This window comes from Clostridium sp., assembly GCF_050717635.1.
Lineage (GTDB): Bacteria > Bacillota > Clostridia > Clostridiales > Clostridiaceae > Clostridium_AD.
Map to the genome: position 1 here is coordinate 230686 of NZ_JBOITO010000039.1, position 115343 is coordinate 346028.

Genomic DNA, 115343 nt, shown 5'->3' on the forward strand with positions numbered 1-115343 from the left:
CCAAATATTCCTGTTGTTCACTATTCATTTCCGTTAACTCTAATAACTGCTGCATTCCTAGTATCCCGTTCATCGGAGTTCTTATTTCATGGCTAATATTTGCGATAAATTGATCTTTTGTCTTGTTAGCAGTTTCCACCTCTTCTTTTATTTTTTCCAGTTCAAAGTAGTTGTTTTTCAGTTCCTCTTCAGTTGCAATTAATTCCTCATAATTTGCTCTTAATTCTTCCTCAGTTGCTGTTAATTCTTCATAAACTGAATTTAACTCTTCATAATTTTCTATCATTTCTTTTTCGTTAATTTTCATTTCAGTTATATCTCTTACAATACCAAGAAGATATTCTTTTGAATCCAGTTCAATTCCTATGTACTTTACTTCTACTAAAAAAGTTGTTCTATCCTTTCTATAGTGTAAAGCTTCAAATTCTATACCCTCCGATTTTGCTTTTTTAAGCTGAGAACTTACAAAATCCACATTTTTATTTCCTCTCAAAAACAATACATTTAGCTTTAAAAATTCATTAAAGCTATATCCATAGCTTTTAATTGCTTCTTTATTCACGTTGATTATATTTCCATAATTATCAGATAAGATAAATATATCTTTTGCATTATTAAAAATATTCTTATAAACTTCTAGTTCAGGACTTATAGTGTTAACCTTATCTGAGATGTTAAGTCTATTATTTGTTACAATCTTCATAACTCACGCCTCCACTAGCATTTTTTCAATTATATCATGTGGCAATGGTCTACTAAAAAAATAACCTTGTATTAATTCACACCCTAGCTTTTTTAAGATAAGATATTGCTCCTCATGCTCAACACCTTCAGCTATTACAGTATAGCCTAATCTTTTTGAAAGTTGAATTATACATTCTACAATTCCATAATAGCTTTGATTATCACAAATCCTATCTATAAAAGATTTATCAATTTTCAAAGTACTGATTGGTAACACGGTTAGGTAATTCAATGAAGAGTAGCCTTTTCCAAAATCATCAATAGATACTTTAACACCACTATTCACCAAATTAATAAGTATGTCGGATTCTTTTTCTATAGATTTTATTAGTGTTCCTTCAGTAATTTCTATTTCTAAATCGTTTTCAGCTAATCCATTTTTACTTATTGCATTGCTTAAAAATTCCAATAAATATCTATCTTGAATTTGAACTGGAGATATGTTAATTGCTATTTTGTCAACTTTATATCCTTTTTCCCTCCAGCTTTTCAACTGTCTGCATGCAGAATTTATAACCCATTCTCCTATTTTAAAAATCAGTCCAGTATCTTCGGCAATGGGTATAAACTCCTCGGGAGAAACAGCTCCTATTTCTGATGAATTCCACCTGAGAAGTGCTTCTAACCCTTTTATTTTTTTAGTTTTTACATCTATTTGAGGTTGATAATATAATTGAAACTCTTCTTTTATTAATGCATTCCTAAGAGCGCTCTCAATTATCTTTTTTCTTAACATGACTTTTAACATGTCCTTATTGAAAAAGAAATATTTGTTTTTGCCCTTAGCTTTAGCATGGTACTTAGCATTGTTGGAATTTTTCAATATCTCATTACTATCGCTATTGTCTTGATCAAATAAGCAAATTCCAATGCTTGCAGAACAATATATTTGTTTTTCTTTAACCTCAAAGGGGTCTAAAAAAGATTCTATAATTTCACTACAAACTATCTCAACTTTTTCTTTAGTTTCTATATCGGAAATTAATATTAAAAACTCATCCCCACCATAACGAGCAACTGTTCCATAATTTCTTGTACAAAAACAGAGTAGCTGAGCAACTATCCTTAATAGTAAGTCGCCATAGTTGTGCCCTAGGGTTGCATTTATAGATTTAAAGTCATCTAAGTCCAAACACAACACTGCACCAACATTTTCATTGTTTTTTACGGTTTTTATTGCTTTGCTTAATTTTTCTATAAACAAAACTCTATTAGGCAACCCTGTAAGCATATCGTAATGTTGAAGGTGCCTTATTTGTTCTTCTGCTTTTTTAATTCCAGCTTCAGATACGCTTTTATAATTATAAATAACTTTTTTCATATTAATCTCCCTTTGTAGAAATTAAACTTAGTTTTAAGTACTACTGTCTTTCTCTATATTATTAACCCTAATTTTTTCATAACAAGGATGAATTTTTCTATTTCAATTGGCTTCCAAGCATATGCTTCACAACCAGAATCATAGGCATTTAATACTGTTGCCTTATCATTTAGTGCTGTGGTCATAATTATTTTTACTTTTTTTTCTGCTTCAATGCCCTTTTGTTTTTCAATATCTCTAATAGATTTAAGAACCTTTATTCCATCAACTCTTGGCATCATAATGTCAAGGCATATTAAGTCATAAATGTTTTCCTCATCTATTGAGTTTAAGTAGGCATCAATAGCCTCTATTCCATCTACAACAACATCACACTCCCCATATCTAGAAAGGAATTTTTTCATGAATAATCTACTGGCAAAGTCATCCTCTGCTATTAATACTCTCATTTATAACACCTCTTTATCCGAATTTCACTTGTGGAATTTCAATATAAAAACAAGTACCGTAAGCTTTACTTGAGGTAAATCCAACAGAACCCTTTAGATATTTCTCTCCTAAAAGCATCATGCTATATGTACCTAAGCCCCTACTCTTTCCTTTTGTAGAAAAAGGCCTCTTAAAAATATTTTGTTGTACTTCCTCACTAATATAGCTAGGATTTCTTACGCAATACCTCACATAGCCATTTTTGCCCTTGTAGCAGCCAATGGTAACAACTCCATTATCCTTGGTAGCTTCTAATGCATTCTTGAGCATATTTCCTACTACCCTTTTTAATAAAGTAACGTCATTTACTAGATTTATACTTATAGAGTCTTCAGCTATTTTCATTGTCTTATTAAGTGAATTGCTAAAACCCTTATAAAGCTTTTCTAATGTCTTTAATACTTCTTTAGAATTAAATTCCTCTATATCTACAAAAAGCTCATTGTTTTCAGCATCTAGTATTTGCCTTTGAGATTGTATTTCATCTACAAGTCCTTCAAACAATCCTTCAACTTCCGCGACTTCATTTTCATACATTTGAGGAATCTTAGTTTTTAATAGGTACATCATCCCTTTTAAAGCTCCCGCTGTATTTAATACATCATGAAAAAATATCCTTTCCATAGCTCTTTTTATAACAAGATCTGTGGCATCAGTAAAAGAAAGTAAATAAAAAACTTCATTATCTATTTCTAACGGTATAACCCTTTCAAATAAGTTCAACGATAAATCAGAACCATCCAGTTTTCTTATGATTGAGACTTCACCTTCCGCTTCGCAATTTACATTAATTGACTTTAAAATTATATTACCCGCACTACAATTTCTGCAATCAGGAGAAGTTCCACACCCGCTCTCATTTTTAAAAGCATTAATACAACTTAATGTTTCACCTGGTCTTTGCCCTAAAATAGCAGATATATCTTTAATGTTTAGCAAGTTTAAATAAGCTTTGTTTGCGTGCACAACTTGTCTATATGAATTTAATATAATTATGAAAACATTCATAGAATCTAAAACCTTAATATAAGATTCAGTAACATTAAATTTATTAGCCTGTTTTTTTATTGCATCCATATTCAACCTTTCAGCGGTGGCATAAAAGCTTTTTAAACCTTGTACCATCATTACCCCCCTCCTTTTCATCCTATTATTTTTTATTCTCCAGAATAGAATAAACTAACTGAGGAATATTTTTTAAAGCCGCTTGCTTGGTAACACCGCCAATATCGTAGGCTACTTTTGGCATACCGTAAACCACGCTAGACTTTTCATCCTGTCCAATGGTAAAAGCGCCCCTTTGCTTCATTTTCAAAAGACCTTTTGCTCCATCGTAGCCCATTCCTGTCAAAATAATTCCAATGGAGCTGCTTCCAGCTTTCTCTGCCACTGAATTAAATAGTACATCTACTGAAGGACAATGCCCATTTACTTTATCACCAGCAAAACATTCTACATAATAATTATTTCCTCTTGTAATTAGCTGCATATGCCTATCACCTGGAGCAACAAGAATTCGGCCTGGAAGGACAATATCTCCAGTTTCAGCTTCCTTGGCCTCCATTTGGCAAACATTATTCAACCTATCTGCATACATTTTTGTAAATACCGGGGGCATATGTTGAGTTATTATGACACCTGGCATATCTCCTGGAAAATCTTTAACCACTTCCACAATAGCCTGCGTTCCGCCTGTAGATGCACCAATTGCAATTATAGTATTACTTATTCTAGAGTTGATTTTAGCTATATGTCTCTCATTTGAAATATCTTTTTTAAGATGAGAAACTTTCGCCATAGATGCAATTTTAACTTTTATAATTAATTCATTTATAAACACTTCCTTACTATTGCCTGTTACTGAGTTAATTTTCCGAACAAAATCCACTGCTCCCGCATTTAAAGCATCAAAAACATTGTCACTTACTGAACTTACCATCACCACAGGTATAGGATATTGTGGTATTAGTCTTTTTAAAAATTCAATACCATTCATCTTTGGCATTTCCACATCCAGCGTCATAACATCCGGCTCAAGTTCTATTATTTTATCTCTTGCTTCAAAAGCATCCCCTGCTGTTCCCACTACCTCTATGCCACGGTCTGCTGCTAAGCCTCTGGCAATTGTTTCTCTAAAAAGTAAAGAATCATCAACCACTAACACTCTTACCTTTTTTACTATACTCATGTTCCTCTATCCTTTCCTATAAACTGCTGGCATAATATACTTATACTTAGTTTCATTTTTATTTACTGACTCGGAATGACCTATAAAAAGATAGCCACCGGGTTCAGTGATGTCGTAAAATTTATTAATTAATTCCATCTTTGTTTTTGGCTCAAAATATATCATTACATTTCTACAAAATATAACATGAAACTTTTTTTTAAAAGGAAATATTTCAGTCATTAAATTAAAATCCCTATATATTATTTCATCTCTTATTTCCTGGCCGATTTGATAATTTTGATTTTCAGCTTTATTAAAATATTTTAGTACCCACATTTTTGGCATAGTATTCACTGCATCGTAGGAATAAATTCCCTTTTCAGCAACTTGCAAAACCTTTTGCGATATATCTGTAGCCAGTATCTTTGTATTCCACATAGGCTTTTGAGCTCCAAAGTAATCTGTAATTATCATAGCTAGTGTATAGGGTTCCTCCCCACTAGAACAGCCTGCACTCCAGACCCTTAAATCCTTAGTTTTGATGTTTTTCTCTAAATATGGAAGTACAGTATCCTTAAAGTAGTTAAAATGCTCCGCTTCGCGCATAAAAAAAGTATGATTAGTAGTAAGTTTATTTATAAGTGTACTAATTTCCTTTCCTGAAGAATCCACAAAAACGAATTTTAAATAGTCCGAAAAGTTACTAAAACCTTTCTGCATAACCATGTTACAAAGACGTCCTTCAATAAGTAGTTTTTTTTCTGTAAGATTTATCCCATAATTTACTTTCATATATTCCATAAGTTCTTTAAACTCAGAGTCTTTTAAATTCATCATCTTATCACCTTTAATTTCCATATTAGACCATAGAACACAGTTAAATTTCGCACTATGGTCTTAATAGAGTTTTTCTTAGTATTTCCCAAAATCCGTATTGCTGAGGGATATTTTTGGTTTCTTTCTAGTTGTTGCTGCCGCCTCTTCATAGGCTAAAGATTGGTTTTTTAGCTGTTTTACATTTTTTTGAGTTCCTTCATTATAGTATTCAGAGGTATCTTTTTTTAGCTTAAATTTTCCCACCATATTTTTAAGCATTTCTGCTTGACTCGATAGTTCTTCGCTAGCTGCTGCACTTTGCTCTGCAGTAGCTGAATTAGTTTGCACCACATCTGAAACTTGCTCTATGCCCTTATTTATTTGATAAATTGCAGTTGCCTGTTCGTTTGAAGCTGCTGCTATCTCTCCCACTAAGGTTGCTGCTTTAGATACTCCTATAACTATTTGATCAAGGGATTCTGCAGTATTACTGGCAATTTTTGTTCCAATCTCTACTTTCTTTATAGATCCTTCAACTAAATCCGCAGTTTCCTTAGCTGCTTTTGCGCTTCTTGCTGCAAGATTTCTTACTTCCTCTGCTACTACTGCAAAACCTTTACCATGTTGTCCCGCTCTTGCTGCTTCAACCGCAGCATTTAAAGCTAACATATTAGTTTGGAAAGCTATATCATCAATAACCCTAATTATTTTTGAAATACTAGATGAAGACTCATTGATATCATCCATGGATTTAAGCATCTCTTTCATATGAGAATTCCCAAGTACTGCTCCATCTTTAGCCTTAAGGGCAAGTTCATTTGCTTGACTTGCATTAACTGCATTTTGTTTAGTCTGAGCTGCCACTTCTGTAATGGAAGCTGTTAATTGTTCTATAGAGCTTGCTTGTTCAGTAGTTCCCTGTGAAAGAGCTTGACCTCCGTCCGAAACCTGGCTTGACCCTGAGGAAACCTGATCTGCCGCATCATTTATTTCTGTAAATACTTCATTAAGCGCTTGAATTGTAAGGTTTACTGCATTTTTAATATCCGCAAGATCTCCCTTATAATCACCCTTAACACTTACCCTTAAGTTTCCATTTGATATTTCCGAAAGTACTGCTGCGGCTTCCATTACAGGTTCAATAACAGCATCTAAAGTCTTATTAAAACCTTCTACTATTTTTCCAAAATCTCCACCATGCACTGATACATCTGCTCTTGTATCAAGTTTTCCTTCAACTGCTGCTTTTGATAGCATTACTGTATCTGTTACTAGTGAAGTTACCGCATCAATACAAATGTTAAGGTTATTCTTTATTTCATTAAAATCTCCCTTATAATTATCGGTTATCTTTGGAGGTATATCTCCCTTACTAATTCTATCCATATACTCTGCTGCTACGTTTAGTGGTGCTATTACTGAATCCAGTATCCTGTTTACACCGGCTACAATTTCTTTGTATCCTCCTTTAAAAGCATCTCCATTTCCTCTTATATCAAGTTTTCCTTCAACCGCAGCTTTAGTTAGCACTTCTGTCTCTGAAACAAGTTGTTGAAGTGTTTCTACTACAAGCTTCATACTCTTTGCCAACACATCCTTATTTGACTTTGGTATAATTTCCACTCTAAGTTCTCCAGCTGCAATCTTTTCAGCAACTTCAGATTGTCCCTTAATATTATCTACCATCTTAGCAAAGGACCCCATCAATCTTCCAATTTCATCCTTTGTTTTTGATTCTATATTTACATCAACATCACCTAATGCTAGCTTGTCCGCTGCTTTTTCTAGAAGTTTAATAGGTGTACTAATGATTTTGCTAAGAAAAATTCCTAAGGCTATTGCTATAAGAACGCCAGCAATAATGACCATATACATTATATTATTAGCATTATTAGCATTTATTGTATTAGTGTCTGACTTAGCTTTAGCCTCTGCGTTTTTCATAGTAATTAATCCATCTACGGATTCCTGTAAGGCTTTTGTTGCTATTCCAGCTAAGCCTGTTGCACTTATTGAAGCAGTAGCTTCATCATTCTTCTTAGCTAATGCCAGTTTTAATGAATTAGAGAGTTGCAATTCAAAGTCATTCTTCTTGTTAGTAAACTCTGTAAATTTAGGTTTCATTTCAGTTGAAATTTCAATCTTAGCAAATTCTGCTATAACACTTTCCATTTCTAATTCCTTTGTGTTTATATCAGCCGCTATTGCCTTCATTTTTTCAGCATCTGTTTCAATAATTACATCTCGTAAACCTACCCGCATCATTTGAAAATCACTATTAATATTTGCTAATTGAGATATCGGCACTGTCATATTTTCGTATAATTCTGTATCTGATTTGTCGGCATTTTTTAAACCTACAATACCTACAGCACCAACAACGGCAGCAATTATAGCAACAATTATAAAAGCTGATATAAGCTTAGTCGCAATTTTCATATTCATAAACAATTTCATAAGTTTAGCCTCCTAGTATTAATTTTTTAATAAAATATGTAAACCCCATTTTGTACTTCCCTAAATTTCTAAATTATTGCATTTATGCTCTCTAGCTCATCCTCATTTAGTAATTTATCACAATCAAGTAAAAGCTTAACCTCTTTTCCTACTTTACCTATTCCCCTTACATAACGATTATGAAAGCCTGTTTTTATATCTGGTGGTGGAACAATATTACTATCGTCTATATTAATTACTTCAGCCACATTATCAACAATAAGTCCAACAGAAATTTCCTTTATATCAATTACAACTATACAGGTCCGGTCATTGTATTGCTTTTGCTCCTTTTTAAACCTAAGCCTTACATCAATAACTGGAATAATCTTTCCTCTTAAATTAATTATTCCTCTTACATAATTAGGCAATTCAGGAACTTCAGTTATATCCTGAATACCAATTATCTCTGTGACAAACTTGATTTCTATTCCATAAGACTCACTTCCAACAGAAAACGTGAGAAATTTTCCCTTTTGTGTATCTTCTGAAGTTTCCATAATTTCATCTAAAACCTCTGCCATTTTAATACCACCTTTCTTTATTCTTTTATCTCTCTAATATGCCACTTACATCTAAAATTAGACTGATATTGCCATCTCCGAGTATTGTACACCCGGCAATACCTTTTGCTTTTTTAATATAGGTTGGTAAGGCCTTTACCACCACCTGTTGTTCTCCAATTAAGGAATCTACAAACAAACACGCTGCCTTTGCATTATCTTCTACCAGTACCATTATCCCTTCATTTGAAGAGGTTATCTCTGTATTTATGTTAAATATTCGATGAAGTCTGTATATTGCATAAGCTTGACCTCGTATCATTATTATTTCATTTCCTTCGCTATCCGCAATTACTTCATTCTCTTTTGGTTTAAAAGACTCTCTAATACTTGTAATTGGTATTGTGTATTTAGACTTTCCAACAGCTACCTCTAATCCATCAATTATTGCTAAAGTTAGAGGAATCTTGATTACTATCTTACTTCCCTTTTCTGGTACACTTTCAATGGAAATGGATCCCCCTATACTATCAATGTTTTTCTTAACTACATCCATCCCAACTCCTCGACCGGAGTACTCTGTAACATTTTCATTTGTTGAGAATCCAGGTAATAAAATATAGGAGAAAATTTCTTTATCCGTTAGTTCTTCCTCTGGTTTAGTAACTAAACCTTGAAGTTTAGCTTTCTCATATATCTTTCTTCTATCTAATCCTCTTCCGTCATCCCTAACAATTATTAGTACATCGCCACCAGCATTTTTAGCCTCCAAGGTGATTTTCCCCATTTGGGGTTTACCATTTACTAGCCTTTCCTCTTTTTCTTCTAATCCATGATCTAAGGAATTTCTCACAAGATGCATAAGTGGATCGGAAATATGATCAATAATATTTTTATCTACCTCTGTGTCCTCTCCAATAATCTCAAGTTTAACTTCTTTATTTAGCTTTTTACTCATATCTCTAACAATTCTATTCATCTTATGAAAAGTCATAGATACTGGTACCATCCGTACAGACATTACAATATCCTGTAATTCATTTGTAAGTTTTCGTAGCTGCCTAGCTGCTTTATTGAAATTATCTAACTGTAATCCATCTAAATCGGGGTTTTTTGTAACCATTGCTTCTGTAATTACTATCTCTCCTACTAAATCTAAAAGCATGTCCAGTTTTGAAATATTTACACTTATAATGCTTTGTAGCTTGCCACCTTTAGTTATAGGTAAAGCCTCATCTTTAATGTCTTCCACACGTTCTGTGGGATCTTCTAGAACAATTTCTTTTTTAACTATTAAGGCTTTAAGCTCTTGTGGGTAATTCTCCACTTCTAGCAGTTCTAATTCCCTTAAAAAAACAATTTCATTTAGTGTCTCTTCAACTTTATCTTTTCCCACAGAGGTAGAAAATCCTATTAAGAACCCATTTTTTCTAATAACCTCCACACTATGGTCACTTTCTATGATATCCTCTGGGATGTGATACATTTCACTAGCTATATCTTTAAGATTGTGTACAACCGTAAAAGCTCTTATATTTTCCATCTCACAACCATCTTCAAAGAATATTCTTGCAAGATACTTTTGATTATCTTCTTCATTTAAGTTTTGATAACCACTTATATAATATTTAGTATCTTCTTTTCTTGGTAGCAGAACACTTTCCGTAACTGCACCATTAGCTTGTTTCATGTCCTGAAGAAGGCTTGAACTTTTTAATACCAAGGCTTTACTTTCTCCATCCGCTTCTCCATCGTTTTCGATTTTTAAAACCTCTCCTTTGATAAAGTCAATGCCGGAAAGTACCAAATCAAATAAACTTTCAAAGTCAATAGTTACAGCTTTATTTTCTCTAATAAAGTAAAACAAATCCTCCAATGAATGTGATAAAACAGCTATATTGTTAAACATCATCATGGCAGATGAACTTTTTATAGTATGCATTATTCTGAAAATCTCATTTATTGCTTCTGTGCCTATTGTTTTATTTTTTTCACATTCAATACTGATTTCTTCAAGTTGCTCCATTAATTGTGTGGCTTCAAAAAGATATATTTCTAACATTGGTTCTCTGCTGATTCCACCCTCTGACATAAACGTCCTCCTTCTTTCTACATAACTATTACAATTTGCTAAAAACTTTTACTACCGTTTCTTCATTAAATGGTTTTATAATAAACCCTGCTGCTCCTGAAATTACAGTTTCTCTCACAATTGTTTCTTGTCCCATTGCAGAAATCATCATAACTTTGGCAGTTTTATCAAAAGCCTTTATCTGTTTTAATGCCTCTAGCCCATCCATTACTGGCATTGTAATATCAAGGGTTACAATATCAGGTTTAAGAAGCTTATATTTTTCAAGAGCTATCTTCCCATTTTGAGCCTCTCCAACTACTTCAAATCCATTCCTTTCAAGCATAACTTTTAACGACATCCTCATAAATACTGCATCATCTGTAATTAAAACCTTTTTCACTAAACTCATCTCCTCTAAAAATACTAAACCTATTTTCATAATTCCTTATAGTTCTCATTTCAACTATTGATAAAAAACGTTTTTCATAAAAATCTAATGCCTTTAATTGTTTTGCTTTTACTTGTATCTTTATAGTTTCATAATTGTCTAATAATACTTCAACAATCCGTTTATCCAATAACTTTTCGTCTGTTTGTGTTTTAAAAATCTTATAAATTTCATCTTTATTCATTCCTTTTCGATAAGGTCTATCTTCAGATATTGCAGTAAATATGTCTGCAACCGCCATTATTCTAGAACCAGTACCAATTTCTTCATTAGTTAAATGAAACGGATACCCACTACCATCTAGCTTCTCATGATGATAAGCAGCCCACTCAGCTATTCGCTGCAATCCACCAATTGAATCTAGCGTACTAAATGTATTATATGTATGACATCTCATAACTGCATACTCGTTAACTGTTAGTCTACCGGGCTTCTCAAGAATACTGTTTGGCATTACCAATTTACCTATATCATGAAAATTTCCTGCTATCCTCATTTCCTTTACATCTATCTCAGCAAATCCATACAATTGTGATAACACTACGGAGCATTCTGATACCCCCGATGTATGTGTAGCAGTAAAACGGGACTTAAAATCTATTAAGTCCCGATATAAATTTGATATTAATGATATATCTTCCAAACCTATTTGCATATTATTAAATGGTGCGTTATCCAATAACATTGAATATAAACGTGAAGAAGTTAGCTCTAACCAAAATGACTCTCTTTTCGATACATCAACAAAACAAGCTACTATCTTTTTATCAAGCACTGTACCTTCTAATTTTTTTATTATTTCTACTATATCCGTGCTTTGATGCAAAATATATTTATTTCTATCTATTAATCTCTCCACGTAATCAGCTAATAAGACGATTTGAGATGAAAAAACTAATGTATTTTCTATGTCTTGTTCCCAATCATTCCAATGTCTATGATGATTTCTTACTATCTTTGAAATCTTTCTTAGCCATGGTATTTGTTCTAATAGCAATTCTCCCCTTATTGTATGAATATTTTCATTTACTACTTCAAAATTATGAACAGCTATTTTTTCTTCCACCGTTATTGCACCAATATCATGTAATAATGCAGCAGTAAAAATGTTTTCAATAATTTCTGGTCCTAAATTAGCATTCCTAGCAACTATCAATGCAATAAATGCTACTCTATGTTGATGCTGCGCAATCAAAGGATTTGCTAAATCTGATACCTGTGATAAAGATAATAGTAAATTATTCAAATTTACTGCAAGTTGTTTTTTCATAAAACGCCTCCCTTAAACATTAACCTTCACTCCTCAAATAAAATTTTCTTATAAATTCATAGAATTTATTGCCAAATAAACCCCATTTATGTATTCTAGTTTATGTTAAAACAGTCCTTAGGTTGGCATTTTTATAGTATCACGCATTGCTATTTTATGTCAATATGTGTTATTTTATACAATTTAAACACGCATTGTGTATTTAGATTTATATATAAGCTATCTTCTACTATGATTTATTATCAATAATCACTTATAAAAGTAATGAAACATAGATTTTATTTAAAACAAACATAGCTAAGTGAGTATAATAGTACTACTCAAATTGTGTATAAATATTTTTTTACAGTAGACAAGATAAAAATATTTTTTTATATTTAACGAAGATTTGAATATCTAATCTTCAACAAAAAAATATTACCTTCAGATAAGAATAATCACATACTTATCGGAAAGTAATATTTTTAAATATAATATTTCAATTTTTATTCTCTACTGCAATAATGATATCTTCGTAGTAGTTAACTCATCAGCAATTTTAATAACTTCTTCAAATGTACTTGCATATCCGTCTGCATCTATTGACTTCCATATCTGTATATCAGTGTCAAATGCACGTCCACCAACCATTATTTTGACATTTTCACAGTCTCTTGATGAACGAACCCCTTTAATGAGGTTGGATACAGCATCTAAATTAAAACTCATAGTAGCTGAAATTACAATCATATTTGCTTTTCGATCTTGCAAAGCTCTTATGACGTTTTGTGTCGGTATATCTGATCCCAGGAAGTAGGTTTTCCAACCTTCAGCCTCTAAGCAATCTGTAATCATTCGCACTCCAATATTATGGAACTCTCCATTTACACCTAAAGAAACACAGGAAAGACCATTTCTTTCCTTAGTATTTATATATGGATATAGGCGTGACATAATTTGTTGTGTAATATTTGAAAAATAATGTTCCTGATAAACATCTATAATGTTCATTTCCCATAAACGTCCTGCTTCTTTTAAAGAACGTTCCAAAACATAGTAGTATATATCCTCTACACTCAACTCATTCCTAGCAGAATCCAATATTAATTTAGTAGCCAACTGTTTATCTCCATTAAGAACAAAATTAAAATATTCTTTCTGCAACAATGAAACCTTTGTATTTTTATATATTTCTATTCGCTTAGATGTATCCTTATACATGATATCCTCATTATTCAAACGAATATCAGTCCTAGAGAGTAAAAAATCCAAAGAAACGTTAAAAAAATTCGCTATTTTCAATAGAGTTTTTTCGTTTGGAAACCTTGTTCCCTGCTCATAATTTGCTATTGTAGTTTGTGCCAACCCTAGACTACTTGCTAAATCGATTTGACGTAAGTTCTTATCTTTTCTTATTTTTTTTAAACGAGTTGCTAAATCACTAATTTTTGTCACCCCTTAAGATATCTTATTGAAATCAACATATGTTAACTAATAAACATTGTATAATTTTATTTCCTATAATACCATTATTCTACAAACAAACTAAATACCCTTCAAATATAGAATTATGAAGACATTATCCATATTTTTCTAATACATTGTGTGGAGTATAAGTTATAAATCATTAACTCTTTAGCTCTTTGTCCACTTTCAACATCTATCTTATTCAACATCAAAGTTATTATTCATCTTCTTCAAGAGTTTAAGGAATATGTCTTTTTCACTTTTCGAAAAATTCTTATATGCTATTAAATTCACTTTTTCAGAAATATCATTTACTTTCCCTTCAATCCCTCTACCTTTTTCAGTTAAAATTATGTATGTTACTCTTCTATCTTGTGTACATTTTTCCTTTTTTACATATCCTAAATTAGATAGCTTATTAACTAATGCTGTAATCGTAGACTTGTCTTTTCCTATTGTTTTTCCTATTTGATTCATACTTACTCTTCCATTATTATTATTATATAATACTGTAAGGATATTGCCATATGCAGGTACCAAATCATCTAACCCTTTTTCTTTTAATGCTTTTTCAATAAACCTAGTCATTTTTTTCTTGGTTTTGCTTATAAAATATATTATATATTTATCATTCATAATTATGCTCCTATCCTGAATTTAAATTATCTATTTAATTATAATATGGTAGAAACTAAAAAGCAATTAAAATATGGTTTGACATAAAACTATATTCCTGCTACAATTGGTTTTATACCAAACTATATTTACAAAGGAGTTTTTCAAATGAATAACAGTGAATTTAAAGCAATGCTCGTAACTGAAACAAAAAATAAAGAATTTAAAAGAGAGATTACAACTAAACACATAAACGATCTACCAGAAGGCGATGTAATAATAAATGTAAAATATTCTTCATTAAACTATAAAGATGCTCTTTCCGCTATAGGAAATAAAGGTGTAACTAGAAATTATCCACACACACCAGGAATCGATGCTGCTGGTATTGTAGTCCAAAGCAATAATGATAGTTTAAAAATTGGAACTGAGGTACTTGTAACAGGATATGGGTTAGGAATGAGTACATCTGGTGGTTACGGACAGTATATTAGAGTCCCTGCGCAGTGGGTAGTAGAACTTCCTTCAAATCTTTCGCTAAGAGAAAGTATGATATATGGTACTGCTGGATTCACTGCCGCACTATCAGTTTATAAATTAGTTAATTCAGGTGTTAAGCCTAGTGACGGGGACATATTAGTAACCGGATCAACAGGTGGAGTGGGAAGTATGGCCATTTCAATTTTGAGCAAGATTGGTTATAATGTCACTGCTGCTACAGGTAAAGCTTCTGAAAAAAATATGTTACTTGGAATTGGTGCAAAAAACATAATTAATAGAAATGAAATAGATGACACTTCTGGGAAATCACTCTTAAAGAATAGATGGGCAGGAGTAATAGACACAGTAGGCGGAAATATATTAGCTACAGCCATTAAAACAACCAATTATGGTGGTAGTGTAACTTGTTGTGGAAATGTTGCATCTGATGAATTTAAAACGTCAGTCTATCCCTTTATTTTAAAAGGGATCTCCATACTAGGAATAGATTCTGTTAAATGCCCTATGGATATTAGACTTCAGATTTGGAATAAATTATCCTTAGATTGGAAGATTACTGATTTATATACTAATGTAAATGAAGTATCTTTAGATGGATTAAATAGTGAAATAGATGCTATACTTGGTGGAAATCACAAAGGTAGAACTATAGTTAATCTAGATTTATAGGTGCCACCCACGTGGCAAGTGGCAAGTGGCAAAACTTGACGATTTTTTGATAATTGCGTATTAAGAACTTATTTATTTAGTACAAATTGACATATAAAAAGCCACCTTCATGAAGGTGGCACAATAATCATATTACTATTTTTTCCAAAAACTAGGAAGTACTAACAATAATATAGGATATATTTCAAGTCTACCTATAATCATACAACCGGATAAAACCATTTTACTTAGATTTGAGAATCCTGAAAAATTACCCGTCGGTCCAACCATGCCAAGGCCGGGCCCTATATTGCCTATAGTAGCCGCCACCGCAGTCACCGTTGTTACAAGGTCCTTTCCATCAATTGATACTATAAGTATAGCTCCACAGAAAACCATTATGTACATAAAGAAAAAGCCAAGTATTTCAGACAGAATCCTTTCATTGACTGCTTTTCCACTAAGTCTTACAGAATAAATTGCTTTAGGGTGTATTATCCTTAGAAGATCTCTCTTAGCAGCTTTAAATAGTAGTAAAATTCTAATGTTTTTTATTGACCCTCCAGTTGAACCGGCGCAACCTCCAACAAACATAAGAAAAAACAATATAACCTTACTGAATACTGGCCAAAGATTAAAATTAGCTGTAGCATATCCTGTAGTAGTTGTTATAGATACTACTTGAAAGGCTGAATATCTAAAAGATTGCCCAATTCCCTTATATATTGTTCCATATATATTTAATGCTATTAGTACTGTTGCACTGGTAACAATAAAAGCATATAATCGAAATTCCTCGTCCTTAAAGAATGTTTTTAAATTACCCCTAAGCATTTGATAATATAATGCGAAATTTGCCCCAGCTAAAAACATAAAGACAGTTATGATAACTTCAATATATACATTATTATATGCCCCAACACTCAAATTCATATTTGAAAATCCACCAGTACCTACTGTTCCAAAGGTATGTACAAAGGCATCATACCATGGCATTCCAGCAATTTTTAATAGAATAATCTCAATCATAGTTATTACCAAGTAAATTCCATATAGTATTTTCGCAGTTTCCTTAACCCTAGGAACTAACTTTCCTGGACTGGGACCTGGGCTTTCAGCTTTCATTATTTTAAGTGCACCAGTGCCAGCAGATGGTAGAATTGCCATAGTTAGTACAAGTACACCCATGCCACCAACCCAATGAGTAAAACTCCTCCAAAATAAGATGCCTTGAGGCAACCCTTGTATATGTCGTAATATACTTGCACCTGTAGTTGTAAAACCTGAACTTGCTTCAAATAAACTATCTACAAAAGATGGAATTACTCCACTAAAATAAAATGGAAAAGCTCCAAAAAAAGATACTAAAATCCAACCTATTGCTACAATAGCAAATCCGTCTTTCACATATAAACCTGCATGTTTAGGATTTATAAACGACACAGGAATACCTATCATAAACAGTAATAATATAGTGTATAGAAATGCCCATGCACTATTTTCACCATATATAAGAGCTACTATAAGAGAAGGTAGCATAGCTATACCTTCACAAATCAGTACTATTCCCAAGTTTTTTAATACCATTTTATAATTCACGTTGTAATCCCCCAGTTGCTACAGCCCTCAATCCCTTTAAATCCGATATATTTTTGTGTTTGGTTATAACGATTATTCTATCGCCCCTCTTTATTATATCATCCCCATGAGGTACAACTACCTCATGCTTTCTTACTATGGTAGCAATTATAGTATTGTCCACAATCCCAATATTTTTTATTGCTTTATTAATAAGGTCACAATTCTTATCAACGATAAATTCAAGTATTTCTACATTGCCTCCTGCTATTTTTAATAGCGACTCAACTGCACTTCCTCTAGTATACTTAAGAATTTGATTGGTAGTTATTAATTTAGGTGTTATAATACAATCTATACCCAATTCCCTTACAATATCTATGTAATTTGTACGACTTATTTTTGTTACAATTTTTTTTACTCCCATCTTTCTTGCTATAAGAGACGACATCAAATTTTGTTCATCAATACCCGTAATTGCTACAAAACTATCCATATGTTGTATATTTTCAGCAAGTAATACCTCTTCTTCTGTCCCATCACTGTTAATTATAAGGGCATTATGTAGTGCTTCAGAAAGGTCATAACATCTTTCTCTACTTATTTCTATAATTTTAATGTTCATGTTCATACTTGTTAAAAGTTTATGAAGATAATAAGCAATTCTTCCGCCTCCTATTATCATTACATTTTTAATTTTTTCAGGGTATTTGCCGCAAATTTTACAAAAATTATATACTTTAGATGACTTGCCTATAACATATATTATGTCATTTTCTTTTATTATTTCATTTCCTTTAGGAACTATGACTTCATCTCCCCTAAATATTACCCCCAATATTATTGATGATGGATGTTTGTCTATATCTCTCACCCTTTTGCCGATAAACTTAACTTCAGAGGTTATTTTCAGTTCTACCATTCTCACTCTACCACTAGCAAACCTTTCTACGTTAATAGCCGATGAAAACCCCAAAGTTCTTGCTATTTCTTCAGCTGCTGTGAATTCTGGATTTATTACAAAATCTACACCTAACTGATCTTTAATTAATGAGAGTTCATCCGCATATTCAGGATCCCTTACTCTTGCAATAGCCTGACGAACTCCTAGCTTTTTAGAAGTAAGGCAACATACCATATTAACCACATCAGTACCAGTCACTGCAATAAGTAAATCTGCATTTTCTATACCAGCTTCAATGAGCACTCTAGTGCTTACCCCACTACCTATAACACACATAACATCAAGATTATCCTCTACCTTTTCAATTGCAACAATATTTTTATCTATAATAGTAACATCATTATTTTCTTCGACTAAATTTTTGGCAAGTGTATATCCAACCTTACCTGCTCCAATAATAATTATCTTCATTTTATCCTCCTAAGTCCTTCTAATTATTCATTAAAAGCAAACCTTTATCCCAAATTATTTTTCATTGCTAAGTCTTTTATATATTTAGATTATAGAGCCCCTCTTTTATAAAGGGTCATTATGTAATTATACAATTGTTTTATATACTATCAAGGTTTATTTGCATTATTTTAATCCGACACACATTAGCATAGTGCCAAAATTGTGGCAATCCGTTTCTTTTGTAATATTATTTTTACATATCAATGTTAAAATGTAACCTAAATTAATTTAATGGTAAAAAAAGGTATAGAAAAGCCCCTTTGGGATTCATTCTATACCTTAATAAATACTAATTTAAATTTAACTATTTCACTTTATCCTTCTACTATCATGGTGTATTGACATAAATAATATAATACATGAAACCGCTCCAAAGAAAATAAAGGACTGAATATATGGTACAAAATTGTAGCTACCACCTTGCCAAAAATCTACAAATTCTCCACTGATATAAGTAGTTGGCAGCGAGTATGCCACGGCTTTTAGTGGAGTAGGGAAATCTGTTGCTTCCACACCAAACATACCGCTTAAAATCATTACTCCAAAATATAACATCATAGTTATAGCATAAGTTGGACCAAACCTTTTGAAAAATAGTGCTATTCCATGAGCTAAAATAAACAAAAAAGTAGATAATATATATAAAGAAACTATTAAAGTAAGTGCTGAGCTTAAAGATGGCACCTGCACATTTAACACAAAACAAACTGCTACTGTGTACACAATAAAAGATAAGGTTATAAAAATTAAATTAGCAAATATTTTAGAAGTGAGTATTGTTTTCTCAGTATATCCAAACAAACGAAAACGCAAGGGTATACTTTTTTCAAGCTCCTGTGAAAATGTAGCGGAATACCCTACAAGAATAGATGCTAATGGAATAATTATGCAATTAGTAATAAAAATGCTTGTTATAAAAATATCTTTGGCACCTTCTGGAACTTTACCTACCATTGCCGTTCCAAAAAATATTGTCATCCCAATTGGAAAAGCCACTCCAAAAATCATTGTAAATATATTTCCAATTAAATTTCTAAATTCATATTTTATTAACCAAAAATTAAATAACTTTGTATTCATCACTGGGACCTCCCTCTAGTTCTTCATTGAACCTTGCCTTAGCATTAATAGACATGATTTCAATATCACTGTTGCTTCTTTTAAAATTTATATTTTCTTCTATTAATATCTTTACTATTTCTAATTCCTTATTTTCACTTAAGCAAGAGATAGCTATTAAATGCTTCGGTGCTAGTATTTTAGGGAGACTTTTAGTCAATTCTTCGTTTATTTTAGTATTTTCAATGGTTATTGTAGATTTCCCACAGTACTTTTGGAAAAGCTTCTCCTTACTTCCAAAGTCAACTACTTTCCCCCTGTCTAAAATTAAAATCTTATTTGATAATTTCTCAAGTTCCTCATAATAATGAGATACTATGCAAATAGTGGCTCCCTTATTTTCATACCACTCTGTTATTTTATTCATTAATTGCTGACGGGTTTCAAAGTCCAGACCCGAAGTAACTTCGTCGAAGAATACTAAAGGAGCATCTTGAATTAAAACTAAAATTATTGTTAAACGCTGCTTTTGTCCCCCAGATAATGCGCTAAATTTTTTGTTAAGACAGCCTTCAAAATTAAAGAAACTAATTAATTCTTGAAGCGCTAGATTGCTTTTTATCTTTGTATTCATAAGAGCTTCCATTATATGCTTAACTGCCATGGTGTCTACATAATTATTTTCCTGCATGTGTGCAGACATTTCCTCGGGTTTTAAACTTGTGTGAATGGTGCCATTATAATTTGTAAGTCCTAATATTGATTTAACTAGGGTAGACTTTCCCGCTCCATTTGATCCTATTATTCCCACTCGATCACCAGCTTCAAAGGTTATTGGTGATTTTATTGATAATGCAATTTGATTGCCATATTTCACTTCTAGATTTTTTATAGTTACCATAATTCTTCTCCTCATTTAACGATTTATTATAGTTAAATTATACCATTACCACATGAATTTCATGTGAATATTGTATGTGAATATTATGGCAAATCATATTTTCGTAAAAAGTACGCTGCTCTCTACCCCCACATTAATATTTCTAACATCTATCTCATAGTTTAATAGGTTTGCATAATAGTCTACAATATAAAGTCCTAAGCCATGTCCCCTTTTCTCACTATTACCTGAAACAAAAGGATCAAATATGTGTGGCAATAATTCTTCCTCTATAAAAGCTCCATAATTAATAATAGTTAATGCATTTTCAGTTAATATTATTTTTATGTGCCCCTGCTTTGATGTATAAGTTATAGCGTTATTTAACAGATTATCTATTATTTTTAAAATAAGCTTCCTATCTGTATTGAAATTTGTAAAGTTAATATCCTTTTCTATAGCAAGCTCTTTTAATTTCACTTGAACATCTTGATACAACAGGCTTTCATCAATTATCTTGCTAACATTTATATCTTCCTTCTTAATAGCTTCAATACTATTGTTAAGATTTAAAATATCATCTATTATTTTTCTCATAGAATTTAATTGAAGCTTTACTTTTGGTAAATACTCCTTCGCGCTCTTGTATTTCCCTATTTCATCTATCATACCCTCCACCAGAAGCAGTGCTGCTGCTACTGGAGTCTTTAGTTGGTGGGATGAAGCCCGAAGGAATACCTCTTGCCTTTTATTTTGATCCGAAAGATAATTGTTCTTTTCTTCAAGTTCATTAAAATTATCATTTAATTTTAGATATAAATCATTAAGGGTCTCACCTAAAACTGCAATTTCATCGCGACCTTCTATTTTCATTAGTTCAATTTCCCTATTGGTATTGTCTTTCATAAACACAGCATGATTTACCAGTTTTTCTATCGGAAGAATTATTTTTCTTGAAAATAGAATAGTGGATATCATTATTAATAAAAGAGCTGTGGCAATAATCATTGGTAGACTCTGAAATATTATCGGCCGTATCTCTCCTATTTTAGGAGTCATTGCTGAAAATACCGATACAATAATATCGTCTTTATGTAGACTCATAGCTATATAATTGGTGTAATAGTTACTTCCATCAGACACGTTAGATTCATAAATAACTGTATCCTCATCTACTACATTAAACTTTGATGATGTTTCTGTGTAAATACTCTTATTATCATTTGCTAAAAGTTCAAAGGTTAGGGGCAAATTATCTTTAAATAACTTATTTTTAAAAACCTCCCCTATACTACTCGTAAAATCAAAATCCTGTTTATCTATATTTTTCATTTCCTCCCTGTGGGAACCATAGTATCTTACTTTTTTAATAACCCTTAATATCTCCTTATCATTAATAGTGACTTTTAGAGATGCTAATTTATTAGTTATAAAAAACTGATTACCAATAGCTGGTATTTTAATAGTTACTGTTCCTGCTGGGTTACTTTGGGATATATTTTTATAATTTCCATCATTTATATAGTTTTCTTGTATAGATTTTATTGATTTATAATTACTCTTGCTCATATAATCCACATATAAAGAAGGAAGCATTAGGACAAAATATGCTATCATGAGTGTTATTATTGTCCCTGATATAATTGCACTATACACAAAGGTCTTCTTAGATAAATTCACGAGTCCACCTCCATGTCAAATATATATCCTACACCCGTTACTGTTTTTATGTATTTTCGTGGTAATTTTTTTCTGATGTTTTTCACGTGTGCATCTATTATTCTGTCGTTCCCAAAATACTCCTCATTGAAAATTTTCATTATCAATTGTTCACGAGTAAATACTCGATTTGGTTCATTCTGCAATGTTTGTAGAAGTAAAAATTCACTTAACGTGAGCTCCAAAGATTTGTTGTCATAGTATGCTTGATAGCCAGTCAGACAAATTTACTAGCCTTAAATGCGGCAATAGAATCAGCTATCAAAAATGTATCTGAAACCGTAGAACAGTTAAAAGACCTAGCAGTTGTATTAGATACCATGGTCGGTAAATTCATTGTGTAAAAAAATATAATAATTAAGGAACGTCCTGATTTTATTTCAGGGCGTTCTTTAATATTGATTAATATTATGTTGTTCTACGTTTAATTGCATGTTTCATCCCCAGAAGATAAGTTTACTAATATATATTTTTTACTATAAATCTATCTTTTTATCAAAATTTAACTCTAAATTGGACTTTCACCAATTTGTAAGGTCCAGCTTATTGATATTTCACTTTCCTTATTGTATTAAAATTAAACCACTTAATTTTTTTAAGTTAATTGAATTTTGAAAACGTTTAAACTTTAATAATTTAAGTAATAATCAATATTTTCCTAATTTATTATGTATATATTTATAATCTATTTAATTTTTTTAACTACATGTTATAATTTATCTAATAATATAATATAAGAGGTGATCATTATGGATAATCTTGATATTAAAATACTTAAACTTTTACAACAAAATTCTAGAGTAACAGCTTCTGAAATAAGTAACAGAATTAATCTATCCGTACCTGCAGTAAGTGATAGATTAAAAAAACTTGATGCTAGCGGTATTATTGAAAAGTACACTGTGATACTAAATGCTAGAAAAATGAACAAACATCTTATGATAATAATGTTTATATCTCTTGAATCACCTAAATTTACAGATCCTTTTATTAACATAATTCAGTTAGATGATGAAATTGTAGAGTGTCACTACCTAGCTGGCGATTTCGACTACGCTTTAAAAATCATTACGGAAAGTACAGAAAGTTTAGAAAAAATTTTAAATAAGATAAAAAACATCCCAGGAGTTCAAAAAACTAAGACTAATGTTTCTCTTTCCACAATAAAAAATATTCATTCTATTATACCAAGTGAAATTATTGAGTAAACTTTGATTTAGTTATGCATTATGAAAAAATGACATTTATACATTGTCATGTATAAGAGGAGGATAATAAATGAAAACGGTACAAACAACAAATTTTAATGATGCTCGTAGAATGCGGATAAGCAATTTAGAGGTGAAAAATGAAGAACAACCCAACTTATTTAAAGATATATTCCCGTACTCAGAAATTCCAAAGATAGTTTTTGGAAGTGATCAGATTCCAATGTTTGTACCTGAGGATATATGGATCACCGACACTACATTTAGGGATGGTCAACAGGCTATGGACACATATACTGAGGCTCAAATAGTTAAAATATTTGACTATCTACACAAACTTGATAATAATTCTGGAATAATTAGACAAACAGAATTCTTTTTATATACAGAAAATGATAGAAATGCTGTTCGGAAATGTTTAGAAAGAGGATATAAGTTTCCAGAGGTAACTTCCTGGATAAGAGCTAATAAGGAAGACTTTAAGTTGGTTGTGGATATGGGCCTTAAGGAAACAGGAATGCTTATGTCTTGTTCTGATTATCATATATTCAAGAAATTAAACAAAACAAGACAAGAGGCTATGGATTTATATGTGTCACTAGCAAAAGAAGCCTTGGAGAATGGAATAACTCCAAGATGTCATCTTGAAGATATAACTAGAGCAGATTTCTTTGGGTTCGTAGTACCCCTAGCCCAAAAACTTATGGAACTTTCTAAAATATTTGGTATTAAAATAAAAATAAGGGCATGCGATACATTAGGGCTTGGATTACCTTACTCAGGGACGGAGCTACCAAGAAGTGTACAACATATCATACATGGATTAAGAGTTTATGCAGGAGTTCCTTCTGATTGTCTTGAGTGGCATGGACATAATGACTTTTATAATGTAGTACCAAATGCTACTACAGCATGGCTTCATGGTTGCAGTTCTATAAATACGACCTTATTTGGTATTGGCGAGAGAACCGGTAACTGTCCACTCGAAGCAATGATTATAGAATATGGTCAATTAAAAGGAAACACAAAAAATATGAATCTAAAACTTATAAGTGAAATTGGCAAGTATTTTGAAGGTGAGTTTAAATACAGTATTCCACCTAAAACACCATTTGTGGGTAGTGAATTCAACGTTACAAGAGCTGGCATACATGCAGATGGAATATTAAAAGATGAAGAAATTTATAATATCTTTGATACTGAAAAAATATTAGGTAGGCCAATCGTTGTGGCAGTTAATGAACATTCTGGACACGCAGGCATAGCAGCTTGGGTTAATACTTATTTTAGATTAAAGGGAATAGACAAGATAGATAAAAGAGACGAGCGAATTAATGATATAAAAGAGTGGGTAGATAAGCAATATGAGGGCGGTAGAAATACTGTAATGATAAGTGAAGAACTAGAAGTAATTGCAAAAAAAATCATTCCAGAGCTAACTTTAAGAGAACAAGACACTAAAGCCTGTTAATATAGGCTATATATTTTTAGCCTTACTTATATATAAAAAAATGGAGGGATATCATGGCATATACTGTTGCGCAAAAAATAATTAAGGCTCATTTAGTAATGGGCGAAATGATACCTTGTAGTGAAATAGCAATTGTAATAGATCAAACTTTAACTCAAGATTCTACAGGTACAATGGCATATCTTCAATTTGAAGCTATGGGAATTGATAAAGTCCAAACTAAAAAATCTGTTGCCTATATAGACCATAATATCCTGCAAACTGGTCCTGAAAATGCAGATGATCATTTATATATACAGACAGTTGCAAAAAAACATGGCATATATTTTTCCAAAACTGGAAATGGAATTTGTCACCAAGTTCATTTAGAAAGATTCGGAGTCCCAGGACAAACTTTACTTGGTTCGGATAGTCATACTCCTACAGGCGGAGGAATTGGAATGCTTGCTATAGGCGCTGGCGGACTAGATGTGGCTGTTGCAATGGGCGGTGGTGAATACTATATAACAATGCCTAAAATCGTAAAGATAGATTTAACAGGAAAACTTAAACCTTGGGTTTCGGCTAAGGATATTATTTTAGAGCTATTAAGACGCTTAACAGTTAAGGGTGGAGTTAATAAAATCTTTGAATATGCAGGTGTTGGTCTGAAAACTCTAAGCGTACCAGAAAGAGCAACTATTACAAACATGGGTGCAGAACTTGGAGCTACAACTTCAATTTTCCCTAGTGATGAGATAACCTACGAATTTTTAAAAGCACAAGATAGAGAGAGTGATTATTTAGAGCTTAAAGCGGACGCGTCCGCAGTATATGACGAGATAATCCAAATAGATTTGTCTTTAATTGAGCCTCTTGTTGCTTGCCCTCATAGTCCAGACAATGTAGTCCCTGTAGCATCATTAAAATGCATTAAGGTAGACCAAGTGTTAATAGGAAGCTGCACTAATTCATCTTATGTTGATATGATGAAAGTATCCAAAATACTCCGTGGAAAAACTATTCCTGATGAAGTTTCACTTTCTATTTCACCAGGTTCCAAACAGGTTTTAAGTATGCTTTCTAAAAACGGTGGACTCTCTGATATGATTGATGCTGGTGCAAGAATTTTAGAAAGTGCATGTGGTCCATGTATAGGAATGGGTCAATCGCCATCAACAGGTGCAGTATCTCTTAGAACCTTTAACAGAAATTTTAAAGGGAGATCCGGAACGGTATCAGCTAATGTTTATATTGTGAGCCCAGAAGTTGCGGTTGCATCTGCACTTACAGGATATATAACGGATCCAAGAGATCTAGGAGCTGCTATTATAGTACCTCTTCCAGAAAAGTTCTTGATTAACGATAATTTAATAATAAACCCAGCTGGCGATGGCACAGGTATTGTTGTAAAAAGAGGCCCTAATATTAAACCATTCCCTAAAGCGAAAGAATTAGAAGAAAATTTGATAGGTAAAGTGTTAACCAAATTAGAGGATAATATTACAACAGATGATATAATGCCGTCTAATTCAAAACTTCTTCCATTCAGGTCTAATATTCCATATTTAGCAGAATTCTGTTTAACTCCATGTGATGAAAATTTTCCATCTAAGGCTAAAAAATACGATGGTGGAATTATAGTTGCAGGTTCAAATTATGGGCAAGGATCAAGTCGCGAACATGCGGCTCTAGCACCTCTTTACTTAGGTATTAAGGCTGTTATAGCGAAGTCATTTGCAAGAATTCATAAGGCTAATTTAATTAATAACGCCATAGTTCCATTGATATTTGAGAACACTCATGACTATGAAAGTATAGGTGAGATGGATGAATTATTCATTTATGATGTTGCAGCTCAGCTTGAAAAAGGTATTGTTATTGTAAGTAATATAACAAAAGGAGTTACGTATATAACTCTACCTGAAGTAACACAAAGAGAAAAAGATATGCTTATATACGGTGGATTAATAAATCTTATGAAAAACAAGAAAAAGGCAGGTGCTTAGAAGCATGGAATACAATATTACACTTATACCCGGTGATGGGATTGGCCCAGAGGTAACCTCCGCTGCGGTTAAAGTAATAGAAAAAAGTGGAATTAAAATTAATTGGGAAATAGTACGTATGGGTGCAGAAGTTATAGAGAAATTTATCACTCCTATGCCTCCCTACGTTTTAGAAAGCATTAAAAAGAATAAAATTGCACTTAAAGGCCCTGTTACTACCCCTGTGGGCAAGGGGTTTAAAAGTGTTAATGTTACTTTAAGACAGGAACTAAATCTTTATGCTAATATAAGGCCTATAAAAACATATGAAGGTGTCCCATCAAGGTTTACTGACGTAGATTTAATAATAGTACGAGAAAATAGTGAAGATTTATATGCAGGAATAGAGCATATGGTTACAGAGGATATTGCAGAGAGTATAAAGATAATAAGCAAGAAGGCTAGCGATAGAATAGTGGAATATGCTTTTAAACTTTCAAAAGATCAGAATAGAAAAGAAGTAATAGCAGTTCACAAAGCAAATATAATGAAACTTTCGGATGGATTATTTTTAAGATGTGCAAGAAATATAGCGACCAAGCACAAAGATATAGCATTTGGAGATGTTATAGTTGATGCTATGAGCATGAAGCTCGTGATGAACCCAGAAAAATATGATGTTCTTGTAATGCCTAATCTATACGGAGATATATTATCCGATATGGCAGCAGGGCTAGTTGGGGGACTAGGCCTAGTTCCAGGTGCAAATATTGGAGAAGAAGGCGCAGTGTTCGAGCCAGCTCATGGTTCTGCTCCAGATATAGCAGGTTTAAATATAGCAAATCCGACTGCGTGCATCCTATCTGGTGTGATGATGCTAAGACATATAGGGGAATTAGAAGCGGCAGATAAAATAGAGAAAGCCGTGGAAGCTGTTTTAAAAGATGGAAAATATTTAACTTGTGATTTAGGTGGCAATACTGGAACGCAGGAGTTTGCTGAAGTTATCATTGAAAAAATGAGAAGTACAGGTTCTTGAACCAAAGCCATTGCAATGCCAAGCCTTTGTTTCATACCAAGTGAAAAGTCCTTAACTTTCTTTTTTTTGACATTTGAAAGGCCTACTTTTTCTAAAAATCGCGGTATAATATTAGGATTTTTCTGACCATAAAGTATACATTGCATATTCATATTGTCAGCTGCTGAAAGAGTATCATATAGAATAGGCTTTTCAACTATTATTCCAATTTTTCTTCGCAGGGCTTCTAACTGTTTTCTCTCTGCCATACCTAAAACCTCAATTCCTCCCTCCGTAGCTTCTGAAAGACCTGCCAGTATTCTTATGGTAGTTGTCTTTCCTGCACCATTTTCTCCAATAAACCCATATATTTTCCCTTGTTCGATTGTAAAAGAAACTCCATCTAGTACCTTCACATTATTATATAATTCAGTTAAATTATTCACCCTTAATATACATTCGCTCATTTATAAACCTCCATAATGTTGTTGGTTATATTTAGTATAAAGGAAAAACATTTCTTTAAAGTATGAGAAACATTAATATAACATTAAAAAAAATAGGTCTTTACAAAAGTAGTAATTTCTCATAATTCTTAGATTCTTTAGTTGATATATACTTTTATTTTGACTATACTGTATGCAATAGATTTAATTTTATGGAGGTGCAAAATGATTAAAAATTTAATTTTAAAGAATAGGTCATACAGAAAGTTTTATCAGAATGAAGTAATAGAATTAAGTACTTTAAGAGAATTAATTGACCTTGCTAGGTTATCGGCTTCGGCTGCAAACCTTCAGCCATTAAAGTATATTATCTCAAATAGCTCTGTTGAAAATGAGAGTATATTTAAAACTTTAGGATGGGCGGGTTATCTAAAAGACTGGAATGGTCCTGTAGAAGGTGAAAAACCCAGCGCATATATAGTTATGCTTAACGATTTATCTATTAGTAAAAAACCATCTTTAGATACAGGTATATCAGCTCAAAGCATGCTACTCGGAGCTGTAGAAAGTGGTTTAGGTGGTTGCATGCTAGGCAATATTAATAAACTAGAACTAGCTTCTGTACTTAACTTAGATGAAAATTTTGCAATTGACTTAGTCATAGCTTTAGGAAAACCTAAAGAAACCGTTGTTATTGATGAAATGAGTTTACCTTCAGGTATTAAGTACTGGAGAGATGAGAAAGAAGTTCACCACGTACCTAAAAGATCATTAGATGAAATAATTTTAGGTAATAACAAAGAAAAATGAAAACAAATTCATACGGAGGGGTTTTAATGAACATAATGATAATAACTTCTAGTCCTAATATTGATGGATTAACAGCCGCCTGTGCGTTAGCTGCAAAGATAGGAGTAGAAATGGGACCTGCTATTGCCTGCGTAGTAAATCTTAACACATTAAATATACCATCCTGCCATGCTTGTGGAAATGGATGGGGTACATGCCGTACTGAACATACCTGCCAAGTTCAAGATGATTTTCAAAAGCTACATAAATCAATGGCAGAGGCAGATGGTTACATAATTATTACCCCTGTTTACTGGGGAGATATGAGCGAATCCCTTAAAACATTTACTGATAGGCTTAGAAGATGTGAAGCAACAAATGGCGAGAAAAACAATTTGGCCAGCAAACCTTTCATATGTGTTGCTGCTCCTGGAGGAACGGGTAACGGATGCATTTCCTGCCTTAGTTCCTTTGAAAGATTCGTAGATCACGTTAAAGGTGTAAAATATGATTTTATAGGGGTTACAAAAATAAGTAAAGACTACAAATTAACTACTATAAGAGAAGCTGCAAAAAGCATGGTGCAAAGCTTAAAATTATAAAGAGAACCACTCATACAAATAAGGCATTCAATCATAACGATTGAATGCCTTATAAATTTTATTATATCTGAATTCCTTAGCCTTTAATAACCACCAAAAGCACTTAGAATTTTACGCGTGGCTCAAGTCCGTATGGAACCTTAGACGGAAATTTTTTCTAAATTACTTATTTTAAAAGGAATTTGGTATTAAATGTAGAATAATTACTTTGCACATAAATAGAATGAGAATGCAATTAAATTTGCACACGCAAGATAAAAAAAGGAGATGTATCTATGTTTAAAACTAAGTTAAGTAAACAATTATCTGTATTATCAAACGAATTCTATAAAGACAACATTAAGGAAATAGAAACCATCGAACAGCGAAATCAATCTAATCCAGCGTTAAGATTTACTACCAGCATCGCTAAATCGATAAAAAAAGTCTCTCCTAAGATATCTATAATTGTAAATAGTATACTAGCTGTTACAACTAAGATAAGCACATTTATAGTCCAACTTACATACTTCTCAGAGGAATTACTGCACTCATCTAATATGCTTAAGAGCTCCACTGAATCACTGGTAGCATCTACAGAGGAAACTAGTGCAAGTATGAATGAAATAACTAATACTATTAATTCCAATGCACAATCAATACAGATATTAGCTGAAAAATCGGAAAATACAATGACATTATCTAATAAGAATACTAATAGTTTAAATGACATTATAAATGTAAATAAGGAAATACTCTTAAAATCTAAAGATGTTAATGAAAATATAATTGAGCTTTCTTCGCTAATTGACAGTATGGAAACCATTATTGGAGGTATCGACGGCATAGCGCAGCAAACTAATTTACTTGCATTAAATGCAAGCATAGAAGCAGCAAGAGCTGGAGAACAGGGCAGAGGCTTCGCTGTAGTAGCCGATGAAGTCAGAAAGCTTTCAGAAACCACTTCTTTACAACTAGAAGAGATGAAAGAGTTTATGAAAAAAATGAAGGTATCTTCACATAAATCCAAGGACAGTGTAGATTATACTATAAAATCCATTGCAACTATGAATGATTACGCAGGTTCGATGCAAACTTCTTTTAAAGAAAGTAATTCATCTATGGAGGATATAATGAGTGAGATCCAAACTATATCTGCAAGTATAGAAGAGATAAGTGCCTCAAGTGAGGAAATAAATGCTACTCTGCATGTTATAACACAAGATGTAGATAACATAAGCTTAGAGGCCAACAATATTAATAATAAATCAGAAGAACTAATGATCCTCTCAAAGGGTATTGAAATTATTGACGAGGACATATCTAAAATCGCACTAATTGGTGGGGAAACTTCCAGTATTGAATATTTCAAGTTAAGAAACGAAGATTTTATTAATTCTCTTGAAAGTGCAATAGCTGCTCATAAGGCCTGGGTCGATACCTTAATAACTATGGCCCGGGAAATGGATCTCAAACCACTGCAATTCAATGGACAAAAATGTGGGTTCGGCCATTTCTATTACTCAATTAGCCCTCAGAATGAAAAAATTAAAGCTATTTGGGATACTGTAGGAGAAATTCATTTAGAATTACACAAAATCGGTTCAGAGGTTTGTCAAAATATAAAATCTAACAATAAAAGCCTAGCAGTTTCAAATAGCTTAAAGGGTAAGGATAAATCAGAAAAGGTACTTGCTATGCTTAATGAAATGAAAGAAATTTCACGCCAGCTAACTACAAAGCAAGAATTTGTTTTCTAACTTAATTTAAATAAGGCATTCAATTATAACGATTGAATGCCTTATAAATTTTACTATGCCTGAATTCCTTAGCCTTTTATTACAGTTAAAAGCATTTGGAATCTTACGCGGGCCTCAAGTCCGTGAGGAACATTAGAAGGCATTATTATTGTTTCACCTTCTTTAACAGTGAAGATATTATCACCTATTGTAATTTCCACCTCACCATCTAATACTTGAACCATAGCGTCTCCTGGAGTTATGTGACTGCTGATACCTTCTCCTTTATCCAATGAGAATAATGAAATACTCACAGTAGGCGTCTGAGAAATAGTTCTACTTATAACCTGACCCTCCTGGTAAGTTATTAAGTCCTTTAGATTAATTACTTTTGAGAATTCTATGTTTTTAATTAAATTTTTCATGTTGTTACCTCCTAAGTTAATATTTCTTATTTATAGTATATCTCTATTAGTTCCAAACATCCGTAACTTAAGTTACATTATAATAATTTAAGTTTTTTATTAGTATATAACTTTCCAATTATCATTCACCGCTACCTTAACTGTTTTTCTTTCGATAATATAATTTGCAATTAGTTCAGCCATATCCATAGGCATATCTTTAAGGACAGGTTTCCCCTTAAACATTAAATAATCACCACCTCCACCGGCTCTGTAATTATTCATTACCACAGCATAGTCCCCCTTCATGTTAAGAGGATTATTTTTATAATTAAGTTTCGTAACTCTAGAATTTATAGGTTTTGAAATATCTATAACATAATCTATTCCTTCCCACATGTCATAATTATAATGTTGACGTTTATGAGAAATACCATCCTTACTTACCTCTATTTCCCCATTAACAATACTAAAATATTTTGCAGTTTTTTCTAGAGCTTCTTTAATATCAGCGCCTTTTAAACTAATTACCTTTAGAGTGTTTGGGTATTTATAATTTGATATGATATCACGCATTGTAACATTATGCTTAAATCCCTTGCAGTGATTATCGAAAATGGCAGTACTAGATATATCAACCTTTGCTGCTTCCATCTGAACATTATTTATAAACTCAGCATAAGCATTATCTTTAAGCCTTGCCTTAAAATGATCATTAATAACCATGTCACCTTCTACATGACCAATAGGAATATCCAGCCACGCTTGTACCTGTGTTTCTATGCTACTTATAGAATCCAAAATACTTTTATCTACTTCAGTTGCATTAGCGTTTATAATTGAAGATTGTTTGTTAGTTATAGACCATTTGCCAGAGCTTTTAACAAGTTCAATGGTTACTTTTCCAATGCACTTACCGTTGTAACCTGGTTGCAAAATTAAAACACCATTTACTGATATATTTTCTATAACTCTATGTTGATGACCTGTTAAAAGCGCATCCATATTTTTTACTTTTTTGCATAATTCGTATCCTTGATTTTCTCCTGTAAGCGATTCTGATGGAACGCCAGTTTTTAAATCTCTTTCAAAACCACCATGATAGGACACTATGTTTATATCCGTAGCCTCTTGTTTTTTCATGATTTCAAGCCATTTGTTTGCACTCTCTACTACATCTTCAAAATTTAGCTCACTAATTGTTTCAGGATTTTCCCAATTAGGAATATACTTAGTGGTTAGTCCTAAAATACCTACTTTTAAACCATTATCAAAAGTTTTAACAATGTATGGCTTCTTAGTAAAGCTTTCCCCCGTAGTTTTTTCAGTTATATTAGCGCATAGCCATTGACATCGCTGGTTTCCAAAATTGTTAGTAAAAATTTTTCGTTAATGCACATATTACACTCTCCCTTACGTTACCAGTTCCTGTACGCAACACTATAATACCTTAATTTAAGTTTTTTGATTACTCGCCGTACCCGTGGACGGTTATAACGTTGAGCCATAATAGGGTATATGTTCATAAATATATTAAAAATTATTAACCATATTGTCTCCTTAAATGAATAAGCAATACATACATATATACTAATGAAAATGATTATAATAGCGATTATAGCATGTCCAAATTCAGATGCCCTAGTCCTGTACTCATAATATTCTAATAGAATTATCGATTTCCTAATAGGAGTCTCTTTTATCCTGCTTTTCTCCCAACCACTTAACACTAGAAATTTCCTAAAAAAATGGACACCCAGGTGTTTGTATATTTTTCCTTCTTTTTCAATGCGATGACTATTGAAAAAAGATGACGTGAGCTCTGGTATCAATAACGTTTGAAATATAGACATCCAAATCATCAGTGTGAAATTTAGTATAATACTATAAGCTGCTGAACTCATCCTCATAAATGGAAATAATATTAATAAGGCCATGACCCCTGTGGTGATAAATACAATAATCCACTTGGGATATGTGTCCTTATTTACTCTGATCATGTTGTATATCGTGTTATTTCAGACATTTTCTTCTCCCCCTAAAGTTAAACAATCTATATATATTATAGTATAAATCTGTATTTTAATAAAGTGCCGCCCACGTGGCAAGTTGAAAAGTATTAATTTTATTTTTACATTAAAATAAATAATATTTACATAGACTTAACATCCTATACATTATATAGTCACATATATATGTTATTATTTAAATATAAATTAGATTAATCATTAAAGCGAAGTCCCCCTTTACTTTAATATAAAAAGCTGTGAATTTAATTCACAGCTTTTCTTTGTTTTATTCAATAATCATAAATTGTAAATTGTTCCTGCGTAATTTACTTCTGAATGTTCTTCAACCTCTTCATAGTCAACATATGCACCTTTAAGTTCAATGACATTTTCATGAATATCAAACCCTTCTATACTTATTGTTTCTATTACATTATTCTCATTAATACATGTAGCCAATGTATAATAATACTCCTCATCTTCGTTATATATAATTGCTGTATTTAAGATTCTAAATGTTGCTTCCCGTCTTATCAGCCTATCTACATCTATAATTCCTCGAATTTCAGTTCTTCTTGTTCCATTATTATTATCTCTATCTTTAAATAAAAAACTCATTGCTCTCACTTCCTCTCTTCTTTTTCAACATATATAATTGAAGGTACTTCTCTCTCTCCTAATTTGCCACAAGGATTATTTATCACTTCATCCTCATAAAATAATGTAGAAGAAGAACCTCCATCTAAATTTGAAGCATTATAAGCCCCAAATTTGTACAATTCGTCTTGTACCTCTCTTAATGTGGCTCCAAAACTATTTAACCGTCTACCGTCAATTACTATAAATATTATCGCTCCGTCTTTCCTTTGTGCAATTGCTGTTCTTGGTGCTATACCCCAACCCCCATCACCAGTAGTTATAGCTTTTATTCCGTTAACTATAAGGGGTGGACCAAAAGATACCGCTTCAGTTACTGAAGCATTTTTCATTTCATTAATGGTGTGGTCGCCAACTAGTAGCTTTCCAGATTTAGTTAATGCTACAACTACCTTTTTCTCATCTTCATCCTCTATATTGTTAAAAATGATTTCTCCACCAGACATTATAATTCCCGCTGGACTTGTTCCTTTTTCTGTGGAAAGTGATTCTGAAGGTTCATTTGAAAATGCGCCACCATTAATCGCAGCGATAGCTCTATTGTTTCTTGCAATTTCGCTAGTAGGCTCACCATATTTATCAGGATTACTGTTATAGCCTACTTTTATCCTAGTTGGGTCACTTATTACTAAAATGTATCCTTTAAATTTTTTGCTTGTTATATCATATCTTTCAATTGTATTATCATTTTTGTGTTCTACCTTTACACCATTTTCATCATCTATGTTATCTTGAGTTATAAATCTTATCTTTTGATCGCTCATAATTTGTTTTATTTTCTCATCAGATATAAAGGATGTTACTAGTTTTTGCAATGTAAATGTAGTCATGGCTGATCCTACTACAATTGTCTTTATATTTTTAAACGGGCCATAATACAATACAAACGGTCCAGTAACTATCGTGAAAATAAGTTCAAATATTATAAATAATAAAATAATTTTACTTTTTTTAGTCTTTGAATATTCTTTTACTTTTAGCATGTCACCCATCCTTTTGCTTTAGCAAAGATTACTACTACGAAATTTTTATTGATTTTCGGATTCATGTTGAGATTCGTATTCCTCTTTAAGATATTTAAACATAGCTGCTGTTTCAATCTTCTTTTGTGGCACATCATTATACGTCATTGCATTAAATCCTATTTTCTCATCATCATATATTTGATATTGAATTTTAACAACTACAAGTGTATCCTCATATAAAACATTGCCACTAATGGTAACGTATTTATTCCCATCTTCAGCAGGATCATATATTTCCCAAACTGTATCTGATATTCCAGAATCAATAAGATCGCCTAATATTACACCATCATCCATAGGAGCCCTTCGTATGGCCGTAACCTCTGGTGATTCTTTGACATTACTAATAACACTCTTTATCTCTTGCTTAGTTGTAATGGCACATCCACTTATGAATAATGGTACAATTACAATCAATATAGCAACGGATATTTGTTTTAATAAAATTATTTTATCCTTCATATTCAGTCCACCTCTAGCATAAATTTTCACATTTGTTTATGTTTATATTTTACCATATTTCTCACTAAAAGCTATAATATCAATCAAAAAAAATAATGGATAGATACTAAGTACCCATCCATTATAAAAATAATAAACTTCATTCTAATCTTATTTACTTTTTACATATATAATTGAAGGTACTGATCTCTCTCCAAGACTATCACAAGGATTGTTTATAACTTCGTCCTTATAAAATAAGGACGAAGAAGAACCCCCATCTAAGTTAGAAGCATTATAAGCCCCGAAATTATACAATTCATCTTGCATCTCTTTGAGTGTTGCCCCTAAACTACCTAACTGTCTACCATCAATAGACATTAGTATTATTGCTCCATCTATCCGTTGTGCAATTGCTGATCTAGGCGCTATCCCCCATCCACCATCACCACTATTTATAGTTTTCTTACCATTAACTATAAGGGCTGGACCAAAAGATACCGCCTGAGTTATTCCATTTTTTTTCATTTCATTAACACTACTTTTACCAACTAGTAATTTCCCTGATTTAGTTAATGCTACTAAATCTACTTTTTCATTATCACTTTTTAAATTACTAAAAATAATTTTACCTTCTGACATTATAATTCCCTCTGGGTTTGCTCCCGTTCCAGAATAAAGGGCTCCAGAAACTCCATCTGAAAAGGCACCACCGTTAATTGCAGCAATTGCATTATTATTTCTTGCAATTTCGCTAGTAAGTTGTCCTTCTTTGCCCAGCATATTGCTATAGCCTACTTTTAACCTTGTTGGGTCATTAATCACTAATATATTCCCTTTAAATCTTTTTCCTGTTATCTCATACCTTTCAATACTAGTGTCATTTTCATTTTCTACTTCTACACCAAAATCTTTATCATCTGGTTTCTGTTGAACTATAGAATCTATCTTTTGTACACTCATAATTTGTTTTATTTGCGCATCCGAAATAAATGATGTTACCATCCATTTTAAAGTACTCGTTGTCATTGCTGCACCAACTACTGTAGTTTTTACATTCTTAAACGGTCCATAATAAACCATAAAAGGGACTGTAATTGTTGTGAAAACAAGTTCAAATGTTATAAATAATAAAACAAGTATGGATATATCTTTCTTAGTTTTCACATTTTTTTTTACTTTTATCATATCTCCCATCCTTTTTATCAATGTTATTTATTTATTATAGCATAGGGATAGGGATATCAATAACATTATTAATTATATTTATAAACTACTTTTTCTCTGTATCCCAGTCCACATAGCTATTGAAGGAATAAAAGAGAAAATTAAAAACACATAGGGATTATTATTCCCCGACTCCTCAAGTAAAAAAATGCAATATCCATTAAACATACAATAATGCTCCCAAAACTCTGAATTTAACAGTCGATTGCTTGGACCTATACTAGCATTACTAATGATTTCAGGTTGTTTTTTATCAAAAATACCACCCCTTAAAAAATATAGAAAAGCATAATTAAGGGCGAGGGTTTCATATTCTATTCTTGTATAAATTGCGATAATTCTGTATTAAACTTTTCATACTCTTCCCAGAATAACCCGTGTCCGCTGTATTCAAACGGTACAAGTTTCGAGTTTTTTATTCCCCTTTTCATAACTTGAGCTAGTTGGAATAGACAAACTTTATCATGAACACCATGCATAATTAATGTTGGCACCTTTATTTCTTCTAAATCAGCAAACAAACACTCATCTCTAAAAGTGACTGCACAATCTGCCGTTGCCCATCCAGCGGCCTCTAATCCTAAATTAAAAAACCAATCTGATAGAGGCTGCGTAGCATACTGAAACAAGAAGATATCTCCAAAATCTCTTAACATTTTTGGCCTATCATTATATGTTTGCTGAATAAGTTTAGTTACATCTTCCTTAGGCAATCCATAAGTAAAATCTGGTCGCATAGTTAAACTAGGTGCAGCTGCACCAAAAAGCGCAAGTTTTGATACTCCATACCCTTTATGGCGAGCCATATACCTAATGGCAATTGCACCTCCCATTGAATGCCCCCCTAGTGTGAAATCACGTAAATTAAGAGCTTCAACTACGTGCCTTAAATCGTCAGATAATGTATTATAGGAATACCCACTTGCAGGCTTATCTGACTTACCAAATCCTCTAGTATCAATCCCAATACATCTATATCCCATTTTAGGGAGCACATTAAACTGATATTCATATGCATCATGACTTAATGGCCAGCCATGCACAAATACAATTGTTTTCTTGCCCTCTGGATTTATATCTTCCACATAAACTTTAACATCTTGTTCTACCTTAATGTAATACTCCATTTCGAAACCTCCGCAAATAAAATTATATCTTGTATTAGCTTATGCCTTTGTCAAAACTTCTGATACACTAAAAAAATAATGGATAGGCAATAATTGCCTATCCATCATACTCTACCATTGCTTCTTTTAGATTCCTTACCCCACCTCTTGGGTCGTCCACATCTCCTACATATCTAGGAATTAAATGTACATGTAAATGGTCTATGGTTTGCCCTGCATAGCTTCCTACATTTATTCCTATATTATATCCCGCTGGTTCATATTGAATATCAAATATTTCTTTAACTTCATGCATTAGTGAGTATATAGCTTTAATCTCTTCTTCTTTTGCATCAAAGAAGTTAGGAAAATGCCTCTTAGGTATAATTAAACAATGGCCATTATTTACTGGGAAATGATCAAGCACTGCAAAGGCGAACTTGTTCTCTGCTAATATTTCTGATTCATCATAGTTACAAAATATACAATCTGACATAATTTTTATCTCCTTTTATTTGTACTTTATAATTCAAGCTACTTTATGGGATTTAAAATTTACTAACTTTCTAAAATATATTAGAATATTATTAGAAATTATACAGTAATTTAATATAAGGTATTTTAATTTGTTTAAGGGGTGTAATTATGAAAACGCCATTAAGAAAAAAGAATTCGTTTCCAATTTGGTCCATAATCCTCATTGTTATATTGTTAGTACTAGTATACATGATTTTTACTATTTTCTCTAATTTTGAAACACCACTAACCAAAGCTCAATATATTGAACAAGGCACCCAATATGCTACCCTAACAAATGGGAATAATTTAGTATCCTATTCTAATACATTTTTAGGAATGCCATATTTATGGGGTGGTACATCTCCCGCAATGTTCGATACCACTGGGAAGTATTTAAGTGGTGGATTTGATTGTTCGGGATTTGTACAATATATTTATAAAAACTTTAACATAAATTTGCCTAGAACAACTATGGAACAGATAAATGAAGGTACCTCTGTTAATATAAATAATCTTGAAAATGGTGATCTAGTTTTTTTTAAGACAAACCCAGTTGTACCCTCTGAAATATCTCATGTTGGAATATATATTGGGAATAATAAGTTTATACATTCCCCTAAAGATTCCGATGTCATAAAAACATCTGAGTTAACTGGCTATTACAAAGATAATTTTGTCATAGGAAAAAGGTTGCTAAAATGATTACTGTACAATTATTATAGTATATATTTATATATTTATATATTTATTTATTTAACACATCCTTCACAACCTATTCATTATATTGTCATATTTCTATGTTATTATTTAAATATAGATAAGATAATCATTAAAGCAAAGTCCCCCTTTACTTTAATAATATAAGAAGCTGTGAATTATAATTCACAGCTTCTTCTTTCTTTTTCAGTAGTATACAACAGTTTCCTACTGTTTTAATTACTCGTAAATTGATGTTTAATTAATTAAATATTTTAAATATATTATCTACTGTATGATCTACTTGAGCTACTGCTTGAACCACTTTTTGAATCACTTTTCGAACTACTTCTTGAACTACTACTTGACCAGCTGCTTGGACTTATATCTGAAATACTTAAATTGCTATATGATTCGCTGTAATTACTATAGGATTCACTATTATACTCATCTTTCACTCTATAGTTTCTATGACCTTTACATGATTCATTTTTTAAATGATACATAAAGGCACCTCCCTTATTTTATATTTTATTTGAACTTATATTAAGTTAAGATCTTAACTTAATATATATTATGCTTAAGCCACCTATTTTGTTAGTTATTATTATTGATGATCCAAAAATATTTCCTCTATAAACTTCTCAAAGTTTTCCTTTTGTGAATATTTGTTACCCTCATATATATCTGTTGCAGTTAATATGGTGTTATATTTTTTAGAGTTTAAGGAAGTCATTTTTTTATATTCATCTTCTTCACATAAATCCCTTAAAGTCTCACCTATCTCTAAAAGACTTCCATAGTGTTTTCCGTTTGAAAATCCTCTTATTTTAGATGGATCATAATTTCTATTCCCAAAGAATAATGATTTAGCCAGCCAGCCTCTCCCAGCTCTACCGTCTCTTGTAGTTTTAGTTAAAACAAAGTTTATATATGGTGTAAATTCTACAAAATTACTCCTTTGTGTCTTTATACCAGCTATTGGATACCATAGCCCCTTTATTTTTCCGCTATTTGTTCCTGAAGATCTATAAAAAGCTAGGGTTACTGTTTCCATGACACCATTAAACATAATACTTACATCTATTAAACCTATCATCCTAAAAGGATCTAAAGTGTAGACATTTGCCCTAAAGGTTTTAGGATACATTTTATATATGCTAACTGAATTTTGCATTACACATTCCTCTTTCCATTAGAAGTGAAATATTTCTTTAATTCTTCTAAGTCTTTTCTAATTTCATAAAGATTCTTATACTCACCATCAAGTCCCATAAGCTTCTTTAAAAAATGTCTTTCCTCCTCTGTTAAATCAAGTTCTTCATACCACGGCTTTTCTTCTTCTAAATTTGCATCAACATAAGATGAATAATATAAATGAATTAAAAAATCAGAAAAAAACCAATAATCTACTTCCTTTGTATATCTTTTATTATCCATAAATCTTGCCAATCCAAAGTCAATTAATACCAATTCTTTATTTCCATTTATAATTACATTAGAAGCTCTAATATCTCGGTGTACAATATTTTCATTATGCAACTCTTTTATCAAATCTAAAAGCTTATCAGCAATTTCATAAATATCCTCTTTTGTAAATTCATATTGGGTCTTGGATAATATTTGATGAAAGGTATTTCCCTCCATATACTCTAATATATAGCCTTCTCTATATTCATCTTCAAATCTCGAAATGAATTTAGGAAAACCAGAATAATTTTCTAAATTTCTTAATATCTTTTCTTCATAAAACAATTTCTTTCTAGTATTTTCTAGTTCTTCTACCTTTAATTGTTTTATTACACATTTTTCACTTTTATCATTTACTCCTAAATATACAATACCATAACGGCCTTCACCTAAAAATTTCTCAATAACATATTTATCTAGAACTTCTCCTTTGTCGAAATACTTGTCCATATTCCTATCACCTAAATTTTTTTTACCATAATCAATTTACATATGGCATAATATATACTATTCACTTACAACCGAAAATGTTAGATAAAAACGCAAATAATTGTTAATAATTATATGCATAAACGGATAGGCACATTTAATGCGCCTATCCGTTTATTCCATTTGGTTCATAACATAATTTTAATAAAATGTGCTTTTTTATAATCATAGTTTTTTTTATAAGTCGCATTAAGTTGATTAAATGTATGCTGCGATATCCGTGGTTCTCTATTACCATAAACTTCTACAAATGAAGTTACTATTGTAGAATGAAAAATAACATTATTATAATTTTCGTAAAATATTAAATCCCCAATTTCAAGCTCTCTTATATCTTCTACTTCTCGTCCTTTAATTCTACCTATATTTTGGTTTACTTTTAAATACCAGTATAGAGAATGAGCAACAGCCCAGCAGACTGAAGCTTTACCAGATTTCATGTCATACCAAAAGGGTCTATATTTATTATAATCCATGGGTGCTCCACCTGCTTTTAAACACTGAGAGATAAAGTTTGTACAGTCTCCACCACCCTCATCTAAAGATTTATAATACTTGTATTCGCTGTTTGGTACAAGCGCATAATTTATAGCATAATTTGCAGCTGATATTCTATTATATTTATTTGGCATAACACTACTCCTTAAAAATTTTCTCCATTTTTCACTATAAAAACAGATATTTTCTTTAATATTTACAATTTCTACACATTTTATTCATTATATTGTAACATTTTTATGTTATTGTTTAATTATAGAATAATTAATTATTAAAGCAAAGTCCCCCTTTACTTTAATATAAAAGCTGTGAAGTAACTCTTCACAGCTTTTCTTTTGTTTATTAACGCATTATAAATAAATGTGGTTCTTTTAAATAATCCTGAACAATTCTAAGTGCTTCACCAAACCTTTGATAATGAACAACTTCTCTTTCACGTAGAAACTTTAAAGGCTCTATTACATCTGGGTCATCAGCCATATTAATTAGATATTCATAGGTAGCCCTTGCCTTCTGTTCTGCGGCTAAATTCTCAGTAAGATCTACAATTGGATCTCCTTTAGACTGAAAACCTGCAGCTGAAAATGGAACGCCTGATGCGTCTACAGGGTATATCCCTCTACCATGGTCAGCATAGTAACCACTCATTCCGCCTTTTTTAATTTCCTCAAGAGTTGCACATTTCATTAACTGCCTAACCATAGTACCAACCATTTCTAAATGAGCCAATTCTTCCGTACCTATATCATTACAAGTTGCAATAGCTTGAGGCGTAATCATAGAAAATCGCTGACTTAAGTATCTTAATGATGCACCTAACTCCCCATCTGGTCCACCATATTGAGTAATTATAATTTTTGCCATTTCTGGATTAGGGGTTTTAATTTTTACCGGATATTCTAAATACTTATCAAATGTCCACATAACTTAAATATCCTCCTTTTCGAACCTAAAATTAGCATCATAATCCCAAGGCCATGGTTCATCTATCCATTGCCATGGATAAGGACTTAAGGAGTCATGTTGAGATAACATCCCGTAACTCTTCTCATAATTTTCTTTTAGTCCTCTCAATTGCATAACATAACGATTATACTCTACAATAGCATCCCGCTCCATTGGATGAGTATTAAGAAACAATCCTAAATCCTCCAACATAAAATGTGTAACACTAATCTGTTTCAACATTTCCATTCCATTCATTTCCTTTTTCATTAGATTCGCTCCTTATTACTTGTTTCCATATGACATGGTCTACTTTTTTTATTCTCACCAATGTAGGGACTGTAGAGTTCTGGGAAAGCAGTTCCTCTCATGAGTGCGTCAACTGGTGTAAAAAGAGCACATATATTTTGAAATGGGACATATGCAGCAGCTAATCTAACATTTTCAATTACTGTTTCTTGTGGTATGCAATTATTCATTGAGTTGTTATCGGGTAACTTTTTTTTCGTTTCATCCTTTTTCAATTTATACCTCCATAAAATATTTGTTACATAATATAATATGCAAGCTTGAAAAAAGGTGATTGTAATTTATTATTCTAATTCTAAAAGCAGATTATAAAGAATATAAAAAGACCACTTTAAAGCAATTAAGCTTTTCATGGTCTTTTTACTTGAGTATTACATTTATATTATATGAATAATGTATATTTCAACTATAGTATCTCAAAAAATATTATTCCTTATTTCTAATATATTTAAGACTTATACTTGGATTACTAGTTTTTGTTGATCTAATTTCAAATTGATTTAGAGATGCTACAAAAGGTGTAAGCTTTGTATACCCGTAATTTCTAGTATCGAAATCTGGATACCTTTTGTTAAGTGTGCTTCCGAGTTCCCCTAAAAATGCCCACCCATCTTCATCTGATATTTCAGTTATTATAGTTTTAATAGCTTCCGCTAATTTATGTGAACTTGTCATGCTAATTTTTGAATCTTCTTGAATATGTGCCCCTTTTGCACTAGTTGTTTCATTATGTTTTGTGGCCATTGAAGCTAATACTTCAAGATATTTAAATTGCTCACAAGCTGCGATGAAAGGTGTAGGAGTTTTTCTTTCTCCCATTCCAACAACATACATACCAGCTTCTCTTAGCCTCGCTGCAAGTTTAGTAAAATCACTGTCACTAGACACAATACAAAACCCATCCACATTATTAGAATATAGTATATCCATGGCATCAATTATAAGGGCTGCATCCGTTGAATTTTTGCCGGTAGTATAGCTATATTGCTGTATTGGACTAATAGAATAATTAAGTAACACGCTCTTCCATGATGATAATTGAGGTTTAGTCCAATCTCCATATATTCTTTTATATGTAGGCGTTCCATGATTCGAAATCTCATCAATTATATATTTTATATATTTATCAGAAACATTGTCAGCATCAATAAGTACTGCAATTTTTTTATCCTTCTCCATCTTTTTCTCCTTTACGCTTAGTCTATTTTACAATAATTATATTATCCACTTATTCAAAATAAAATACTCTATTATAACATTCTACACATTTACAAATATCCCTTCTTTGTTTATAAAATCACCCCCTCCATTAAACTTCGGTGCTATTTTGTTGCTGGTGCTTTATCATAACCTTTGTTAAGAAAAGTTTAATTATACCTGCAATTGGTACAGATAAAAGCATTCCAAGAATTCCTGCTATTGTACCACCAATGGTTATTGCCATAATTACAAATATCGGATTAAGCCCCATGCTATCCCCTACAATTTTTGGAGATATAACTGCACCATCTAGCTGTTGAACCGCAAAAAGTAGAAGTACTGCCCAAAGAGCCATTATAGGGTTTGGACTAAGTAGACCAATAATAATTGCTGGAATACAACCAATTATTGGACCAACATAAGGTATAACATTAGCTAAGCCTGCAGTAAACCCGATAAGAAAAGCAAAGTCAATACCAATAATGGTTAGTCCAATGCTACTAATCAGTCCAATTATTAAACCAACAAGAAGTTGGCCTCTTATAAAATTTGACACAATATTATTAATTTCAAAAGCAGTTTTATTAAACTTCTTTAATTTGCCATCTTTCATTATAATTCTCATGGAATTCATATATAACTTTTCAAAATATTCGTAATCCTTTAATAAATAAAAAGAAATAAATATTCCAATAAAACTTTTTAGTATGCTGCTTCCAAAGCCGGTAGATATTTTAATTATACTATTTATAGAAACTGATAAATAGGGTGCTATTTGACTTATAGCTTTTGATAAATACCCCTTCACATCTCCAGAAAGTCCGCTTTCTGTAATCTTTATGTCCATGTAATCAAATAGTTCATTATAACGCTTTACATAAGAGCCGATAGTAGTAAACATAGCTGATAGCGTTTTATTGTCACTAATTTGTCCACCAATCATTGCATAAATACTATAAATAAGTAAAACGAATAATACAATCACTACTATATATGTTAGTATAATACTTAATAAATGAGGCTTATATTTAAGTTTCAGACGATGAACGAGAACCTTATTTAAAAATTTTGATAATGGATATAGCAAATAAGCAATTATAATACCGATAATAAGAGGTGAAATTATTGAAAGTAAAGTTCCTATCCCACTAAATACACCGCTGACAATCTCTCCGAAATGAAAGACTATGTTATAACTAATAAAAACCAAGGTTGCTGAAAGGGTAGCATACAATACATATTTAAGATATTTTTTATCAAATCTTTCTTGCATAATTGAATTTCTCCTCGCATAATTTTATATAAAAATTTTTGTTATATCTGAATACCCTGTTAAATACATCATTGGTGGATAGTACATTAAAAAATCCAGTATGTCCCCCAGTTTAATTTCACAGGCGCAATCTTCAATATCTATAATTAAGTGATCAGAACTACTTCCCACAATTTTAACGCCTTGTTTTTGTGGAATCAACTTATCATGTGATCCAAAATCTTGTTTTCCAATAGCAAGCAAGGCTCTTTTCCTTATTCCACTATCCGCGTATGTTGGTGTATCTCCAAAAGCATCGATAAATATTTTTCCAATAGGATGAGTAGGTTTGTTCTTTATTTCCACAACCTGAGCTTTTAGCACAAAAGTATCCTTATGCAAATGTTTCATATCATATCCCCAGTATGCTTCTAAATCCTGTGCTAATAGTACTCCTTCACCTATTCTTAAGTTATTTATTCTTTTAGGCATTTTCCCATCTATTACTAGTGGTAATGAGCTTGTGGCTCCTCCCGAAATAATGTCCAGTTTTCTTTTAATTTTACTTTCAATTATTTCAGCAATAGCGCAAAGTCTTCCTAGATTTTCCTCTGTAGGTTTTATTGAACCATAACAACCTAAATTAGTCCCTACTCCGTATAGCTCAACATTTTTAAGATTTTTTTCTACATATACAGCTAAGCTTATAAATTCTTCCTCATCCATAACACCTTCTCTTAAATCTCCAAGGTCAAGCATTAAAATCACCTTATGTGTTTTACATTGCACTTCACATTCGCTTTCTATTCTATTCAATGTTTCAAGTTCAGAATTTAAGCTAATAGAAGCAAATTTCACCAAATCTTCTATTTCACTAAACATTGGAATTCTAATCATCATAAATGGTTTACCAATCCCATATTCTGCTAACTTGATTATTTGATCCATTCTTGAACTCGCTATATATGTACATCCTGCATCTGTGAACTGTTCTGCAACCTCTGGTATTCCGTTGAATCCCTTAACTACTCCTGACAAACTTATACCCTGTAATTTACATAAGTCAACCATAATTTTCACATTTTCTCGTATTTTTTTTAAGTTTATTTCAAGTATTGGATATTTGTGATTTGAATGTGTCTTTTGTTCCATTACTTTTTCATCCCTTCTTGTTGCAAATTAACTTATTATTATTATATCCCATAAGAGGGATAATTTAAACAACAACAGGATAGTTTAATTAAACTATCCTGTTGTTGTTATTTCCCAGAGCTTTTTACACCTTTCACTTTCCTAATCTCTTTTAACCACTGCCTTTCTTACAAGCAGGTAAACAAAACCCATTGTTACTAGAAATAAACATATAAATGTTAATACAGCAGTATAAGAATTTTTTGCGCTTATTCCAAGTATATTATCAATAAATTCAGCTACCTTTTGTCCAAACTCAGGATCATTATATGAAAGTTTACTAAATATAGCCATAATACCTACAGGGCTTAAAGATACTAAGATTTTCATTGTTTTATTACAATTGTAATATATTAAAGTTATTAATAATCCTACTGCAAACGCTGCAATGTAAAAGGCTGATAAAAAGGTAACTGTTCCTAGCAGTGTTCCTATGCTATTACTTTGTATCCATCCTTCTGTATATATTTGTAGATTAGATAAATTATTATAGCTCATATCATATAGTGTTGGACATATACCAAATAAATTATGCACTCTATTTATTATTACATCTAAAATAGACATTGCGATTCCTATAGGCATGATGGTCATTACTACAGCTTTAAAATAATCTATTCTTGGAATATTGTTAGCCTGTGCAAAATAAAAATTTTCTTTAAAGGAGTTCAGCCCCATAACAAACAAAAATATCATAGATGAAAACTCAATTCCAGAAAAACTTCCTCCAGCTGTTATAGATATGCATATTATTACAGTTATAAAAATACAGTAAAAAATCATGATTGATTTAAGGCTACTCTTAATATTGTATTTAGCAAGTTTAAAACTTCTCATTATTTAATCCCCCCTTTACTCGTCAAATGAATGAATAGTTTTTGAAGTTCAACCTTTGTTACTTCTAACTCTAGTTTTTTCTGGTCTTTCTTTTCATTGTCTCCATTTTCTCCTAATATAACAGCTGATTTATAAGCTGCCATCTCATCTGTGCTTATACAATTCTTATTTTCAATATAATAATCTATATTTTTATTGAGTCCCGATACGCAATAGCACCCCTTTAATAATTCTTCTACACTTTCATCTTTAATTACTTTCCCATCCACAATAATAACTACCCGTTCTAATAATTGTGCAACTTCTTCTATAATATGAGTAGAAAGTACAATAGTCTTAGGTTTTTCTATATAACTTTCCATAAGTTCACTATAAAACATCTCTCTATGATTTGCATCGAGTCCCAAAACTGGCTCGTCGAACATTAAGACCTCAGCACCTGATGCCATTGTATTTATAAGTTTACATATGGATGAATATCCTGTTGAAAGTTCCTTTATCCTTTTGTTTATATTTAATTCAAACTTCTTAGAAAGTTCTAATGCATATTTCATATCAAAGTTTGGATAGAATTCTCCTGTCCATTTAAAAATCTCTTTTACTTTCATACCCTGCGGATATAAATCTTGCTCTGTCATAAAATAAATTTTACCTAGCCCACTTTTATCTTCTAAAAGACTTTTATTATCTATAGAGATAGTCCCATCACTTAAAAAAATTCTGTTGTTTATAACATTTAGAAGTGTTGTCTTTCCTGCACCATTTCGACCAAGTAATCCGTAAATTTTATTTTCTTCTAAATTTAACGTTATATTATTTAATGCAAAAGTATCCCCATATTTTTTAATTGCGTTTATTACTTTTATTGTGGCCATATTATATCCCCCCCTGAATCATTTTAATAATATCACTACTTGAGATATCTAACTTTTTAGCTTCTTCTATTAAAGATACTATATAGCTTTCATAAAAATTTTCTTTTCTCTTTTTTACTAATTTTTCTTTGCTTCCAGTTACAACAAACATACCAACACCCCTCTTTTTATATATAATTCCATCATCTACAAGTAAATTAAATCCTTTTGCTACTGTAGCTGGATTTATTTTGTACTTAACAGATATCTCAGTTGTAGATGGAATTACACTTTCTTCCTGGAAAATCCCCTTAAGAACACTATCCTCAATTTCTTTAGCAATTTGCATGTATATAGGTACATCATTATTAAAATCTAACTTCACAATATCACCTTCTTTGTTTTTTTGGTTAGTTGCTTATATAATTAACTATATAACCAATTAACTTTAATGTCAATAGAAAAATTAAAAAAACTAGTCAGTGTGAACCTTCACCTAGACTAGTTATTTAAAGCTTTCTACTCTTTTATATTTGAAATTAATAATTTTTCAGCATCCATGACAGACAGAGGTTTACTATAGTAATATCCTTGTATATAGTCACATTCATTTTTTTTAAGTATTGAAAGCTGATTCTCCGTTTCTACCCCTTCTGCTACGACTTTCAAATCCATACTATGAGCCATTTGAATTATGTTTTTAATTATTGATTTATTTTGTATGTTTGAAGTTATATTATCTATAAAGGATTTATCAATTTTTAAAGTTGAGATTGGAATTTTCATTAAATAATTAAGTGAAGAATAACCAGTACCAAAATCATCTAGTGCAATCCTTACACCCATATTCATTAAATCTTTTAATATCTTTACATTAGTTTCAAGGGACTCCATAAGCACTGTTTCAGTAATTTCAAGTTCAACAATATTCGGATTAATACCTGTGTTTTTAAAAATGGCTTTGACAGTATCTAAAAAATCCATTTGATGCATATCCACTGTGGAAACATTAATGCTTATCCTCTTGAATTTATAGCCTGCGTTAAGCCATTTCATACTTTGAGAGCAAGCTTCATTAAGTACCCATTTGTCCATTTGCACTATATATCCTGTTTCCTCTGCTATAGGAACAAATTCTACAGGAGATACAAAACCGATCTCCTCACTATTTAATCTAAGTAACGCTTCAAACCCAAATATCTCATTTGTTTTTGCGTCATACTGAGGTTGATAATGTATGCTTAGCTCCTTATTTTCAATTGCATTTCGAAGTATTCTATCAATACGCGTTTTTCTTTCTAATTTCAGATACATTTCTTCATCAAACCTAGCAAATCGGTTCTTACCTAACTCTTTTGCTTTATACATAGCTGAATCAGCATTTTTCATAATAGTACTTGTATCATTCCCATCCTTTGGATATATTGCCACCCCTATACTTGCTGTAATATACATTTGCTTATTATCAATTTCAAAAAAATTATCGAATAAACCCAATAATGCTCTCGCATAAGATTCTACTTCGTCTTCATTATTATAAGGATGAAGGAGTATAAATTCATCTCCTCCTAGTCTACACATAGTATCTTTTTTATTTATTAAGCCTTCCATTTGCCTTGCTAAATATATTAATAGTTTATCTCCATAATCATGACCCATAGTATCATTTATATTTTTAAAATTATCTAAATCTATAAAAAATACAGCTCCCATAGAATCTTGAATCTTCGCCATTTTTAATTCATGTTTTAGCTTATGCATGAAAAAAGTTCTATTGGGAAGTTTAGTAAGTTCATCATAATAAGCCATGAATCTTATTTTATTTTCCGAGTTCTTTCTATCCGTAATATCTGTTATAGAACCTGCAAGCTTAACTGCTTTACCCTTTGAATCTCTTAGTGCCTTACCTCTATTGGATACCCAAATATAAGTACCATCATTAAGTTTCATTCTAAATTCAGATTTGTAAATATCAGTTTTATTGTAGATATGATTATCAAAATCTTTTTTAGCAATCTCCCTATCTTCAAAGTGAACGAATTGTTGTAAAAAAGTTTGTACAGTAAAATTTTTATGTGGTTTATAACCCGTAATCTCAAATAATTTGTCAGATGCAAAAAAAGTACCTAATTTCAAATCAAATTCCCAAATTGCATCATTTGCTCCATCTAGTGCAAGCTTATATCTTTCATCGCTAATTGTTAAGGCTTCTTCATTATGTTGAAGTTCTTTATATTGAGCTCGAAGCTCTTCTTCTACTGCAGTTAATTCTTCATGTACCTCTAATAATTCGTCGTAGTTGGAACTGATTTTTTCAATCATCATATTAAACCCAATTGCTAGCTCTCCAAATTCATCATTAGTATTAATAGTCGTAGCTCTAACTAAAAAATTACCATTTTCAGCTTTCCTCATTAAAGATATTAGCTGTGTGATTGGTTTTGTAATGCGTTTTGTCATAATAGAGGTAAGAAATAAAATAACTATTAGAACACCAAAGGCCACTATAATCATATAAGCATTATTTGCTTGTTCCATTTGCTTTCCCGTATTAGAAAACGTCTTTAGTGAAGCATATATATAATTGTGAGATATTACTACTATAGGAATAGCTGTAAATAAAATAATTGCTACAAAATATAAGAATAATTTCCATCTAAAAGTGATTTTCATAAATAATACTCCCTTAATGTGTAGGTTTTTTAAAAGGTGCCACCCACGTGGCAAGTGGCATGCACTTACCACGTGGGTGGCGCTTAAATCTCTCCTTTTAATCCAATTTCTTCTGCAGCACTTCTCATACCTTTTATAGTTTCAGAAATTATGTCACTAATATCCATTCCCATTCTTTCTGACCCTAAAAGAACAATATCTCTATTAACGCCTGCTGCAAAACTTCTCTGGTTAAATTTCTTTTTAACTGACTTTACTTCTAAATCCAATATGCTCTTACTTGGTCTCATAAGGGCATTTGCTGTTATAAGCCCAGTAAGTTCATCAATTGTATACAAGATGTTCTCCATCTTATGTATTGGTTCTACCTCCGTACACATTCCCCATCCGTGGCTCATCACTGCATGTATGTACTCCTCTGGGTAGCCCTCTGCCCCTAATATCTCCCTTGCTTTAACACAATGTTCACTGGGATACATTTCATAATCTAAATCATGAAGAAGCCCAACTATACCCCATTTCTCTACATCTTCACTATTTAGCTTGGCAAAATGTCTCATAACTGCCTCAACCGATAGTCCATGTTTTATCAAACTGTCAGTCTTATTATACTTTTTTAATAATTCAAAAGCCTGTTCTCTATTAGGCGTTGTTTTTTTCATAAATAAAACCTTCTTTCCTTTAATTATTTTATTATAGTTCATAAAGAAATTATGGTCAATAATGCTATACCAAGATAAATAACTAATTTAAATTTGTTCTGTATTCCTCTAATTTTTTTTGCATTAGTGATAATGCCTCATTAAACTCTATATCTACTATATTTAATAATATTAACACCGGTGGAATATGAAGGATCGTGTTTGATTTCATAGCTACCCGTTTGAGAAGAGATATTCTTTTCTTGATTTCAATGGGGTTATAAACAGTTACCGCAATAAATCTTTGCGTGGAATTTTTAACGCTTATAGATTCAATTTCTCCCCAAGCAATAAACCCAACGCTAGTAACCGTTGACATGTCAGTTATGCCCTCATTCCCTATTAATAGTAAAGGTGTTTTACATATAACAGATTTAACTATAAAAATAAAACATACACCAAAAAATACTGTGCCTATTATTCCAACAATTATAAACAGAATCTCTACGTTAATTATCGACATTGCTAAGACATAGACAGACACAATCAATATTAAAATATCCAATATTATAAGCTGTATGACTTTCTTTTTAGTTTGTTTAATAATTACTTCATTCATTTTAACCCCCCCAAAGTGAAAAATATCCTTAACAAGATTATACATTATATTCTATCTAATTACTAATTTAAACTTATAAAGAGAGGGCAAGATTTCTCTTGCCCTCTCTTTGTTTATTCGCATCTTCTGCCAAGCTGCAATATTACTTTCATCGTACTTATTTCACATGCCACTTGCCACGTGGGTGGCACCAAATCGTTTTATGGGTATAATTGCAATGATTACACAGGTAATAATAGTTTCTGCGCCCATATATGAGCCATTGTATAAAAATGAGTATAAATAAACAGAAGTTCCTGGTGGCGCATAGCTTCCGAAGAATACTACCCCAGATATAAAATGGCATGCAAATCTTGCAAACATTGCTATGACTACTCCACTAAGTATTCCTGTAATATTAAATGTTCTAAAATATCCAACTATTCCAATTGCCATAAAAGGAAGAGGGTAATCAAATAGAACTTGCACTGGGTGGAGTGCAAATGGGCTCACTATAAAATTAATAATTCCAAATAAGAAACCTGTTAAAAATCCAACTTCGGGACCATACAAAAGGGCTACAAGTATTATAGGCACCATACTTCCAGCGGTAACACTACCACTTTGTGGTAATTTAAATATAGTTATAAGTTGTAATACAGTAGCTAATGCAAGAGATATACCTACTAAAGTTATCATCCTCGTAGTAAATTTAATTTTTCTGATCCTTAAAAGTGCAAAGATTATTAAGAGCACCCCTAGTAATGCAAAAATAACGACAGGATCTTTTGTGATTTCAGTGATTTTTTCAGTAAAATTCATTTATATAGCCTCCTCGAATTGAGTGCTACAAAAGGATTATGACAAAAAACTTAAAAACTATATTCACATAAGGAATATAGTTAATGTATTTATACATCATAACCGCTTTCCTCCGCTGGTATTATCCAGATCAGGTATAAGGGTTAATGAATTAAATATTCATATCTCAGCAATAAAGCACCCCTAGCACATATTTTATTTTCTAAATACAATTATATAACTTAATGTTACTTTGTACAAGTATTTGTATTAGTTTAATTTTTTAAAATTCTTATTTCAATTTGCTTCAGTAATTCATTAAGCGCTATCACATATTTCTCCTTAATATTGTCGCATATTTCTATAGCTACTTGTTCACTATAAATATGAGAAGTTAAATTTCTATCATTAAGCATTCTAAGCCACAACTCATCATCTTTTATAAGTCCAGCTGAAAAAGCTTCTCTTAGTACTGCTTTAGGAGAGTTAAGTCCTATAAGCCCTTCATCTTCAAAATAAACCTTCAGCGTCTTCCATGAAAGCTCAAATGTGAATTCAAAACGTTGTATTAATCCATCTCTTAATAAATCATTAGCTTCATCAAACTTTAAAATCCCATCTTTTAATCTATTAAGTGCATTCTTAAAATTTTCGAATTTCCTCTTAGAATTATTCATATACTACTACACCATCCTTTTTAATGTTCTCCATTAACTTAAGTTCAGTTCTTTCATTTATAAATACAATATCTATTTTAAGGAGTGTTTCAAGATCATCAATGTCGCTTGAAAAACTGCCTTGATTTTTAAATTCTGGCAATGTGAAAATTGCAAGATCTATATCGCTACTACTGTTACTACTTCCTCTAGCTCTTGAACCAAAAAGAACAATCTTTTGTATTGGATATTTAGCCCCTATATTTTGTATACTCAAGATTAGTTTTTCATTTAAATCAATACTCATTTAAGTCCTCCTAACAAAAGTTGTAATATAATTACTCTTCCATATATGTTCGCATAGTTAAATTATAACATCTGAATACCGATATGCAAAGACTGTTGAAATAAAAATATAACTTTATTCACATTACAATATTACCTTTCATATAGATATCTTTAAATGTATAGTAAACTATAATATGCTATAATAAACCTATTGAAAATACACAATCAAAATATATAAAAAAAGGAAACCACAATTATGAATAAATTATTATTTAAGGCCAGTAATCTTACTTATAAAGCCAATTTAAGTTATGATAAAATAGAAATTAAGCAAGGCAAAATTAATTTTATTGTTGGAGAAAGTGGCTGTGGTAAAAGTACTTTTTTAAAATTATTAAATAACTCCATAAATCCCATATCTGGAGAATTATTATATAATGGTATAGCTCTTGATGAATATAATCCTATTTCTTTAAGACGTGAGGTCAGTCTAGTTTCTTCAGAACCTTTCCTCTTTGATGAGAGCATTATAGATAATTTTAAAAAGTTTTATTCTTTAAGAGAATTACCTATGCCTAATAGTGATTATATAAAGTACATTACTCAGCTTTGCTGCGTAAATGTGCCTCTAGACCAAAGTGCCTCTACTCTTTCTAGTGGCGAGCGTCAAAGAGTTTATATAGCTATTTTTTTATCATTATGTCCAAAAGTTATATTACTGGACGAGCCAACTTCAGCATTAGATGAAAAAAACAGCCACAAGATTATGAGTAATATAATAACTTTCTGTAAAGAAAAAGATATTGATGTTGTAATTATAAGTCACGATAAAAATATTGTAGAAGAATTTTGCGAAAATAAAATCGAAATAATTAAGGAGTTTTAGATATGCAAGGAGCAGTTACACTGAATATTTTCAAGTTTTCTCTTATTTATTTACTTTTAATTATCGTACTTATAATAATGAAAAAATCAAAGGTTAATCAAACAAAGCTTCTTTTAATTGCAAGTATAAGAATGTCAGTTCAGCTTGTAATTGTTGGTTATATACTCCAATATGTATTTAGTAATCCAAAACCTATATTTACAATAATATTTTTATTACTTATGCTAATATTTTCTATTCATAGAGTCATTAAAAGTAAAAAAGACTTAAATCTGAAATTTAAAATTGCAATTGGATGTTCTTTGACCTTCTCAGGGCTGTTCGTTTTAATTTTCTTTGTCACTGTAGTTGTTAATAAATCCATCTTCAATCCTCAATACACTATCCCACTGGCTGGTATGATTATCGGTAACGCTATGACGGGAGTAAACATTGCCATAAAAACCTTTATGGATGACTTAGGCAAAGAAAAAAGTAAAATTAGCACACTACTCAATTTAGGAGTGGAACCTAAAGATATCTTACAGCCCTTTGCCAATAATGCACTACAAACCGCCTTAATTCCTACCATAAATTCTATGCTTGGTATGGGCATAATCTTTTTACCTGGTATGATGACTGGGCAAATATTATCAGGAACACTACCAACCACCGCAATTATGTACCAAATAGCCATTATGATTGCCATTTGTACTTCTGTTTGTATTACAGTTTTCTTATCTTTAAACCTTGGTTACAAATCACTATATAATAATAAGAAACAATTCATAGCATGGACAGAGGCTTAGACTAACCATATTAGATAAAATTTAAAAGGTGCCACCCACATGCCACTTGCCACGTGGGTGGCACCTTCTTATTCAGTTACCCATTCATGATGGAATATTCCCTCTTTATCCGTTCTTTCAAAGGTATGAGCACCAAAATAATCTCTTTGTGCCTGTAGTAAGTTTGCTGGGAGCTTCTGACTTCTATAACTGTCATAATACATTATTGCACTGGCTAATCCTTGCACTGGAACACCTAAATTCACAGCTGTGGATACTACATATCGTAAGTCCACTTGATAACTATTAAGAATATCCTTAAAATACGAGTCTAACATTAGATTTTTGATACTAGCATCTTTTACATAAGCTTCATTTATCTTATTAAGGAACTGAGCTCGAATAATACACCCACCCCTAAATATTTTAGCAATTTCTCCATATTCAAGATTCCAGCTATACTCCTCTGCCGCAGCATTCATAAGTGCGAACCCTTGTGCATATGCACATATTTTGCTTGCATAAAGAGCCTTTCTTACTGATTCTATAAACTCTTTTACATCTCCCTTGAATTTTGTCTCAGGGCCTTTTAAAATATTACTTGCGAAAACTCTTTCTTCTTTTATCGCCGAGATGCAACGTGCAAAAACAGCCTCTGTTATTGTAGGAATTGGCACTGATAAATCTAAAGCACTTTGACTAGTCCATTTCCCCGTTCCCTTTTGACCTGCACGGTCTAGTATAATATCAATCATATACTTACCAGTGTCATTGTCTTTTCGAGTAAATATTTCGCTAGTTATTTCTATTAGATAGCTATCAAGCTCACCCTTATTCCAATCAGCAAATACATCATGAAGCTGATCATTAGATAGCCCTGCGACTTCTTTTAACAGTGAATAAGCCTCACTAATAAGCTGCATATCTGCATATTCAATACCATTATGAACCATCTTTACATAATGACCTGCACCGTTTGCACCAATATAAGTACAGCAAGGCTCCCCATCTACCTTTGCAGCTATAGCTGTAAAAATGGGTTCCACAATTTTATAGGCATCAATTTGACCACCTGGCATAATTGCGGGACCTTTTAAAGCACCCTCTTCCCCTCCAGAAACCCCTGTCCCTATAAATTTATAGCCGCAATCGTAAAGCTGCTTGCTTCTACGCATTGTATCCATAAAAAACGAATTACCGCCATCAATTAATATGTCACCCTTTGATATATATGGTATCAATTCTTCTAAAACATCATCAACAGGTTTTCCTGCTTTAACCATAATCAATATTTTTCTTGGAATATCTAGTGAATTTACGAACTCTTCTATAGAATATGTTCCAATAATATTTCTTTCTTTTACCTCTATAATTAACTCATCTGTCCTTGTTCTATTTCTATTATACACAGAGACGGAGAACCCCTTACTTTCAACATTTAAAGCTAGATTTCTACCCATGACACCCATACCAATAACTCCAAATTGCTGCTTATTCATAATCCAAGCCTCCTTACATATCTTTACATATATAATGTTTATTTTCTTAATTATACACTTAAATTACTTAAACAAGTTAATTTTTTTTACATATTTATTCTGCTACCCATTCATGATGAAATATTCCTATTTTGTCAGTTCTTTCAAAAGTATGAGCACCAAAATAATCCCTTTGTGCTTGTAGTAAATTTGCTGGAAGCTTTGCACTTCTATAGCTGTCATAGTACATTATCGCACTAGAAAATCCTTGTACTGGCACTCCTAAATTTACAGCTGTAGATACTACATATCGTAAGTCTTTTTGATAACTATTAAGAATATCCTTAAAATATGAGTCTAACATTAAATTACTAATATTAGCATCTTTTACGTAAGCTTCGCTAATCTTATTAAGGAACTGAGCTCGAATAATACACCCACCTCTAAATATTTTAGCAATTTCACCATATTCAAGTTCCCAATCATACTCCTCTGATGCAGCTTTCATAAGTGCAAATCCTTGTGCATATGAACATATTTTACTTGCATAAAGAGCCTTTCTTACTGATTCTATAAACTCATCTATGTCGCCTTCAAACACTGTTTCTGGCCCTTTTAATATATTACTTGCGAACACTCTTTCGTCTTTTATTGCGGAAATACAACGTGCAAAAACAGCTTCTGTTATTGTAGGGATTGGCACTGCTAAATCCAAAGCACTTTGACTAGTCCATTTCCCCGTTCCCTTTTGACCTGCTTTGTCTAAGATAACATCAACCATGTGTTTTCCAGTCTCAGAATCCTTTTGACCGAAAATTTCACTAGTTATTTCTATTAAATAGCTATTAAGTTCGCCTTTATTCCACTTTGTAAAAACTTCCTGGAGCTTTTCATTAGATAGCCCACAAATCCCTTTTAAAAGCGCATAGGCTTCACAAATAAGTTGCATATCTGCATACTCAATTCCATTATGAACCATTTTTACATACTGTCCTGCTCCATTTTTCCCAATATACGTACAACAAGATTCTCCGTCAACTTTTGCAGCTATTGCTGTAAGAATTGGTTCTACTATTTTATAAGCATCTAGTTGTCCACCTGGCATAATAGCTGGACCTTTTAAAGCTCCCTCCTCGCCTCCTGATACTCCAGTTCCTATAAATTTAAAACCCAAAGCTTCAAGCCTTTTGTTTCTTCGAATTGTATCCATAAAAAACGAGTTACCTCCATCAATTATTATATCGCCTTTAGAAATATAGGGTATTAGTTCTTCTATTGCGCCATCCACAGGTTTTCCTGCGTTAATCATAATTAATATTTTTCTTGGAACTTCTAAAGAACTCACGAATTCCTTTACAGAATATGTTCCTACAATTTTTTTTCCCTTTGCGTCTATAAGAAGCTCATCTATTGCAATTCTAGATCGATCATATACTGAAACTGATAATCCTCTGCTTTCAACATTAAAAGCTAGATTTTTACCCATAACACCGATACCTATAACTCCAAATTGTTGTTTACTCATAATATACACTCCCAAATCTTATTTTTGTAATAAGCCAATATTTACAAACTCATCTTTTAATTTTAAATACAATCTTTCATAAATTTCAAAAGTTTCCATGTAAACTATATGATTTTTCAAATCCGGCTTATATGTTTTAGATATAGGAACTAATTTTTCTACTTCTTCTATATTATCTATAAGTCCTAATGCCTTCATACCAAGTACTACTGCTCCTAAACATGAACTTTCATAACTTTCAGCTATTACTACCTTTTTATTAAACATATCTGCAAGCATTTGAACCCAAAGTTCAGATCTAACAAACCCTCCAGTAGCATAAATTGTATCGATGTTACCAGTTGTCTCCTCTAAAGCTTTGCCCACACTGTAAACACCAAACATTATTCCTTCTAAAAGTGCTCTTAAGAAATGTTCTCTTTTATGAGTAATGTTTATTCCAAAGAATACCCCCTTAGAGTTTGCATCCCAATGTGGTGCTCGCTCTCCAAGTAGATATGGCAAAAATATCAGACCATTTGCGCCTGCTGGTACCTTGGATGCAACTTCTGTTAGTAGCTCATATGTATCCACGCCTATTTCCTTTGACTTTTCTAGTTCTATTTGCGAAAAATTATCTCTAAACCATCTGAAAATAATCCCTCCATTATTAACCGGACCACCAAGAACAAAATGATCTTCATTTAGAATATAACTAAAGATTCTTTCACTTTCATCATTTTTGGGTTTATCCGCTATTATTCTTATAGCTCCACTAGTTCCAATTGTAACAGCTGCATCTCCTGGTTTTATAGCATTCGCTCCAAGGTTTGCAAGACAACCATCACTTGCTCCAATTATAAATGGCATCTGTGTATCAATTCCCATCATATCTGCGTACTTCTTGCCCATTCCTTTAAAAGATTGTGTTGTGGATACTGGAATTGACAATTTATCCTCACTTATACCTGCAATTTCTAATGAATTTTTATCCCATGATAGCTCGTAAATATCGAACATACCAGTAGCAGATGCAATTGAATAATCCACAACGTATTTTCCAAATAGTTTAAAGAAAACATATTCTTTAATAGATATAAATTTATATGTATTCTTAAACACGTCCTTCATATTATCCCTTATCCATGCAAGCTTGCATAATGGTGACATTGGATGAATTGGGGTACCCGTTTTCATATAGATTTTATGGCCTATTTTGCTATTTTTTATACGCTCTGAATACTCAACGCTTCTAGTATCTGCCCAAATAATACAATCAGTTAATTTTTGGCCATTTTCATTTACAGCCATTATACCATGCATAGCAGAGCTAAAACTTACACCAAGTAATTTATTGTTATTTTTATCATTTTCATTTACTACATATTTAATAGTATTAATAACTGCCTCAAACATCTCCTCAGGATTTTGCTCACTCCATGATGGTTTAGGATTTAAAATAGGATATCCTATATTACAGTTTGAAATTACATTCCCCTTTAAATCAAACGCTATAGCTTTAGTGCTACTTGTTCCAATATCTAGTCCAATAAAATATTCCATGTTGTCCTCCTTTAAAATAAATTTTCACAGCTTCGAAAATACCCTATTGGGTAGACTATTTTATTTGTCCACTCTATAGGGTATATTGGATTTCTAATTAAGTATATACCTTTTACACAAATAAGTTGAGAATCAATGCACCAGATAGTCCAACTACACCTATAATCGTTTCCATAACTGTCCAAGATTTAAGAGTATCCTTCTCTGATATCCCAAAGTATCTGTTTACAAGCCAAAAACCACTGTCATTTACGTGAGATAATACTGTAGCACCTGATGCTATTGCAATAACCATTAGTGCCGGCTCTACATTAAATGCTCCAAGCATTGGAGCTATAATTCCTCCTGCTGTCATCATGGCAACTGTTGCTGAACCTGCAGCAACCCTAACTACAGCAGCTATTAAGAAGGCTAGTATTAGTGGACTAAGGCTAGAACCTACTAACCCCTTTGCAAGCATTTCACCTACACCGCTATCTATTAATACTTGTTTAAATACGCCACCTGCTCCAGTTACTAAGATTATAAGTCCTGCTGGTGCTAGTGATGATGTTGCAACTTCATTTACCTTCTCGCGACTCATTCCTCTATATCTTCCAAGTCCCACAAAAGCTATTAGTGTAGCTATTGTTAACGCTGCAAAGGGATGTCCTAGAAAACCCATAACTGTTCTAAAATAACTCTCCTTCGGTAAAAATACATTAGAAAAAGTATTAAATACTATCAATATAAGTGGTACCATTATAGTAAATAGTACAAATCCAAAACTTGGTAAATCTTTATCTTCCTTTATAGTAGCATCTGTTTCTTGTAACATGTACTCAGGAACAGTTGCATATATCTTTTTTGAAATATATTTAGCAAATACAGGGCCTGCAAGTATTGCAGCAGGGAGTCCTACTATTAAACCATAGAGAATAACTTTACCTATATCTGCATTTACTAATGCAGCAACCGCTACAGGTCCTGGTGTTGGTGGCACAAATGAATGTGTAACCGCAAGTCCCGCTAGAAGTGGAAGACCATAATAAAGGACTGATTTTTTAGTTTCCTTTGTGAGGGAATAAACTATTGGTACTAAAATTATAAAACCTACATCGAAAAATACTGGTATAGCAACTATAAATCCAGTTAACATTAGTGCCCATTGTGATTTATCCTTACCAAATTTTTTAACTAGTGTTCTAGCTAATCTCTCTGCTCCACCTGATACCTGAAGCATTTGTCCAAACATTGCACCAAGTCCTACCACAACTGCAATAAATCCAAGTGTTCCTCCCATACCAGCTTGTATTGATCCCATTACCTTGTCCAAAGGCATACCAGCTGCTACTGCTACCGCCATACTAACTAGCAGTAATGAAACAAATGCTTGAAGCTTTAATTTCATGATTAAAAATAATAGCAAAGCAATTCCTAAAATGATAACTAATGTTAAATAAGCTGCACTTGACATAAAAAACTCCCCCTTGAAAATTTATTTCTTTTTTATTAGTATAATATAATGTAAAGGTTTAATCAAGGGTTTTTTGAAAATAATTTTCATAATTGAATAAAATAATACACTCTCATCGAGTGTATGAAAATTATTTTTAATATCTTTTATTTGCTATACCTTCCCTTATTTGTCCTAGAGCCTTATAATAATTATCTTTATCCTTTAGACAAGTACCCACAAACATACAGTCTATCAGTGATAATGCACTAATTCTCGACTCCATTGCCTCACTTCTCGTTAAATTTTCTTTACCATAAGATACGAGTACCACATCAGATACTTTTAATATAGGAGATTTGTAATTTGAAGTTATGGAAATAATTTTCACGCCTTTTCCTTTGGCGATTTCTAAATTCTCTACTAATTCCTTATTACTTCCAGTATTTGAAATAGCTATTATGCAATCATTTTCATCATACATGGCGCTTAACATAGCTTGAAAATGGGAATCTTCATGAAAGCTACAGTATTTTCCTGTTCTCATAAATTTATGATAGGCATCAAGCGCTATTGCTGCAGACCCACCCATACCAAAGAAAGCTATACGTTTTGCATTATGGATATATCCAATAGCTTTATCTAACTCTTTACTATCATTTATCCTTAGAGTTTCATTAAGAGAACTTATTGTTGAGTTAAATATTTTTTGCATTAAAACCAAACTATCATCGTTCTCTTTTATTTCCTCATGTATATTTACAAGAGGCTTTACAATTTCACTTGCAATACTTATCTTTAGATCCTGATATCCTTTAAACCCTAATTTTTTACTAAGTCTAAACACCGTGGCTTCACCACAATTACAATTTTCAGCAAGCTCAGTTATAGATGAATGGATAATTTCCTTTGGATTTTTAAGTATGTATTCTCCAACTCTTTTCTCTGTACCTTTAAGTTCTGAATATATATTCCTTAATCTTTCTATACCACCTATATCGCTCATCATATTACCACCTTTTATTAACGTCTTCATCGAACAACTTTGCTTTTGTTTCTATTATACTATAATATACCTTATACTTAAAATTTAAGTTGTAATTACTCTATAATATAAACTATAATTTAATACATAGATGTAAAATAATATGCAGTATTTCTCATTCAATTAATATATACATAGGAATTTGAAAGGAGGATTTAAAATGTCAAAAATATTAAAAACCGATGGTATGAATAAATGTACAGGTTGTTTTACTTGTATGCTTGTTTGTTCTACGGTAAATCAGAAAAATCATTCTTTTGAAAAGAGTGCAATAAGAATTAAAACAACCGGAGGAGTAAAGGGACAGTTTTATGCTACGGTTTGTCGAGCTTGCACAGATAATATTGCCTGTCTAAATGCGTGTCAATTTGGTGCTCTTACAGCAAAGGCAGGTGGAGGTGTTAAATTAGATTCAAGTAAATGTATTGGATGTAAAAAATGCGTTCAAGCTTGTAGCATCATGGCTGTTCATTTTAACAAAGAAGAAAATAAACCAATAATATGTAAACACTGTGGAATTTGCGCTCAGTATTGTCCACATAATTGCATTACATTTGAAGAAAGGTAGGTATAGGTAATGTTATATAAAAATCATATAAGAGTTCTTAATATCGACTTAACCAATCACAAGATTTTAGTTGAAAATAGAGAGGATTTAACAAAATATCTTGGTGGAGTTGGAGTTGCCTCAAAACTTCTAGAAGATAATATTCAAGCAGACAAGGATGTTTTTCATGAAAGTCAACCAATTATATTTTCAATTGGTGCTATTTCAACAATTTTTCCAGCTATTACGAAGACTGTAGCCATGTTCTATAGCCCACTCACAAAAGAACTAGGAGAAAGCTACGCTGGAGGACGTATGGCTATGGCAATCCAGTCCGCAGGCTATGATGCACTTTTAATCACAGGTAAAAGTAACTCTCCAATATATCTTTCAATTTCTAATAATTCTGTTGAATTTAAAGATGCTTCTGCAATATGGGGTATGAATAATGATGACACCGGAAGAATTATTCGTGAAAGGGAAATTGGTGCTGGTAAGAGAAGTATACTTCGAATAGGCGAAGCGGGTGAAAATCTTGTAAATTATTCTTCAGTATGTGTTGATACTTATAGGCATTTTGGACGACTTGGACTTGGTGCCGTTATGGGCAGCAAGAATTTAAAAGCCATTTCCATTATGGGAGAAGGCAATATTCCTATAATAGACATGCCGAAATATTTTAAAGCCTATCAAACAATTTATAAAAAAGCTACTGCCACAGATATGATGAAAAAATATCACGACCTTGGTACCGCTGGCGGAGTTAATTCAATGAATGAACTTGGAGGCATACCAGTCGAAAACCTTTCTTCTACTCATATGGAAGATTCTGAGCCAATAAGTGGGGAGAAATTTGCCAGTAAAAATCTTGTTAGAAAGACTGCATGTACTGGCTGTCCAGTTGGGTGCATTCATATCGGGCAGTTTAGAAAAGAATTCGATGATGAAGGTTACGAATATGAAAATATCAATGTCAGTTACGACTATGAACTCATTTTCGCCCTTGGTAGTTACCTTGGAATATATTCCACCGATGAAATACTTGAGGTTATCGAAGCTGTTGAAAAAGCAGGTCTTGATGCTATATCCTGCGGAGTTTGTTTAGGTTGGGCTACAGAAGCATATTCTAATTCTCTTGTGACACTTGATGATATCATTTTGCCTCTTGAGTTTGGAAATAAAAACAATTATATTAAAGCTATAGAATTTATATCTTCAAGAAAAAATAAATTCTATCATATACTCGGACAAGGCTCAAAAATAGCATCAGAAACATATGGCGGACAAGAATATGCTATGCATTACGCAGGAAATGAAACTGCTGGTTATCATACAGGATATGGGTCTGTACTTGGCTCTGCTGTAGGTGCCAGACATTCTCATTTATGCAACGGTGGCTATAGCGTTGATCAATCTGGAACCTTCTCACCTGAAGAAGTAGTAGATAAAATTTTAAAAGAAGAAATTGAAAGAAATATAATAAATTCCCTTGTTGGATGTCTTTTTGCAAGAAAAGTATATGATAGAGATACAATTCTCTTAGCACTAAATTCTGTTGGATATGAGTATACTAGTGACGATCTTTCCAATATTGCACTGGAGAATTACAAGACCAAACTCAGGATAAAGAAGATGCTAGGTTTTGATTTATTAGCAGTCAAAATTCCTAAGAGATTCTTTGAAACAACAGGCATGAGACAAACCTTGGTGGATGAAAATACAATGAAGAAAATGATTACACTCTATAATGAGAAAATTGAAAAATTGTTATAACTGAGGGTAATAAACAAAAACACAGATTTCTCTGTGTTTTTGTTTTTTTTCTAAACTAATTACCTTTACTTTAAACCAGCAATATCATTCTGCGCTTTTAAGTGATTCTATCATATCTATATTACCAAATTCTCTGTACATGACTAGATTTACAATTATAGAAAAGGAAATTGTAAGTAACACTGAATACAGGAAATAAATAGGATCAATCTTTCTCATAAACATCATTACATTAGTTTCTGATGTATTAATTACAAAATTGTTTAGGAGTAATCCTACACCTATTCCAGTTAAACTACCTATTATCGTTAATATAATATTTTCACGATATATATATAAGGCAAGTTCATTGTCGTAGAATCCTAAAAGCTTTATTGTAGACAATTCTCTTTTTCTTTCATTGATATTTATATTTGTAAGGTTATATATTACAACAAAGGCAAGAACACCTGCAGATATAATTAATACTAGAACCACTGAATTTATACTCTTTGTGGTTTTATTGAAATCAAAATGACTTTTATTTTTATAACTTACAGATCCTACATCTTTTATGGCTGTTAGTATTTTTGTTGTACTAGTTTCAGCGCTATCAGAGGTTGATTTTATAAGTCCATAAAAACCATTGAATTTCAGTGTATCTCCTGTGAGTTTCTTATAATAATCAGAGCTCATATAAATGTAATGTTGCAAATAATGTTCTGTAACACCCGTAATTTTGGCTTTTACCACTTTATCATTCATGGTTATTTCTAGTGTGTCACCTATTTTTTTATTAGTAAGTTTTGATAGCTTTTGTGTAATAACTACGCCGTCTACTGTTAGATTCAGTTTTTTGTCCTTCATTGAAAGATTAATGTACTTATTAATCTTCACTGCATTTTCTGTAACTATCACGTATGCATCTTCTGTTCCAGATTTACTTAGATTTACTGTTCCATTTTTGGTATATGTGAATAAAACCGATTTTACGTTCTTATCTTCCATTATTTTATTTTTTATATTACTTTTCTCATTAACGTCTATATCACTCCTAAGTGTTGACAGCATATCATAGGTATATATTTTTGTGAATTGACTCTCTACAGCCCCTATTATCCCTGACTTAAGTCCAAAACCTGTTACTATAAGTCCTGTGCAGGTAGCAATTCCAATTACCGTCATAAAGAATCTCTGTTTATATCTAAATATATTTCTTGCCGTAACTTTGTTTGTGAAGCTTAATCTTTTCCATATAAAAGTTACTTTTTCAAGTAATACAGTTTTTCCTGCCTTAGGTGGCTTTGGCCTCATTAGTGATGCTGGTGCTTCTCTTAGCTCTTCAAGGGTTGCAAGAACAGCAGCTATAGTAGTGAATAATATAGCAATTAATGAAGACTGTAGTGCAAGACTCCCGTTAAAAGGCGTTAATGAATACGGTATAGAATAAAGCGTCGCATACGCATTCATAATAAGTGGAGGGAAAAGCCTAAACCCAAAGGATATACCTAATACACTGCCAGTTATACTAGCTGTTAGTGCATATATTAAATAGTGGGAAACTATGGCCATTCTTGAATACCCTAGGGCCTTTAAAGTTCCTATTTCAGTTCTATTTTCTCCAACCATTCTAGTCATAGTTGTAAGACTAACTAGTGCTGCCACTAGGAAAAATATAAGTGGAAAGGCTTTACCTATATTGTCTATTCTATCACTGTCTTGTCTATAAGTTTCATATCCTACATTAGCATTACGTCCTAGCACATAGAAGTCGGGTGCTTTAATACCATTTATTTTATCTTTATTTTTCTGTATTTCTGTTTCTCCATCTTTTAATTTAATCGAGTACCTAATTTTACTTCTTAGAGCTCCAAGTTCTTTGAGATTTTGTTCTATAGTCTTAGATTTCACCTTATAATCTTCATTAAATAAAAGACTGTCTTTTGATTCGACCATATTAGATTTTACGTATATCTCTGTAAACACTTCACTTTTAAAAACCTTTGGTAATATATAAATAAATCCCTTAACTGATCCATTTCCCACAGAGCTTAACTGCCTTTGAGCTGATAAATAAAGAGGTGACAGTGCCGTTCCTACGATTTTAAATGTACTATTTTTTAAGTCTTCATCTATATTAGTATCTTTTCCTGATTTAAGTTCTATAGCATCCCCTATCTTAAATTTATTATCTTTTAAGAATCCAGCTTCAACTACTACTTCATTATTATTCTGAGCCATTCTTCCTGTGAGGATTTTCATGCTATTTATTCCATCAACAGAAGGAATTGAATTAACATTAACCACCAATGCTCTTTTGTCTTTTTCAATTACTGCATCTAATGAAAATGACCCCTTTGCACTTTTTATATCCTTTAGTTTTTGGACTTCTAATACATCATCCTCCGTGAGTCCAAGTGTAGAAATTAATTTAAAATCCATAAACTCTGTTTCACTAAAATAAGAGTCTGCTGATTTTTTCATATCTGGGCTAGTAGCTCTAACGCCAGCATAAAATGCTACTCCCAGTGCAATAATTATTACTATAGATAAAAATCTGGAAAATGTCTTTCTAATATCCCTAAATAAATTTTTATAAAATGTTTTTTTCATTATTACCACTCCAACTTTTCTATGGACATCGGATTATTATTTTTCACTACACTTTCGACTTTACCACTTTTCACTGTTATGATTTTATCTGCAATTGGAGTTAACGCAGAATTATGTGTAATTACTATGACAGTCATACCCTGTTTTTTTGATGTATCAGATAATAGCTTAAGTATTGATTTACCAGTGTTATAATCAAGCGCACCAGTAGGTTCATCACAAAGAAGTAACTTAGGGTTTTTCGAAAGTGCTCTTGCTATAGAAACTCTTTGCTGTTCCCCTCCTGAAAGTTGCGAAGGAAAATTTTTCATTCTATCTTTTAGTCCAACATTTTCAAGTACTTCCACAGGGTCCATGGGATTCTTGCATATTTCAACTGCAAGCTCTACATTTTCAATTGCATTTAAATTTTGCACTAAATTGTAAAACTGAAATACAAATCCTATTTCATCACGCCTATACTTTGTAAGCATTTTTTTGTTGTACCCACTTATTTCATTACCATCTACAAGAATATTTCCGCTAGTAACTTGGTCCATTCCCCCTAAAAGATTAAGTATAGTAGTTTTCCCTGCACCACTAGCCCCAATAACCACTACAAATTCACCCTCTTCAATAGAAAATGAAACATCGTCCACTGCTTTAATTATAACTTCTCCCATATGATATGTTTTTTTTACATTTTTGAGTTCTATAAAATTCTTCATCTTTTAATCTCCTAATCTATATTTTTAAAATCTAATTTGCCCATAATATTACTATAAAATATATCAATTATATCAAGGATAAGTTTTCTCACTTCTAGGACATCTTGTTTCTCTCTTAGAATGATAGAAATACTTTCCACAAGGTTATAAGATAAAAGATATATTATAAAATTATTATTAAGTCTTTTATTTTGAATCGATAGTTCATATTTCATTTTCTCTGAAACTATTCTAGTTATAAAATTCGTAAAGGTTTTTTTACAATTTTCATATACGGAACCTTCGCTTTTATTAAGTAATATCGTGATTTCTGTGCTTCTCTCTTTGAATATTTCTAATATTTTTTCCATTAATTCATTAAAAATTTCATCGGCCTTTTCATTTATTTCCACACTATTAAATTGATTTATATAATCCATTAACCTATCATACACAGGACTTATTAATTTCTGGTACAAATCATCTTTACTCTTAAAATATTTATAAAAATTCCCAACAGATGTATGAGAGTTTTTTGCTATACTTCTTATAGATGTGCTTTTATATCCCATTTGTTTAAATTCTTTTAAAGCTTCTTCTGATATATTTTTTCTAACTTCTTCTTTCAAATACTGCATTAGAAAACCTCCGTTCTCTTTTACATTATACTATAACTAGAAAGAAACTTCAAAGCATTTTTACTCAATTTTTACGCAATACACCCCAGGGGTCAGTTTTACCCCTGGGGTGTAAATTTTAACATTTATTTAGCAGATTCTTTTTCCATGGCTAACTGAAAACTATGCCTTTCCATTTCTTTATCCTTTTGACGTTTCCAAGCGTGGAGAATTAGTGCTAAGGTAACAACCCCATAAGATATAAACATACGGAAGTATTCCCCAATCATAGCGGATCCAGTAATGTATTTACCTGCCATGGGCATAACTATAAACATTAAATGAAACAGCGCAGTACCAACAAGGGCATTTGGAATAGAAGCTTTAGTAACAGTCGCACCACCAACTAACAGTGACGCTGCTGCAAAAAGTGCTGCTTGATCCGCTCCATTATAAGTGTTCATAGTTCCAATATTTTGAAGATAAATAATTTGTCCAAAGCAAGCAAGGACTGTTGAAATTACAATGGACTGAATACGAATCTTATCAACAGCAATCCCTGCCGTATCAGAAACATTCATGTCAAGTCCTACAGCTCTCATATCCTGACCCAGTTTTGTTTTTCGAAACCAAACCGTGAAAACACAAATCAAACCTATAATAAGAAATGTTCCTACTGGAATGCTTATATCACCTATTTTCATTAAAATTAGGTTATCAAATCCTTTAGCTACATTAAGGTTCAAAGCATTACGTACACCATATCCTTTAGAAAGTAGCATTCCATTAGTCTTAAACGGAATTACAGTTCCACACACGTATAAAAGAAAGAATTGATAAACACCTAGAATAAAAAGACCTAAAATCATGGAAGTAATCATCTCACGACCTTTAGCCCTATTTAGTACTAGGCCACAAAAATATCCAAGACCAATAGCTATAGGGGCTGCAACAAGTGCCGCTAGTATGAGCCCTGGAGCTCCTGTAATACCCCAGTCAGTGATAAAAATAAGTCCAATTTGACCTGCCATGGCACCTAAAATCATTCCAAAATTGATACCCATTCCCGCCATAATAGGAAGTAGCAGTGATAATACTAGGAAAGAGTTTCTTGCCAGCCTGGTTATAATTTGCTCCACTAAATATCCTGTAGAAAACTGCGATAGTGGTATTGCTATTATGCTGAGAATTAAAAACATTAATGGCACAACGCTACCCGTAAGTAATGGTCCTATCTTTTTTTTATCAAATTTCATGACCTACCTCCCTTTCCGCGTCAAAGCATATACAATCAATCCGTTAGAGACTATTATTCGAATGATTTCAGACATGTCAATATTGATTGCACTATTTATTACCGACGGCGTCATAGTTAAAATACCTTGAAATAAAAATGTTCCAATAACTACATTGATAATTGTTGCTTTATTAACTGAAGCGCCTCCCAGAAGCACTGCCGCCACAGATGGAAATACAAATGCTAAGGGTGAATTGAACATTTGAACGAAGCCAAAGCTTTGTTCAAAAACAATCATACCTATTGCTGCTAGCATTGTTGACAACATAACTGATACTACTCTCATTTTGTTAATGTTAATTCCCGAAGCCCTTGCATAATCGGGATTGGAGCCCACTGCTGTAATAGCGGTACCAAGCTTTGTTTTAAAAAATCCCCAAACTATCAAAGCCATAAGACTAAAAAATAAAATCATTCCTGTAGGGATAATTAGGTATTTTGAAACTGGTATTTTGAAGATATCACTAAGTACATGTATCCAGTAATCTTCAAGACTAATTGTGGTTCTGAGTCCCTCGCCTTTGAAACCCATAACACTTGCTGGATTTTTAAAGGGAAGTTTAAGCCACAATATGTTCATTACAAAGACGAAAGAGAATCCCACATAGGTGGCTATAATCATTTCATCGCCTTTAACACGATTTAGTAGCAGTCCATAAAGAAAACCTAAAACTGCAGCCATAGCTATTCCAATCAAAAAGGCTACTAAAACACCTGCAATGCCTGTCAGATTAAACTCAAGGCTCACCACAGCTCCCATCATTCCTGATATAAGTCCAACTGGAATACCAAAGTTCAAACCACATCCTGATTGAATCATAGGCACCATAGAAAGCACCATGATTCCACTCATACCAAAACGCACAATAACATCACTTAAAGATGTATCTACCCTTACGCCGAAAATTGGAGCTACAATAAATAATGCTAGTAGGAAAAGCCCGATGATGATGCGAGGCCATCCAAAATTTTTGATGAATTTATTTATTTCAGCCATTCTTTTTCACCTTCTTCGCTTACTTTGGTTTCTCCAGCCATTAATAATCCGAAATCAACTACTGGAGCTTCTGGTGGCAGAATACCAAATATTTTCCCTTCACAAACAATAGCTATCCTATCACTAATAGATCTAAGTTCTTCAAGCTCTGAAGATATGATAACTATAGTTGTGTTGTTTTCTGCGTTATATTTCCTTAATGCATCTAAAACCAATTTTTTTGCGCCAACATCAATTCCTCGTGTAGGCTCAGACACAAAAAGTAGTTTTGGATTCATTGCGAATGCCTTTGCAAGGCAAACCTTTTGTTGATTTCCACCTGACAAATTCCTTGCCTTTTGGCGTCCGCTAGTACACCGAATTTCTAATGATTTTATATATTCTAAGGCACAGATTTTCATAGCTTTTTCGTCTCGAAAGTTAATCATTCCTCCTAAATAACGTTTGAGGAATTTATTTTGAACTTGCATGGCATTAAAAGCAATATTCCAATCAATAGGTTCATCTAAAAGTAGTCCAACTCCCCGACGGTCCTCAGATACAAAAGCTATTCCGCTTTTTAGAGCATTTAGAGTATTATTTAAAAGGAGAGGTTTATTCTCGAAAAAAATCTCCCCACCGGCTACAAAAAGCCCCATAATTCCATTAGGAATTCCAAGCTTACCTTGACCTGCAAGACCACCAATACCTAATATTTCACCCCTGCGTACCTTTAATGACACATTTTTTATGATTTCACCCGGCATGTCCACCCAAAGATTTCGAGTTTCAAAAATAATATCATTTTCATTTATTTTAGCTACGGACTTAATAAGCCTTTCGCCTTCTGTATTAACATCTCTACCTACCATCCATTCAGCGATTTGCCTTACGTCTACACCCTCTGATGGCGTCTCTACCACAACTAACCCATCCCGAAGTACAACAATAGTATCACAAATAGATGTTATTTCACGAAGTCTGTGAGATATAAATACAATGGATATACCAGCGCCAGCAAGTAACCTCATGGATTTTAGTAAAATTTCAGCTTCAGATTCTGTAAGTACTGCTGTTGGTTCATCCAATACAATAAGCTTAACCTTACTACGGTCAATTTCACGAGCTATTTCTATAAATTGTTTATGTCCAACGGGCATCTCGGATACCAAAGTTTCTGTATCTAATTGAACCCCTAATGTATCTATAGCCTTTTTAGCACTATTTCTAATTGCTGGTAAATCTAAGGTCTCCACTCTTCTACCTAGGACTTTTGAAATCAAACTTTTCTTAGTCTTTTCCATGTTAAGAAGTACATTCTCACCTACTGTGAAGCCAGGTATTAGTGAAAATTCTTGATGTACCATTCCTATTCCTGCTTTTAAAGCATCCACTGGGCTTTTAAAGTTAATTTTTTCTCCATTTAAATAAATAGACCCTTCGTATCCACCAGTTTCTGAAATAACCTTCATACCAAATAAAATATTCATAAGGGTAGATTTACCTGCTCCATTCTCTCCTACAAGTCCCAATATTTTTCCTTTTTCAAGTGTGAAATTTATATCTTTAAGCACCCTGTTTCCATCATACTCTTTGCCAACACCTTCTACTTTAAGTAGTTCATTTTCTGTAGACAATAAATTCACCTCTTATGTCCAACATAAGAAAAATTGCTTTGCACACATATGCAGGCAAAGCAATTTACACTTATTTGGTTATAGTCATACATTATTTTATTTTATAGTTTTATATTTTGCTGGAACTACTTCTTTGCTGTTTCCTATATATCCTTTACCAAATACATAAGTATCTTGATAAACCATTACATGATTCTTAATTTCGTTACCACTAACTCGGTCTGTATACAATGATCCATTCCACTCAGCTCCTGGTGTATATTGACCAAAAGCCTTTAGTACATCACTAAGAGAGTCCTTTTGCATTGTACCTTCTACTACATTCTTACCATATTCTACTAAACCCTCAGTAGCTGTATATCCATAAGAAAATGCCCATGTACCCATTCTTCCTGATCCACCTTTAGCAACTACAGTTTCTTCAACTTTTTTAAGTATTGCAGGCCAGTTTCCAGCCTCTGCTTTTAAATCTATACCAAACGCTCCCGGATATCCCATTATTGGTGAAGGAAGATCTGGTTCAACAAATATCGCACCCAATTCAGCAACACGTTTTAATAATGGCTCTGTTTGAGCATCATTTGTACAGAAAAATGCTGTATCTTTTCCATATTTTTCAACCCATGCAGGCATTTTTTCAAGAATAAATTGTTGTGCTCCTGGAACTCCAACATCACTAGTTGGGTCTGGAGCTGTTTCAAACACAAATTTAACATCTAGGTCTTTACAAGCCTCCTCCATAATACTTTTTCTTAATGAGAGAAGTTCTATACTCATATGTCTAGGGAATGAAATATGAACGAATGTTTTCGCACCCATTTTCTTTGCAGCAAGTATCATAAGATATCCACGATTTACGTTATCAGGATCTACAACCAAATCAGCAGCTGCTTCAATCATTGCAGTATCTTCTTGAGAAGAGTTAGCTAAAAGTAATATGTCAGGTCTTTTTTCACGAATCTGCTGAAATGCTGCAACAGTACCTGGAATTGCTTGATTTACCACGATTACCTTCATGTCTTCATCATCTGCCAGACCAGTAATTGTTCCAATAGTAGTTTCTAGCTCTTGCGTAAAATTATCTGGATAAGTAACATGCTTTATCATTCCGCCGGTGGCAGCATCTCCATACTTTTTAATCATTGCTTCCGCACCACGAAGCTCATCCTCACCCTGTGATACAGTACCAGTAACAATACCAATGTGCATCTTTTTTTCTACAGTCTCAGTAGGTTTTTTTTCAGTCTCAACTGGCGTTTTATTTCCGCCACACCCGGCTAAGCTAGCCATAAGAATTAGACTTAACCCAATTGCTAAAGTTTTTTTTAACATCTAGAATCCCCCTTTTTTTTTGAATATCATGAAATTAAAATTATTAACATATTAATATATATTGTTAATATATAAATATTATACTTAATCCAGAAAAAACTCCCCTAGACTATTTCATAGTCTAGGGGAGTTAATGCATAATAAAGACAACTGCCTCAAATTGAAAATCTTTCAAAATGAATCCTCCAGCAATAAAACAAAATCCATAGCATTTTTTCATCTCGATACAAATGCTTCCTTTTTATTCTTTTTTTTACAATTAAAGTTTATTATACCACATATATATACTCATAAGATATATTTATAATCAGCTAAAAACCCTAGACCAAGAAGGCTACTTCTCTCTCTAGGGTTTTATATTTCTACTGTTACTTGTTCTTTACTAAATCTGCAGATACAATGTATCGGTCTGGAGCACTTCCAATAAAATTAAAGGGATAGCAGGTGGTCATTGTAAGAACTGCATTGTCTGTAGGTACGATGACTGTTTTGTCATCTGCATGGACTATTCGGGTTTCCCTTACTTCATAAGTGAAGGTACCCGCCGATGTTTTTATAATCACCCTGTCACCTATCTTTAAATTACCTATTCCTCTGAAGACCGTCTCACGATGTCCCGAAATAACGCAATTATCACCTTCACCGGGTAGTACACTTTGACTAAAGTGCCCTACTCCTTTTTTAAGCTCGTTATCTCCCGTACCCTGGAGAATGGGTATTGTCCTCTTTAACGCTGGTATCGTAAGAGTTCCAATATTGTCACCTTCCACAGGATATATAGGGTAAAGATTTTTATCTGGTTTGGTAAGAACGATATCAGGATCTGATTCCACCGGCACCTTGCTGTCTTTCGATAACTTGTTTTGCTCTGCATCAAAAGTATTAGGTCTAGGCAATGCATCGTCAGGATAATGAGATTGTTCCCATATATTAAACATTGCCCAACACATACATCCTATCCCTAAAACTATTAATCCCAGAATTAAAATATTAACTAAGGAGCGCTTTCTCCTTAATAGTTTTTTTCTATTCAAAACGCTTTCTGCTTATCCAGCCTAGGGCTCCAAGCAACGTTAAAGCAGCTCCCATAGTAAGTACCTCATACAAATGTGTAGACGTATCCGGAAGTGTACCACCTGTAACAGTAGGTTTATCTCCTCTAGGCTGTTCAACTTTGTCACTACCATTAGCGCTTGGGGTCAATTGAATATCATCGTTAGTTATAGTCACGGTTTTGTTATCGCCAGGGGCTAAAGTTATTTTCCCACTAGAATCACTACCACTGTAACTTGCACTATATCCTTCAATATTGTCTTCACTAATTACATAGTCTCCCGCAGCCAGCGTATATGATTTTCCTGACTCATTACCAGGTGCTGGGCTTGCAACAACGTCATTACCTGCTTTCTTTATGTGCAAGTTAAAATCAGAAGCTACTTTTTTGCCATCGTTATCATTAGTAACATGTTTAATTACTTTAAGTTTAGCTTGATCCTGTGTGGGCTCACAAAATCCATTTGTAATTTTATTATTGTCTAGTGTCACTGCGCCATTGCGTGCCAACAACTGTCCTTCTACCTCTGCACCAGTAGTCGCTGTGATGGACTCCAATGCGAAGATATGTCCCGCAAAAATAGAGTTTGTCCCTAATGTAGCAGAACTACCAACCTTCCAAAAGGTCCGACAGAACCTAGCACCGTTAATAAGTTTAACTCTACTTCCTGATTCTGTGGTAAGCGTGGACCCAGTTTTAAATACAAAGACAGCATTGGGATCACCCTTAGCGTCAAGCGTTAGAGTGCCTTTTATCCCGAAAGTTCCATCTTTTGAATCGTAAGTTCCAGGTGTCAAGGTTTGACCACCAAGCTCAGTACCAATGGTTTCGTTGGTCTTTCTTCCAGCTGCATCATCGTATGCAGTTACCAAGTCATCCTTAGCCTTCATTGCTTCATCATCAGCCACGTGTTTAACACCGCTCATTTTTATTTTATTATTCTCGGTAAACGCAGTACCAGGAGACAGTCCCACATCTCCCCCAACATTTCCACCAACACTTCCGTTGATTTCAGTGGGTCCAGTACTTGTGATTGCAGTTCCGGCTAAAATTGCAAAGCCAGAAGTTGTTCCAAGCTTTACTGTAGGCTGTGCTGCCATAACTATTGTAGGTTTTGCAATCATACCTACCATCAATATTGTTACTATTAACGATATAGATCTAATCTTATTAAATATTTTCATGAATTTACATCCACCTCTCATTTGAATTTTCCTCTTAATTCCTTTAATAATAATAACAATTATAAAGAAATCTTTAACCATATTATATTTTTATAAAAATTTTAAAATTAAACTTCTTAAAATATACTAATAATCTTCATAATAACTTATATTATACACCCATTTATGAAAAATTGCACGAATTGTTTAGTTTATTCCCCTTATTCCCTGCTAATACAAATTCCCGTAAAATGGGAAAGGAGCTAACTTAAAGTTAGCTCCTTTACTATTAACAATGACTCATAATATCTTAAAGTATTTTCTAATCTATAAATACTTTTTTCAAGGCCCCCTAGTCTATTCCTTGCAAGCCATATCTCCTTATAATCTTTAATAAGTACCCTCATCTGGTCAATAGTACTGATGATTATATCTTTATATACGGCTTTTTCAGATTCCCCTTTTATGTGTTTTTTTACAATACCTATATCTGCACTAATTTTTATAAGTTGAGCTGCACTTTTAAGTTCCTTATATAATAGCTCTGAATTCTCGCATCTAATATCAGAAAATTTAACGCTACTCATTAATTTATCAACATATTTTTTAATTTCAAACAATGTTTCAATTTCTATCTTATCAACCCATTTATAATCATCATTATTAGAAAATAGAATCGAGAAAATATTTGTTCGATTAGATAAATATTCTTTTTCTATATTATAATAGTTTCCAAGATCCATAATAAATTTACCGCTTATATTATTATTATCGAGCGTTATGAATTTATCGATATAAGCAGCTATATTTACATTCTTATTTTTTTTCACATTCCAACTAAGCGCAGCTCCATATATAAAACCTGGAAAACTGAAAGGTAAATATTGCCAATGACCATTGTCTCCCCAATCGGTAATAAGGAATCCTTCAGCTCCATATTTTTTACCATTTATTGCTGCGTTTAATAAACTACCTTTCATATTATCTGTACGACCTGAGATAGAATTCCAACTACTTGTACCAGGACATACGTAAAATGGCACTTTATTTTCAAAATACCTTTTACAATTCGCTTCAAACGGGTGGTTTTTTTCATATCCCCACTCTAATGCAATCATATCCTTTGGTAGTTGTGGAATTAATTCAGGATGTTGAGTTATAATATCTCCCCACATCATCATTCTTTTATTATACTTCTTTGTAAGACCATAGATTTTCATAATATAATTAAGATATATATTCCCAATCCCAATTTTGTCACTGAGCTCTTTACTTTTACCTCTACCCAGTTCAAAGGGTTCATCACATCCAACATTTAAAAGATTAGATGTATAGTAGGGTATTAAGTCTCCGTATATTTTATCCACAAGTTCAATTGACATTGGATCTTCTGGATTAAGGGTACCTGATTTAGTACTATATCCATATGCATCCAAACAACCTTCGGGTGATTCAGCTAAATGCTTAAAATCATCCTTTTCAAGCCAGCTTTCCATATGCCCAAAGCTATTTTGATTAGGTACGAGTTCTATAAATCTATCTTTGCAATAAGCATTAATTTCTAGAATCTCTTCACCTGTTACTGGGTTTTCATGCTTCCATAAATCAGGCATTGATTGATAAGCAAAAGCAAACCCTTCAATATAGAGTTGTATCTGATTTATTTTAAGATCAGCAAACACATCAATTAATCTAAACAGAGTTTTCATTTGCGGAATTTTGTTTCTACTTATATCAAGCATTACACCTCTTACTTTAAAATCAGGCTTATCCTTAATTGTCATGCATGGTATATAACGTTTATATTGCTTTATAATTTGCTTTAACGTCATACTACCATAAAATGCTCCTGCTATAGTTCCATAATATATAACAATTCCGCCCCTATTTATTTCCAGTTTATACTCTTCATTTAAAAGATTATTATCTCTTATTATTGAAATTCCACTTTCTAAATAATTATCACTTCCAGTTAAGATATCAACAGAAATAGAAGTATACTCATATATTGCACTTTTTAACGCCTTACTGGTTGTAAAAAGTTGCTGTTTATCCTTTTCCTCTATATATATATACGCTTCATTTGCTAATGTAAAAGCGCCCTCATAATTTGTAATTTGTTCAGGTATTGGAACAATTAAAAGTTGTTTTCTAGCCATTTCTACCACCCCTTTTGTGTATTTTATGAATAATAAGAATAATTTGTCAATTGCACATAAAAATACCCTGTAAAGTAGGCTTTTTTTAAATTGCTACTCTATAGGGTATCTTTTATTACTTTCATTTTATCACAATTATGCCAATATATCAATTTAAGGGTAGTACTTCTATAAGCAACTAACTCTGCATTATCATAATTTGATTAAGCCATTCAAATGTCGCATTATAAATAATTAGAATATCTTCTTTAGATTCTCTAAAGTTAACGTTATATCTTGGCTCTGATACCCATCTAATAATTTCAAATTTCCTTTCAATTATTAAATTAGGCACCTCCGTCCCTTGAGGAAGGCACGAGATTAAATAACTTATATTATGCGTCTTATATTTCCTATCAGTCAAATCATTTCCATTAAGTTCTAAAAGTGCTTTGATTATTTTTTCAATTGCTTGATTTACATGATAAGCCGCATAATTAATTTCTACTTCATCTGTGCAATTAGTAAGACCAAAATTAGCAAACTTTAAATCACTCTTAGCTAGATGCAGATAATTGCTCATATACTTTTACCCCTTTCTCCCAAGCATTCTTATAAAAATTGTTGTTTTCCATATCAGTTAAAAATACTTGTTTATTATATCCGAACAAATCAACTTCTCCAAATTGATATAAATCCACAGTAGGATAAAACTCAGAAAAATCTCCTAAAACGATTATATCAATGTCACTAAAGCTACTACAAAAAAGCGTTGTAGCACTACCAAACACTATAATATCAGTTATATACTTACCAACATTATCTTTTAATAACAAATTAACAATTTCATAGACTTTCCTTTGTTTAACTGGATGTATACGTTCATAATTATTCCTTCCAATAAAATTATTAAATTTATGGACGGTATTATTACTTGTATTAAAAATATTATCTAATGTATAAAAATCTTTTAAACATTCTATCATAATATTTCACCTTCTTATTGTTTGTATTTTATATATATTGTATCACTCCATATTTGGAGTGTAAACATTAATTGCTATTAGGTAAAATAACAACTACTTAAAATAATAACTTGAAACCACCAGTAGAGTCATAACAACAAAATATATAGCTAGTGGTATAAATTGCTTTTTACTAATATATACATCTTCCTCTTTAACTAATTCTAAACCTTCCTTTTCCTCTTTAATTTCTTTAAGTTTCATTAGGCTTAAAAATAATATAGTCCCACCAGCTAGAAAAAGTACAAACGAAGCAACTAGTGTTGTTGTAAGTCCTATATTAGCTGCATCAGCTTTAGCCTTTTCCTTTACTGGATCTAGGCCCCCTTTTTCCATAAGTTTTGTATATGCCATTGCTACTTTGCTTAAACTAAAGGATATTGCATTATTTACTCCATGAAGTAACATACTTCCTAATATGGAACCTGTATATTCACGTATCTTTAATAAAACAAGCCCTAAAAACATTACATATATAATTTGCATTACGTTGCCATGAAAACTTGCAAATATTGCGGTTATTATAAAATACTTTAATTTTATATTCATTCCTTCGTAAGCATCTAAGAAAACTCCCCTGAAAAATATCTCTTCAAAAAATGCTGGAATCAAAACTACCACTACGAGTCCTACCAGTGTTGAGCTATTGCTTAGCAAATCTGTTATTACCTTACTATCCTCTGCTACAACTTTGAATAACTTCATACTTATCATATTAATACCAATTGCAAAAATATATGTACCAACTGTTGCAAACAAAATTGTAATAACTTGCTTTAGAGAAATTTTCTTAATAACCATTACATTTTTAAAACTTCTTTTTGTAATCTTACAATATAATAAAGAAATTCCCCCAAGGGCTAAAATACTCGCAGCACCAGAAATGATTAGTGAAGTGTTTCCGTCTATCTCACCATTTAGTCCAAATATTACACTTGCCATAATAGGTATTAAAATAAATAATGATAAGGCTGCTAGAAGTAAAATATTAGCTAATATTATTTTTTTATTTTTCATAAATTCGCTCCTTCTTCATCTTTGAATACAGCTTTCTCTAATTTTTAATTTTGTTTGGATTACAACTTTTTTACAGATATCTCTTCCATTTTTAATTCTTTCAAGAAATAAATTCACAGCTGATTCCCCCATTAATTTCGTGAATATTTTTATGGTACTTAATGGTGGTGACATATATTTAGCTATAGATATATCATTAAACGAAATGATACTTATGTCCCTTGGAATTCGTAGTCCAGCCTCACTTATTGCCTTATATGCACCCATTGCCATAGAATCACTCTGTATGAAAAATGCAGCTGGAACCTTTTTTTTTGCCAAAGCCTCTTTCATTAACATATATCCGTCAGCATTCGTACTGTATCTATCATAGTGATTTAATTTCTTTAACATTATATAATCAAGGTCTATTCTTCCAATTTTACCCATATAGTCACGATATGCTTGTTCTCTAGAATCTAGTGCCATTTTCGGATCGCTATGAAGCTGTCCACCCAAATAGCCTATTTCTTTATGACCTATAGACGTCAAATATTCTAATGCATTCACTACCGCTTTTTCAAAATCTGATACCACGCAATCATAAAGATCTTCATCTGGAGAGGAATCCACAAAAATGATTATATTGCAATAAACTTCTAGTAGTTTAATTTCCTCTTTTCTAAAATTCCCTACAGCAATAATTCCACTTAAATCCTCTGGAAAATTATATTGTACATCTTGACCAATTCTGATTCTTATATATTGTATTTGTTCTTCATAACAACGTCTTTCGATTCCATTACGTATGGATAAAAAATATGGATCCTCCAATTGTTGCTTGTCTGTTAATTTATCTACAATTGCTATTTTAATAAAATCTTGCTTTTTATTCTTTCTTTCTCTAAGTGTTACATAATCTAGTTCTTCTGCAATTTCCAAAATTATTTTTTTCGTACTGTCTGGTACATTTAGAGTTTCATCATAATTTAAAACTCTAGAAACAGTAGCTATAGAAAATCCTACTCGATCTGAAATATCTTTTATGGTTGCCATAGGTACTTCCTCCACTATTTAAATTTTAAAAATTATTTTTTTACTACTCTCGGATTAGATCTATAACAAAGATTTAAAAACTTTTCATCCGGCATAAACATTAGTTGCATTTTATTGTTTCCCTCTGTAATCATTGCAATATATACTCTTGCCTCTGAAGTATTCGAATAACACTTTACTATAGACTCAGGTTTGTTAGAAAAATCTTTCACATAATCACTATCCTCTAATGCGAGTAGTGCCACTTCTCTTATATTAAAGGTAACTATTTTACTTCTTTTTTTCATTTCTACTATCTTATCTATTTGGATTTCTCCAGTTATAAATCGGTACTCATACTCTACATATAATTTTTTCTTATAAAAAAAGCATGTCACGGCCGCTACTATTAATATTATTGATATAATATAATTTACTGTAATGCTTGCTAGAGCAATAAATCCAAATGCATATGTTGCCACCTGTACAGTTTTATAAAAGCCTGTTTTATCAGCTTTTACTAGCTGTTCATATAAATGATCCATTTTATTTCCCCCTATAAACTATTTTATGGATTTTTTGTATTCCATTGGAGTACATCCCTTTAAACATTTAAATACTCTGTTAAAGGTTTGGATACTATTGAAACCAGACTTATAAGCAACCTCTAAAATTGAGCTCTTATCATAGTAAAGAAACCACTCTGCCTTTGTTATTTTAAAATTATTAAAATAATCTAAAAAAGTCACCCCAGCGTTCTCCTTAAAGAACCTAGAAAAGTGGTACTTACTAAAACCTGCAACCTTTGAAATCTCTTCTAAATCAATACCTGCTTGATAATTTTCTTCAACATATTCAAATACTTTCGAAAGTCTATTAAGTTTCTCCATTTGGCGACTCTCTGATTCTTCACAATATATACCTTTAGGCATATAACGGAGTAATATTCCAGCTAAATCATATAATCTTCCTTTTAAAAAAAGCTTGTATCCTTCTTTCGCTTCACTATGTTCCTTAATTAATCCTTGTATCTGTTTCTCCATTAGTGAATGTATTTGTGTTCCTGGGGTAAGATGCATAGATTTATTGAAAGTTGGCCTAATATTCTTAGTATCCTCATCCCCATATAGAAAAGTATCATAAACGGACATTCTAAATTGTATTACCGCTCTTGTACTAAGTCCCCTCTCCTCAAAAAAACAATGTACAGAACCTGCTCCTATAAAGAGTATATCTCCCTTGTTTAAATTATATATTTCATTGTTAATAGCTACTTTAACAAGGCCCTCTACTAGATATATAATCTCAATATCTTCATGAAAATGGTGAGAAGTACTTGAATACCCCTCATTTAAAAATAGTCTAAAAGGAAAATCCGGTTCTAACACTGTTTTTTCAAGGCTACCCTGCATTATATCCCCCCATTACCTTGTATTTTCTATAAAACTGCCTACAACCAAATAAGGTATACAAGCATTTACTCGTATACCTTATTTAATATTTCTGCTATAACTCTATTTTAACTCTTTTTGTTCCAGATTCATAGATGCCACATATCATTTTTTGAGTTTTTATAGCTTCTTCCCCATTTATATCTGGCGAAAGACCAGCACTAATTGAAGAATAATAATTTTTTATTTGTTTTGTATGACTTACGCCCCAATAACCCTTAACACCATCTCCATAGTTAAATGTCTCTGAAGTATTGGTATCCGCGATGAACTCTCTTCCATCATTAAGTTTTACATGAGCCCTATCTCCTACCATAGTTGCAATTCCTTTTTCGCAGTGAAGCTCAATTTCTACTGGCGAATCATAGGTATAGTAGTTTATAGCATGAAAAGCCGTAACTACTCCATTCTTGTATTTTATAACTCCTTCTGCAGAGTCTTCTACCTCTATTATTTCATGAGCTCTGTTGCTTATATTTGCATCAATATATTCTATATCACTATCAACAAACCACCTCATTAAATCCATTGTATGAATAGCTTGATCAATTATAACTCCGCCACCCTCCATGTCCCAAGTACCCTTCCAATCACTTTGGCTATAATATTCATCAGACCTATTCCAAGTAACCTGAAGTTTACCGGCTAGTATTTTTCCAAGTTCTCCAGATTCCAGAGTGTTTTTTATGAGCCTAGATCCTGGATTATATCTATTTTGAAATATAACGCCAAGAGTAACATTGTTGTCTTTAGCTGCCTTTATCATAGATTCTGCATCGCAGAGTTTAATTGACATTGGCTTTTCAGTTAGTACATGTTTGCCGTGATTTGAAGCATATATTGAAGCCTGCGCATGTAAATAATGAGGAAGACATATATGTACTACATCTATTTCTTCTTTTGATAGCATCTCTTTATAATCAGTATAATAGTTACAATCATATTGCTTTGCTTTATCCATGGCTCTTGCTTTTTTAACATCACAAACTGCAACAATTTTTGTGTTTTCTATTTCCTTTATTGATCCTGCATGCATTGGAAATATATTTCCACATCCAATAATAGCCACTTTAAATATTTTCATTTTTCCCATCTCCTAAATAGTGTTAAACCAATTTACTTAAGTATTCTAAACCCAGCTTTAAACCTTCTTTTACCTTTTCTTCACTGCCCTCATAATTTGGGTCTTCATGTTCAATACTTACTACTCCATCATATCCTATTTCATTTAACGCAGAAATAAAGTTTTCCCAATTAACTTGACCAAGTCCCGGCATTTTAGGAACCCAAAAACCAGACCCCTCATTAGTACTTAATTGTTTGTTAAACACTCCATACTCTTTAAGTTTATTCTGAAGCACCTCTGTATCCTTAGCATGTACATGAAATATTCTATCCTTAAATTCTTTAATTGGGTTAATATAATCCATAAGCATACCAATTAAATGAGATGGGTCATAATTTAACCCAAAGTTTTTACTTGGAACTCTTTTAAACATCTCTCTCCAGAGTTCTGGAGTAAAGGAAATAGTTCCTGGCTGTCCAGGTGCTTGCCATCCCACCATGTGACAATTTTCAATCATAACTTTTATTCCTTTGTTTTCAGCATAAGCTGTAAGATCAGTAAATACCACCTCAAATTCATCAAAATTATCTTCTATTGATTTATCAATATTCCTTCCTATAAACGTTCCAACGTAAGGTACAGAAAGTAAAACTGCTGCATCAACACATTTTTTGAAATGATTATTTACAAACTTCCTCTTTTCTAAATCCTTATCCAAATTGTTATCATAATAAGCAAGAGAAGATATAGTTAAATTATATTCTTTAAAATATTTTAAAATTTCATCTGCATCTTCCTTTGTAAAGTTTGCTACATCTATTTCACTTCCTGAATAATCACGAATATTAGTCCTTGGCCAACAAGAAAGTTCTAAAGCTTTAAACCCCTGTTCACTTGCCCATTTTGCTTTTTCCTTAAGTGGTATTCCTCCAAGACATCCTGTTAAAAATCCTAAATACATATTAACACCCTTCCTCTCTTATTTATTTAAATAAACTGGTTTTCCTGTTTTAGATGACTCATATATTGCTTCAAGTATTTCTGTAACTATAAGTGCCTGCTCAGGAGTTACTACAGGCTGCTTATCATTTAATATACAATCTATCCACTGCCTTGCTTCAACATCTGCTGGATCATCAGATGTTCCTTCATAAAAATCTACTCCAGAAGTATTCATATCAACTTTAGTTTCGTATAACTTACCCAAATTTTCGCCATTAAGTCTGAGGCCGTCTTTCATGTCAGCTCCACCTTCTGTTCCACAAAGAGTTGTCTGAGCTTCTGCCACATCAAGACTATTAAGTGCCCAACTTGATTCTAAAACTATAGTTGCTCCATTTTCCATTGTAATAAATCCAAAAGCAGAATCCTCTACAGTAAATTTTTCTGGATCCCAAGGGCCCCATGCATTTGCAGCATCCTTTTTACTACTAAGTTTATGATATACATTTCCAACCACATATTTAGGTTTATAATTGTCCAACATCCAAAGTGTTAAATCTAGTGCATGAGTTCCAATATCTATTAAAGGGCCTCCACCTTGCTCAAACTCATTAAGAAATACTCCCCAAGTCGGAACCGCTCTTCTTCTTATTGCATGTGCTTTTGCAAAATATATGTCTCCTAAAGTTCCATTTTCACAAGTTTTCTTAAGATACATAGAATCTTCTCTAAATCGATTTTGATAACCTATAGTTAATTTCTTACCAGTTCGCTTAGCAGCTTCGAGCATTACTCTAGCTTCTTTTGAAGTTTTCGCCATTGGTTTTTCGCACATTACATGCTTTCCAGCTTCCAAAACATCTACAGTAATGAAACTATGTGATCTATTCGGTGTACATACATGAACTACATCTATACTTTTATCTAATAAAAGCTCTTTATAGTCTACATATACCTTTGCAGACTCACATCCGAACTTCTTAGCTGCCTTTTCTGCTTTTTCCTTGTAAGTATCACAAAAGGCTACCATTTCAATCTCAGCTATTTTAGCTAAACTCGGCATGTGTTTACCATTTGCAATACCTCCACAGCCAATTATTGCGATCTTCAATTTTTTTACTTCATTTATTATTTCCATTATCACACCAGCCTCTCTAATTTTTATATAGTGTTTAATAAATATTTATCGTTTACATCTATTATTTTATACCCTATTCAGTCCTATTTCTCCCCATAGCTTGCTAACATCTTCTCAAATATTGCTATTTAATTCTAATTAAAAAAATAGGTGCTATCTATAGATAATTAATTACCTATAGATAGCACCTATTTTTCTTTTTATAAAATTGCTTTAGTATTTAAATTTCGCTATGTTTTTCTCCATGTTTTCTGCAAGTTCAGCTAGAATTTCACTAGCTTTTGCCATTTCATTAACAGAAGCTGTTTGTTCTTCAACGGAGGCTGAAGTTTCTTCAGTGCTTGCAGCATTTCCCTCTGAAATAGAAGATAGGTTTGCTATCATTGCTATAATTTCTTCTCTCTTATTACCCATTTCTTGTCCAGATTCATTTAAGGCTTCTATAATAGATTTCATTTTCTTCATAGTGTTAGAAATACTCTCAAACTTTTCATTTGTGTTATATACACTTTGAGTCTGAGCTGCTGTAAATCCCTCTACTTTTTTCATAGTCTCAACTGCATTTTCAGTCTTACTCGAAAGTTCTTCAATTACTTTTGAAATTTCATCAGTAAAGTCGTTGGACTGCTTTGCCAATTTTCTAATTTCATCTGCTACCACTGCAAATCCACGTCCTGCTTCACCTGCCCTAGCTGCTTCAATGGCAGCGTTTAGTGCTAAGAGATTCGTTTGCTCTGCAATATTTTTAATCATTTCACTAGCCTTCTCTATCTTTTCTGCACTCTCATTTGTTTGAATAATAGTAACCTGTATATCGCTAGTTGCATTACTACTATCTGTTGTTTTTTCAATTAAATATTTTAATGTTTCAAAGCCTTCATTTGTTTGCTTATTAACTTCCTCTAAAGCTTTATTTAATTTGCCCATCATATCTTGGTTTTTATCTATACATTGTCCTAGTACATTTACATTTATAACCCCTTCTTCTGTTTCTTTTGCTTGATCACTAGCTCCAACTGCAATTTCTTCTATAGCCCTCGATATTTCCTCTGATACTGCAGATAACTGATAGCTACTACTTGTTAATTCTTTTGATGATGCAGCTACCTGCTCCGATGAATTTCCTACATTTTTAATTATTCCTTTAATATCATTTTTCATTTTATCTAAGGCCTTGGCCATTTCTCCAAATTCATCAGTTTTATTTAATAGCTCTTCAGGCATTTCTTTTGTAAAATCACCCAGTGACATAGTTCCTAAAACGCCTTTTAACTTACCAATTGCTTTTATGGCATAATTGGATGTGTTAAATGAGAAGAAAGCAAGAATAGCAAAAGCAATAATTCCAGAAACTAGAATAATAATAATATTCTTATTTATAGCTAAATTAACTTCTGTCATTGAAATCCCAAGCTTAACTGCTCCAAGTCGTTCTGCATCCAAAACAACAGGTACTATAACATCCTGTACCATAATTACTTTAGGATTTTTTCCCTCAGTTTTATAATCAATAGTGGAAGCATACATTTCACCATCTACAGCAGCTATTTTACTACCTTCATCCGTAAGCTTACTCCCTATTTTTTCTTTGTTTCCGTGGGCAACAACATTCAAATTTTTATCTACAAAAACTGCATAAACAATATTCTCATCTTCTACTAACCCTTCCACTAAAGTTTGATAACTAAATTTTTTAGTCAATGCTTCAACTTCATTTCCATTTATGCCTATTTGTATAAATGTGTTATCACTATTCTTTAAGTATCCATATTTACTATAATTATCTGATCCTGAATCCTTTCTTACTTGATCCATAAGCTCATTTTTTCCACTTACTCTAAAGTTATCCACAGCCTGACCACTTTCAGACTTACTTCCAATCTTAGAATCAACAGTTGAATAAATAATTACTCCTTCGGCCGAATACCAATCTATTTCATCTACATTGGCGCTTTCTGCAACCCTTTTCAGCATATCACTACTTACAGTGTCCTTATTTGATATAACAATTTTTTGTGCCGTTCTAATTTTACCTTCTATCATTGTATTAATGGTTCTTAAAGACAGTTTGTTATTAACCACCTGCGATGCTACCTTATTTGCAAGGAGTACACTATCTGCCTTTGTCTGTTTAAGCAAACTTGATCTAAGCGACCATGAAGATATAATACCTATTATTGCAATTGATATAAACATAACAACTAGAGGAATCATAATTAATCTTATCTTAATTGAAGATTTTTTTATTTTCTTTACTTTTTTCATTCTTTTTATTTCTTTTGTTTTTTTTATTTTCATAACAACGCTCCTTTACTGTTTATATTAATTTATATTATTCTACAAAAAATTATAAATCCCTTTATTTAACTAGAATTGCATATAAAATATTTCATTTTAAAAATTTGACGTCATTTTTTTTGTATCATTTATCTCTTCATATTTTCTCCACAATTACGGTCTATAATTAAATTATGTTATAAGAGTAACTATAAACTTATAGAGAGGAAGGTTATTTATATGTTTTGTAGAGGATTTTCAGGTTCTGGTTATGGACACTTTGGTGGCTATGGCGGTGGAGGAATGTTTCTAATGATGGGTTTTGGATTTTTAATATTTTTAATATTAGCTTTCTTAGCTTTTAAACTAATGAGAAATCACCCACATTCTAATTTATCGTCATCAAATAATTTGGGATTCAATAATTCAGCATTGAATATCCTAAATGAAAGATTCGCTAAAGGTGAAATGGACGAGGAAGAGTATGCTAAAAAGAAAATTATTTTAAACCAGAAAAACTAGGGTACTTACCCTAGTTTTTCTGATACTGCATTGGATTAAATTTATCCCTAGGGTATACTATACATACTACATTAAAATACAGGAGTGAACAAAATGGATGATACAATTAGAATTTTAGTAGTTGATGATGAACAGAAAGTTTTAAATGTAATTGAAGCCTATTTATTAAAAGAAGGCTTCGACGTTTTAACTGCATTAGATGGTGAAGAGGCTCTGAAACTATTTCAAAACGAACAAATACATTTGATTATATTAGATCTAATGCTACCTAAAATTTCTGGCGAAAAAGTATGTAACAAGATTAGGGCTACCTCTTCAGTACCCATTATTATGCTAACAGCTAAAATTGAAGAAGATAATAAAATAGAAGGTCTTGGCATAGGCGCTGATGATTATATAACAAAGCCCTTTAGCAATAGAGAACTTGTTAGTAGAGTTAAAGCTATTATTAGAAGAACATATAGAGACACGCGGCCCCTGGCACAGCTATTAATTATTAATGATGGCGATCTTGAAATTGATATTGAAAAAATGATTGTAAAAAAACAAGGTAACCCTATTACTTTAACTTCAAATGAGTTTAAAATTTTAATTGTGCTTTTAACTAACCCAGGACAGGTTTTTTCAAGAGATCAATTAGTAAATAAAGCTTTTGGGATTGATTATGATGGTTTTGATAGAACTATTGATACTCATATTAAAAACCTTAGGCAAAAAATAGAGGATGACTCTAAAAAACCAATATATATACTTTCCGTGTATGGAATGGGATATAAATTCCAAGGTTAACCCTTTATTCCTATAAATTTCAATGAAAATGTGAGGTGAACTAAAATGAAACTATCTTTGACAAAAAAATTATCCTTGGGCTTTCTTCTTACTGCAATTGTGTCTATACTTATTGCAGTTTTAATTTCAAATTCTATGATTGGTAAAAAATTCAACACCTACTTAATTGATGAACATAAAACTAAGTTAAGTGAAATTACAACTATAGCAAATGGTTTATATGACCAGAATACAGGTTTTTCAGCCAATAGTAAAGATGAATTACTAAGGTACGCTAGTGCTGAGAAATTATACATTGAAGTTAAAGATAAAAGTGGTGTGGTTGTTTTCACTTCAGGCAATTCAACTTTACAAAAAAATACAATGATGGGTTCTATGATGAACTCAATGATGAATGATTTTTCAGAAATTAAGCCTGGAGAATACATTGAAGATAATTATCCCTTAATGAAAAACAATAAAAATGTAGGTAGTATTGTCTTCGGTTATTACGGAACCTCATATTTAAACGCTGCTGCGCTGACCTTTAAAATGACCTTAAATCGCTCCTTCTTTCTTTCCGGTTTTATTGCTTTGATTTTTGGATTAATAGTAAGCATTCTTTTATCGAAACAAATATCCTCACCACTTACAAAAATCACTGCTACTGCTAATAAAATTAGAGATGGTAATTTAAAAGCTAGATCTCAGATTGTATCTAAAACCACAGAAATAAGTGATTTAAATGCTTCAATAAACTATCTTGCGGAAACCTTACAAAACCAAGAACTGCTTAGAAAACGGTTGACATCTGACATGGCCCACGAGCTCAGGACTCCTCTTACCAATTTAAAATCACATATAGAGGCACTTTTAGATAAGGTTTGGGAGCCAACAGATGAGATGCTTACAAACTTTTATGAAGAAATACAGCGATTAATAAAACTGGTGGAAGGCCTTAATGATATAGCGAAACTCGAGCAAACAAATCTAAATTTAAATAAATGTAGATTTAACTTGTCCTTAGAACTGGAAAAAGTAATAACATCTTTTGAACCACTATTTGCTAATTCACATTCAAAAATTTCTTCAAGTTTAATGTCAAATGTGGAAGTTTTTATAGACAAAGATAAATTCACACAAGTAATGTATAATTTGCTTGCAAACTCACTTAAATACCTCAATGGAAATGGAGAAGTTTTTGTAACTCTAAAGGATAAAAATGAAACTATTATTTTAGAAGTAAAGGATAATGGAATTGGAATCTCTGAAAAAGACTTGCCTTTCATTTTTGAAAGATTTTATAGAAGTGATGAATCTCGCAATAAAAAAACTGGTGGTTCAGGAATAGGTCTAACAATTGTAAAATCAATTGTGCAGGCCCATAATGGTACAATCAATGTAATGAGTACACTAGGGAAAGGAAGTACATTTATCGTTACTATTCCAAAATAAAAAACAAAAATAAAACTCCAAACTGAAGTTTTATTTTTGTTTTTTATCTTGTGCTAATTTTTTATTCTTACTTGAGTTTAACCCACAACAATCTAGTTTTTTATCACCAAAAGATTCTTCATTGGCTTTTTCCATCCCTTTTAAAAAATTATCATACCACTTCTTTAGTTTTTTCAATTTTAAACCTCCAATAAATTTAGTTTAATATTTATATTGTTTATGAGATTAGTTTAACATTTTTATATGTAGATAATATGAATATTGCAAACGCTTGAGAAATACCAGCAATAAATTTCATAAGCTTATAATATGTCTTATGCTAAGATTTCACGCATTACTTGCTCTCTACATAAATAATTGAACATATAGATCTTTCTCCTAAACTGTCGCTAGGATTGTTTATAATTTCATCATTATAATATAGTGTAGAGGTAGTCATCGCTGCACCTACTACTGTAGTCTTCACATTTTTAAACGGACCATAATAAACTATATATGGGCCTGTACTTAGTGTGAAAATCAATTCAAATATTATAAACAGTAAAACCAATTTGCTTGTACTTCTTTTGGTTTTTGTACTGTTTTTTATTTTTAACATGATTCCCACCCTTTTCTATTAAGTGTTATCTATTTCTTTCTTTTCATATTATATATTAAAAAAACACTTTCCTTCCTATAGTAAAACAGCGGGGATAAAACATGCTAAAATCAATAATTTATACAATGAATGTTCTCTTATATTTTAGCCTTAAGAACCTTAATATTATTGTTATCTTTATCAAATAAGTAAATTATTATTCCGCTGCACATAAGTCCTAAAACTATACCGGCGAAAATATCAGTAGGATAATGTACATATAAATATAATCTTGAAAACCCTATTAAAGATGCTAGACCCAAAAATCCAAAAGCATAACGTTTAAAATATTTTGCGAGTACCCCTGCCACTGCGAATGAGGAAGTAGTATGCCCGGACGGGAATGAATAGCATAATGGCTTTGCAATTAAAAGGTTCCATGCTGGTATATCTTCTGATGGCCTTATACGTTTAACTACATTTTTCATTATTTCTTCTCCTAAAATTGTACTTAATATTAAAGCTCCTAAAGCCATAAAACCTATTTTTCTATATTTTTTATTAATCATAAGTATCGCTATTATTATAATCCATATGATTCCCCCATTTCCTAAGTATGTTGATATAACCATGCTTTTATCCATAATAATTCCATGCATGTTATTTTTTATAAAGAGTAATATTGAGTTATCAAATCTTTGTATTAATGGTATCATTTTTTCACCCTCCTTTTTTTCTAGTTGCACTACGTGTATCTATAAACATTCTCCTATTTTATATTATATACTTGTAATATTAAAATTGGATTAAAAAAGCTTAGATTTAGCTTAAAATCGTAAAAATTATATACAAAAATAACAGCAATTTTTACAATCGTTTTTACAACAAAAAAACTATACTAATTAAGTTATTTAGTATAGTTTTAATATTCCCTTAAAATATCCGAATAAATTTGTTAAAATACACAGTAACAACGCATCCCTTTTCATCTTTACTTTTCACTTTTATAGTTGCTGAATGTAGGGTTAGTATATCTCGTACAATTGTAAGTCCTATTCCACTTCCTTCTATTTCATGTCTGCTTTTATCTCCTCTATACAACCTTTCAAATATATAAGGTAAGTCCTCCTCTTTAATACCAATGCCTGTATCTTCTATTTTTAATATCACTTTTTCATTTACCTCTTTTAGTGTAATATTAATTTTCCCGAACTCCTTAGTAAATTTAACTGCATTTGAAAGCAAATTAATTATTACCTGTTTTATTTTATCACTGTCACATAAGATATTAAATTGTTTATCAGTATTACATTCTAATTTAATGCTAAGCTTCTTATTCTCAGCTATTACTTCAAAATCCTTTACAACCGAAGAAATAATAGCCCCCAAGTCGATTTTCTCCATACTTAAGACCGCTTCTGACCCTTCGACCTCTTTTAAGGCATTTAAATTGTTTATAAGCTTTCCAAATCTAATAACCTCTTCGTTAAGATAAGTTAACCTTTCATTGTCAACTGGAAAAATGCCGTCAATCATAGCTTCAAAATTATTTTGAAGAATATTTAGGGGTGTTCTAACTTCATGCGAAATATCTGATATTAACCTTTTTCTAAGCTCATCCTGATGTTGAAGTTTTTCACCCAGTGTATTTATGCTATTTCTTAAAACCTCAAGTTCTAGAATACTACTCTTATTATGTGATCTTTGTTTATAGTTTCCATTTGACAGATAAACAGATACCCTTGAGATTTGACTTAGTGGTGATGAAAATTGCTTTGAAATAAGTAAACTAATTAATATTGTTATGAATATTGAAAGTACAACACTTAAAATAAAACTTTTATTTATGGATGTTTTAAATCTTACATCTTCTTTAGATAATAATACTGGCCCATATTGTCCCACTTCTATGTTGCCTACAATTTGGTCGTTAAAATTTATATTGAAGCTGTTTGTATTATATACTCCTTCATCTTTAACATTCATATTAACATTGTTATTGTTTACTATTTCCTTAGGGTCCATTCCCCATACTACTTTGTTGTTTTTATCCTTAAGAGTAAGACTATAGTTGCTCATGTAGGCTTCATGCAAAATTTCTATTCCTGACTTTTCATTCCACTTACCATCTTTTTTATATACTTCTTCCAAATATTTAACTATTCTTACGTTTCTCTTGTCTTGTGTTTCTAGTAAATACTTGTCAAAAGTTTTTGATATTGTTATATTCACAAAAAGTGTGGATAAAAAAAGCGCTATTATGGCAGTTACTACTAAAATAATACTTAATCTTTTTCGTATACTTTGCATCACTTAATCACCACCGAATTTGTAACCAATTCTAGTTACAGTTAATATATATTCAGGATTTCTACTATCCAATTCTATTTTTTTACGTATGTTTTTAATATGTACATCTATTGTTCTATCAAAGCCTTGAAAATCTATGCCCATAATTCGTTCAATGAGCTGGTCTCTTGTAAACACTTTACCCTTATTAGCTGAAAGAATATGTACTATATCAAATTCATTTGGTGTAAGAGGTATTTCTGTTCCAAGAATCTTAACTATTCTTTTCTCATAATTAATTTCAAATTCTCCATTGTTATAAACTTTACTTTGACCCTTATCTATATTAAGTCTTCTAAATAAAGCGTTTACTCTTGCAGTCAGTTCTCTAGGGCTGAAGGGCTTAACAAGATATTCGTCTGCCCCAAGGTTTAGTCCTTCTATTCTATCCTCTAGGGTACCTTTTGCTGTAAGCATAAATATATGAACTTCAGACATTTTTCTTAATATGCTACACACCTCTTCTCCAGATATGTCTGGTAGCATTAGGTCTAATATAACTAAATTAAATTTAATTTCTTCGAAAAGTTTTATGCCTTCCATACCTCTCACAGTACAATAAACACTATAACCTGCTTTTTCGAGATATGCTTTAAGTATCTCTGAGACCTTTTCCTCGTCTTCAATAATTAATATATTAGCCACTTCTAATTCACCCCTCTTAAAATTACTATACTTGTTAGTATAATACAAACTCTATACCTATTATACAAAATACTTATAAATATTTTATGTAGAAATACACTAATTATTAAAATAACTATAGCAAAGACCAGCTTATCAAAATTATAATAAGCTGGCCTTTAATCTCAACGCTTTCTGTATGGCATTCGTAAATTAAAAAATGTTTTTACTATCGTAAAAGAACCACCGACTCAAGATTGAAGTTACAAGTATGCGTGGTTCAATTATCAAATTATTATGTCAGAGGCTTAAATACTTTAGAGTGTTTTATTATTTAATAATGCATTTTTTTTACTATTATATTCTTCTTCATTTATTTCTCCACGAGCAAATCTTTCATTTAAGATATCTAAAGAATTATCTCTAGTTCCTATATTTTTAATATTTTTATTTTCAAATAGTTTATATATTGCAAATATAACAATTGCAACTATAATTATAGGAATAATCATTCCAAATGCTCCTCCCATCATATTGTTTCCATATCCATATCCCATCATATATATCATCCTTCCTTTAATTTTTATTTTATTTATCATCTAAGTTATCTTAATTATTTTAAAATTCTTATATTAGTTTACCATCATACTTTTATTAATTGCTGTCATATTTTCTACGCCTATGAATTTCATCGTATTAACCATAGTTTTATTTTTCATCTAATATCACTCCTCCGGTTTTTTTATGTGATTGTTTTTCTCTATAAATTTATTCTACTACTCAATTGTGGAGTAATTATGAAGTTAATCCTTTTCCTTCTAACTACTTTTAAAATCTTATATTAATAGAATGCCCAAGTATTATATTTTGTATAATACTTGGGCATTTTCATATTTTGATTTAATTATATTTTAACTCTAAGCTATTTCTATTCCTACAACATCATATCCAACCTCTTCAATAGCTTCCTTTATAGCTTCATCAGTAATATCATCGCTTATTTCAGCAGTAGCAAACTTTTTAGCAAGGTTTACCTCTACTTCTTTTGCTCCAAGGTCCTTTAGGGCTTCGCTAACATGATTTGAACAATGTCCACAACTCATACCTTCTATTAATATTTTCTTTTTCATTTTTATTTCTCCCTTCAATTTTTATTTTTTCCTTTGAATTTTGATCTTTATCTTAATGGCTTAAAGCCTTTTAAGCGTAATTCGTTTGTTAAAACTGAAACCGAACTAAAACTCAATGCTGAGATGATAGGCTTTAGAAATGAACCACAAAATAAGAAATAGAATAACCTTATTTAATTTTAAAAAGTCGCACCATCGATACCATTATTTGCCTCCCCATTAATACTAATTATAAGCTTATTAGGCAAACACACAATTATCTCGCCAGGCTGCGAAATCCATCCAACTTTAACATCCAATTGATTAGGACAATCAGCAGCTTTTACCTTTATACCATTGCGTTTAACCGATATGATATTGTAATTATCCTTGTCTGTTTTTATAGTAAACTCTTGTGGTTCCACTACCTTATTTAAATCAATAGTTTTAAGTACCTTGCCATCGCTCTTAATAACAGCCATGTTTTCTGCCCCCTTTACGGAAGTCTTATATATTGAAGCTAGACTTAATGTTATTATTACAATAATTAAAAGGATTATTCCAACTATTTTATCTCCACTCTTCATAAATAAACTCCTTGTTTGCTGCTTTAGAATTTAGTTTAGAATTTAGTTTAGCATTATAATATGAAGATACTATGAATATTGTTTTTATATATAATACCATGTTGTTCATACCCTTATTGCTGAGCATGATAAAATTGGAAAGCACCAAATTATTTGTTTTATAACATGAAAATTTACACATTGACAAAAATATAAATACATATTAGAATTAGTTGATAATGATTTTCACTATCACATGTTTGAAGGAGGTTTATAATAATGGATGTTTTTTTACCAGGACTAATAATTGGTTTTAGAGAAGGCCTCGAAGCTTTTTTAATTGTTGTAATTATACTTCAATATTTAAAAAAGAGTGGCAATACTACTTTTAGAAAAAACGCCTTTTCAGGAGCTTTAGTAGGAATTATAGCTTCACTAGGAATTGGCGGAATATTGTTTTTCATTTCAAAATCTATTGGTAAAACGGAGGAATTAGCAAAGTTGTGGGAAAGTTCAGCAAGTATTGCGGCACTAATATTAATAACTACTTTTATTTATTGGATGATAATACATGGAAGAAACATGATTACAGAAGTTCAAAATCAAGTAAAAACTAATCTTTCAGCTATAGGCATTTTTAGTATAACCTTTGTTATGGTTGTACGTGAAGGTGCTGAAATTGTAATATTTGTTTTTGCCGGTAAATATACTTTATTATCAATATTTACAGGGGTTGCTTTGGCATTGATCTTTTGCATATTGATTTATTTTTCTTTAGTAAGGATAAACTTAAAAATACTATTTAATATAACCTTAGCATACTTAATTCTACAAGCTGGATTTTTGCTAGGCTACGGCATTCATGAAGGTTTGTCTGCACTACATTCCTTAAATATTATTTCAAGTACAAGTCCTCTATTTGTTAAAGCGTTTGACCTCTCAAATACAATTTTTTACCATAAAGAAGGTATTATAGGACTTCCTCTTTACGTTTTAATTGGATGGTACTCAAAACCTGAAATAATACAATTTGTTCTTCAATATTTTTACACCTTCATTATGTTTTTTATTTGGTTTAAAAAATCTAAAAAATAGAATTATAAAACCATCTGAGCTCAGTCTCAGATGGTTTTATAATATTTTTATTCTTGTTTAGTTCTACATACCATCTTCATATAAATGTTGTATTATACTACATATACGTATAAGTAGTTAATTTTAATAACACCATATATTAAACGAGAATTGATCAATACCTTACTAAAAAAGTAAGAATACTACGAGGAGGAAATAAATGAAAAAATCAACTATATTATTTAGTACTTTATTAATAGCATCGATAGGCTTTGTAGGCTGCAGCACAAATAGCAGTAATAATACTAAACCAACCGATTTATTAACAAAAATAAAGAGTGAAGGAAAAATACAAATTGGTACTGAAGGGACTTATGCGCCATATACTTTTCATGATAAGACGGGGAAATTAACTGGATTTGATGTTGAAATTGCAGAGGAAATAGCTAAGCGTCTTGATGTAAACCCAGAATTTATAGAAACTAAGTGGGACGGAATGTTCGCAGGACTTGACGCAAAGAGATTTGACATGGTAGTAAATCAAGTTGGTATTAAAGCTGATAGACAAAAAAAATATGATTTTTCAGATCCATATATAGTTTCAAAAGCCGTACTCATAGTAAATACAGCAGATACTACTATTAAAAAGTTTGAAGATTTAAAAGGCAAGAAATCCGCTCAATCATTAACTAGTAATTTAGCTAAAATTGCAGAGAATAATGGTGCCGTACTTCAACCAATTGAAAGTTTTAATCAAGCAATCGACCTTTTAACGTCTAAGAGAGTAGACGCCACAATTAATGACAGTTTATCTTACTTTGATCTTATAAAGCAAAAGCCAGACCTTGCTATAAAGATTGTAGATGAGGAAGAAAATGCTCAGCCAAATGCAGCGATGTTTAACAAGGGAAATAAAGAATTAGTAGAAGCAGTTAATAAAGCAATAAGTGACATGAAAGCAGATGGTACTTATTCTAAGATATCTAATAAATGGTTTGCTGCAGATGTATCAAAATAATAAGGTGAAGATATGAATTTTGATGCACAAACACTAAGAATATTAGAAATAATTAAAGATTCTTTCTTTCCTTTATTAATAGCAGGTGTGAAGGTTACATTTCCACTAGCAGTGGGTTCTTTCATACTTGGCTCAATTTTGGCTATGTTAACGGCTCTGGCTCGTATTTCAAAATACAAATTATTAGTTTTAATATCAAGGTTTTATGTTTGGATAATAAGAGGTACTCCACTCCTCATACAGCTATTTATAATATTCTACGGATTGCCAAAGGCTGGTATAATAATTGGAGCTTTACCAGCAGCAATAATAGGCTTTACATTAAACGTTGGAGCTTATAACTCGGAAGTAATTAGAGCAGCAATTCTATCAATTCCTAAAGGACAATGGGAGGCAGCATCATCTATTGGTATGACTCATACTCAAGCGTTAATACGTGTAATATTACCACAGGCAGCTAGAGTATCAGTGCCGCCTCTTTCGAATTCCTTTATAAGTCTTGTTAAAGATACGTCACTAGCCGCGGCGATTACTTTAACTGAAATGTTTCAGATTGCTCAAAGAATAAATGCTGCAACATATGAGCCACTAGTATTATACATTGAAGTAGCCTTTATATATCTATTATTTTGTACTATATTATCTACACTTCAACAGAGGGTAGAGAAAAAACTTGAAAGATATGTGGCTAGGTAATTGGAGGAAATACATGATTAATATACAAAACTTACACAAAAGCTTTTGCGATAATGAGATTTTAAAAGGTATAGATTTGAGAATTGCAAAGGGTGAGACAACTATTGTAATAGGACCGTCAGGTTCAGGTAAAACCACTCTTCTTAGGTGTATTAATTTATTAGAAATGCCTAACAGTGGAACAATTACTATTGGAAATAGTAAACTTACTTTTGGTGAAAACAAAAGTCCTACTGAAAAGGAAATACTGACATTACGTAAGAATACAGGAATGGTATTTCAAGGGTTTCACTTATTTCCTCATATGACAGTAGTGGAAAACATTATGGAAGGCCTTGTTACTGTACTTAAGCAATCTAAAAAGGTAGCCCATGACACGGCGCTAATGCTTTTAGATAAGGTTGGACTTACTGAAAAATGTGATAGCTATCCTCATGAGCTTTCAGGTGGGCAACAACAAAGAGTTGCTATTGCACGTGCAATGGCTATAGAGCCACTAGTATTATTGTTTGATGAGCCAACATCTGCACTAGATCCAGAGCTTGAAGCAGAGGTACTTAAAGTTATGAAGGAGCTATCTCTTGAGGGAATGACAATGGTAGTTGTTACTCATAATATGAGTTTCGCAAGAGAAGTAGCAGACAATATAATATTTATAGACAACGGATTAATTACATACAAGGGAACACCTGAGGAATTATTCAGTAACACAGCTAGCGTGAGATTAAAACAATTTTTAAATCTAGTAACAGATTAAATAATAGAAGATGTAATATACTTCTACTTCCATATTACTAGGGTGTGCAAAATCCCACGCTATGTTTTTTGACATGACTAATTTTTTTTATAATTTATTAATAGAGTTCAATAGAATAACTTCAAATAAACAGAAATTCAATCTCAAGGCTTGACATACGCCTTGAGATTGAATTATAGTGTTCTTTCTCTGCCATTGTATCATTTCTGACAGCAATCTCAGCTATTCATTAGCTGTAGTTGTAACCGTTAAATTTTAATTTCTAGAATTTTTTTAAGATTTACCCTTTAAAAGTATATATTTTTTACTTCTATATTCTTCCTCTTTTATTTCTCCACGAGCAAATCTTTCACTTAAGATATTCAAAGAATTATCTGTAGTTTCTATATATTTAGCATTGTTTTGTTCTCGCCTAGAGGCTACATATATAATAATCCCAATTAAAATTATAGGAATAATCATCATTCCAAACCAACCTCCCATCATATTATATCCATATCCATATCCCATCATATAAAATCATCCTTCCATTATCTTTATATTATTATTTTAATTAAATGCTAGAATATTATCTTCCCATCATACTTCCATGAACCTCTATCATATCTTCTCTACCTACGGATTCCATCATATTAGCCATAGATTCATATCCATTCTCTCCCATTATATCAATCATTTTTTTATAGTCATCATCACTTATGTTATTCATGCTATCATTCATAGAATCAAAATCTCTGTTTTCAATTGCTTTTGACTCATCACTGAACCCGTTATCATTCATTATTTTTATCATATCGTTATATCTTCCATTTGACTTACCCCCACTATTTTGATCATCCATCATCGAGTTTGTATAATTATTTGATGATTTATCGTCATTATTTTGCGAACTAGTTATTGGTGTTTTGAAGTTGTCCAAAGTTGTATCATTTTTAACAGTTGCATATGCAATTGAAACGCCGCCTACTGTTAGGATGCCGGCTATTACTAAAACCATAATTTTATTTTTCATTTAATATCACTCCTTAATTTGTTTTTCTCTATACACTTATTCTACTACTCAATTGTGGAGTAATTATGAAGGTAATAATTTTAGTTTTAAATACTTTGAAAAATTATATATTAATAAGATGCCCAAATTGAGGTTTTAGTTAAATCAGTTCCATAGATACTAGCGCTAGCATGAGTCTCAGCACTGGTTTCAGTGTTCTCACTAGTAGTAGCATCACTTGAAGCATCTATTGCATTAACATCATCTACCACCTTAATTACTCCACCTATCATACCCATCCAGCAGCTGTAGTTTATATCTTTATCACCTGGAGTAAAATTTACAATGTTCTCACCAGATTCTAATTTTCTTTCTATATCTAGAGTAGGCACAACAATAGAATTATTACATGAAGTTAGCTGTTCTCCATTTATTATCCACTTAACAGGCACATTCTTTTGTACATATAATACACTAGGCGTGTAGCCACGTGCAGTTGCTGTCATATTTATTACTTGAACTCCATTTTCAACAACAGCTGTTGAACCTTTTTCAGGTGTATCAGTCTGCTCAGGAGAATTGTTTTGCTGATGAGCAGCACCCATTAAAGCTATAGGCGATATATAAATGCCAGCAAGAGCTAGACCACGATTACCCATAATAAGCCCTAGAACAACTATAAGAATTCCTCCAAATTTTACAAGTTGCTTTGTATTATCCTTACTTAAAAGGCCCGAAATAGCTCCAAATCCAAGCATTAAAGGTACCGTACCAAGTGCAAATATGAACATTGAAGTAGCCCCAATCAGCGCACTACCTGTTCCGAGAGCATATAATTGCATAGTTTGAAGAGGTCCACAAGGCATAAACCCGTTCAAACTGCCTACTATAAATGGAGTTTTTCCGCTCTTTTTAATATTGCACAAGGACCTTGGTAATTTTATGTTAAATCTTCTAAAAAGACTGTATCCAGACATATTGAGTCCCATAATGACCATAAAGATTCCAGCTAAAACCTGAAGCCCAGCCTTATATTGTAAAGACAGAGAAAAAACAGAACCTAAAGCTCCAACAATTCCGCCAAGAATAGTATAAGATATCACTCTTCCTAAATTATAAAATAGTGCAGGTTTTAAAGATTGAAATTCGCTTTTGTTTTCTGTGCCTATACTTTGTGATAACATTATTCCACCACACATACCAACGCAGTGAAGTGAAGTGAACACACCCACTATAAATAGAACAAAATAAGATGCGTTTGCTAGCTTAGATTCCATGTTGAAGCTATTACCAGCCCTACTTATAAGAAAAATAGCAAGAACTATTATTAGGAGTCCAATAAGTTTAAAATTGCCAGAATCCTCTGTACTATAACCTAGTTTCGAGATCTTTTCTTTAATTAGTGAATTATTGCACGTTTCATCATCATATTGAACAAACACACTTTCGCTTTTGTAGTTAGCCAATACCTTAGTAACTCCAAAGATGCTCATCAGAGACTTTTCTATTCTAGCTTCACAGGAGGTACATGTCATGTTGTAAACTTTAATATTTTGTTTTTTAATACTCATAGGTCACCTCTTTGTCTATTATATTTTTAACTATATTATACAAATGAGATGTGTAGATTTTATAAAGATGGACTTAAAAATTTTAATAAAAAAATATTGAATCCAGATATGCTATTTATCTGAATTCAATATTGATTTACCAATTACATTACTCTTCTACCTGTTATAAAATCTGTCCTTGTCATAGCTGAAATTTTAATTACATCTCCTGTACGTGGAGAATGCATGTAATTATTATCTCCAAGATAGATGCCCATGTGATGAGGGTTGTTATTAGTTCCAAAAAACACTAAATCCCCTGGCTTAAGGTTTCCCTTTGATACTTGTACCCCATCCTTTATTTGATGAAATGTTGCTCTTCCTAAAGAAATCCCAAAATGCTTATATACGTATTGTGTAAATCCTGAACAATCAAAGCCTGTTGAAGGCGATGTTCCACCCCATAAATATGGCGTTCCAAGAAAGTTAGAAGCATAGGCTATTACAGCATTTGCTGATACAGCGGTTGAGCCCCTTGAAGGTGTATATTTAGGTGTTGATTTTCTTATTTCATTTATTTTCGTTATGCTCTTACTTGCTAACACTTGCGGCTCACTTATCTGCCTTGCAAGAAGACTTTCACTGCTCTTTAGCTCATTTATCAATTTATTATTTAGCTCTTTATAAACAATCTCCTTGCTATTTATCTCAGCTATCAATTTATTCTGAGACTTTTTAGTAATGTCTATCTTATCTAGTTTTTGCTTGTTTTCTACTTTTATGTTCAACAATGTTTTCCTTGTTTTATTTAAACTTATCTTCTTTTCACTTAATTGCCTTTGGGTGGCTTCAAATTCACCGACTACTTTTTTATCAAACTTTATAATGGCTTTTATGTTTTCCACTCTTGATATAAAATCTCCAAAACTCTCCGAACTAAGGATTGTGCTTAAATACCCATCATATCCATTTATGTACATAGTTCTCATTCTACTATTGTATAATTCCTGCTCCTTTTGGGCTTCATTTTCAACCCTTTTAACCTCAATAGCGGCGCTTTCAATTGCCTTTTCTGTTCCAGCTATTTTACCTTTGTTTTCCTCAGTTTTAGCCATGATTGTTACAATTTCATTATCAAAATGTTCTATTTTCGTTTCAATTTCTTCTCTTTCTACTTGAATTTTCGTTAGTGCGTCCTTCTGCTGTTGTAACTTCTCATTTGTTGGCGTCGCTAATACAGTTATGTTTAAAGTAAAAATCAAACTTAATACAACTAGAATACTTCTCAGGGCATTTTTCATTAGTACATCTCCTTTGCTCTTTTATAATTTATAAATCTCAGAGCAAATATATCGTAAACTTATGAAGTTCTTATGAAGATTGTCCATATTTAAGTAATCCAATTAATTCCACTTCACTAGAAATATATATCCGAAAATTCAATATGAATCTTTTCAATATTACTATCAGCATTGAAATTATTATTAACATATTCATCTTCACTCTCTGGTAACTGTCTTATAGGAAGTTCAAAGCTAAATTCACTTCCTACATTAACCTGGCTTTCTAAAAATATTTTACCTCCATGCATTTCTACTAAAGCTTTAACTAAGGATAATCCTATGCCACTTCCTTCTCTATTTCTCGTAAGGGACTTATCAACTTGAATAAATCTATCAAAAATGCATGTTTGCTTTTCTTTTGGTATTCCAATGCCTGTGTCCCTAACAGATACAACAATACTATCACTTCTTTCAAATATATTTACTAAAAGATCCCCCCCTAATTTTGTAAATTTTATTGCATTTGATATGAGATTTAACATTATTCTTTCTATTTTGTCTTTATCACAAGCTATTATTTTTTCTTCGATTTCTGTATCAAATATAAGAGATATACCTTTATTCTCAACATATTCTGCTACAGACAAAGTTATTTCCTCTATAACACTAACAATATTACAATTACTTAAATGAATCTCAAAATATCCTGCATCTATTTTCGTTACATCTATTAAGTTGTCAATAAGTCTTACTAATCTATAACAGTTCTGTTTCATAGTTCTTAAATGCTTCTTGCTTTTTTCATCATTTTCCTTAAATAGCTCCTCAAATTTTAGATTCATAAGTTGTATTGTTCCTAAAATAACATTGATGGGCGTTCTTAATTCATGAGATATATTCGCAAAAAAGTCCGTCCTAAATTTATCATATTCTATGGCTTGATTTAAAAATATTTCCTTTTCCTTGTTTTCTTTTATAACTTGTTCAGCTTCAATCCGCTTAGTAATATCTCTCGCTGATAAAATCAAACCCACAACTTTGTTATTGTCATCTAACAGTGTATTAAAGCTAACATCCGCCCAAATAATACGTCCATCTACATGTATACCTCTAAATTGAATTTTTTGATTCATAGTTGTTCTAATTAATTTTTTTATTTTCTTTAATACAGCTTTTTTATCATCTATATAAACAAAATCTAAAAGATTTTTTCCAATTACATTCCCTATTCCATATCCAAGTATATCATTTTTAGCAGGTGTAATAAATTTAATAGTTCCATCTACATCAGCCTTTGCAATCATATCCGAGATATTTTCAGTTATCTCTCTTAATAGTGATTCATTCTCCTTTAGATTTCTCTCCATTTTTTTCCTTTGGTTAATATTACGAACTACTACTAAAACTGCTGATTTACCTTTATACTTAAAACCAGAGGTCCCAACTTCTACATCAATAATTATACCATCATTCGAAAGAAATTTTTCCTCTATAAATGATGTAACCATTCCTCCTTCAATTATTGTTTTTATTCTACGCTTAGCAAGATTAACATAATCAGGATGAACAAAGTCCATAACATCTCTTCCAATTATACCTTTAGGGTCTTTAATATCAAACAACCTTTCAGCTGTAGGATTAGCTAATACTATTTTACCATCACAATGCACACATATAGCATCAGGAGATAACTCAAATAATCTTTTGTATCCTTCCTCACTTTCTCTTAATTCACATTTGATTTTCTGAACTTTAATATCCTCCATATACATTCTATCCATAACTGCAGCAACCTGGAGACAAATTAGCTTAAGCATCTTCAATTCCATTTGGCTATAATGAGATTTTTTCTCTATGTATAAAATTCCCAGTAACTCTTCGTTGAAAATTAACGGATGAAAAATTTCAAATTCGTCGCTATCATTATTAATTATTTTTTCTTCCCTGCACGCACAGATTTGTTCTATACTGAATCTAAATATATTAGAGGTCTCTCTAATACTATTTTCATTATAAAAAATCACTTCACTACATTGTTCTTTCCATTCTACTACCACTTCAAAGTTTTTATCTACAGCTTCTATAACTAATATTTTTTTTGCCTTAAAATAACTATCTACTATATTAATTAGCTCCCTATAGAAAGCATTTCTATCATTTTCAAATAATAAACTCTTTGATAACTCAATAATTTTATCAATATCTATTTCTTGTAATACCTTAATATCATGTTCACTCATCTTAATCTCCCCTTTGTAAATCAATTAAAATTGTTGTTATTGAAAACTTTAACAAATACTATATTCTACAAAATATGTATTTCACCTTTATTCTGGTGCCACCCACGTGGCAAGTGGCATCTTACAAAAAAAATAAAAATGTATTAATCTTATTAAAAAAAGACCCCCTCTGGGGTCTTTTTTTCTCCTATTCTGTTTTGCCTGTAAAATGAAAATCCTCTATCTTTAATGTAGGTACATAATTAAAACCAAAGGCACCTGGAACTTTAATTCTTTCGGATGTTATTCCTGTAACTTTGTTAAAGGCATGTAACATACTTTCCGTGAATCTCATATTTTTTACAGCCCCTTTGATTTTACCATTTTCAATTAAAAATAGTCCATCGCGAGTTAGGGCCGTTAATATAGATTGTCTTGGGTCTACTATATTCATGTAATGGAATCTTGATACAATCAAACCTTTTTTTGTAGATTTTATAAGTTTTTCTAAAGTATCTTGTCCCCCCTCCATAACAATATTTATAGGTATGCCACCCTCTCCTGATGAATAACCAAAGGAGTGACCTGTTGGATTTACCTTATCTAAAGTTGCGGTTTTTGAATCATATGATAGCTCTTTAGCCACACCACTTTCAATTAAATTTAAGCTGGAGCGTCCATAGCCTTCAAAATCGAAGTAAAGAGGCATAGTATTTTCATTTTTAACATCATCCATTATAGTTATGTTCTCACCAAAAACCTGTTGCCCAAGCTTTCCAGTAAGGAAACTTGTACCTGTTCTTACATCCTTTGCACTAAAACTTATAAAACTCATATATTTTAAAAGATCTCCTACAGCTAATGGCTCTAGAATTACATCGTAGCTACCTGGCTCTATAGAAATTGGGTTAATACCCATTTTGCACTTATTAATTGCAACCTTAAATTGTTCTACTACATTTAATTCTTCAGCTTTATTTGTCACATATTCTGCATAACCTGATGCTCCATCTTTATGCATTACTACTGAGTTAAAGCTTACCGAGTCTATTCTTGCATATCTTCTAACATTTTTATTGTTACCCAAACACATTACAAAAGCTGTTAAAGATAGTGCCCCCGCTGTAATATAATCCTCCTCTAGTAGTTCGATACCCTCCTTTATAAGTTTGGCTCTATTTAAAATACTAAATTTATACCCTAGTTGAGTATCATAATCCTCTGAAGCAATTTCTAATGGAAATAAAATTTCAGGAAGCTCTATATCTCCTTGTGGTAATAATTTTAAATTCTCTTCTGCTTCATAAACAGCCTTTATTAATTCTTCTTCTGACAAAAGATTTGTTGTAACTTCTGAAATCTTTTTATCATGAATAATAGTAATAGTTACACTATCTTCTTCATTATATACATTTTGGTGTATTTCAGAATTTGCAAAACGAGTAAGCCCTTCCTCCTTGCACATTATAGATACCATAGTATAATAATTACATTTGCTTAGAACCCTATCTATTATTTTATATGCCTCTTTCTTATTTAACATCTTTAACACCTACCTTTACATTCCTAAATCTTGCAGGGGCTGTTCCATGACCTACATGAGCAGTTTGTCCTGGTTGACCCTTACCACAATTTGGTAATCCATAAAGTGTCCAGTACTTTTCATTACAAACCCCATCGCAACTTCCCCAAAACTCTGGTGTTATCCCTGTGTATATAGTATTTTTATAGATTTTCCCTGTAAGTTTACCGCTTTTTATTTCATAAGCTACCTCTGTACCAAACTGAAAGTTAACTCTTTTATCATCTATGCTCCAACTTTTATTAGTACATAAATATAGTCCATTTTCTATACCTAAAAAAAGCTCATCTAATTCAAAAGTTCCAGGCATTAAGTTTATATTTGTCATTCTTACTATGGGCATATTCTGCCATCCATCAGATCTATTTGTACCATTAGATATTTGATTGATTTTTACAGCTGTGTCTCTTGAGGTAATAAAATTCCTAAATATACCCTTGTCTATAATAACAGTTCTTTGTGACTTAACCCCATCATCATCATATCCATAAGAACCTAACCCCTTTGGTATTGTACCATCTGCTACTACAGTAACAAATTCTGAACCATATTTGAAGTTTTCATTTAGTTTGTCTACAGTCACAAAACTCATACCAGCGTAAGCAGCCTCTGATCCAAACACCCTATCTAATTCTACAGGATGTCCTATACTCTCGTGTACCTGAAGTGCTAATTGCGAACCATCAATAACTATATCAAAGCGACCGCTTGGACACTCTTCTGCCTTTACAATTGCATCTGCTTCCTTGCCAACGCGCTCAGCATTTTCTACAAGATTTAATGATTTAACATATTCATATCCAGCTGTTGCAAAGTTCCCACCAAAAGAATTAGGATAACTTCTTCCCTGTACATCATCGTTACTTGAAGATAATGCTTCAATACCTGCACCTGATTCAAAAAGAGTTTGAGTTATATAACTTCCCTCTGTATCCGCATAAATTTTTTCTTCCTTTCTAAAATCCATAGAAGCTTTAGTCTTGCATAAATTTGCACTCTTTCTCATAGTCTTTTCAGCTTTTAAAAGAAGTTCTATTTTTTCTGTTTTTGACACGGTAAACGGGTCAATCTCTATAGGTGTTATGTAATTATCTACCACTACATCTTTTTCTGCCATCCTTATTTTTTCTGTCTGAACTATTCTACTAGCCTTTGCTAAATCAAGAGCATACAATGCAATTTCATCTAATTTACTTAAATCTTGCGTACTAGCAAACCCTAAAGAACCATCTACTATAACTCTAATACCTAACCCTTTACTTCTTGAATTTGAAATATTCTGAACATTTAAATCCTCAGTAGAAATGTTTTCAGACATTCTATCAACCATTCTTATATCCGCATAATCCACACCTTTTTCTTTTAACATTTTTAAGATTTTTATTATTTCATTTTTCAAGATACAACCCCCTAGTATTCTTCTCGTTAAATAAATTTTATATTAATATCATTATACTTACATAAAATTCTAATTTCAACACAATTATCTAAATTATAGTTTTAATTAAAAAAATAGGGAAGGCGCTCAAATATTACTTTTGAGCACTTTCCCATTTAATTACTTATCAAATCTATCCACTTTAAACAGCCTTAAATCCTCATTGGTTTTACCTAAAAATAAATCACTTAACATCATTCCACCAAGTGTTGCAAATAATATACCATTAGCTCCATAGCCTAAACAATACCACAACTTATCATTATTCGGGTCCTGTCCTAGGAATCCTAAATTATCTTTAGTTGATGCAAAAGCACCACAATATTTATATTCCACTTCTACATCACTAATGTCTTTAAACATTGCTTTTAATCTTTGCTCTAATATATTATATTTTTCATTTGCAGCTTTTTCATTAAATATATCTGGCACGAAATTTATATCTTCTCCACCTATTATTATCCTATTGTCCTCAGTAGTTCTTAAATAATTATATGGATCACCATTATCTCTAATAAGTACTCTATTTTGCCACCCTGAAAAACTTTTAATAGGTTTTGTGGCTATATTAAAGGTAGTAGTTTTAGTCCCAAATTTTCTTTTTGTAAATAATTCTGTATTATACCCTGTAGCCACTATAACTATTTTACCCTTAACCTTATATCCATAGTTCGTTTCTACCACTACTCCACTATTTTCATAATTGACTTTTACTACCTCTGTGTTCTCATAAACTCTAAGGCCACTTTCACAAGAAACTTCTAATAACTGATGAGTATATTTATATGGATCAAATTGTGCCCCCCCATTTTTGCAATAAACACCTGCTTTTACGTCAAAACTAAAGGGATTGTTATGCTCATCTATGAAATCTACATCAAACCCATTTTCACATCGAAGCTTATATTCTTCATATATTTCTTTAATCTCTAATTTTTTAGAGGTGTATAACAATGTGTCTTTTACTCTGTAATCACAATTGTTTCCGTGCTCGTTTATAAAACTATCTATTTCACTTAAAGCCAAAATCCCTAAGTTATAGGATTTTATTACATTTCCCATTGTAGTAGCTTCCATTAAATCATTTAAATTCTCATCAAGTTCGTACTGCAGTAAAGAAGTTGTAACACCTGTGCTTAAATGACCTATTCGCTCCTTTTCTAAAATCACACTACTTATATTCTTTTTAGAAAAATAATAACCTAGAATACTCCCCGTAACTCCGCCACCTACTATTATTACATCCGTTTCTATATCTTCTGTTAAATAAGCATATTGTTTAGGTACACTGTTTGTATTTATAAACAGTGGTTCACCTTGAACATATTGTAAATTCAAATTATTTCACCTACCTGATTTTTCTTATTTTAAAAGTAGTGTTCCACAATTATTAATCCTATATACTTATAATGATTTTTATATTTATCAGTAATTTTTTTATGGTACAATATATAAAACAGTGAAATATATTATAGTATATAGGAGATGCTTGAATTTGGAAAAATTATGTTATGAAAATCCCTATCAAAAGGAATTTACAGCTGAAGTCATAAATGTCATTCAAAAAGAAAAAGAATATCATGTTGAACTAGATAAAACCTATTTTTACCCAGAAGGTGGTGGTCAGCCAAGTGATACCGGATATATAAATGGTGCTGAAGTTACCTATGTATATGAAGAAGCTGAAAAAATATATCATGTTGTGAGAGTGAACCCTTTAAAGATCCACAAAGTTAAGTGCGTTATAGACTTTGAAAAAAGGTATGACTATATGAAACAGCACCTAGGTCAGCATATAATCTCTGCTTGTATTTCTAATTTATTTAATGCAGTTACCATTGGTTTTCACCTTGGCAAGGATTCTGCAACAATTGATATTGATAAGGCTATTGAAGCAAATGACCTTAACCTTGCCGAAGAAAATGCCAACAAAATAATTTTAGAAAATATTAACATAGAAGTACTTTATCCAACCAGTTCTGAACTTAAAAAGCTATCACTAAAAAAAATCCCATCTAAAGCTGGCGAGAAAATTAGAATAGTTAAAATAGCTGATATTGACGTGAACCCTTGCTGTGGACTACATCCTAGTTCAACAATTGAGGTACAATTAATTAAGATTACTAAATTCGAAAAATATAAGAATGGCTTAAGAATTGAATTTATGTGTGGAGGAAGGGCTATTTCTGATTATTCGGTAAAACATGAAACTATAGAAAAAATGTCTAAACTTTTATGTTGTAATAATGCTACTGTTTTATCCGAAGTACAAAGGCTTTCAGGTGAACTTAATAAGGCACTTACTGAAAAAAGAGCATTAAAAGCTGAGGTTGCACAGTACGAAGTTCAAAATATGTTAGAATCATCCCCAAAAATAGAAGACATTAGAGTGCTTAAATGCATTTATGATAACGGTGATTTAAAATATGCTAATATGTTAGCAACGAAATTGGTATCTGCCACAAAGGTTATTGTTTTATTCGGAGTAAAATCTGGTGATAAAGCAAATCTTTTATTCATGTGTTCAAGAGATTTAAATATAATTAAAATGGATTCTCTTCTAAAAGATGCCATAACTCTAATTGATGGAAAAGGTGGCGGAAGTGCCTTTTCTGCACAAGGTGGAGGAAAAAATAATAATAATTTAGATTCTGCACTTGATTATGCTAATAGCAAGATCAAAGATGCTATAATTTCTAGCTCAAAAAATAAATAATATACATAAATAAAATAAATAACAAGCTAATAGTTACAGATGTAAAAATTAGCTTGTTATTCATTTTTATCTACTTATTCACCTAAGATTTTTGGAACTTTAGATGCTCTAAGTCTGTGTGCGTAATGCATGTTGGATCCTAAAAGTGGCCTAGCGTAATTTAAGAATGCTTCAGTAACATTATTGCATGCACTATTAATAAAATTATCAGGCATAACCTTTGTCTTGCCTGCTACCAGCTCTAACTCCGTAAGTCTATAATCCACTGAATAATGACCTGTTCTATGAATAGTAATTGAACCGTCAACATTATCCCAAAGTGCATACTGCGCAGCTTTTTCCCCTACTTCTCTAGCCTCATTTCTATCTACATCTGATACACACCCCATAAAACATCTTTGAGAATATCCGAATGTATCTGTTCTAACCCTTTTAATATTTAGATTGTTTCTAATATAGTTACCTAAAAGGTCACCTAATGCCCCTGATCCAGATAATTGTATATTTCCATGTTCATCTTTTTCTATTCTTTCCATAAGACTTGAAATTATTGGTTGACCTTTTTCATCTACAATACCTTCTGAAACAGCTATTACACATCTTCCATATTTATCGTAAACATTTTTAACATCTACCAAAAATTGCTCTATTTTAAAAACCCTTTCAGGCACATATATTAAATGTGGACCATCATCTTCGTACTTTTTAGCTAAGGCTGCGGCTCCGGCTAAAAAACCTGCATTACGTCCCATTACTACCCCTATATATACTCCTGGTAATGCTCTATTATCAAGATTGATTCCAATAAATGCATTTGTTATATATTTGGCTGCAGATCCATATCCAGGAGTATGGTCATTAATCATAAGGTCATTGTCTATAGTTTTCGGTATATGAATTGCTCTAAGTTCGTAACTTGCAATTTTAGCTTGCTGATGTACTATTCTAACTGCATCTGATGAATCATTTCCTCCAATATAAAAGAAATATCTTATTTCATGAGCTTTAAGCACCCTAAATATTTCCTTACAATATTCTACATCTGGCTTGTCCCTTGTAGATAAAAGTGCTGATGATGGGGTCATTGCCACTTGTTCTAAATTATGAGTTGTCTCTCGGCTTAAATCGTGGAAATTTTCATTAACTATTCCATTTACTCCATTTATAGCACCATAGACTTTTGTTACTTGTGGAAACTTCCTTGCTTCGAGCACCGCACCAACTAGAGATTGATTAATAACAGCAGTCGGCCCTCCACCTTGTGCAATTAAAACTTTACCTTCAATTATCATATTTTTACACCCCTTGTAATTTTATGATTACTTAACTAAATAGGAACTGTTTATTATATAAACTTTATAAAAAAAACCCAATGTGATTTGTAATCATACTGAGCCTAACATACATTAATATTTTGAGATATCTTCTGAACAATATGGTAACTATTAAATTTAATTATAATTTAGTTTGCCATTAATTACAAGTAATAATTGCAATATTCAAAATATTTGATTTTATAATTTAATTAAAACCCCAAGTTCTTCTGCTGCTGTCTTTGAATCTTTTTTCCCAAGTATAGCTGAAACTACAGCTATACCATCAATATTTGCCAACCTTAACAATTGTATATTTTCTTTATTAATCCCACCAATAGCAACTACTGGAATAAGAATATTTTCTTTTATCGACCTCAAGCAACTCACAGAAACCACACTTGCATCATCTTTAGTAGTTGTCGGGAACATAGCTCCAACCCCTACATAATCCGCTCCTTCCATCTCTGCCTTTTTGGCCTCTTCCAGTGTAGATGCGGAAACCCCTATTATTTTATTATTACCCATTATAATCCTAGCAATATCCATTGGCATATCATTTTGACCCAGATGGACTCCTGCACAATTTATAGCTTCTGCAATATCTATTCTGTCATTTATTATTAATGGGATTTTATATTTATCAGTAATAATTTTAATTTTTACTGCAATGTTATAAAATTCTAGAGTACCTAATCTCTTTTCTCTAAGTTGAACTAATTTAACTCCCCCTTTTATTGATTCCTCAACAGCAGTATATATATCTGTATCCACGAGTATATCTCTATCTGTAACAAGATAAAGGCTGTAATCTATATTATTCCTCATTTATTTTACTCCTTTTCACAATATCATCTTCAGATAAATTATAAATAGCATCTATTATTTTTACTTTTAATGACCCGGTGCCACCCTTACTTTTATCTAATCCTTCATAAGCTATTTCTCCTGCTATACCCATAGAAACAACCCCTGCTAGTGCTGCTATTAGATTGTTACCCCCTACTCCTAGATATGAACCTATAAGTGAAGTACACATGCATCCTGTACCTGTAACCTTAGACATTATTTTATGCCCATTCTCTACTGAGTAAAGTGTTTTACCATCTGTTATTATGTCTACTTCACCAGTTATAGCTATCACAGTATTTAGTTTACTTGCAAGTGCCTTAGCAATTCCTTTTTCCTGAATTAGTTCATTACCATATGCAGAAACATCCTGGCATGCATCTACACCTTTTGTTTTAGATTCAATACCATAAAGTGTTTTAATTTCTGATAAATTCCCTCTAATAACGGAGAGTTTTACTTCACTTATATTTCTCTTAGCAGTATCTGTTCTATAGGATGTTGCCCCTGCACCAACAGGATCTAGGATAACTGGAATATTTAATTTATTTGCCATTCTTCCTGCCACAATCATAGACTGCACACTTATGCTATTTAATGTTCCTATGTTTATTACAAGTGATGAGGAAATGGATACCATCTCACGAACTTCATTAATATCCTCCGCCATTACTGGTGACCCACCTAGCGCAAGCGTAATATTAGCGCAATCATTAACGGTAACATAATTTGTTATATGATGTACCAAGGGGCTTTTTTCTTTTACATTGTTTAAGAGTTCTATGATTTTTTTATTAATTTCCATTTAGACATCATCCTCCAACTTATTGCATATATAAATCCTGTTAGAACCATAACTGGCATTGTAGCTCCTAATATAAAATCAAGTTTTATAAAGCTATAGTAAATTACTATTCCTATAATCCAAACAATAATTGCTCCAAAGTTTATGAGAACACTCGCTTGCACTTTTGTATTTTTCTTTATTACAAAATAATCAGTAATTAAGATCGCGAATAATGGAGCAAATACTGAACCTATAGCATATAAAAAGCCCTCATAATTTCCCATAGGAAATATTACAGCTACTAGTGTCCCAATAATAGCCATGATAATACCAACTTTTTTCTCACTAAACTTTGGCACAATGTTTAAAAAGGAAACTCCTGCTGAATACACATCTAAAAATGTAGTAGTTACTGTAGATAAGACTACTATTCCTAGAGCTGTAATCCCTAAATTTGCTGCAAGCATAATAGCTGAAGGGT

Annotated in this window: 114 protein-coding genes, 1 pseudogene and 1 riboswitch (2 of these 116 only partly in view); of the genes and pseudogenes, 22 read left to right on the plus strand and 93 right to left on the minus strand. The window is 31.9% G+C overall.

Features of this window, described 5'->3' with window-relative positions; translation table 11 throughout:
- The 13 genes from ACREWB_RS20015 to ACREWB_RS20075 form a co-directional block, all read right to left on the minus strand.
- A protein-coding gene (locus ACREWB_RS20015; protein WP_431549224.1) for an ATP-binding protein crosses the window boundary here: on the minus strand, positions 1–703 show its 5' portion. It extends 1007 nt beyond the left edge of the window; the window shows 703 of its 1710 coding nt (coding positions 1–703); the start codon lies at positions 701–703; the stop codon falls past the left edge of the window.
- Positions 704–706: 3 nt separating this feature from the next.
- Positions 707–2065 (minus strand): putative bifunctional diguanylate cyclase/phosphodiesterase, encoded by a 1359-nt coding sequence (locus ACREWB_RS20020; RefSeq protein ID WP_431549225.1) that lies wholly within the window; start codon positions 2063–2065, stop codon positions 707–709.
- A 53-nt stretch (positions 2066–2118) separates the two neighbouring features.
- Positions 2119–2514 carry a response regulator gene (locus tag ACREWB_RS20025; protein WP_431549226.1) on the minus strand — a complete coding sequence of 132 codons (396 nt, stop codon included), beginning with the start codon at positions 2512–2514 and terminating at the stop codon, positions 2119–2121.
- 13 nt (positions 2515–2527) lie between these two features.
- Positions 2528–3682, minus strand: a complete 1155-nt coding sequence (locus ACREWB_RS20030) for an ATP-binding protein (protein ID WP_431549227.1) — start codon at positions 3680–3682, stop codon at positions 2528–2530.
- Between the two features lie 22 nt (positions 3683–3704).
- Positions 3705–4742, minus strand: coding sequence for a protein-glutamate methylesterase/protein-glutamine glutaminase (locus ACREWB_RS20035; RefSeq protein WP_431549228.1), 1038 nt, complete (start codon positions 4740–4742; stop codon positions 3705–3707).
- A 6-nt stretch (positions 4743–4748) separates the two neighbouring features.
- A complete protein-coding gene (locus ACREWB_RS20040; protein ID WP_431549367.1) occupies positions 4749–5561 on the minus strand; it encodes a CheR family methyltransferase in 813 nt (270 codons plus the stop codon).
- A 75-nt stretch (positions 5562–5636) separates the two neighbouring features.
- Positions 5637–7997, minus strand: a complete 2361-nt coding sequence (locus tag ACREWB_RS20045) for a HAMP domain-containing methyl-accepting chemotaxis protein (RefSeq protein ID WP_431549229.1) — start codon at positions 7995–7997, stop codon at positions 5637–5639.
- Between the two features lie 68 nt (positions 7998–8065).
- Positions 8066–8560 carry a chemotaxis protein CheW gene (locus ACREWB_RS20050; protein ID WP_431549230.1) on the minus strand — a complete coding sequence of 165 codons (495 nt, stop codon included), beginning with the start codon at positions 8558–8560 and terminating at the stop codon, positions 8066–8068.
- Positions 8561–8585: 25 nt separating this feature from the next.
- Positions 8586–10631, minus strand: coding sequence for a chemotaxis protein CheW (locus ACREWB_RS20055; RefSeq protein ID WP_431549231.1), 2046 nt, complete (start codon positions 10629–10631; stop codon positions 8586–8588).
- A gap of 28 nt (positions 10632–10659) precedes the next feature.
- Entirely contained in the window at positions 10660–11013 is a 354-nt protein-coding gene (locus ACREWB_RS20060; RefSeq protein WP_431549232.1) for a response regulator, read from the minus strand.
- Positions 10988–12331 (minus strand): HD-GYP domain-containing protein, encoded by a 1344-nt coding sequence (locus ACREWB_RS20065; RefSeq protein WP_431549233.1) that lies wholly within the window; start codon positions 12329–12331, stop codon positions 10988–10990. The genes ACREWB_RS20060 and ACREWB_RS20065 overlap by 26 nt, the downstream gene beginning before the upstream one ends.
- Positions 12332–12823: 492 nt before the next feature.
- Positions 12824–13765 (minus strand): cobalamin-dependent protein, encoded by a 942-nt coding sequence (locus ACREWB_RS20070; protein WP_431549234.1) that lies wholly within the window; start codon positions 13763–13765, stop codon positions 12824–12826.
- A 210-nt stretch (positions 13766–13975) separates the two neighbouring features.
- Entirely contained in the window at positions 13976–14413 is a 438-nt protein-coding gene (locus ACREWB_RS20075; protein WP_431549235.1) for a MarR family winged helix-turn-helix transcriptional regulator, read from the minus strand.
- Positions 14414–14560: 147 nt separating this feature from the next.
- On the opposite strand from ACREWB_RS20075, the gene ACREWB_RS20080 reads away from it, so the two are divergent.
- Entirely contained in the window at positions 14561–15562 is a 1002-nt protein-coding gene (locus tag ACREWB_RS20080; RefSeq protein ID WP_431549236.1) for a YhdH/YhfP family quinone oxidoreductase, read from the plus strand.
- Between the two features lie 135 nt (positions 15563–15697).
- Here the strand turns inward: ACREWB_RS20080 and ACREWB_RS20085 are convergent, their stop codons facing one another.
- From ACREWB_RS20085 to ACREWB_RS20110, 6 genes are all read right to left on the minus strand, one after another.
- Complete coding sequence (locus ACREWB_RS20085; RefSeq protein ID WP_431549237.1) at positions 15698–17140, minus strand: TrkH family potassium uptake protein; 1443 nt, start codon at positions 17138–17140, stop codon at positions 15698–15700.
- On the minus strand, positions 17130–18494 hold the full coding sequence (trkA, locus tag ACREWB_RS20090) for a Trk system potassium transporter TrkA (RefSeq protein ID WP_431549238.1): 1365 nt from the start codon (positions 18492–18494) through the stop codon (positions 17130–17132). The genes ACREWB_RS20085 and trkA overlap by 11 nt, the downstream gene beginning before the upstream one ends.
- A 351-nt stretch (positions 18495–18845) precedes the next feature.
- On the minus strand, positions 18846–19616 hold the full coding sequence (locus ACREWB_RS20095; protein WP_431549239.1) for an ABC transporter permease: 771 nt from the start codon (positions 19614–19616) through the stop codon (positions 18846–18848).
- Positions 19597–20496: an ATP-binding cassette domain-containing protein gene (locus ACREWB_RS20100; RefSeq protein ID WP_431549240.1), complete on the minus strand. Its 900-nt coding sequence runs from the start codon at positions 20494–20496 to the stop codon at positions 19597–19599. Before ACREWB_RS20100 ends, ACREWB_RS20095 begins: the two co-directional genes overlap by 20 nt.
- A gap of 93 nt (positions 20497–20589) precedes the next feature.
- Positions 20590–22155, minus strand: coding sequence for a sensor histidine kinase (locus ACREWB_RS20105; RefSeq protein ID WP_431549241.1), 1566 nt, complete (start codon positions 22153–22155; stop codon positions 20590–20592).
- Complete coding sequence (locus ACREWB_RS20110) at positions 22152–22379, minus strand: winged helix-turn-helix domain-containing protein (protein WP_431549242.1); 228 nt, start codon at positions 22377–22379, stop codon at positions 22152–22154. Before ACREWB_RS20110 ends, ACREWB_RS20105 begins: the two co-directional genes overlap by 4 nt.
- Before the next feature lie 21 nt (positions 22380–22400).
- On the opposite strand from ACREWB_RS20110, the gene ACREWB_RS20115 reads away from it, so the two are divergent.
- The 5 genes from ACREWB_RS20115 to ACREWB_RS20135 all read left to right on the plus strand — a co-directional run bounded on the left by ACREWB_RS20115 (position 22401) and on the right by ACREWB_RS20135 (position 27879).
- The gene (locus ACREWB_RS20115; protein WP_431549243.1) at positions 22401–22538 is read left to right on the plus strand and encodes a hypothetical protein; all 138 of its coding nucleotides are present in this window, start codon (positions 22401–22403) and stop codon (positions 22536–22538) included.
- Between the two features lie 405 nt (positions 22539–22943).
- The gene (locus ACREWB_RS20120; protein ID WP_431549244.1) at positions 22944–23402 is read left to right on the plus strand and encodes an Lrp/AsnC family transcriptional regulator; all 459 of its coding nucleotides are present in this window, start codon (positions 22944–22946) and stop codon (positions 23400–23402) included.
- Between the two features lie 112 nt (positions 23403–23514).
- Positions 23515–24873, plus strand: coding sequence for a hydroxymethylglutaryl-CoA lyase-like TIM-barrel protein (locus ACREWB_RS20125; RefSeq protein WP_431549368.1), 1359 nt, complete (start codon positions 23515–23517; stop codon positions 24871–24873).
- 53 nt (positions 24874–24926) lie between these two features.
- Positions 24927–26861 carry an aconitate hydratase gene (locus ACREWB_RS20130; protein WP_431549245.1) on the plus strand — a complete coding sequence of 645 codons (1935 nt, stop codon included), beginning with the start codon at positions 24927–24929 and terminating at the stop codon, positions 26859–26861.
- 4 nt (positions 26862–26865) lie between these two features.
- Complete coding sequence (locus tag ACREWB_RS20135) at positions 26866–27879, plus strand: isocitrate/isopropylmalate dehydrogenase family protein (RefSeq protein WP_431549246.1); 1014 nt, start codon at positions 26866–26868, stop codon at positions 27877–27879.
- A 35-nt stretch (positions 27880–27914) separates the two neighbouring features.
- On the opposite strand, the pseudogene ACREWB_RS20140 reads toward ACREWB_RS20135, so the two are convergent.
- Positions 27915–28325, minus strand: a pseudogene (locus ACREWB_RS20140) (ATP-binding cassette domain-containing protein); the annotation flags it as partial.
- A 204-nt stretch (positions 28326–28529) separates the two neighbouring features.
- Between ACREWB_RS20140 and ACREWB_RS20145 the strand changes: the two are divergent.
- The 3 genes from ACREWB_RS20145 to ACREWB_RS20155 all read left to right on the plus strand — a co-directional run bounded on the left by ACREWB_RS20145 (position 28530) and on the right by ACREWB_RS20155 (position 31434).
- Positions 28530–29114, plus strand: coding sequence for a nitroreductase family protein (locus ACREWB_RS20145; protein WP_431549247.1), 585 nt, complete (start codon positions 28530–28532; stop codon positions 29112–29114).
- A gap of 26 nt (positions 29115–29140) precedes the next feature.
- Positions 29141–29695, plus strand: a complete 555-nt coding sequence (locus ACREWB_RS20150) for a flavodoxin family protein (RefSeq protein WP_431549248.1) — start codon at positions 29141–29143, stop codon at positions 29693–29695.
- 275 nt (positions 29696–29970) lie between these two features.
- A complete protein-coding gene (locus ACREWB_RS20155) occupies positions 29971–31434 on the plus strand; it encodes a methyl-accepting chemotaxis protein (protein WP_431549249.1) in 1464 nt (487 codons plus the stop codon).
- Positions 31435–31502: 68 nt separating this feature from the next.
- On the opposite strand, the gene ACREWB_RS20160 is transcribed toward ACREWB_RS20155, so the two are convergent.
- The 9 genes from ACREWB_RS20160 to ACREWB_RS20200 all read right to left on the minus strand — a co-directional run bounded on the left by ACREWB_RS20160 (position 31503) and on the right by ACREWB_RS20200 (position 38778).
- Positions 31503–31838 carry a cupin domain-containing protein gene (locus tag ACREWB_RS20160; RefSeq protein WP_431549250.1) on the minus strand — a complete coding sequence of 112 codons (336 nt, stop codon included), beginning with the start codon at positions 31836–31838 and terminating at the stop codon, positions 31503–31505.
- A gap of 99 nt (positions 31839–31937) precedes the next feature.
- Positions 31938–32960: a bifunctional metallophosphatase/5'-nucleotidase gene (locus tag ACREWB_RS20165; protein WP_431549251.1), complete on the minus strand. Its 1023-nt coding sequence runs from the start codon at positions 32958–32960 to the stop codon at positions 31938–31940.
- Between the two features lie 275 nt (positions 32961–33235).
- Positions 33236–33817 (minus strand): glycosyl-4,4'-diaponeurosporenoate acyltransferase CrtO family protein, encoded by a 582-nt coding sequence (locus ACREWB_RS20170; protein WP_431549252.1) that lies wholly within the window; start codon positions 33815–33817, stop codon positions 33236–33238.
- Between the two features lie 306 nt (positions 33818–34123).
- Positions 34124–34444, minus strand: coding sequence for a hypothetical protein (locus ACREWB_RS20175; protein ID WP_431549253.1), 321 nt, complete (start codon positions 34442–34444; stop codon positions 34124–34126).
- A 5-nt stretch (positions 34445–34449) separates the two neighbouring features.
- Positions 34450–35466: a phosphodiester glycosidase family protein gene (locus tag ACREWB_RS20180; RefSeq protein WP_431549254.1), complete on the minus strand. Its 1017-nt coding sequence runs from the start codon at positions 35464–35466 to the stop codon at positions 34450–34452.
- A gap of 45 nt (positions 35467–35511) precedes the next feature.
- Positions 35512–35970, minus strand: coding sequence for a hypothetical protein (locus ACREWB_RS20185; RefSeq protein WP_431549255.1), 459 nt, complete (start codon positions 35968–35970; stop codon positions 35512–35514).
- Between the two features lie 150 nt (positions 35971–36120).
- Complete coding sequence (locus ACREWB_RS20190; RefSeq protein WP_431549256.1) at positions 36121–37137, minus strand: phosphodiester glycosidase family protein; 1017 nt, start codon at positions 37135–37137, stop codon at positions 36121–36123.
- 353 nt (positions 37138–37490) lie between these two features.
- Complete coding sequence (locus ACREWB_RS20195) at positions 37491–38303, minus strand: alpha/beta fold hydrolase (protein ID WP_431549257.1); 813 nt, start codon at positions 38301–38303, stop codon at positions 37491–37493.
- A 97-nt stretch (positions 38304–38400) separates the two neighbouring features.
- Positions 38401–38778, minus strand: coding sequence for an HIT family protein (locus ACREWB_RS20200; RefSeq protein WP_431549258.1), 378 nt, complete (start codon positions 38776–38778; stop codon positions 38401–38403).
- Positions 38779–38927: 149 nt separating this feature from the next.
- On the opposite strand from ACREWB_RS20200, the gene ACREWB_RS20205 reads away from it, so the two are divergent.
- A complete protein-coding gene (locus ACREWB_RS20205; protein ID WP_431549259.1) occupies positions 38928–39503 on the plus strand; it encodes a C40 family peptidase in 576 nt (191 codons plus the stop codon).
- Between the two features lie 278 nt (positions 39504–39781).
- On the opposite strand, the gene ACREWB_RS20210 is transcribed toward ACREWB_RS20205, so the two are convergent.
- The 19 genes from ACREWB_RS20210 to ACREWB_RS20300 form a co-directional block, all read right to left on the minus strand.
- Entirely contained in the window at positions 39782–40003 is a 222-nt protein-coding gene (locus ACREWB_RS20210) for a hypothetical protein (protein WP_431549260.1), read from the minus strand.
- Between the two features lie 101 nt (positions 40004–40104).
- Positions 40105–40674: a hypothetical protein gene (locus ACREWB_RS20215; protein ID WP_431549261.1), complete on the minus strand. Its 570-nt coding sequence runs from the start codon at positions 40672–40674 to the stop codon at positions 40105–40107.
- Entirely contained in the window at positions 40674–41417 is a 744-nt protein-coding gene (locus ACREWB_RS20220) for a serine/threonine protein kinase (protein ID WP_431549262.1), read from the minus strand. Before ACREWB_RS20220 ends, ACREWB_RS20215 begins: the two co-directional genes overlap by 1 nt.
- A 167-nt stretch (positions 41418–41584) precedes the next feature.
- Positions 41585–42088, minus strand: coding sequence for an amidase domain-containing protein (locus tag ACREWB_RS20225; protein WP_431549263.1), 504 nt, complete (start codon positions 42086–42088; stop codon positions 41585–41587).
- Positions 42089–42296: 208 nt separating this feature from the next.
- Positions 42297–42878: a manganese catalase family protein gene (locus ACREWB_RS20230; RefSeq protein WP_431549264.1), complete on the minus strand. Its 582-nt coding sequence runs from the start codon at positions 42876–42878 to the stop codon at positions 42297–42299.
- A gap of 3 nt (positions 42879–42881) precedes the next feature.
- On the minus strand, positions 42882–43169 hold the full coding sequence (locus ACREWB_RS20235) for a spore coat protein CotJB (protein ID WP_431549265.1): 288 nt from the start codon (positions 43167–43169) through the stop codon (positions 42882–42884).
- Positions 43169–43423 carry a spore coat associated protein CotJA gene (locus tag ACREWB_RS20240; protein ID WP_431549266.1) on the minus strand — a complete coding sequence of 85 codons (255 nt, stop codon included), beginning with the start codon at positions 43421–43423 and terminating at the stop codon, positions 43169–43171. Before ACREWB_RS20240 ends, ACREWB_RS20235 begins: the two co-directional genes overlap by 1 nt.
- Before the next feature lie 211 nt (positions 43424–43634).
- Positions 43635–44387 carry an NYN domain-containing protein gene (locus ACREWB_RS20245; protein ID WP_431549267.1) on the minus strand — a complete coding sequence of 251 codons (753 nt, stop codon included), beginning with the start codon at positions 44385–44387 and terminating at the stop codon, positions 43635–43637.
- Between the two features lie 130 nt (positions 44388–44517).
- Positions 44518–45681, minus strand: coding sequence for an AI-2E family transporter (locus ACREWB_RS20250; RefSeq protein ID WP_431549268.1), 1164 nt, complete (start codon positions 45679–45681; stop codon positions 44518–44520).
- A gap of 24 nt (positions 45682–45705) precedes the next feature.
- Entirely contained in the window at positions 45706–46812 is a 1107-nt protein-coding gene (locus ACREWB_RS20255; RefSeq protein ID WP_431549269.1) for an alanine/ornithine racemase family PLP-dependent enzyme, read from the minus strand.
- Positions 46813–46953: 141 nt separating this feature from the next.
- Positions 46954–47688 (minus strand): hypothetical protein, encoded by a 735-nt coding sequence (locus tag ACREWB_RS20260; RefSeq protein ID WP_431549270.1) that lies wholly within the window; start codon positions 47686–47688, stop codon positions 46954–46956.
- Entirely contained in the window at positions 47688–48563 is an 876-nt protein-coding gene (locus ACREWB_RS20265; protein WP_431549271.1) for an ATP-binding cassette domain-containing protein, read from the minus strand. The genes ACREWB_RS20260 and ACREWB_RS20265 overlap by 1 nt, the downstream gene beginning before the upstream one ends.
- 1 nt (position 48564) lies before the next feature.
- Complete coding sequence (locus ACREWB_RS20270; protein WP_431549369.1) at positions 48565–48891, minus strand: GntR family transcriptional regulator; 327 nt, start codon at positions 48889–48891, stop codon at positions 48565–48567.
- A gap of 170 nt (positions 48892–49061) precedes the next feature.
- Positions 49062–51215 carry an EAL domain-containing protein gene (locus tag ACREWB_RS20275; protein WP_431549272.1) on the minus strand — a complete coding sequence of 718 codons (2154 nt, stop codon included), beginning with the start codon at positions 51213–51215 and terminating at the stop codon, positions 49062–49064.
- 83 nt (positions 51216–51298) lie between these two features.
- Positions 51299–51877: an HD domain-containing protein gene (locus tag ACREWB_RS20280; protein WP_431549273.1), complete on the minus strand. Its 579-nt coding sequence runs from the start codon at positions 51875–51877 to the stop codon at positions 51299–51301.
- Positions 51878–51959: 82 nt separating this feature from the next.
- A complete protein-coding gene (locus ACREWB_RS20285; protein WP_431549274.1) occupies positions 51960–52475 on the minus strand; it encodes an STM3941 family protein in 516 nt (171 codons plus the stop codon).
- A 162-nt stretch (positions 52476–52637) separates the two neighbouring features.
- On the minus strand, positions 52638–53276 hold the full coding sequence (thiT, locus tag ACREWB_RS20290; RefSeq protein ID WP_431549275.1) for an energy-coupled thiamine transporter ThiT: 639 nt from the start codon (positions 53274–53276) through the stop codon (positions 52638–52640).
- A 90-nt stretch (positions 53277–53366) separates the two neighbouring features.
- Positions 53367–53471, minus strand: a riboswitch (TPP riboswitch).
- 59 nt (positions 53472–53530) lie between these two features.
- Positions 53531–53932 (minus strand): nucleotidyltransferase substrate binding protein, encoded by a 402-nt coding sequence (locus tag ACREWB_RS20295; RefSeq protein WP_431549276.1) that lies wholly within the window; start codon positions 53930–53932, stop codon positions 53531–53533.
- Positions 53925–54218: a nucleotidyltransferase domain-containing protein gene (locus ACREWB_RS20300; RefSeq protein WP_431549277.1), complete on the minus strand. Its 294-nt coding sequence runs from the start codon at positions 54216–54218 to the stop codon at positions 53925–53927. Before ACREWB_RS20300 ends, ACREWB_RS20295 begins: the two co-directional genes overlap by 8 nt.
- 237 nt (positions 54219–54455) lie before the next feature.
- On the opposite strand from ACREWB_RS20300, the gene ACREWB_RS20305 reads away from it, so the two are divergent.
- Positions 54456–55085: an ABC transporter ATP-binding protein gene (locus tag ACREWB_RS20305; RefSeq protein WP_431549278.1), complete on the plus strand. Its 630-nt coding sequence runs from the start codon at positions 54456–54458 to the stop codon at positions 55083–55085.
- Between the two features lie 2 nt (positions 55086–55087).
- Positions 55088–55873, plus strand: coding sequence for an ABC transporter permease (locus ACREWB_RS20310; protein WP_431549279.1), 786 nt, complete (start codon positions 55088–55090; stop codon positions 55871–55873).
- Between the two features lie 68 nt (positions 55874–55941).
- Here ACREWB_RS20310 and gnd (ACREWB_RS20315) read toward each other — a convergent pair whose 3' ends face one another.
- The 5 genes from gnd (ACREWB_RS20315) to ACREWB_RS20335 form a co-directional block, all read right to left on the minus strand.
- On the minus strand, positions 55942–57351 hold the full coding sequence (gene gnd / locus ACREWB_RS20315) for an NADP-dependent phosphogluconate dehydrogenase (protein WP_431549280.1): 1410 nt from the start codon (positions 57349–57351) through the stop codon (positions 55942–55944).
- A gap of 94 nt (positions 57352–57445) precedes the next feature.
- Entirely contained in the window at positions 57446–58855 is a 1410-nt protein-coding gene (gene gnd, locus ACREWB_RS20320) for an NADP-dependent phosphogluconate dehydrogenase (protein ID WP_431549281.1), read from the minus strand.
- Between the two features lie 18 nt (positions 58856–58873).
- Positions 58874–60397 (minus strand): gluconokinase, encoded by a 1524-nt coding sequence (gntK, locus tag ACREWB_RS20325; RefSeq protein ID WP_431549282.1) that lies wholly within the window; start codon positions 60395–60397, stop codon positions 58874–58876.
- Positions 60398–60509: 112 nt separating this feature from the next.
- Entirely contained in the window at positions 60510–61853 is a 1344-nt protein-coding gene (locus ACREWB_RS20330) for a GntP family permease (RefSeq protein WP_431549283.1), read from the minus strand.
- A 136-nt stretch (positions 61854–61989) separates the two neighbouring features.
- Positions 61990–62838: a MurR/RpiR family transcriptional regulator gene (locus tag ACREWB_RS20335; protein ID WP_431549284.1), complete on the minus strand. Its 849-nt coding sequence runs from the start codon at positions 62836–62838 to the stop codon at positions 61990–61992.
- Between the two features lie 199 nt (positions 62839–63037).
- Between ACREWB_RS20335 and ACREWB_RS20340 the strand changes: the two genes are divergently transcribed.
- Both ACREWB_RS20340 and ACREWB_RS20345 read left to right on the plus strand, forming a co-directional pair.
- On the plus strand, positions 63038–63445 hold the full coding sequence (locus ACREWB_RS20340) for a 4Fe-4S binding protein (RefSeq protein ID WP_431549285.1): 408 nt from the start codon (positions 63038–63040) through the stop codon (positions 63443–63445).
- Between the two features lie 9 nt (positions 63446–63454).
- Positions 63455–65197, plus strand: coding sequence for an aldehyde ferredoxin oxidoreductase N-terminal domain-containing protein (locus ACREWB_RS20345; protein WP_431549286.1), 1743 nt, complete (start codon positions 63455–63457; stop codon positions 65195–65197).
- Between the two features lie 84 nt (positions 65198–65281).
- Here ACREWB_RS20345 and ACREWB_RS20350 read toward each other — a convergent pair whose 3' ends face one another.
- From ACREWB_RS20350 to ACREWB_RS20445, 20 genes are all read right to left on the minus strand, one after another.
- Positions 65282–67789, minus strand: coding sequence for an ABC transporter permease (locus tag ACREWB_RS20350; RefSeq protein ID WP_431549287.1), 2508 nt, complete (start codon positions 67787–67789; stop codon positions 65282–65284).
- Positions 67790–67791: 2 nt separating this feature from the next.
- Positions 67792–68496 carry an ABC transporter ATP-binding protein gene (locus tag ACREWB_RS20355; RefSeq protein WP_431549288.1) on the minus strand — a complete coding sequence of 235 codons (705 nt, stop codon included), beginning with the start codon at positions 68494–68496 and terminating at the stop codon, positions 67792–67794.
- Between the two features lie 11 nt (positions 68497–68507).
- Positions 68508–69113, minus strand: a complete 606-nt coding sequence (locus ACREWB_RS20360) for a TetR/AcrR family transcriptional regulator (RefSeq protein ID WP_431549289.1) — start codon at positions 69111–69113, stop codon at positions 68508–68510.
- Between the two features lie 125 nt (positions 69114–69238).
- Positions 69239–70348 (minus strand): ABC transporter permease subunit, encoded by a 1110-nt coding sequence (locus ACREWB_RS20365; protein WP_431549290.1) that lies wholly within the window; start codon positions 70346–70348, stop codon positions 69239–69241.
- A 3-nt stretch (positions 70349–70351) separates the two neighbouring features.
- Positions 70352–71386: an ABC transporter permease subunit gene (locus ACREWB_RS20370; RefSeq protein WP_431549291.1), complete on the minus strand. Its 1035-nt coding sequence runs from the start codon at positions 71384–71386 to the stop codon at positions 70352–70354.
- A complete protein-coding gene (locus ACREWB_RS20375; protein ID WP_431549292.1) occupies positions 71374–73002 on the minus strand; it encodes a sugar ABC transporter ATP-binding protein in 1629 nt (542 codons plus the stop codon). The genes ACREWB_RS20370 and ACREWB_RS20375 overlap by 13 nt, the downstream gene beginning before the upstream one ends.
- Before the next feature lie 96 nt (positions 73003–73098).
- Positions 73099–74334: a DUF3798 domain-containing protein gene (locus ACREWB_RS20380; RefSeq protein ID WP_431549293.1), complete on the minus strand. Its 1236-nt coding sequence runs from the start codon at positions 74332–74334 to the stop codon at positions 73099–73101.
- Positions 74335–74702: 368 nt separating this feature from the next.
- Positions 74703–75368 carry a class D sortase, LPxTATN-specific gene (gene srtD / locus ACREWB_RS20385; protein ID WP_503417250.1) on the minus strand — a complete coding sequence of 222 codons (666 nt, stop codon included), beginning with the start codon at positions 75366–75368 and terminating at the stop codon, positions 74703–74705.
- On the minus strand, positions 75361–76572 hold the full coding sequence (locus ACREWB_RS20390) for an ice-binding family protein (protein ID WP_431549295.1): 1212 nt from the start codon (positions 76570–76572) through the stop codon (positions 75361–75363). Before ACREWB_RS20390 ends, srtD begins: the two co-directional genes overlap by 8 nt.
- A 242-nt stretch (positions 76573–76814) precedes the next feature.
- Positions 76815–78710 (minus strand): beta-N-acetylhexosaminidase, encoded by a 1896-nt coding sequence (locus ACREWB_RS20395; RefSeq protein ID WP_431549296.1) that lies wholly within the window; start codon positions 78708–78710, stop codon positions 76815–76817.
- Positions 78711–78888: 178 nt separating this feature from the next.
- Positions 78889–79272, minus strand: a complete 384-nt coding sequence (locus ACREWB_RS20400) for a HEPN domain-containing protein (protein ID WP_431549297.1) — start codon at positions 79270–79272, stop codon at positions 78889–78891.
- Positions 79247–79675: a nucleotidyltransferase domain-containing protein gene (locus ACREWB_RS20405; protein ID WP_431549298.1), complete on the minus strand. Its 429-nt coding sequence runs from the start codon at positions 79673–79675 to the stop codon at positions 79247–79249. The genes ACREWB_RS20400 and ACREWB_RS20405 overlap by 26 nt, the downstream gene beginning before the upstream one ends.
- Before the next feature lie 93 nt (positions 79676–79768).
- Positions 79769–80731: a CPBP family intramembrane glutamic endopeptidase gene (locus ACREWB_RS20410; protein WP_431549299.1), complete on the minus strand. Its 963-nt coding sequence runs from the start codon at positions 80729–80731 to the stop codon at positions 79769–79771.
- Between the two features lie 15 nt (positions 80732–80746).
- Positions 80747–81766 (minus strand): LacI family DNA-binding transcriptional regulator, encoded by a 1020-nt coding sequence (locus ACREWB_RS20415; RefSeq protein WP_431549300.1) that lies wholly within the window; start codon positions 81764–81766, stop codon positions 80747–80749.
- A 32-nt stretch (positions 81767–81798) separates the two neighbouring features.
- On the minus strand, positions 81799–82290 hold the full coding sequence (locus ACREWB_RS20420) for a DUF6106 family protein (protein WP_431549301.1): 492 nt from the start codon (positions 82288–82290) through the stop codon (positions 81799–81801).
- A gap of 18 nt (positions 82291–82308) precedes the next feature.
- Positions 82309–83157, minus strand: coding sequence for an AraC family transcriptional regulator (locus ACREWB_RS20425; RefSeq protein WP_431549302.1), 849 nt, complete (start codon positions 83155–83157; stop codon positions 82309–82311).
- A gap of 94 nt (positions 83158–83251) precedes the next feature.
- Positions 83252–84280, minus strand: coding sequence for a Gfo/Idh/MocA family protein (locus tag ACREWB_RS20430; RefSeq protein WP_431549303.1), 1029 nt, complete (start codon positions 84278–84280; stop codon positions 83252–83254).
- 22 nt (positions 84281–84302) lie between these two features.
- On the minus strand, positions 84303–85223 hold the full coding sequence (locus ACREWB_RS20435; protein WP_431549304.1) for a sugar phosphate isomerase/epimerase family protein: 921 nt from the start codon (positions 85221–85223) through the stop codon (positions 84303–84305).
- Between the two features lie 18 nt (positions 85224–85241).
- Positions 85242–86342, minus strand: a complete 1101-nt coding sequence (locus tag ACREWB_RS20440) for a Gfo/Idh/MocA family protein (protein WP_431549305.1) — start codon at positions 86340–86342, stop codon at positions 85242–85244.
- 213 nt (positions 86343–86555) lie between these two features.
- Positions 86556–88640: a methyl-accepting chemotaxis protein gene (locus tag ACREWB_RS20445; protein ID WP_431549306.1), complete on the minus strand. Its 2085-nt coding sequence runs from the start codon at positions 88638–88640 to the stop codon at positions 86556–86558.
- Positions 88641–88859: 219 nt separating this feature from the next.
- Here ACREWB_RS20445 and ACREWB_RS20450 point away from each other — a divergent pair, with 219 nt between their 5' ends.
- From ACREWB_RS20450 to ACREWB_RS20460, 3 genes are all read left to right on the plus strand, one after another.
- Positions 88860–89141 (plus strand): SHOCT domain-containing protein, encoded by a 282-nt coding sequence (locus tag ACREWB_RS20450; RefSeq protein ID WP_431549307.1) that lies wholly within the window; start codon positions 88860–88862, stop codon positions 89139–89141.
- Between the two features lie 93 nt (positions 89142–89234).
- A complete protein-coding gene (locus tag ACREWB_RS20455; protein WP_431549308.1) occupies positions 89235–89930 on the plus strand; it encodes a response regulator transcription factor in 696 nt (231 codons plus the stop codon).
- 45 nt (positions 89931–89975) lie between these two features.
- Positions 89976–91364: a sensor histidine kinase gene (locus ACREWB_RS20460; RefSeq protein ID WP_431549309.1), complete on the plus strand. Its 1389-nt coding sequence runs from the start codon at positions 89976–89978 to the stop codon at positions 91362–91364.
- A gap of 30 nt (positions 91365–91394) precedes the next feature.
- Here the strand turns inward: ACREWB_RS20460 and ACREWB_RS20465 are convergent, their stop codons facing one another.
- From ACREWB_RS20465 to ACREWB_RS20500, 8 genes are all read right to left on the minus strand, one after another.
- The gene (locus ACREWB_RS20465; protein ID WP_431549310.1) at positions 91395–91541 is read right to left on the minus strand and encodes an LDCC motif putative metal-binding protein; all 147 of its coding nucleotides are present in this window, start codon (positions 91539–91541) and stop codon (positions 91395–91397) included.
- A 157-nt stretch (positions 91542–91698) separates the two neighbouring features.
- The gene (locus ACREWB_RS20470; protein WP_431549311.1) at positions 91699–91962 is read right to left on the minus strand and encodes a hypothetical protein; all 264 of its coding nucleotides are present in this window, start codon (positions 91960–91962) and stop codon (positions 91699–91701) included.
- Between the two features lie 137 nt (positions 91963–92099).
- Complete coding sequence (locus tag ACREWB_RS20475) at positions 92100–92657, minus strand: phosphatase PAP2 family protein (protein WP_431549312.1); 558 nt, start codon at positions 92655–92657, stop codon at positions 92100–92102.
- Positions 92658–92874: 217 nt separating this feature from the next.
- Complete coding sequence (locus ACREWB_RS20480; protein ID WP_431549313.1) at positions 92875–94251, minus strand: sensor histidine kinase; 1377 nt, start codon at positions 94249–94251, stop codon at positions 92875–92877.
- 3 nt (positions 94252–94254) lie between these two features.
- A complete protein-coding gene (locus ACREWB_RS20485; protein ID WP_431549314.1) occupies positions 94255–94935 on the minus strand; it encodes a response regulator transcription factor in 681 nt (226 codons plus the stop codon).
- Positions 94936–95231: 296 nt separating this feature from the next.
- Positions 95232–95513 (minus strand): SHOCT domain-containing protein, encoded by a 282-nt coding sequence (locus ACREWB_RS20490; RefSeq protein ID WP_431549315.1) that lies wholly within the window; start codon positions 95511–95513, stop codon positions 95232–95234.
- A gap of 318 nt (positions 95514–95831) precedes the next feature.
- Positions 95832–96044: a heavy-metal-associated domain-containing protein gene (locus ACREWB_RS20495; RefSeq protein WP_431549316.1), complete on the minus strand. Its 213-nt coding sequence runs from the start codon at positions 96042–96044 to the stop codon at positions 95832–95834.
- Positions 96045–96223: 179 nt separating this feature from the next.
- A complete protein-coding gene (locus ACREWB_RS20500; protein ID WP_431549317.1) occupies positions 96224–96610 on the minus strand; it encodes a NusG domain II-containing protein in 387 nt (128 codons plus the stop codon).
- Between the two features lie 258 nt (positions 96611–96868).
- Here ACREWB_RS20500 and ACREWB_RS20505 point away from each other — a divergent pair, with 258 nt between their 5' ends.
- The 4 genes from ACREWB_RS20505 to ACREWB_RS20520 all read left to right on the plus strand — a co-directional run bounded on the left by ACREWB_RS20505 (position 96869) and on the right by ACREWB_RS20520 (position 100134).
- The gene (locus ACREWB_RS20505) at positions 96869–97684 is read left to right on the plus strand and encodes an FTR1 family iron permease (RefSeq protein WP_431549318.1); all 816 of its coding nucleotides are present in this window, start codon (positions 96869–96871) and stop codon (positions 97682–97684) included.
- Between the two features lie 199 nt (positions 97685–97883).
- On the plus strand, positions 97884–98681 hold the full coding sequence (locus ACREWB_RS20510; protein ID WP_431549319.1) for an amino acid ABC transporter substrate-binding protein: 798 nt from the start codon (positions 97884–97886) through the stop codon (positions 98679–98681).
- Between the two features lie 12 nt (positions 98682–98693).
- Complete coding sequence (locus tag ACREWB_RS20515) at positions 98694–99377, plus strand: amino acid ABC transporter permease (protein ID WP_431549320.1); 684 nt, start codon at positions 98694–98696, stop codon at positions 99375–99377.
- Positions 99378–99390: 13 nt separating this feature from the next.
- Positions 99391–100134: an amino acid ABC transporter ATP-binding protein gene (locus ACREWB_RS20520; RefSeq protein ID WP_431549321.1), complete on the plus strand. Its 744-nt coding sequence runs from the start codon at positions 99391–99393 to the stop codon at positions 100132–100134.
- A 273-nt stretch (positions 100135–100407) separates the two neighbouring features.
- Here the strand turns inward: ACREWB_RS20520 and ACREWB_RS20525 are convergent, their stop codons facing one another.
- The 8 genes from ACREWB_RS20525 to ACREWB_RS20560 all read right to left on the minus strand — a co-directional run bounded on the left by ACREWB_RS20525 (position 100408) and on the right by ACREWB_RS20560 (position 110535).
- Positions 100408–100647, minus strand: coding sequence for an SHOCT domain-containing protein (locus tag ACREWB_RS20525; protein ID WP_431549322.1), 240 nt, complete (start codon positions 100645–100647; stop codon positions 100408–100410).
- Positions 100648–100702: 55 nt separating this feature from the next.
- Positions 100703–101146, minus strand: coding sequence for a hypothetical protein (locus tag ACREWB_RS20530; RefSeq protein ID WP_431549323.1), 444 nt, complete (start codon positions 101144–101146; stop codon positions 100703–100705).
- 110 nt (positions 101147–101256) lie between these two features.
- Positions 101257–102696 (minus strand): urease accessory protein UreH domain-containing protein, encoded by a 1440-nt coding sequence (locus ACREWB_RS20535; RefSeq protein WP_431549324.1) that lies wholly within the window; start codon positions 102694–102696, stop codon positions 101257–101259.
- Between the two features lie 143 nt (positions 102697–102839).
- Positions 102840–103976, minus strand: a complete 1137-nt coding sequence (locus ACREWB_RS20540; RefSeq protein WP_431549325.1) for a C40 family peptidase — start codon at positions 103974–103976, stop codon at positions 102840–102842.
- Positions 103977–104092: 116 nt separating this feature from the next.
- Positions 104093–106198, minus strand: a complete 2106-nt coding sequence (locus tag ACREWB_RS20545; RefSeq protein ID WP_431549326.1) for a PAS domain-containing sensor histidine kinase — start codon at positions 106196–106198, stop codon at positions 104093–104095.
- 187 nt (positions 106199–106385) lie between these two features.
- Positions 106386–107720, minus strand: a complete 1335-nt coding sequence (locus ACREWB_RS20550) for a TldD/PmbA family protein (RefSeq protein WP_431549327.1) — start codon at positions 107718–107720, stop codon at positions 106386–106388.
- On the minus strand, positions 107710–109158 hold the full coding sequence (locus tag ACREWB_RS20555; protein ID WP_431549328.1) for a TldD/PmbA family protein: 1449 nt from the start codon (positions 109156–109158) through the stop codon (positions 107710–107712). Before ACREWB_RS20555 ends, ACREWB_RS20550 begins: the two co-directional genes overlap by 11 nt.
- Positions 109159–109317: 159 nt before the next feature.
- Entirely contained in the window at positions 109318–110535 is a 1218-nt protein-coding gene (locus ACREWB_RS20560; protein WP_431549329.1) for an NAD(P)/FAD-dependent oxidoreductase, read from the minus strand.
- A 157-nt stretch (positions 110536–110692) separates the two neighbouring features.
- On the opposite strand from ACREWB_RS20560, the gene ACREWB_RS20565 reads away from it, so the two are divergent.
- The gene (locus ACREWB_RS20565; protein WP_431549330.1) at positions 110693–111913 is read left to right on the plus strand and encodes an alanyl-tRNA editing protein; all 1221 of its coding nucleotides are present in this window, start codon (positions 110693–110695) and stop codon (positions 111911–111913) included.
- 74 nt (positions 111914–111987) lie between these two features.
- Here the strand turns inward: ACREWB_RS20565 and ACREWB_RS20570 are convergent, their stop codons facing one another.
- The 4 genes from ACREWB_RS20570 to cytX form a co-directional block, all read right to left on the minus strand.
- Entirely contained in the window at positions 111988–113205 is a 1218-nt protein-coding gene (locus ACREWB_RS20570) for a 6-phosphofructokinase (protein ID WP_431549331.1), read from the minus strand.
- A gap of 222 nt (positions 113206–113427) precedes the next feature.
- Positions 113428–114054, minus strand: coding sequence for a thiamine phosphate synthase (thiE, locus tag ACREWB_RS20575; RefSeq protein WP_431549332.1), 627 nt, complete (start codon positions 114052–114054; stop codon positions 113428–113430).
- Positions 114044–114880, minus strand: coding sequence for a hydroxyethylthiazole kinase (thiM, locus tag ACREWB_RS20580; protein ID WP_431549333.1), 837 nt, complete (start codon positions 114878–114880; stop codon positions 114044–114046). Before thiM ends, thiE begins: the two co-directional genes overlap by 11 nt.
- Positions 114856–115343, minus strand: the 3' end of a protein-coding gene (gene cytX / locus ACREWB_RS20585; protein WP_431549334.1) for a putative hydroxymethylpyrimidine transporter CytX. It continues 730 nt past the right edge of the window; only the last 488 of its 1218 coding nucleotides appear in the window; its start codon lies off the right edge, out of view — the gene reads right to left on this strand; its stop codon occupies positions 114856–114858. Before cytX ends, thiM begins: the two co-directional genes overlap by 25 nt.

Excerpts from the sequence above, each read along its gene's own strand:
- ACREWB_RS20330 (WP_431549283.1), bottom strand. The coding sequence starts at position 61,853 with ATGTCAAGTGCAGCTTATTTAACATTAGTTATCATTTTAGGAATTGCT.
- ACREWB_RS20165 (WP_431549251.1), bottom strand. The coding sequence starts at position 32,960 with ATGAAAAAACAAGAGGCTACGGATATAAACATAGTGTCCTATCATGGT.
- ACREWB_RS20355 (WP_431549288.1), bottom strand. The coding sequence starts at position 68,496 with ATGAAGAATTTTATAGAACTCAAAAATGTAAAAAAAACATATCATATG.
- ACREWB_RS20150 (WP_431549248.1), top strand. The coding sequence starts at position 29,141 with ATGAACATAATGATAATAACTTCTAGTCCTAATATTGATGGATTAACA.
- ACREWB_RS20380 (WP_431549293.1), bottom strand. The coding sequence starts at position 74,334 with ATGTTAAAAAAAACTTTAGCAATTGGGTTAAGTCTAATTCTTATGGCT.
- ACREWB_RS20345 (WP_431549286.1), top strand. The coding sequence starts at position 63,455 with ATGTTATATAAAAATCATATAAGAGTTCTTAATATCGACTTAACCAAT.
- ACREWB_RS20550 (WP_431549327.1), bottom strand. The coding sequence starts at position 107,720 with ATGTTAAATAAGAAAGAGGCATATAAAATAATAGATAGGGTTCTAAGC.
- ACREWB_RS20035 (WP_431549228.1), bottom strand. The coding sequence starts at position 4,742 with ATGAGTATAGTAAAAAAGGTAAGAGTGTTAGTGGTTGATGATTCTTTA.
- ACREWB_RS20135 (WP_431549246.1), top strand. The coding sequence starts at position 26,866 with ATGGAATACAATATTACACTTATACCCGGTGATGGGATTGGCCCAGAG.
- ACREWB_RS20285 (WP_431549274.1), bottom strand. The coding sequence starts at position 52,475 with ATGAATGAAGTAATTATTAAACAAACTAAAAAGAAAGTCATACAGCTT.
- ACREWB_RS20510 (WP_431549319.1), top strand. The coding sequence starts at position 97,884 with ATGAAAAAATCAACTATATTATTTAGTACTTTATTAATAGCATCGATA.
- ACREWB_RS20470 (WP_431549311.1), bottom strand. The coding sequence starts at position 91,962 with ATGTTAAAAATAAAAAACAGTACAAAAACCAAAAGAAGTACAAGCAAA.
- ACREWB_RS20275 (WP_431549272.1), bottom strand. The coding sequence starts at position 51,215 with ATGAAAATCACTTTTAGATGGAAATTATTCTTATATTTTGTAGCAATT.
- ACREWB_RS20230 (WP_431549264.1), bottom strand. The coding sequence starts at position 42,878 with ATGTGGACATTTGATAAGTATTTAGAATATCCGGTAAAAATTAAAACC.
- ACREWB_RS20540 (WP_431549325.1), bottom strand. The coding sequence starts at position 103,976 with ATGAAAAATGCCCTGAGAAGTATTCTAGTTGTATTAAGTTTGATTTTT.
- thiT (WP_431549275.1), bottom strand. The coding sequence starts at position 53,276 with ATGAATTTTACTGAAAAAATCACTGAAATCACAAAAGATCCTGTCGTT.
- ACREWB_RS20180 (WP_431549254.1), bottom strand. The coding sequence starts at position 35,466 with ATGCTAAAAGTAAAAGAATATTCAAAGACTAAAAAAAGTAAAATTATT.
- ACREWB_RS20170 (WP_431549252.1), bottom strand. The coding sequence starts at position 33,817 with ATGATCAGAGTAAATAAGGACACATATCCCAAGTGGATTATTGTATTT.
- ACREWB_RS20030 (WP_431549227.1), bottom strand. The coding sequence starts at position 3,682 with ATGATGGTACAAGGTTTAAAAAGCTTTTATGCCACCGCTGAAAGGTTG.
- ACREWB_RS20280 (WP_431549273.1), bottom strand. The coding sequence starts at position 51,877 with ATGAAAAAAACAACGCCTAATAGAGAACAGGCTTTTGAATTATTAAAA.
- ACREWB_RS20200 (WP_431549258.1), bottom strand. The coding sequence starts at position 38,778 with ATGTCAGATTGTATATTTTGTAACTATGATGAATCAGAAATATTAGCA.
- ACREWB_RS20145 (WP_431549247.1), top strand. The coding sequence starts at position 28,530 with ATGATTAAAAATTTAATTTTAAAGAATAGGTCATACAGAAAGTTTTAT.
- ACREWB_RS20045 (WP_431549229.1), bottom strand. The coding sequence starts at position 7,997 with ATGAAATTGTTTATGAATATGAAAATTGCGACTAAGCTTATATCAGCT.
- ACREWB_RS20210 (WP_431549260.1), bottom strand. The coding sequence starts at position 40,003 with ATGTATCATTTAAAAAATGAATCATGTAAAGGTCATAGAAACTATAGA.
- ACREWB_RS20095 (WP_431549239.1), bottom strand. The coding sequence starts at position 19,616 with ATGAATACAAAGTTATTTAATTTTTGGTTAATAAAATATGAATTTAGA.
- ACREWB_RS20490 (WP_431549315.1), bottom strand. The coding sequence starts at position 95,513 with ATGATAAATAAAATAAAAATTAAAGGAAGGATGATATATATGATGGGA.
- ACREWB_RS20300 (WP_431549277.1), bottom strand. The coding sequence starts at position 54,218 with ATGAGTATTGATTTAAATGAAAAACTAATCTTGAGTATACAAAATATA.
- thiM (WP_431549333.1), bottom strand. The coding sequence starts at position 114,880 with ATGGAAATTAATAAAAAAATCATAGAACTCTTAAACAATGTAAAAGAA.
- ACREWB_RS20265 (WP_431549271.1), bottom strand. The coding sequence starts at position 48,563 with ATGGCCACAATAAAAGTAATAAACGCAATTAAAAAATATGGGGATACT.
- ACREWB_RS20435 (WP_431549304.1), bottom strand. The coding sequence starts at position 85,223 with ATGTATTTAGGATTTTTAACAGGATGTCTTGGAGGAATACCACTTAAG.
- trkA (WP_431549238.1), bottom strand. The coding sequence starts at position 18,494 with ATGAAGATAATTATTATTGGAGCAGGTAAGGTTGGATATACACTTGCC.
- ACREWB_RS20205 (WP_431549259.1), top strand. The coding sequence starts at position 38,928 with ATGAAAACGCCATTAAGAAAAAAGAATTCGTTTCCAATTTGGTCCATA.
- ACREWB_RS20535 (WP_431549324.1), bottom strand. The coding sequence starts at position 102,696 with ATGAGTATTAAAAAACAAAATATTAAAGTTTACAACATGACATGTACC.
- ACREWB_RS20335 (WP_431549284.1), bottom strand. The coding sequence starts at position 62,838 with ATGAGCGATATAGGTGGTATAGAAAGATTAAGGAATATATATTCAGAA.
- ACREWB_RS20255 (WP_431549269.1), bottom strand. The coding sequence starts at position 46,812 with ATGGAACAAAAGACACATTCAAATCACAAATATCCAATACTTGAAATA.
- ACREWB_RS20475 (WP_431549312.1), bottom strand. The coding sequence starts at position 92,657 with ATGATACCATTAATACAAAGATTTGATAACTCAATATTACTCTTTATA.
- ACREWB_RS20370 (WP_431549291.1), bottom strand. The coding sequence starts at position 71,386 with ATGGCTGAAATAAATAAATTCATCAAAAATTTTGGATGGCCTCGCATC.
- ACREWB_RS20360 (WP_431549289.1), bottom strand. The coding sequence starts at position 69,113 with ATGCAGTATTTGAAAGAAGAAGTTAGAAAAAATATATCAGAAGAAGCT.
- ACREWB_RS20235 (WP_431549265.1), bottom strand. The coding sequence starts at position 43,169 with ATGAAAAAGGAAATGAATGGAATGGAAATGTTGAAACAGATTAGTGTT.
- ACREWB_RS20455 (WP_431549308.1), top strand. The coding sequence starts at position 89,235 with ATGGATGATACAATTAGAATTTTAGTAGTTGATGATGAACAGAAAGTT.
- ACREWB_RS20125 (WP_431549368.1), top strand. The coding sequence starts at position 23,515 with ATGCGGATAAGCAATTTAGAGGTGAAAAATGAAGAACAACCCAACTTA.
- ACREWB_RS20495 (WP_431549316.1), bottom strand. The coding sequence starts at position 96,044 with ATGAAAAAGAAAATATTAATAGAAGGTATGAGTTGTGGACATTGTTCA.
- ACREWB_RS20430 (WP_431549303.1), bottom strand. The coding sequence starts at position 84,280 with ATGAAAATATTTAAAGTGGCTATTATTGGATGTGGAAATATATTTCCA.
- ACREWB_RS20400 (WP_431549297.1), bottom strand. The coding sequence starts at position 79,272 with ATGAGCAATTATCTGCATCTAGCTAAGAGTGATTTAAAGTTTGCTAAT.
- ACREWB_RS20160 (WP_431549250.1), bottom strand. The coding sequence starts at position 31,838 with ATGAAAAATTTAATTAAAAACATAGAATTCTCAAAAGTAATTAATCTA.
- ACREWB_RS20390 (WP_431549295.1), bottom strand. The coding sequence starts at position 76,572 with ATGAAAATATTTAATAAGATTAGATCTATATCGTTAATAGTAACAATA.
- ACREWB_RS20100 (WP_431549240.1), bottom strand. The coding sequence starts at position 20,496 with ATGGTAACTATAAAAAATCTAGAAGTGAAATATGGCAATCAAATTGCA.
- ACREWB_RS20445 (WP_431549306.1), bottom strand. The coding sequence starts at position 88,640 with ATGAAAATAAAAAAAACAAAAGAAATAAAAAGAATGAAAAAAGTAAAG.
- ACREWB_RS20420 (WP_431549301.1), bottom strand. The coding sequence starts at position 82,290 with ATGGATCATTTATATGAACAGCTAGTAAAAGCTGATAAAACAGGCTTT.
- ACREWB_RS20080 (WP_431549236.1), top strand. The coding sequence starts at position 14,561 with ATGAATAACAGTGAATTTAAAGCAATGCTCGTAACTGAAACAAAAAAT.
- ACREWB_RS20270 (WP_431549369.1), bottom strand. The coding sequence starts at position 48,891 with ATGCAAATTGCTAAAGAAATTGAGGATAGTGTTCTTAAGGGGATTTTC.
- ACREWB_RS20350 (WP_431549287.1), bottom strand. The coding sequence starts at position 67,789 with ATGAAAAAAACATTTTATAAAAATTTATTTAGGGATATTAGAAAGACA.
- ACREWB_RS20075 (WP_431549235.1), bottom strand. The coding sequence starts at position 14,413 with ATGAATGATAAATATATAATATATTTTATAAGCAAAACCAAGAAAAAA.
- ACREWB_RS20515 (WP_431549320.1), top strand. The coding sequence starts at position 98,694 with ATGAATTTTGATGCACAAACACTAAGAATATTAGAAATAATTAAAGAT.
- ACREWB_RS20220 (WP_431549262.1), bottom strand. The coding sequence starts at position 41,417 with ATGGACAAGTATTTCGACAAAGGAGAAGTTCTAGATAAATATGTTATT.
- ACREWB_RS20055 (WP_431549231.1), bottom strand. The coding sequence starts at position 10,631 with ATGTCAGAGGGTGGAATCAGCAGAGAACCAATGTTAGAAATATATCTT.
- ACREWB_RS20305 (WP_431549278.1), top strand. The coding sequence starts at position 54,456 with ATGAATAAATTATTATTTAAGGCCAGTAATCTTACTTATAAAGCCAAT.
- ACREWB_RS20310 (WP_431549279.1), top strand. The coding sequence starts at position 55,088 with ATGCAAGGAGCAGTTACACTGAATATTTTCAAGTTTTCTCTTATTTAT.
- ACREWB_RS20460 (WP_431549309.1), top strand. The coding sequence starts at position 89,976 with ATGAAACTATCTTTGACAAAAAAATTATCCTTGGGCTTTCTTCTTACT.
- gntK (WP_431549282.1), bottom strand. The coding sequence starts at position 60,397 with ATGGAATATTTTATTGGACTAGATATTGGAACAAGTAGCACTAAAGCT.
- ACREWB_RS20545 (WP_431549326.1), bottom strand. The coding sequence starts at position 106,198 with ATGAGTGAACATGATATTAAGGTATTACAAGAAATAGATATTGATAAA.
- ACREWB_RS20450 (WP_431549307.1), top strand. The coding sequence starts at position 88,860 with ATGTTTTGTAGAGGATTTTCAGGTTCTGGTTATGGACACTTTGGTGGC.
- gnd (WP_431549281.1), bottom strand. The coding sequence starts at position 58,855 with ATGAGTAAACAACAATTTGGAGTTATAGGTATCGGTGTTATGGGTAAA.
- ACREWB_RS20405 (WP_431549298.1), bottom strand. The coding sequence starts at position 79,675 with ATGATAGAATGTTTAAAAGATTTTTATACATTAGATAATATTTTTAAT.
- ACREWB_RS20415 (WP_431549300.1), bottom strand. The coding sequence starts at position 81,766 with ATGGCAACCATAAAAGATATTTCAGATCGAGTAGGATTTTCTATAGCT.
- ACREWB_RS20520 (WP_431549321.1), top strand. The coding sequence starts at position 99,391 with ATGATTAATATACAAAACTTACACAAAAGCTTTTGCGATAATGAGATT.
- ACREWB_RS20130 (WP_431549245.1), top strand. The coding sequence starts at position 24,927 with ATGGCATATACTGTTGCGCAAAAAATAATTAAGGCTCATTTAGTAATG.
- ACREWB_RS20250 (WP_431549268.1), bottom strand. The coding sequence starts at position 45,681 with ATGCAAGAAAGATTTGATAAAAAATATCTTAAATATGTATTGTATGCT.
- ACREWB_RS20155 (WP_431549249.1), top strand. The coding sequence starts at position 29,971 with ATGTTTAAAACTAAGTTAAGTAAACAATTATCTGTATTATCAAACGAA.
- ACREWB_RS20050 (WP_431549230.1), bottom strand. The coding sequence starts at position 8,560 with ATGGCAGAGGTTTTAGATGAAATTATGGAAACTTCAGAAGATACACAA.
- ACREWB_RS20020 (WP_431549225.1), bottom strand. The coding sequence starts at position 2,065 with ATGAAAAAAGTTATTTATAATTATAAAAGCGTATCTGAAGCTGGAATT.
- ACREWB_RS20440 (WP_431549305.1), bottom strand. The coding sequence starts at position 86,342 with ATGGAAATAATAAATGAAGTAAAAAAATTGAAGATCGCAATAATTGGC.
- ACREWB_RS20190 (WP_431549256.1), bottom strand. The coding sequence starts at position 37,137 with ATGATAAAAGTAAAAAAAAATGTGAAAACTAAGAAAGATATATCCATA.
- ACREWB_RS20120 (WP_431549244.1), top strand. The coding sequence starts at position 22,944 with ATGGATAATCTTGATATTAAAATACTTAAACTTTTACAACAAAATTCT.
- thiE (WP_431549332.1), bottom strand. The coding sequence starts at position 114,054 with ATGAGGAATAATATAGATTACAGCCTTTATCTTGTTACAGATAGAGAT.
- ACREWB_RS20260 (WP_431549270.1), bottom strand. The coding sequence starts at position 47,688 with ATGAGAAGTTTTAAACTTGCTAAATACAATATTAAGAGTAGCCTTAAA.
- ACREWB_RS20570 (WP_431549331.1), bottom strand. The coding sequence starts at position 113,205 with ATGATAATTGAAGGTAAAGTTTTAATTGCACAAGGTGGAGGGCCGACT.
- ACREWB_RS20525 (WP_431549322.1), bottom strand. The coding sequence starts at position 100,647 with ATGATGGGATATGGATATGGATATAATATGATGGGAGGTTGGTTTGGA.
- ACREWB_RS20340 (WP_431549285.1), top strand. The coding sequence starts at position 63,038 with ATGTCAAAAATATTAAAAACCGATGGTATGAATAAATGTACAGGTTGT.
- ACREWB_RS20185 (WP_431549255.1), bottom strand. The coding sequence starts at position 35,970 with ATGAAGGATAAAATAATTTTATTAAAACAAATATCCGTTGCTATATTG.
- ACREWB_RS20500 (WP_431549317.1), bottom strand. The coding sequence starts at position 96,610 with ATGAAGAGTGGAGATAAAATAGTTGGAATAATCCTTTTAATTATTGTA.
- ACREWB_RS20245 (WP_431549267.1), bottom strand. The coding sequence starts at position 44,387 with ATGGAGAAGGATAAAAAAATTGCAGTACTTATTGATGCTGACAATGTT.
- ACREWB_RS20530 (WP_431549323.1), bottom strand. The coding sequence starts at position 101,146 with ATGAAAAATAAAATTATGGTTTTAGTAATAGCCGGCATCCTAACAGTA.
- ACREWB_RS20505 (WP_431549318.1), top strand. The coding sequence starts at position 96,869 with ATGGATGTTTTTTTACCAGGACTAATAATTGGTTTTAGAGAAGGCCTC.
- ACREWB_RS20195 (WP_431549257.1), bottom strand. The coding sequence starts at position 38,303 with ATGGAGTATTACATTAAGGTAGAACAAGATGTTAAAGTTTATGTGGAA.
- gnd (WP_431549280.1), bottom strand. The coding sequence starts at position 57,351 with ATGAATAAGCAGCAATTTGGAGTTATTGGTATGGGTGTCATGGGTAGA.
- ACREWB_RS20295 (WP_431549276.1), bottom strand. The coding sequence starts at position 53,932 with ATGAATAATTCTAAGAGGAAATTCGAAAATTTTAAGAATGCACTTAAT.
- ACREWB_RS20425 (WP_431549302.1), bottom strand. The coding sequence starts at position 83,157 with ATGCAGGGTAGCCTTGAAAAAACAGTGTTAGAACCGGATTTTCCTTTT.
- ACREWB_RS20215 (WP_431549261.1), bottom strand. The coding sequence starts at position 40,674 with ATGCAAAATTCAGTTAGCATATATAAAATGTATCCTAAAACCTTTAGG.
- ACREWB_RS20410 (WP_431549299.1), bottom strand. The coding sequence starts at position 80,731 with ATGAAAAATAAAAAAATAATATTAGCTAATATTTTACTTCTAGCAGCC.
- ACREWB_RS20395 (WP_431549296.1), bottom strand. The coding sequence starts at position 78,710 with ATGGCTAGAAAACAACTTTTAATTGTTCCAATACCTGAACAAATTACA.
- ACREWB_RS20175 (WP_431549253.1), bottom strand. The coding sequence starts at position 34,444 with ATGAGTTTTTTATTTAAAGATAGAGATAATAATAATGGAACAAGAAGA.
- ACREWB_RS20065 (WP_431549233.1), bottom strand. The coding sequence starts at position 12,331 with ATGAAAAAACAACTTGCAGTAAATTTGAATAATTTACTATTATCTTTA.
- ACREWB_RS20225 (WP_431549263.1), bottom strand. The coding sequence starts at position 42,088 with ATGCCAAATAAATATAATAGAATATCAGCTGCAAATTATGCTATAAAT.
- ACREWB_RS20365 (WP_431549290.1), bottom strand. The coding sequence starts at position 70,348 with ATGAAATTTGATAAAAAAAAGATAGGACCATTACTTACGGGTAGCGTT.
- ACREWB_RS20040 (WP_431549367.1), bottom strand. The coding sequence starts at position 5,561 with ATGATGAATTTAAAAGACTCTGAGTTTAAAGAACTTATGGAATATATG.
- ACREWB_RS20025 (WP_431549226.1), bottom strand. The coding sequence starts at position 2,514 with ATGAGAGTATTAATAGCAGAGGATGACTTTGCCAGTAGATTATTCATG.
- ACREWB_RS20480 (WP_431549313.1), bottom strand. The coding sequence starts at position 94,251 with ATGCAAAGTATACGAAAAAGATTAAGTATTATTTTAGTAGTAACTGCC.